Origin of the sequence: Cohnella sp. 56 (assembly GCF_037963805.1) — a bacterium.
Taxonomy (GTDB): Bacteria; Bacillota; Bacilli; order Paenibacillales; family Paenibacillaceae; genus Cohnella.
In genome coordinates this window covers 288,358-403,700 of record NZ_JAZDQE010000002.1, presented here as the reverse complement: position 1 = coordinate 403,700, position 115,343 = coordinate 288,358, and the positions used below count along the sequence as shown (strand labels likewise).

General features: G+C 61.2%; 104 protein-coding genes, 5 tRNA genes and 1 pseudogene (1 of these 110 running past the window's edge). 25 read left to right on the top strand and 85 right to left on the bottom strand.

Features of this window, described 5'->3' with window-relative positions:
* Positions 1 to 84 precede the first annotated feature (84 nt).
* Together VQ071_RS04770 and VQ071_RS04765 are read right to left on the bottom strand one after the other, a co-directional pair.
* Positions 85 to 726: an SGNH/GDSL hydrolase family protein gene (locus VQ071_RS04770; protein WP_445293261.1), complete on the bottom strand. Its 642-nt coding sequence runs from the start codon at positions 724 to 726 to the stop codon at positions 85 to 87.
* A gap of 185 nt (positions 727 to 911) precedes the next feature.
* Positions 912 to 1,508 (bottom strand): hypothetical protein, encoded by a 597-nt coding sequence (locus VQ071_RS04765; RefSeq protein WP_340512712.1) that lies wholly within the window; start codon positions 1,506 to 1,508, stop codon positions 912 to 914.
* A 177-nt stretch (positions 1,509 to 1,685) separates the two neighbouring features.
* Here VQ071_RS04765 and VQ071_RS04760 point away from each other — a divergent pair, with 177 nt between their 5' ends.
* Positions 1,686 to 2,327, top strand: coding sequence for a YktB family protein (locus tag VQ071_RS04760; protein WP_340512711.1), 642 nt, complete (start codon positions 1,686 to 1,688; stop codon positions 2,325 to 2,327).
* Positions 2,328 to 2,446: 119 nt separating this feature from the next.
* Here VQ071_RS04760 and VQ071_RS04755 read toward each other — a convergent pair whose 3' ends face one another.
* A complete protein-coding gene (locus VQ071_RS04755; protein WP_340512710.1) occupies positions 2,447 to 5,452 on the bottom strand; it encodes an efflux RND transporter permease subunit in 3,006 nt (1,001 codons plus the stop codon).
* A 335-nt stretch (positions 5,453 to 5,787) separates the two neighbouring features.
* Here VQ071_RS04755 and VQ071_RS04750 point away from each other — a divergent pair, with 335 nt between their 5' ends.
* Positions 5,788 to 6,564, top strand: coding sequence for a hypothetical protein (locus VQ071_RS04750; RefSeq protein ID WP_340512709.1), 777 nt, complete (start codon positions 5,788 to 5,790; stop codon positions 6,562 to 6,564).
* 352 nt (positions 6,565 to 6,916) lie between these two features.
* On the opposite strand, the gene VQ071_RS04745 is transcribed toward VQ071_RS04750, so the two are convergent.
* Positions 6,917 to 8,098, bottom strand: a complete 1,182-nt coding sequence (locus VQ071_RS04745; protein WP_340512708.1) for an MFS transporter — start codon at positions 8,096 to 8,098, stop codon at positions 6,917 to 6,919.
* A gap of 243 nt (positions 8,099 to 8,341) precedes the next feature.
* Between VQ071_RS04745 and VQ071_RS04740 the strand changes: the two genes are divergently transcribed.
* A complete protein-coding gene (locus VQ071_RS04740) occupies positions 8,342 to 9,811 on the top strand; it encodes an aminotransferase class I/II-fold pyridoxal phosphate-dependent enzyme (protein WP_340512707.1) in 1,470 nt (489 codons plus the stop codon).
* 87 nt (positions 9,812 to 9,898) lie between these two features.
* Here the strand turns inward: VQ071_RS04740 and VQ071_RS04735 are convergent, their stop codons facing one another.
* The 3 genes from VQ071_RS04735 to VQ071_RS04725 all read right to left on the bottom strand — a co-directional run bounded on the left by VQ071_RS04735 (position 9,899) and on the right by VQ071_RS04725 (position 11,329).
* Positions 9,899 to 10,189 carry a DUF1292 domain-containing protein gene (locus VQ071_RS04735; protein ID WP_090115327.1) on the bottom strand — a complete coding sequence of 97 codons (291 nt, stop codon included), beginning with the start codon at positions 10,187 to 10,189 and terminating at the stop codon, positions 9,899 to 9,901.
* A gap of 129 nt (positions 10,190 to 10,318) precedes the next feature.
* Positions 10,319 to 10,894, bottom strand: a complete 576-nt coding sequence (locus VQ071_RS04730) for a stalk domain-containing protein (RefSeq protein WP_340512705.1) — start codon at positions 10,892 to 10,894, stop codon at positions 10,319 to 10,321.
* Positions 10,895 to 11,107: 213 nt separating this feature from the next.
* A complete protein-coding gene (locus VQ071_RS04725; protein ID WP_340512704.1) occupies positions 11,108 to 11,329 on the bottom strand; it encodes a hypothetical protein in 222 nt (73 codons plus the stop codon).
* A 174-nt stretch (positions 11,330 to 11,503) separates the two neighbouring features.
* Between VQ071_RS04725 and VQ071_RS04720 the strand changes: the two genes are divergently transcribed.
* The 5 genes from VQ071_RS04720 to VQ071_RS04700 all read left to right on the top strand — a co-directional run bounded on the left by VQ071_RS04720 (position 11,504) and on the right by VQ071_RS04700 (position 14,799).
* Complete coding sequence (locus VQ071_RS04720; protein ID WP_340512921.1) at positions 11,504 to 12,247, top strand: MBL fold metallo-hydrolase; 744 nt, start codon at positions 11,504 to 11,506, stop codon at positions 12,245 to 12,247.
* 639 nt (positions 12,248 to 12,886) lie between these two features.
* Positions 12,887 to 12,962 (top strand) — tRNA-Val (locus VQ071_RS04715).
* Positions 12,963 to 13,110: 148 nt separating this feature from the next.
* Positions 13,111 to 13,521, top strand: coding sequence for a hypothetical protein (locus tag VQ071_RS04710; protein ID WP_340512703.1), 411 nt, complete (start codon positions 13,111 to 13,113; stop codon positions 13,519 to 13,521).
* A gap of 151 nt (positions 13,522 to 13,672) precedes the next feature.
* A tRNA-Val gene (locus tag VQ071_RS04705) sits at positions 13,673 to 13,748 on the top strand.
* A gap of 121 nt (positions 13,749 to 13,869) precedes the next feature.
* The gene (locus VQ071_RS04700) at positions 13,870 to 14,799 is read left to right on the top strand and encodes an S-layer homology domain-containing protein (RefSeq protein ID WP_340512702.1); all 930 of its coding nucleotides are present in this window, start codon (positions 13,870 to 13,872) and stop codon (positions 14,797 to 14,799) included.
* Positions 14,800 to 14,916: 117 nt separating this feature from the next.
* Here the strand turns inward: VQ071_RS04700 and VQ071_RS04695 are convergent, their stop codons facing one another.
* Positions 14,917 to 15,660, bottom strand: a complete 744-nt coding sequence (locus tag VQ071_RS04695) for a uracil-DNA glycosylase (protein ID WP_340512701.1) — start codon at positions 15,658 to 15,660, stop codon at positions 14,917 to 14,919.
* A 99-nt stretch (positions 15,661 to 15,759) separates the two neighbouring features.
* On the opposite strand from VQ071_RS04695, the gene dat reads away from it, so the two are divergent.
* On the top strand, positions 15,760 to 16,608 hold the full coding sequence (gene dat, locus VQ071_RS04690; protein ID WP_340512700.1) for a D-amino-acid transaminase: 849 nt from the start codon (positions 15,760 to 15,762) through the stop codon (positions 16,606 to 16,608).
* Positions 16,609 to 16,675: 67 nt separating this feature from the next.
* On the opposite strand, the gene VQ071_RS04685 is transcribed toward dat, so the two are convergent.
* The 13 genes from VQ071_RS04685 to VQ071_RS04625 form a co-directional block, all read right to left on the bottom strand.
* Complete coding sequence (locus tag VQ071_RS04685; RefSeq protein WP_340512699.1) at positions 16,676 to 16,846, bottom strand: hypothetical protein; 171 nt, start codon at positions 16,844 to 16,846, stop codon at positions 16,676 to 16,678.
* A gap of 211 nt (positions 16,847 to 17,057) precedes the next feature.
* Positions 17,058 to 17,276, bottom strand: a complete 219-nt coding sequence (locus tag VQ071_RS04680) for a KGG domain-containing protein (protein ID WP_340512698.1) — start codon at positions 17,274 to 17,276, stop codon at positions 17,058 to 17,060.
* Between the two features lie 509 nt (positions 17,277 to 17,785).
* Positions 17,786 to 17,871: transfer RNA gene (locus tag VQ071_RS04675), tRNA-Leu, on the bottom strand.
* Between the two features lie 275 nt (positions 17,872 to 18,146).
* A tRNA-Ile gene (locus tag VQ071_RS04670) sits at positions 18,147 to 18,222 on the bottom strand.
* Between the two features lie 28 nt (positions 18,223 to 18,250).
* A tRNA-Met gene (locus VQ071_RS04665) sits at positions 18,251 to 18,327 on the bottom strand.
* An 88-nt stretch (positions 18,328 to 18,415) separates the two neighbouring features.
* A complete protein-coding gene (locus VQ071_RS04660) occupies positions 18,416 to 18,598 on the bottom strand; it encodes a YycC family protein (RefSeq protein WP_340512697.1) in 183 nt (60 codons plus the stop codon).
* A 126-nt stretch (positions 18,599 to 18,724) separates the two neighbouring features.
* Positions 18,725 to 18,889, bottom strand: coding sequence for a hypothetical protein (locus VQ071_RS04655; RefSeq protein WP_340512696.1), 165 nt, complete (start codon positions 18,887 to 18,889; stop codon positions 18,725 to 18,727).
* Between the two features lie 85 nt (positions 18,890 to 18,974).
* A complete protein-coding gene (locus VQ071_RS04650; protein WP_340512695.1) occupies positions 18,975 to 20,540 on the bottom strand; it encodes an ABC transporter substrate-binding protein in 1,566 nt (521 codons plus the stop codon).
* Between the two features lie 152 nt (positions 20,541 to 20,692).
* Entirely contained in the window at positions 20,693 to 22,261 is a 1,569-nt protein-coding gene (locus VQ071_RS04645) for an ABC transporter substrate-binding protein (RefSeq protein ID WP_340512694.1), read from the bottom strand.
* The gene (locus VQ071_RS04640; protein WP_340512693.1) at positions 22,258 to 23,145 is read right to left on the bottom strand and encodes an ABC transporter ATP-binding protein; all 888 of its coding nucleotides are present in this window, start codon (positions 23,143 to 23,145) and stop codon (positions 22,258 to 22,260) included. The genes VQ071_RS04645 and VQ071_RS04640 overlap by 4 nt, the downstream gene beginning before the upstream one ends.
* A gap of 3 nt (positions 23,146 to 23,148) precedes the next feature.
* Positions 23,149 to 26,022, bottom strand: coding sequence for an ABC transporter permease (locus VQ071_RS04635; RefSeq protein WP_340512692.1), 2,874 nt, complete (start codon positions 26,020 to 26,022; stop codon positions 23,149 to 23,151).
* Between the two features lie 3 nt (positions 26,023 to 26,025).
* Entirely contained in the window at positions 26,026 to 27,132 is a 1,107-nt protein-coding gene (locus tag VQ071_RS04630) for an efflux RND transporter periplasmic adaptor subunit (RefSeq protein WP_340512691.1), read from the bottom strand.
* The gene (locus tag VQ071_RS04625; RefSeq protein WP_340512690.1) at positions 27,092 to 27,784 is read right to left on the bottom strand and encodes an ABC transporter ATP-binding protein; all 693 of its coding nucleotides are present in this window, start codon (positions 27,782 to 27,784) and stop codon (positions 27,092 to 27,094) included. The genes VQ071_RS04630 and VQ071_RS04625 overlap by 41 nt, the downstream gene beginning before the upstream one ends.
* 243 nt (positions 27,785 to 28,027) lie before the next feature.
* On the opposite strand from VQ071_RS04625, the gene VQ071_RS04620 reads away from it, so the two are divergent.
* The 6 genes from VQ071_RS04620 (at position 28,028) to VQ071_RS04595 (ending at position 35,890) form a co-directional block, all read left to right on the top strand.
* A complete protein-coding gene (locus tag VQ071_RS04620; protein WP_340512689.1) occupies positions 28,028 to 29,710 on the top strand; it encodes a glutamine--tRNA ligase/YqeY domain fusion protein in 1,683 nt (560 codons plus the stop codon).
* Between the two features lie 113 nt (positions 29,711 to 29,823).
* A complete protein-coding gene (nagZ, locus tag VQ071_RS04615) occupies positions 29,824 to 31,182 on the top strand; it encodes a beta-N-acetylhexosaminidase (RefSeq protein WP_340512688.1) in 1,359 nt (452 codons plus the stop codon).
* A 38-nt stretch (positions 31,183 to 31,220) separates the two neighbouring features.
* Positions 31,221 to 31,946: a response regulator transcription factor gene (locus VQ071_RS04610; RefSeq protein WP_340512687.1), complete on the top strand. Its 726-nt coding sequence runs from the start codon at positions 31,221 to 31,223 to the stop codon at positions 31,944 to 31,946.
* Positions 31,943 to 33,070: a sensor histidine kinase gene (locus VQ071_RS04605; RefSeq protein ID WP_340512686.1), complete on the top strand. Its 1,128-nt coding sequence runs from the start codon at positions 31,943 to 31,945 to the stop codon at positions 33,068 to 33,070. The genes VQ071_RS04610 and VQ071_RS04605 overlap by 4 nt, the downstream gene beginning before the upstream one ends.
* Before the next feature lie 98 nt (positions 33,071 to 33,168).
* The gene (locus tag VQ071_RS04600; RefSeq protein ID WP_340512685.1) at positions 33,169 to 33,945 is read left to right on the top strand and encodes an ABC transporter ATP-binding protein; all 777 of its coding nucleotides are present in this window, start codon (positions 33,169 to 33,171) and stop codon (positions 33,943 to 33,945) included.
* The gene (locus tag VQ071_RS04595) at positions 33,920 to 35,890 is read left to right on the top strand and encodes an ABC transporter permease (protein ID WP_340512684.1); all 1,971 of its coding nucleotides are present in this window, start codon (positions 33,920 to 33,922) and stop codon (positions 35,888 to 35,890) included. Before VQ071_RS04600 ends, VQ071_RS04595 begins: the two co-directional genes overlap by 26 nt.
* Before the next feature lie 54 nt (positions 35,891 to 35,944).
* Here the strand turns inward: VQ071_RS04595 and VQ071_RS04590 are convergent, their stop codons facing one another.
* The 3 genes from VQ071_RS04590 to VQ071_RS04580 are packed head-to-tail and all read right to left on the bottom strand — an operon-like array spanning position 35,945 to position 38,599.
* Positions 35,945 to 36,751 (bottom strand): ABC transporter permease, encoded by an 807-nt coding sequence (locus VQ071_RS04590; protein ID WP_340512683.1) that lies wholly within the window; start codon positions 36,749 to 36,751, stop codon positions 35,945 to 35,947.
* Positions 36,735 to 37,565: an ABC transporter permease gene (locus VQ071_RS04585; RefSeq protein ID WP_340512682.1), complete on the bottom strand. Its 831-nt coding sequence runs from the start codon at positions 37,563 to 37,565 to the stop codon at positions 36,735 to 36,737. Before VQ071_RS04585 ends, VQ071_RS04590 begins: the two co-directional genes overlap by 17 nt.
* A complete protein-coding gene (locus tag VQ071_RS04580) occupies positions 37,562 to 38,599 on the bottom strand; it encodes an ABC transporter ATP-binding protein (RefSeq protein WP_340512681.1) in 1,038 nt (345 codons plus the stop codon). The genes VQ071_RS04585 and VQ071_RS04580 overlap by 4 nt, the downstream gene beginning before the upstream one ends.
* 379 nt (positions 38,600 to 38,978) lie before the next feature.
* Between VQ071_RS04580 and VQ071_RS04575 the strand changes: the two are divergent.
* A pseudogene (locus VQ071_RS04575) lies at positions 38,979 to 39,251 on the top strand (PhzF family phenazine biosynthesis protein); the annotation flags it as partial.
* An 87-nt stretch (positions 39,252 to 39,338) separates the two neighbouring features.
* On the opposite strand, the gene VQ071_RS04570 reads toward VQ071_RS04575, so the two are convergent.
* The 12 genes from VQ071_RS04570 to lspA form a co-directional block, all read right to left on the bottom strand.
* Positions 39,339 to 39,584 (bottom strand): hypothetical protein, encoded by a 246-nt coding sequence (locus VQ071_RS04570; protein ID WP_340512680.1) that lies wholly within the window; start codon positions 39,582 to 39,584, stop codon positions 39,339 to 39,341.
* Between the two features lie 155 nt (positions 39,585 to 39,739).
* Positions 39,740 to 40,333 (bottom strand): DJ-1/PfpI family protein, encoded by a 594-nt coding sequence (locus VQ071_RS04565; protein WP_340512679.1) that lies wholly within the window; start codon positions 40,331 to 40,333, stop codon positions 39,740 to 39,742.
* 527 nt (positions 40,334 to 40,860) lie between these two features.
* Positions 40,861 to 41,511, bottom strand: a complete 651-nt coding sequence (pyrE, locus tag VQ071_RS04560; protein WP_340512678.1) for an orotate phosphoribosyltransferase — start codon at positions 41,509 to 41,511, stop codon at positions 40,861 to 40,863.
* Positions 41,508 to 42,251, bottom strand: a complete 744-nt coding sequence (pyrF, locus tag VQ071_RS04555) for an orotidine-5'-phosphate decarboxylase (RefSeq protein ID WP_340512677.1) — start codon at positions 42,249 to 42,251, stop codon at positions 41,508 to 41,510. The genes pyrE and pyrF overlap by 4 nt, the downstream gene beginning before the upstream one ends.
* A gap of 128 nt (positions 42,252 to 42,379) precedes the next feature.
* The gene (carB, locus tag VQ071_RS04550) at positions 42,380 to 45,595 is read right to left on the bottom strand and encodes a carbamoyl-phosphate synthase large subunit (protein ID WP_340512676.1); all 3,216 of its coding nucleotides are present in this window, start codon (positions 45,593 to 45,595) and stop codon (positions 42,380 to 42,382) included.
* Positions 45,582 to 46,727 (bottom strand): glutamine-hydrolyzing carbamoyl-phosphate synthase small subunit, encoded by a 1,146-nt coding sequence (gene carA / locus VQ071_RS04545; protein WP_340512675.1) that lies wholly within the window; start codon positions 46,725 to 46,727, stop codon positions 45,582 to 45,584. Before carA ends, carB begins: the two co-directional genes overlap by 14 nt.
* A 5-nt stretch (positions 46,728 to 46,732) precedes the next feature.
* Positions 46,733 to 48,073: a dihydroorotase gene (locus VQ071_RS04540; RefSeq protein WP_445293257.1), complete on the bottom strand. Its 1,341-nt coding sequence runs from the start codon at positions 48,071 to 48,073 to the stop codon at positions 46,733 to 46,735.
* 22 nt (positions 48,074 to 48,095) lie between these two features.
* On the bottom strand, positions 48,096 to 48,665 hold the full coding sequence (gene pyrR, locus VQ071_RS04535) for a bifunctional pyr operon transcriptional regulator/uracil phosphoribosyltransferase PyrR (protein ID WP_445293256.1): 570 nt from the start codon (positions 48,663 to 48,665) through the stop codon (positions 48,096 to 48,098).
* 237 nt (positions 48,666 to 48,902) lie between these two features.
* Complete coding sequence (locus VQ071_RS04530; RefSeq protein WP_340512673.1) at positions 48,903 to 49,616, bottom strand: hypothetical protein; 714 nt, start codon at positions 49,614 to 49,616, stop codon at positions 48,903 to 48,905.
* Positions 49,617 to 49,724: 108 nt separating this feature from the next.
* Positions 49,725 to 50,978, bottom strand: a complete 1,254-nt coding sequence (locus VQ071_RS04525) for an LL-diaminopimelate aminotransferase (RefSeq protein WP_340512672.1) — start codon at positions 50,976 to 50,978, stop codon at positions 49,725 to 49,727.
* Positions 50,979 to 51,149: 171 nt separating this feature from the next.
* On the bottom strand, positions 51,150 to 52,097 hold the full coding sequence (locus VQ071_RS04520) for an RluA family pseudouridine synthase (RefSeq protein WP_340512919.1): 948 nt from the start codon (positions 52,095 to 52,097) through the stop codon (positions 51,150 to 51,152).
* 61 nt (positions 52,098 to 52,158) lie between these two features.
* Positions 52,159 to 52,689, bottom strand: coding sequence for a signal peptidase II (gene lspA, locus VQ071_RS04515; protein WP_340512671.1), 531 nt, complete (start codon positions 52,687 to 52,689; stop codon positions 52,159 to 52,161).
* Between the two features lie 235 nt (positions 52,690 to 52,924).
* Here lspA and VQ071_RS04510 point away from each other — a divergent pair, with 235 nt between their 5' ends.
* Positions 52,925 to 53,665: a TraR/DksA C4-type zinc finger protein gene (locus tag VQ071_RS04510; RefSeq protein WP_340512670.1), complete on the top strand. Its 741-nt coding sequence runs from the start codon at positions 52,925 to 52,927 to the stop codon at positions 53,663 to 53,665.
* Between the two features lie 110 nt (positions 53,666 to 53,775).
* Here the strand turns inward: VQ071_RS04510 and VQ071_RS04505 are convergent, their stop codons facing one another.
* From VQ071_RS04505 to bshC, 32 genes are all read right to left on the bottom strand, one after another.
* The gene (locus VQ071_RS04505) at positions 53,776 to 54,141 is read right to left on the bottom strand and encodes a DUF5665 domain-containing protein (RefSeq protein ID WP_340512669.1); all 366 of its coding nucleotides are present in this window, start codon (positions 54,139 to 54,141) and stop codon (positions 53,776 to 53,778) included.
* Between the two features lie 148 nt (positions 54,142 to 54,289).
* Positions 54,290 to 57,391, bottom strand: a complete 3,102-nt coding sequence (gene ileS, locus VQ071_RS04500) for an isoleucine--tRNA ligase (RefSeq protein ID WP_340512918.1) — start codon at positions 57,389 to 57,391, stop codon at positions 54,290 to 54,292.
* Between the two features lie 486 nt (positions 57,392 to 57,877).
* The gene (locus VQ071_RS04495; protein ID WP_340512668.1) at positions 57,878 to 58,387 is read right to left on the bottom strand and encodes a DivIVA domain-containing protein; all 510 of its coding nucleotides are present in this window, start codon (positions 58,385 to 58,387) and stop codon (positions 57,878 to 57,880) included.
* A 101-nt stretch (positions 58,388 to 58,488) separates the two neighbouring features.
* Entirely contained in the window at positions 58,489 to 59,274 is a 786-nt protein-coding gene (locus VQ071_RS04490; RefSeq protein ID WP_340512667.1) for a YlmH family RNA-binding protein, read from the bottom strand.
* 46 nt (positions 59,275 to 59,320) lie between these two features.
* Complete coding sequence (locus VQ071_RS04485; RefSeq protein ID WP_445293260.1) at positions 59,321 to 59,605, bottom strand: YggT family protein; 285 nt, start codon at positions 59,603 to 59,605, stop codon at positions 59,321 to 59,323.
* 17 nt (positions 59,606 to 59,622) lie between these two features.
* Positions 59,623 to 60,081 carry a cell division protein SepF gene (locus VQ071_RS04480; RefSeq protein ID WP_340512665.1) on the bottom strand — a complete coding sequence of 153 codons (459 nt, stop codon included), beginning with the start codon at positions 60,079 to 60,081 and terminating at the stop codon, positions 59,623 to 59,625.
* 13 nt (positions 60,082 to 60,094) lie between these two features.
* Entirely contained in the window at positions 60,095 to 60,790 is a 696-nt protein-coding gene (locus tag VQ071_RS04475; RefSeq protein ID WP_340512663.1) for a YggS family pyridoxal phosphate-dependent enzyme, read from the bottom strand.
* Positions 60,791 to 60,803: 13 nt separating this feature from the next.
* The gene (gene pgeF / locus VQ071_RS04470) at positions 60,804 to 61,640 is read right to left on the bottom strand and encodes a peptidoglycan editing factor PgeF (RefSeq protein WP_340512662.1); all 837 of its coding nucleotides are present in this window, start codon (positions 61,638 to 61,640) and stop codon (positions 60,804 to 60,806) included.
* A 181-nt stretch (positions 61,641 to 61,821) separates the two neighbouring features.
* A complete protein-coding gene (locus VQ071_RS04465; RefSeq protein ID WP_340512661.1) occupies positions 61,822 to 62,097 on the bottom strand; it encodes a YlmC/YmxH family sporulation protein in 276 nt (91 codons plus the stop codon).
* Between the two features lie 211 nt (positions 62,098 to 62,308).
* Entirely contained in the window at positions 62,309 to 63,091 is a 783-nt protein-coding gene (sigG, locus tag VQ071_RS04460) for an RNA polymerase sporulation sigma factor SigG (protein WP_340512660.1), read from the bottom strand.
* An 86-nt stretch (positions 63,092 to 63,177) separates the two neighbouring features.
* On the bottom strand, positions 63,178 to 63,900 hold the full coding sequence (gene sigE, locus VQ071_RS04455; RefSeq protein WP_340512658.1) for an RNA polymerase sporulation sigma factor SigE: 723 nt from the start codon (positions 63,898 to 63,900) through the stop codon (positions 63,178 to 63,180).
* Positions 63,901 to 63,915: 15 nt separating this feature from the next.
* Positions 63,916 to 64,890 carry a sigma-E processing peptidase SpoIIGA gene (locus VQ071_RS04450; RefSeq protein ID WP_340512657.1) on the bottom strand — a complete coding sequence of 325 codons (975 nt, stop codon included), beginning with the start codon at positions 64,888 to 64,890 and terminating at the stop codon, positions 63,916 to 63,918.
* A gap of 318 nt (positions 64,891 to 65,208) precedes the next feature.
* A complete protein-coding gene (locus VQ071_RS04445; RefSeq protein ID WP_340512656.1) occupies positions 65,209 to 66,114 on the bottom strand; it encodes an IS1595 family transposase in 906 nt (301 codons plus the stop codon).
* A 282-nt stretch (positions 66,115 to 66,396) separates the two neighbouring features.
* A complete protein-coding gene (locus VQ071_RS04440) occupies positions 66,397 to 67,716 on the bottom strand; it encodes an HD-GYP domain-containing protein (RefSeq protein WP_340512655.1) in 1,320 nt (439 codons plus the stop codon).
* Positions 67,717 to 67,881: 165 nt separating this feature from the next.
* A complete protein-coding gene (gene ftsZ, locus VQ071_RS04435; RefSeq protein WP_340512654.1) occupies positions 67,882 to 69,015 on the bottom strand; it encodes a cell division protein FtsZ in 1,134 nt (377 codons plus the stop codon).
* A gap of 49 nt (positions 69,016 to 69,064) precedes the next feature.
* A complete protein-coding gene (gene ftsA / locus VQ071_RS04430; protein ID WP_340512653.1) occupies positions 69,065 to 70,309 on the bottom strand; it encodes a cell division protein FtsA in 1,245 nt (414 codons plus the stop codon).
* 319 nt (positions 70,310 to 70,628) lie between these two features.
* Positions 70,629 to 71,387 carry a cell division protein FtsQ/DivIB gene (locus tag VQ071_RS04425; RefSeq protein WP_340512651.1) on the bottom strand — a complete coding sequence of 253 codons (759 nt, stop codon included), beginning with the start codon at positions 71,385 to 71,387 and terminating at the stop codon, positions 70,629 to 70,631.
* A gap of 185 nt (positions 71,388 to 71,572) precedes the next feature.
* A complete protein-coding gene (gene murA / locus VQ071_RS04420) occupies positions 71,573 to 72,832 on the bottom strand; it encodes a UDP-N-acetylglucosamine 1-carboxyvinyltransferase (protein WP_340512650.1) in 1,260 nt (419 codons plus the stop codon).
* 17 nt (positions 72,833 to 72,849) lie between these two features.
* Entirely contained in the window at positions 72,850 to 73,755 is a 906-nt protein-coding gene (murB, locus tag VQ071_RS04415) for a UDP-N-acetylmuramate dehydrogenase (protein WP_340512649.1), read from the bottom strand.
* Between the two features lie 180 nt (positions 73,756 to 73,935).
* The gene (gene murG / locus VQ071_RS04410) at positions 73,936 to 75,054 is read right to left on the bottom strand and encodes an undecaprenyldiphospho-muramoylpentapeptide beta-N-acetylglucosaminyltransferase (RefSeq protein ID WP_340512648.1); all 1,119 of its coding nucleotides are present in this window, start codon (positions 75,052 to 75,054) and stop codon (positions 73,936 to 73,938) included.
* Positions 75,055 to 75,058: 4 nt separating this feature from the next.
* Complete coding sequence (gene spoVE, locus VQ071_RS04405; protein ID WP_340512647.1) at positions 75,059 to 76,156, bottom strand: stage V sporulation protein E; 1,098 nt, start codon at positions 76,154 to 76,156, stop codon at positions 75,059 to 75,061.
* Between the two features lie 45 nt (positions 76,157 to 76,201).
* Positions 76,202 to 77,698 carry a UDP-N-acetylmuramoyl-L-alanine--D-glutamate ligase gene (gene murD / locus VQ071_RS04400; protein ID WP_340512646.1) on the bottom strand — a complete coding sequence of 499 codons (1,497 nt, stop codon included), beginning with the start codon at positions 77,696 to 77,698 and terminating at the stop codon, positions 76,202 to 76,204.
* A complete protein-coding gene (mraY, locus tag VQ071_RS04395; protein WP_340512645.1) occupies positions 77,695 to 78,666 on the bottom strand; it encodes a phospho-N-acetylmuramoyl-pentapeptide-transferase in 972 nt (323 codons plus the stop codon). The genes murD and mraY overlap by 4 nt, the downstream gene beginning before the upstream one ends.
* Positions 78,666 to 80,183 (bottom strand): UDP-N-acetylmuramoyl-tripeptide--D-alanyl-D-alanine ligase, encoded by a 1,518-nt coding sequence (locus VQ071_RS04390; RefSeq protein WP_340512644.1) that lies wholly within the window; start codon positions 80,181 to 80,183, stop codon positions 78,666 to 78,668. Before VQ071_RS04390 ends, mraY begins: the two co-directional genes overlap by 1 nt.
* Positions 80,180 to 81,667, bottom strand: a complete 1,488-nt coding sequence (locus VQ071_RS04385; protein ID WP_340512643.1) for a UDP-N-acetylmuramoyl-L-alanyl-D-glutamate--2,6-diaminopimelate ligase — start codon at positions 81,665 to 81,667, stop codon at positions 80,180 to 80,182. The genes VQ071_RS04390 and VQ071_RS04385 overlap by 4 nt, the downstream gene beginning before the upstream one ends.
* 194 nt (positions 81,668 to 81,861) lie before the next feature.
* Entirely contained in the window at positions 81,862 to 83,811 is a 1,950-nt protein-coding gene (locus VQ071_RS04380; protein ID WP_340512642.1) for a stage V sporulation protein D, read from the bottom strand.
* A 96-nt stretch (positions 83,812 to 83,907) separates the two neighbouring features.
* On the bottom strand, positions 83,908 to 86,268 hold the full coding sequence (locus tag VQ071_RS04375; protein WP_340512641.1) for a penicillin-binding transpeptidase domain-containing protein: 2,361 nt from the start codon (positions 86,266 to 86,268) through the stop codon (positions 83,908 to 83,910).
* 49 nt (positions 86,269 to 86,317) lie between these two features.
* Positions 86,318 to 86,707: a cell division protein FtsL gene (gene ftsL2, locus VQ071_RS04370; protein WP_340512640.1), complete on the bottom strand. Its 390-nt coding sequence runs from the start codon at positions 86,705 to 86,707 to the stop codon at positions 86,318 to 86,320.
* A gap of 34 nt (positions 86,708 to 86,741) precedes the next feature.
* Positions 86,742 to 87,704, bottom strand: coding sequence for a 16S rRNA (cytosine(1402)-N(4))-methyltransferase RsmH (gene rsmH, locus VQ071_RS04365; RefSeq protein ID WP_340512639.1), 963 nt, complete (start codon positions 87,702 to 87,704; stop codon positions 86,742 to 86,744).
* Between the two features lie 102 nt (positions 87,705 to 87,806).
* The gene (mraZ, locus tag VQ071_RS04360) at positions 87,807 to 88,244 is read right to left on the bottom strand and encodes a division/cell wall cluster transcriptional repressor MraZ (protein ID WP_340512638.1); all 438 of its coding nucleotides are present in this window, start codon (positions 88,242 to 88,244) and stop codon (positions 87,807 to 87,809) included.
* A 141-nt stretch (positions 88,245 to 88,385) separates the two neighbouring features.
* On the bottom strand, positions 88,386 to 89,651 hold the full coding sequence (locus tag VQ071_RS04355; RefSeq protein WP_340512637.1) for an adenosylhomocysteinase: 1,266 nt from the start codon (positions 89,649 to 89,651) through the stop codon (positions 88,386 to 88,388).
* Positions 89,648 to 91,324 (bottom strand): bacillithiol biosynthesis cysteine-adding enzyme BshC, encoded by a 1,677-nt coding sequence (bshC, locus tag VQ071_RS04350; protein ID WP_340512636.1) that lies wholly within the window; start codon positions 91,322 to 91,324, stop codon positions 89,648 to 89,650. Before bshC ends, VQ071_RS04355 begins: the two co-directional genes overlap by 4 nt.
* Positions 91,325 to 91,416: 92 nt before the next feature.
* On the opposite strand from bshC, the gene VQ071_RS04345 reads away from it, so the two are divergent.
* Positions 91,417 to 92,181: a tryptophan-rich sensory protein gene (locus VQ071_RS04345; RefSeq protein ID WP_340512635.1), complete on the top strand. Its 765-nt coding sequence runs from the start codon at positions 91,417 to 91,419 to the stop codon at positions 92,179 to 92,181.
* 103 nt (positions 92,182 to 92,284) lie between these two features.
* Here the strand turns inward: VQ071_RS04345 and VQ071_RS04340 are convergent, their stop codons facing one another.
* From VQ071_RS04340 to VQ071_RS04330, 3 genes are all read right to left on the bottom strand, one after another.
* On the bottom strand, positions 92,285 to 92,680 hold the full coding sequence (locus tag VQ071_RS04340) for a DUF3397 domain-containing protein (RefSeq protein WP_340512634.1): 396 nt from the start codon (positions 92,678 to 92,680) through the stop codon (positions 92,285 to 92,287).
* Positions 92,681 to 92,687: 7 nt separating this feature from the next.
* Entirely contained in the window at positions 92,688 to 93,656 is a 969-nt protein-coding gene (locus tag VQ071_RS04335; RefSeq protein WP_340512633.1) for a ketopantoate reductase family protein, read from the bottom strand.
* Positions 93,657 to 93,866: 210 nt separating this feature from the next.
* On the bottom strand, positions 93,867 to 94,517 hold the full coding sequence (locus VQ071_RS04330) for an RsfA family transcriptional regulator (RefSeq protein ID WP_340512632.1): 651 nt from the start codon (positions 94,515 to 94,517) through the stop codon (positions 93,867 to 93,869).
* A 305-nt stretch (positions 94,518 to 94,822) separates the two neighbouring features.
* Here VQ071_RS04330 and VQ071_RS04325 point away from each other — a divergent pair, with 305 nt between their 5' ends.
* Entirely contained in the window at positions 94,823 to 95,059 is a 237-nt protein-coding gene (locus VQ071_RS04325) for a DUF2626 family protein (protein WP_090115152.1), read from the top strand.
* A 199-nt stretch (positions 95,060 to 95,258) separates the two neighbouring features.
* Positions 95,259 to 96,350, top strand: a complete 1,092-nt coding sequence (locus VQ071_RS04320; protein ID WP_340512631.1) for a coiled-coil domain-containing protein — start codon at positions 95,259 to 95,261, stop codon at positions 96,348 to 96,350.
* Here the strand turns inward: VQ071_RS04320 and VQ071_RS04315 are convergent.
* Together VQ071_RS04315 and VQ071_RS04310 are read right to left on the bottom strand one after the other, a co-directional pair.
* On the bottom strand, positions 96,321 to 97,640 hold the full coding sequence (locus VQ071_RS04315) for an extracellular solute-binding protein (protein WP_340512630.1): 1,320 nt from the start codon (positions 97,638 to 97,640) through the stop codon (positions 96,321 to 96,323). The genes VQ071_RS04320 and VQ071_RS04315 overlap by 30 nt on opposite strands.
* 164 nt (positions 97,641 to 97,804) lie before the next feature.
* Complete coding sequence (locus tag VQ071_RS04310; RefSeq protein WP_340512629.1) at positions 97,805 to 99,139, bottom strand: PhoH family protein; 1,335 nt, start codon at positions 99,137 to 99,139, stop codon at positions 97,805 to 97,807.
* 138 nt (positions 99,140 to 99,277) lie between these two features.
* Here VQ071_RS04310 and VQ071_RS04305 point away from each other — a divergent pair, with 138 nt between their 5' ends.
* Positions 99,278 to 99,889, top strand: coding sequence for a YhcN/YlaJ family sporulation lipoprotein (locus tag VQ071_RS04305; protein ID WP_340512628.1), 612 nt, complete (start codon positions 99,278 to 99,280; stop codon positions 99,887 to 99,889).
* Positions 99,890 to 100,198: 309 nt separating this feature from the next.
* Here VQ071_RS04305 and VQ071_RS04300 read toward each other — a convergent pair whose 3' ends face one another.
* The 5 genes from VQ071_RS04300 to VQ071_RS04280 form a co-directional block, all read right to left on the bottom strand.
* Positions 100,199 to 101,275 carry an LCP family protein gene (locus tag VQ071_RS04300; protein ID WP_340512625.1) on the bottom strand — a complete coding sequence of 359 codons (1,077 nt, stop codon included), beginning with the start codon at positions 101,273 to 101,275 and terminating at the stop codon, positions 100,199 to 100,201.
* An 82-nt stretch (positions 101,276 to 101,357) separates the two neighbouring features.
* Complete coding sequence (locus tag VQ071_RS04295) at positions 101,358 to 101,663, bottom strand: YlaH-like family protein (RefSeq protein ID WP_340512624.1); 306 nt, start codon at positions 101,661 to 101,663, stop codon at positions 101,358 to 101,360.
* 34 nt (positions 101,664 to 101,697) lie between these two features.
* Complete coding sequence (typA, locus tag VQ071_RS04290) at positions 101,698 to 103,542, bottom strand: translational GTPase TypA (protein WP_340512623.1); 1,845 nt, start codon at positions 103,540 to 103,542, stop codon at positions 101,698 to 101,700.
* A gap of 217 nt (positions 103,543 to 103,759) precedes the next feature.
* Complete coding sequence (locus VQ071_RS04285; protein ID WP_340512622.1) at positions 103,760 to 104,248, bottom strand: hypothetical protein; 489 nt, start codon at positions 104,246 to 104,248, stop codon at positions 103,760 to 103,762.
* A gap of 170 nt (positions 104,249 to 104,418) precedes the next feature.
* The gene (locus VQ071_RS04280; RefSeq protein ID WP_340512621.1) at positions 104,419 to 105,093 is read right to left on the bottom strand and encodes a TerC family protein; all 675 of its coding nucleotides are present in this window, start codon (positions 105,091 to 105,093) and stop codon (positions 104,419 to 104,421) included.
* A 130-nt stretch (positions 105,094 to 105,223) separates the two neighbouring features.
* Here VQ071_RS04280 and VQ071_RS04275 point away from each other — a divergent pair, with 130 nt between their 5' ends.
* Positions 105,224 to 105,946 (top strand): TerC family protein, encoded by a 723-nt coding sequence (locus VQ071_RS04275; protein ID WP_340512620.1) that lies wholly within the window; start codon positions 105,224 to 105,226, stop codon positions 105,944 to 105,946.
* A 109-nt stretch (positions 105,947 to 106,055) separates the two neighbouring features.
* On the opposite strand, the gene thiI is transcribed toward VQ071_RS04275, so the two are convergent.
* The 5 genes from thiI to VQ071_RS04250 form a co-directional block, all read right to left on the bottom strand.
* Entirely contained in the window at positions 106,056 to 107,282 is a 1,227-nt protein-coding gene (thiI, locus tag VQ071_RS04270) for a tRNA uracil 4-sulfurtransferase ThiI (RefSeq protein WP_340512619.1), read from the bottom strand.
* A 3-nt stretch (positions 107,283 to 107,285) separates the two neighbouring features.
* Complete coding sequence (locus VQ071_RS04265) at positions 107,286 to 108,443, bottom strand: cysteine desulfurase family protein (protein ID WP_340512618.1); 1,158 nt, start codon at positions 108,441 to 108,443, stop codon at positions 107,286 to 107,288.
* A gap of 102 nt (positions 108,444 to 108,545) precedes the next feature.
* The gene (locus tag VQ071_RS04260; protein ID WP_340512617.1) at positions 108,546 to 109,322 is read right to left on the bottom strand and encodes a lytic transglycosylase domain-containing protein; all 777 of its coding nucleotides are present in this window, start codon (positions 109,320 to 109,322) and stop codon (positions 108,546 to 108,548) included.
* Positions 109,323 to 109,471: 149 nt separating this feature from the next.
* On the bottom strand, positions 109,472 to 109,681 hold the full coding sequence (locus VQ071_RS04255) for a DUF1540 domain-containing protein (RefSeq protein WP_340512616.1): 210 nt from the start codon (positions 109,679 to 109,681) through the stop codon (positions 109,472 to 109,474).
* An 85-nt stretch (positions 109,682 to 109,766) separates the two neighbouring features.
* Positions 109,767 to 110,255, bottom strand: coding sequence for a DUF3907 family protein (locus VQ071_RS04250; protein WP_340512615.1), 489 nt, complete (start codon positions 110,253 to 110,255; stop codon positions 109,767 to 109,769).
* Positions 110,256 to 110,476: 221 nt separating this feature from the next.
* Here VQ071_RS04250 and VQ071_RS04245 point away from each other — a divergent pair, with 221 nt between their 5' ends.
* From VQ071_RS04245 to VQ071_RS04235, 3 genes are all read left to right on the top strand, one after another.
* The gene (locus VQ071_RS04245; protein ID WP_340512614.1) at positions 110,477 to 112,498 is read left to right on the top strand and encodes a S8 family peptidase; all 2,022 of its coding nucleotides are present in this window, start codon (positions 110,477 to 110,479) and stop codon (positions 112,496 to 112,498) included.
* A 174-nt stretch (positions 112,499 to 112,672) separates the two neighbouring features.
* Positions 112,673 to 113,401, top strand: coding sequence for a DsbA family protein (locus VQ071_RS04240; RefSeq protein ID WP_340512613.1), 729 nt, complete (start codon positions 112,673 to 112,675; stop codon positions 113,399 to 113,401).
* A 15-nt stretch (positions 113,402 to 113,416) separates the two neighbouring features.
* Complete coding sequence (locus VQ071_RS04235; RefSeq protein ID WP_340512612.1) at positions 113,417 to 113,851, top strand: disulfide oxidoreductase; 435 nt, start codon at positions 113,417 to 113,419, stop codon at positions 113,849 to 113,851.
* Positions 113,852 to 113,926: 75 nt separating this feature from the next.
* Here the strand turns inward: VQ071_RS04235 and VQ071_RS04230 are convergent, their stop codons facing one another.
* Together VQ071_RS04230 and VQ071_RS04225 are read right to left on the bottom strand one after the other, a co-directional pair.
* Entirely contained in the window at positions 113,927 to 115,156 is a 1,230-nt protein-coding gene (locus tag VQ071_RS04230; protein WP_340512611.1) for an aminopeptidase, read from the bottom strand.
* A gap of 43 nt (positions 115,157 to 115,199) precedes the next feature.
* Positions 115,200 to 115,343 carry the final stretch of an aminopeptidase gene (locus tag VQ071_RS04225; RefSeq protein WP_340512610.1) on the bottom strand. Its footprint extends 1,089 nt past the window's final position, so only the last 144 of its 1,233 coding nucleotides appear in the window; its start codon lies off the right edge, out of view; the stop codon is at positions 115,200 to 115,202.

The window sequence follows — 115,343 nt, the reverse complement described above, 5'->3', positions numbered from 1 at the left end:
GATGCGACGAGAAAGCGACATCTTAAAATGCAGAAGCGTCACCGACAAGACGCAAGACGCGACGCCGATGCGCCACAGACCGCATTATTCGGTCCCGTCGCCCGCGCCGTCCCACGAGAAGCCCAGCGCGTCAAGCAATGCCTTCGCCAGCGTGATGTGGCCGGCCGCGTTCGGATGCACCCGGTCCCATGCGATCGTCGCCGGGTAAATGTGCGCAAGTACGCGGTCGAACGCAGCCTGCGTGTCGACGAACAGCGTGCCGTGATTTTCCGCGATACGCTTCACGATGCCGCCGTACTGATCCATGGTCGCCCGCATCGCATCGCTCCGGTTGGGCTCGAGGTAAAATGGCGTCATCAGCACGATGCCTTTTACATGCGTAAGCGTCTTCTCAACCAGCTCGCTCAGCGTCTCCTCGTACTCCTCCGCGTATACATGCGATTCCTTGATGTACGGCTGGTCGTATTGACGCCAGACGTCATTCGTGCCGATCATGATCGACACCCAATCCGGCGCCAGGTCCAGCACGTCGGTCTGCCAGCGCTCCGCGAGATCGCGGACGGTGTGGCCGCTCGAGCCGACATTGACGACACGCACGGGAAGCTGCGGATACACGCTCTGCAGCAGACCGGCCGCGATCGATACATAGCCGTTGCCGAGCGCGCCTCCCAGACCTTCCCCGATCGGCCGGCTGCGGCCGCAGTCCGTGATCGAGTCTCCAATCATGACCAGCTTATCGTTTGTGGACAGCTTCACTCGTCATTCCCCCTTTTGAGTTGATGCACGTCTTCATTGCCATCCCACATTTTAACTCGTTGATGCGTCGCAGGACAACATGCAATCCTGCAATTAAGCACAAAAAACGGACGTTCCTCGCGGAACGCCCGGGTGTTGTCGCATATACGAAGCCGTTACAGCTCAAGCTGCAGGCTCTCCAGCCTCATCGCGGCCAGCCTGGCCTTGGACGCCTCGATCTCCTCGACGCTGCCGGCCTGGAGCGCATCGTGCAGCACGGCGAGCTCATAGTCGATCTCAAGCCGCAGCACGCCTACGCGCTGCTCCGCGCGTCTCGACTTGTAAGCCTGAATCATATCTTCTACCGTGATCTGAGGGCGCTTCTGGAATATAATCCGATGCTCCATGCCTGACACCTCCACGAGTCGTATGATTTCGCCGAACATAATATTTTCTATCAGCAGGTGACGATCCCGGAACCGCTTGACGACGGCATGGCCTCGCGAGTCATTGATCAGCTTCTCCAGCCAGAGCGCGAACTTCTCGTCCTTCACCACATAATCCCCGACCATCTTGTAACGACCCCTGGTGCGTTGAAACCGCAGCTTCAGCAGCCTCCTCCCCGTGCGGACGGAGACGAGAAAAAAAGTCTCGCTCTCGTTCCAGTACAGGGAATAGCCTTCCTGAATCAAGTCCCGAATCAAATTCTGAATCTGTACGCGGTCGAATCGAAGCTCCAGGTTGCAGTATTCGACTTCATGGCTCCGGTTCACGGCCATCCCCCCTCCTGCGGTATGGGCAGCGATCGAGTTGTTGACCGAATGTTCAGATAATTTGTTCTTACTTTATCTTATACTCCATCTTATGTTATGGCAACTTGGTTTCTTGACTATTTTCCGGTATAGTGATGGCAAAATAGCAACCGAAATTCGCAAGCAGAGGAGAACCGCATGTCCACGCCAACGAACGACGCTCTCACAGGATTCATCGCCCAGGACTTCGACGCGATGACGATTCCCGGTCTCGACAACCGGATGCAGGCCATCATCCATCAAGTAAGGCCGAAGCTCGAGCAGCTCGGGCGCACGCTCGCCCCCCTGCTCTCCGATCTATGCGCGGAGCCTATGTATCCGCATGTGGCCAAGCACGCCAGACGGTCGGTCAATCCGCCGGACGATACCTGGGTCGCGTGGTCGCGTCATCCGCGCGGCTACAAAGCGCATCCTCACTTTCAAATCGGGCTGTGGTCCACGCACCTGTTCATCCAGTTCGCCATCATCTACGAAAGCGCGAACAAATCCGTATTCGCCGATCGTGCGGCGGCTGAGCTCGCATCGATCCGCGCCTCGCTGCCGGCAGACTACGTATGGTCCAAAGATCATACGCTGCCCGAAGGGATTCCCCACGGCGAGCTCACGGACGGGCAATTGACCGACTGGCTGGCCAGGCTGAAGACGGTCAAAGCTGCGGAGATCACCTGCGGCGTCCATATCGGCCGCGACGACGACCGCGTGCGGGATCCGGCCAGTCTGCTGCGGACGGCCGAAGCAGCGTTCCGCACGCTGCTGCCGTTGTACAAGCTGTCTTTTTAAAGACGCCCGAACGACTGTCCGCTTACTAATTCATACACCAATATTCGCCAATGCCAAACAGCGCCCGCACAAAACAGCAGCCCCTCCGATTGCCGGAGGGGCTGCTTGCTTGCGGTCGGTCAGGCCGCGACCCCGGTGCGGGCCGCCGTCCGCTGCCGCTTGGCCTTGCGGAAGTGCAGCAGCTCGTAGACGCAGGGCACGAGCACAAGCGTCAGCAGCGTGGCGACGATCAGGCCGCCGATGACGACGATCGCCAGACTCTGCGATACGATGCTGCCGGTCTCCGACGTGCCGAACACGAGCGGGAGCATCGCGCACACCGTCGCGATGGCCGTCATGAGTATCGGCCGCATGCGGGTGCCGGCCGCCTCGAGCAGTGCTTCGCGGATCGGCATATGCGCCTCGTTTTTCTTGACGCGGTCGATCAGCACGATCGCATTGGTGACGACGATGCCGATCAGCATGACGACGCCGAAGATTGCGGTGAAGTCGGGCGTCACGCCGGTCACGATCAGGCCGAGTACGGCGCCGATCGGCACGAACAGAATCGAGGCGAGTATCGCCAGCGGCGCGCGCAGCGTCTTGAACGTGAACACCATGATGAGGTAGACGATGCCGATCGATACGATCATCATCATGAACAGGCTCGCGAAGTCCGCGCTCTGATCGGCGGATGCGCCGCCTACGTACAGCTTCACGCCGTCCGCCGGCTTGATGTCCTTCATGGCGTCCGAGATCTTGCCGCCGACGATCGAGAGCTGTGCGGGCTCAACCGTGGCGGTCACACGGACGTAGGTCTTGCCGTCCTTGTGGTAGGCTTCGGTAGGCTGATCGCTCTTGACCCACTCGGCGATCTGGGACAGCTTCCTCGGCCCCTCGTCCGTCGCGACCGTCAGATCGTTCAGCTCGGCGGATGCGCCCGGCTTGAGCAGAGGCTCGAGCGATACGGGCATCTGCTGGCCGTCCTTGACGATGCTGCCGAGCGGTACGGCGTTCATCATGCCCTGCAACTGGGCAGCGATATCCGAAGCCTTGGCAGCCGTCGGATCGACCTGGAGCGTGTACACGGTCTTGCGTTCCTGCTGGTTGCTGGCAACCTTGAGCACATCCTTGATCGGCTTGATCTTGCTCATGACGAGGTCGGCCGTCTTCGTCAATTCGCCCAGATCGTCTCCGACGATGTCGACGAACACCTGGCTGCCCCCGCCGCCGAACATCAGGGAGCCTGCGGATGCGGACAGCTCGGCGCCCGGATAGCTGGCGCGCTCAGCCTTGACGGCTTCGATGATCTTGTCGGCATCGGCCTTCGGCTTCATCTGAATCGTATAGTCGACCTGGGTCGGCGATTTGACGTTGCCGTACATGGCGCCTTCCGCGCTGTTGCCCATGTCCATGATGACCCACTCCTGGCCCTCCTGCTTGATGAGGAACGCCTCGAGCTTTTTGCCGTTCTCAAACACTTCGGCTACCGGCGTATCCTGCGGATACGACAACTGTACGTTGATATTCGAAGCGTCGGAAGAATCGATCGCGCCCTTCGGCAAATTGAAGTAGGTGGCGATCGAGCCGACGAGCAGCACCAGCGCGACGAGCAGCGGCAGCCACTTGTGCTTCAGATTCCATTCGAGGAAGCCGCCGAAGCGCTTGGACGGCTGATGTTCCTTGATCTCCGAGCGCTTGAGCAGACCTGCGCTCATGAGCGGGATGACGGTCAGCGCGACGAGCAGCGAAGACAGCAGCGAATAGGTGACGGTCAGCGCGAACGGCAGCAGGAACGACTGCAAGGACCCGCGGAGCAGCCCCATCGGCAGGAAGACGGCCACGGTCGTGAGCGTCGAGGCGGTGATCGCCGTGGACACTTCCTTGGTCGCGTCGATGACGAGCGCTACCGAGAATTTCTCCTTCTGCAGCCTGCGGAATATATTCTCGATGACGACGATGCTGTCGTCCACGAGTCGGCCGACGGCGACGGCGACGCCGCCCAGCGTCAGTATGTTCAGGCTGATGCCCGACAGGTCGAGCAGGTACAGCGTAAGTCCGAGCGAGAGCGGGATCGAGACGATCGTGACGAGCGTCGCGCGCAGATTGCGCATGAACAGCAGGATGACGATCGTGGCGAACAGCGCGCCCATGAGCACTTCGCGCATCATGCTGTTCACGGAATGGACGACCTGATCCGACGTGCTCAGGATGACCTTGAGTTCCATGTTGCTGTTGTCCTCCATCAGACGGTCGGCCGTCTTCTGGACATCTTTGCCTACGCTGACTGCGTTGGCATTCGCACCCTTGGATACGACGATCATGAGCGCGTCCCTGCCGTTAACCCGGCTCACGCTCTCCGTGTCGTCCGACTGCGTGACCGATGCGACATCCGACAGCTTGACGCCCGGCGCGACCGGGAGCTTCGCGACGTCCTCGGCGCTGCCAAGCTCGGCGCTCACGTTCAGGTTGACGGCCTCGCCGTCAAGCACCGCCGCGCCGACGGATGCCGATGCGGTGCGCCCCTGGAGCACCGCATACAGCGCCTGCACCGGCACGCCCTTGGCGGCGAGCTTCGCGGCATCCGGCACGATCGTCACGCTCGGGATCGACTTGCCCGACAACTGAACCTGGCCCGCGCCGTCGATCTCGCGGAAGGCGTCGACAGCGCGCTGCTCGGCCTTGGTCTTGTCGGCGTTGCTCACGCCATCCTTGAAGGTCAGCGACAGGAACGAGATCGGGATCATCGACGTGTTGTACTGGATGACATAAGGCTTCGACACGCGCTCCGGCAGCTGGACGGCTGCGGATGCCTTCTCGACCTCGGCCTTGGCCTCGGACATATTCGTCTTGGCGTCGAAGTTCAGATTGATCTGGGAGTACCCGTCTCCGGATGTGGAGAGCATGGCGGTCTTGCCCTTGATCGCGGACAGCGCCTGCTCGAGCGGCCCCGTCACATCCCGCTCCATCGTAGCGGTGTTGTAGCCTGGCCCGATGACGCTGACCGTCACCTGCGGGTTGTCGGCTTCGGGCAGGAATTCCATCGGCAGCTTGAAGTAGCTGAAGACGCCCAGCCCCAGCGTCATGACGACGAGGATGATGACCGCCGCCTTGTTTTTGAATACGCCCTGAATAAATGAACTCACTTGAAAATGACCCCTCTCCTCTTGCTTGCATCAGCTACGATAAGCATAAAGGAGAGCATGCCCCCGGCAACAACGGCCAGAGACCGGACCTTCTCTCAGACCTAAGACGGAGAAAGAATCGGACCTCGGACGCTTCCAGACTTTTCCTCGTCGTCTCGCCATAAGGAATAATAAGAACAACCGCCAAGGAAGAATTCACCCTGACGGCCCTATCGATAGCTGGTCTCTGCTGGTCTCTGCTGGTCTCTGCTGGTCTCTGCTGGTCTCTGGTATATCACAAGTACGGCGGAATAACGTTTTCCTCAAAATTTACAAATTCTTGGAATGTCAAAAAAATGTCGAATGCGGCCGAAAATATCGATAATTTCGCCTTTATATCGATTGCGTCCGCCCCGGCAACCGTGTTCATGGGACCGTGCGGTATCCCACAAGACGAGTGGACGTATGCACTTGAAGGCGATCCGCACTTCTCTGCCGCCACGAGGCACATCGCCTCTCGTAGTGAAGGCGATCCGCACTTCTCTGCCGCCACGAGGCACATCGCCTCTTGTAGTGAAGGCGATTCGCACTTCTCCGGCGCCATGAGGCACATCGCCTCTCGTAGTGAAGGCGATCCGCACTTCTCTGCCGCCATGAGGCACATCGCCTCTCGTAGTGAAGGCGATCCGCACTTCTCTGCCGCCACGAGGCACATCGCCTCTCGTAGTGAAGGCGATCCGCACTTCTCTGCCGCCACGAGGCACATCGCCTCTCGTAGTGAAGGCGATCCGCACTTCTCTGCCGCCACGAGGCACATCGCCTCTTGTAGTGAAGGCGATCCGCACTTCTCTGCCGCCATGAGGCACATCGCCTCTCATAGTGAAGGCGATCCGCACTTCTCTGCCGCCACGAGGCACATCGCCTCTTGTAGTGAAGGCGATCCGCACTTCTCTGCCGCCACGAGGCACATCGCCTCTCGTAGTGAAGGCGATCCGCACTTCTCTGCCGCCACGAGACACATCGCCTCTCGTAGTGAAGGCGATCCGCACTTCTCTGCCGCCATGAGGCACATCGCCTCTCGTAGTGAAGGCGATCCGCACTTCTCGCGAAACCATCAACAACTTTCGTTCTGAAGCCATTTAGGCTGGAAGGATATCCGAGATGTTGCATAGTTCAACCGGGCCCGTAGGGCGCGCAGGCATAAAGTTTGCGCTTGGAGCGGAGCGGCGGCGGCTGATCGGACAAAAGCGGCATGGAGCCTGCGATGCAAGTAAAATCGACTTTGCTGTCTTATAGTGACGGCGATACGTTTTATCGGAGACGATTCAGAGAAGGTTAGAGATACTTATACTTTCTGAATCGCGTTAAAAAACCGTCGGGGCAAAATTGCCCTGACGGTCCTTTGCGTTGTATCCGGTCCGGTCCGTGCCGCGCCATGGTTATTGCAGCATTGTTGCGAACCTGCAGCCAGTGATTACTAAGGGCTTAAGTCTGCGGGCTGGCCGCTCTGCGCGCCGAGCTGCGGTAGCCCGCGAGCAGGCCGAGCGCGCCGAGCGACATGAGGCCGGACACGATAAACGGCAAGCCGGCCTGGACGGACAGCAGCGCGGCGCCCAGCAGCGGACCGACGATGCGGCCGAGGCTGTCCATCGACGAGCTGAGCCCCGACGCGACGCCCTGGGACACGGTCGTCTTCTGCGTGATGAGCGAAGTGACGCAGGGCTTGATCAGGGCGTTGCCGATGCCGAAAATGCACAGGTAGACGGAAGCGGCAATCCAGTTGTGCGCCGTCAGCAGCAGGAAAAATCCGACCGCGGAGATGACGAGCCCGATCGCGATATAGCGGCTCTCCTGTCCCTGCTTCACGCGCCTGCGGACGATGCCGCCCTGGACGAGCGCGCCGACCAGTCCGCAGAAGAAGAACATGAGACCGACCTTGCGCGGGGTAACGTCGAACTTGTCGATGCCGTACAGCTGCAGCGTCCCCTCAAGAATAGCGAGCGAGAACGTGACGAAAAAGGCCAGCACGTACAGCTGCTTGAGCGGTCCCTGGAAAGCGGTCCACCGGGATTGGCGCTTAAGCAGTCTGGCCGCTGCGCGCTTGTCGGCCGTGAGCGACTCCGGCAGCTTGAGCCAGGCTGCGAAGAAGGTGAGCAGCGACAGGAGGGCCGCCGCGTAAAATGGCGCGTTCAGAGAGATCAGATTGCTCAGTTCCCCGCCGATAAACGGACCGAACGTAAAGCCCATGCCGATGCTCATACCGACGACGGCCATCCCTTTGGTGCGGTTCTCCTCGGTCGTGATATCCGCGACATAGGCGACGATGCAGGCCGTCACGGCGCCGGAGAACAGGCCGCCGAGCAGGCGCGATGCGTACATGATCCACAGATTGCCGTCCGCAAGGCCGAACAGCAAAAAGCTGACCGAGAATCCGAGCACGCCGAGCATGATGACCGGCCGCCGTCCGATCCGCTCGGAGACGCCGCCCCATACGGGCGACAGCAGGAACGATACGAACGAGTACAGCGACAGCATGCCGCCCGTATGCCAGTTCGCCGAATCGGGACTGGCGTCCGTCACAAGCTGCGGCAGGATCGGGATAATGATGCCAAAGCCTACGAACACAACGAACAACATAAGACCTACGATGACCAGCCTGCTTTTCACGGATCTTTCTCCTTTGCCCATCCACGTCTTTTCTTCATATGGTAGCACAATGGCACGGACGTTCCAAATAAAGCGCTTGACATTTTGGTGACAGCCGCGGCCGAATCGGTTCGCCATTGCCGGGCTTGCCGGATAGCTGCACGAATGTTGCCGGGGCTTGCCGCGGTTGCAATCCCCGACGTTTTTGCTATACTCATGCTTGTTCGCCATACCTATGTCCGGCATTGAAAGGCAGTGAATCTATTGGACCACTCCCGCACGCCCTTGTTCGACGCGCTGCTGCGGCACAAGGAGCGCAATCCCATCCAGTTCCACATTCCCGGCCATAAGAAGGGCGCGGGCATGGACCCGGAATTCCGCAGCTTCGTAGGCCAGAACGTTCTGGATATCGATCTGATCAATATCGCGCCGCTCGACGACCTGCACCAGCCGGTCAGCGTCATCCTCGAGGCGCAGCGGCTCGCGGCCGACGCCTTCGGCGCTGATGCCACGTTCTTCTCCGTCCAGGGCACGAGCACGGCGATCATGGCGATGATCCTGTCCGTCTGCGGCAACGGCGACAAGATCATCGTCCCGCGCAACGTGCACAAGTCGATTCTGTCGGCGATCATCTTCGCAGGCGCGCGGCCCGTCTTCCTGTCGCCAGCGCGCGACCGCAATCTCGGCATCGATCACGGCGTGACGACGGCCTCCGTGCGGCGGGCGCTGGAGCGCCACCCCGACGCCTCGGCCGTACTCGTCATCAACCCGACCTATTACGGCGTCTGCGCCAACCTGAGGGAGATCGTCGATCTCGTGCACGAGTACGATATTCCGGTGCTCGTCGACGAGGCGCACGGCGCGCTCATCCACTTTTCTAGCGAGCTGCCGCTGTCCGCGATGGCGGCCGGCGCGGATATGGCCGCGACGAGCGTGCACAAGCTCGGCGGCTCGATGACGCAGAGCTCGGTGCTCAACGTCAAGGGCGCGCTCGTCAACATCCCGCGTGTGCAGACGATCCTCAGCTTGCTGACGACGACGTCGACCTCTTATCCGCTGCTCGCCTCGCTCGACGCCGCCCGCCGGCATCTGGCGACGAACGGTCGCGAGCTTGCCGCAGCCGCGGTCGCCAGGGCAGAGCGCGCCCGCACCGAGATCAACGCCATCCCGGGGCTGTATTGCTTCGGCGAAGACATTCTCGGCGAGGAAGCGACCTTCGATTATGACCAGACCAAGCTGACAATTCATGTCCGCCACCTGGGCATCACCGGCTACGACGCGGAGAATTGGCTGCGCGACGCGCACAACATCGAGGTCGAGCTGAGCGACATGTACAACATTCTGTGCCTCGTGACGCCGGGCGACGACGACGAGACGATAGGCATCCTGCTCTCCGCGCTTCGCGAGATGTCCGAAGCGTATCTCGGCAAGGGAGAGATCAAGGAAATGGTCGTCGAGATTCCCGAGATTCCGCATCTGTCGCTGACGCCGAGGGACGCCTTCTACGGCGAGACGGAGATCGTGCCGTTCCGCGCTTCGGCGGGCCGGATCATCGCCGAATTCATCTATGTGTACCCGCCGGGCATCCCGATCCTGCTGCCGGGCGAGGTCATCTCCCAGGACAACATCGATTATATCGTCGACCATCTCGAGGTCGGCCTCCCGGTCAAAGGACCGGAGGACCGGAACGTCGAGTACGTGAAGGTCATCGTCGAAGAGACGGCCATCTCGTAGCTGCTCCAAAAAGAAGAGCCGATCCTTCGCAAATGCAAGCGCAATGCGCCCATTTGCAAAGGATCGGCTCTTTTGACGGCATACGGCTCAGTCCGCTTCCTGTGCGGCCAGCTCCTCGTACACCTTCATCACGCGTTCCCATTCTTCGTCGTCTTCAATGTTGACCAGCACTTCGTCTTCGCCGTCTTCCTCTATGCGGAAGATGACGCCGTCGTCGTCCGGATCGTTGCGGTCGAGCAATACGGCATAGGCTTGATCGCCGCTCTCGAACGTATACACCAGCACCATCTCGTGCTCGTTGCCATCCTCGTCGGTCACGACGAATACGGCTTCGTCGTGCTCGTGATCGCAGTTTTCATCATGAACATGGTCGCTCATGGAGAACCTCCGTTCATCGGTTAAATTAGTCTTCGCCCTATCCTATCACTAACCCACTATCGGGTCAAACAACACGCCAAGAGCCGCGAAGCGGTTCGCGGCTCCTGACAGTCGCGCGGCTGGCGCGGTCTATTTGGCGAATACGGTCTTCTCGGAGACGACCTGGTAGCCGCCGCCGTCGACCGCCTTCATCCAGAATCGGATCGTATACTTGCCCACGCTGCCGAAGTTGTACGTATAATCGGCGCTCGTGAACCAGAAGTTGTCCTTGTCCGTCGGGAAGTCGCTCTCCTTGGACGTATGGGCCTCGATGTCCTTCTCGTCCCCGTACGGATCGGCGATCGTCACCTTGAACGCGTTGATCGGAACGGTCAGATTGTCCACCTGGGAAAAAATCTTGAAGCTCTTCTTGCCGCGCTCGACGCCGCCGAAAGGCTTGCTGCCGTCCATCAGGAAAATATGGACATTGGGCTTCGCGATCGACACCTTCTTGGCCGAATCGTCCCAGAAGACGAGCGCCTTCATCAGATCGGCCAGATTGCGGACGCCGACGTAAGCCTTGCCATCCTCCAGCACGCCCTGATCGTCGAGCTCTTGCTTGTTCACGATGATCCGTACCTTCTGCGTGATCGTATCCGCGTAGATGGCGGAGCCTCCAAACAGAGACAGCACAGCCGTCAATAAGAGAAGCCTGCGCAGCTTCATCAATGATCCCTCCGTCATTACCGCGTGTTGGCCAACAATTTGTTTGCTTTATGTAAACGTATATACCGCCTTGCGCGGCAAAAGTTGCGGTCGCGGAATCATTAAAGTTTCGAGGCGATTCGACCGATATTCCGAGCTGTCGCCATCCCCGCTCGGAATATGCGGTTGCCCGGGAAATGTCCTGTATCCGCGGCTTCATTTCCCGGGGTCGCTTCAGGCTCTCTTCGGCAGCGTCAGCACGCAGGGTACGCCCTTGCCGAGCGCTCCCGGCTTGGTCATGCGCGCCAAATAGTCGAGCCCCCGCTGGCAAGGCGTCTTGCATACGGCGCATGTGTCCGATAGAACGATTTTCATCTGCGGCTGCACATGCTCGGCATGCACTTTCTTTTTGGCGCCACCCTTGGCGCTCTTGCCCTGACTGGCCGGCTTGCTCATCTTGCCCGTCTCCCCCGGCGGCCGTGTGCGGATCGCCACGATACAGTATGCAGGCGGACGACGGAATGCCAATGCAGCGGTGTATGATTTGACATCTTCTGCAACCAAGCAAATTATGGTACATTAATTTAGAATTTACGGTTGTCGGCTGCGCATGCGGCATGCTACGGGAGGCTGCTGATGGATATTCGGATGCTCGGTTGCGGGAGCGCATTTGCCAAGGAATTCTACAATAATAACGCCATCGTCTACGCCGGAGGCCGCAAGCTTCTGGTCGACTGCGGGACGACGGCCCATGTCGCCTTGCGCAAGCTCGGCCTCTCGCTCGCGGAGATCGACGGCGTGCTGATCACCCATATTCACGCGGATCACGTCGGAGGGCTCGAGGAGCTCGCTTTCCAATTAAAATTTCTGTTCAAGCGGCGCATTCCGTTGTATATTGCGGATACGCTGGCCGACATCCTGTGGGAGCATTCGCTTCGCGGCGGACTGGAGCAGGAGGGTCTCATGACGCTGTCCGACTACTTCGACGTGCGGCCTATGGCGGAAGGCTCGCCGTACGAGGTGCTGCCCGGCCTGCGCGCCGAGCTGCTGCGGACGTCTCATATCCCGGGCAAGCTCAGCTACTCCGTGCTGTTCGGACATACTTTTTTCTACTCTTCGGACATGCTCTTCATGCCGGAGCTGCTGGAGACGCTCGTGCGCGAACGCGGCGTGGAGACGATCTTCCACGATTGCCAGCTCGAGCCGCCGGGCGTCGTACACGCCTGTCTGGACCAGCTGCTCACGCTGCCTGACGAGCTGCAGCGAATAATTCGCCTCATGCACTATGGAGACGCCCAGCCTCAATATATCGGGCGCACCGGCGGGATGCGCTTTGTCGAGCAGCACCGCCTGTACAGCTTTGACGTAGGATGAATCAAGCTTGGGAGGATGTAATCTATGACGGGTTTGTGGATCGGAGCGGCTATCATCGTAGCCGTCATCATATGGCTGACCTTCTGGGTAACCAAAAAAGCCTACTCCAAAAAATGGGAAGGCGAAAACGACGAATAAACGTCCTGACCGACGCCGGTCGGATACACGGTCGTCAGCACGGGGACCGTATCGTCCGGCGCAGGGAACAGGCTGCAGCCTGCCAATACGCTTGCGAAGCCTGCAATCGTTATCATTTTGACGGCGCGTTGCGGTCGGATGAACCATCGCATGTTCACGGGGATTCCTCGCTTCATTAACGGATATCCCCAGTCTGCTCCAAACGTCTCTCTTCTATCCGCCGCCGCTTGTTCCTATTTATCGTTCTCCCCCGGCAGCCTTACGACCGCCAGCAGTACCGTACCGATCAGGCCGAACAGTCCGACCAGCCATAGCGTTAACAACGGGATATTGTCCATTCCCGGGCAGCGCCTCCGCTTCCTGACCATCGTCGTTATTATGTTCCGGTATATCAGTTTACGCGCCCAATGGTCGAATCATCCCGCATCCGTTCATTTTTTTTCGATTTTCTGTTGACGCGGACAACCCCTCCTGGTATTATATAAAAGTCCTTTCCGATACGATCTGATAGCTCAGCTGGGAGAGCACTACCTTGACAGGGTAGGGGTCACAGGTTCGATCCCTGTTCAGATCACCATACTTAAACGCGCTGAAGCCTGATCCCACAGGCTTCTTTTTTGTTGCATGCTCAGTCTTTCCAGATGCGTTTTTCCTGTCATTGCTTTTCACCCCGTTTAAAGTCAGCCCCTCTTGCTCACAATAAGAGCGAAGGAGGGAAATTCACCATGTTAAACACTTCTGGCCGCAAGGCGCTGCTCGCCACGGCGTTGCTGCTGGCGCTTGCCTCTCCTATGACGACCGGCAAGGCGCAGGCCGGCGCCACCGATGCGCAGGCCGTCCGGGAAGACGCACTGGCCGTCACGGCGGCGCCGACCGCCATCGCCGGCCTCGCTCACCGCGAGGGTCATCACGGCCGCAAGCATCATCGCCGTCTGGACGATATGGCCGAGGTGCTCGGCATGACTTCGGATCAGCTGATCGGCGAGCTCAAGAAGGGCAAGTCGATTGCCCAGATCGGCCAGTCCAGAGGCATCAGCGAGGACCAGCTGATCGGCAAGCTGCTCGACAAGGAGCGCGTGCATCTGAAGGAGCAGATCAACAGATCCTGGGGCGCCGAAGCGAAGAAAAACACATAGCACGGACGATCAGAAACGGGCGGGTCCTACGCGGATCGGCCCGTTTTGACTGACGATGCAAACTCATTTTTGATTTATAAAAAAAATGATTAAAAACCTCTTTACAATCGCTTCGGATTCGCCTATAATCAATCAAGTCGCCACACAATATGATCTGATAGCTCAGCTGGGAGAGCACTACCTTGACAGGGTAGGGGTCACAGGTTCGATCCCTGTTCAGATCACCATACTTAACATCGCGGAAGCCATTTATGGCTTCCTTTTTTGTTTGCTGCAACATTTGGCCCGCCCCCTGCGTTAGTGTGGTTGACCGCATCGGAATATAAATCCATCCAGGAGGAATCGATCATGAAAAAAACGGCCAAAAGTCTGCTCGCCCTGCTCGCCCTGATGCTGTTCAGCCTGTCCGTCAGCGCTTCGGCATTCGCGTTCAACGATATTCAGAAGGATCCGGGCAAGAGCTATATCGAGCAGCTTCAAAAGAAAGGGCTCGTCAGAGGCGACGGCAGCGGGATGTTCAAGCCCAAGAGCGCGATCACCGCGCAATCCGCCGTCACGCTGATCGTGAACGGCTTCGGCCTGAACATCGACAACATCCGCTTCATCAAGGAGCCGAAGGCAAGCGATTACTTCACCAAGGTCAAGGATAACGCACCCTATGCCAAAGCCTTCATCATCGCACAGCTGAACGGCCTGGATATCCCCCGCGACATCGATCCGAACGGCAAGGTGACGCGCGAGCAGTATGCGCACTGGGTGTACCAAGCAATCAGCAAAAAAGGCGAATATGCCTGGATCGAAATGTACATGACGTTCAAGGACGAGGATAAAGTAACGAAGGGCTACATGGACAGCGTCCAGAAGCTGCTCATCGGGAAGATCGCATCCCTGGACGAGAAGAACAGATTCCGCCCGAAGGACGCGATCACCCGCAGCGAAGCGGCCGTCATCCTGGCCAAAGGCATCACATTTGTCAAAAACACAAAACCGGTGCCGCAGCCGGAGCAGCCGGCCTCGCCGCTGACGAATGTGCGGATGTCGAGCGAAGCATACGGCACCGAAGCGCTCAAGGTGACGATCTCAGCCGAGGCGCCGCATGCGGGCTACGGCATCGAGATCGCGAACGTCGCCTACAAGGATAAGCAGGCGATCATCACCTACCGGGTCGTCAAGCCGGATCCGGACCGCATGTACCCGCAGGTCATCACGACGGTCGCGGCTGCCGTCTACATCAGCACGGCGTATACGCCCGTGCTCGGCGGCGAAGTCCAACCTTAAAGCAGCTCCAGGCCTTATGAAGCCGCATTAAACAGCACAGCAGAGAGCCGCCGGCACATGTCCGGCGGCTCTCTGCTGCTAGTAGACGGAAATGCCATGCAGCGTGCCCAGCGCCCGTTAATCGGCGCCGGATGTCTCTGCGGACGCCGCAGTCTCGCGCAGCATGCGCTCCCGCTCCTCCGCGCCGAGCTCCGGCACGCACCAATCGATCGGACGCTCGCCCGCCTGCCGCAAATATTCGTTCGCACGCGAGAACGGCCGGCTGCCGAGAAAGCCGTTGTGCGCGGACAGCGGACTCGGATGCGCGGACGCAATGACGAAATGCTTGCGCCGGTCGATAAAGGCCGCCTTCTTCTGCGCATGGCTGCCCCACAGAATGAACACCAGCGGGGCCTCTCGCTCGTTCAGCGCCGCTACGACGGCGTCGGTGAACTTCTCCCAGCCGAGACCCTTGTGCGAGTTGGCCTCGCCCTCACGGACCGTCAGCACGGCGTTCAGCAGCAGCACGCCCTGCTTGGCCCAGTGCAACAAGTTGCCGTGGCCCGGGATCGGGCATCCCAGATCGCTCTGCAGCTCCTTGAAGATGTTGCGCAGCGACGGCGGCTGGCGGACACCCGGCAGGACGGAGAAGCTGAGGCCGTGCGCCTGGCCCGCCCCGTGGTAGGGGTCCTGTCCCAAGATGACGACCTTGGCGTCCCGATAGGCAGTCAGATGGAGCGCTTCAAAAATATGATGCATGTCCGGATACACGGTCCGCTGTCTGTACTCGGCGGCCAGCTCCGTTCTCAGCGCCTTATAGTAGGGCTTCTCCAGCTCCGGCTGGAGCAAGGGCTCCCAATCGTTCCTGAACACCGCTGGCATGAGGCCCGCCTCCTGATTTATGATAGCTAATAGCAAGGGATTCGCGATTCAATTATAGCAGAATCACGAGGCACGCCCAAAACAAAGGAGAAACGCCCCATGACTATGACTTCGATCTATTGGTATGGCAACGCCTTCCTGCCCGAGGAGCAGGTGCGGATCTCGCCGCACGACCGCGGCTACTACTTCGGAGACGGCATCTACGAAGTATTCCGCGTATACGGAGGCCGGCTGTTCGAAGCCGACGCCCACTACGAGCGGCTGCGGCTCAGCGCCGAAGGCCTCAAGCTCCCGCTCCCTTGGGGCATCGACGGATTGCGGAGCGCCATCGACGAGCTCGTCGCCCGGAACGGGCTGTCCGACGGCACCGTCTATTTGCAGATTACCCGCGGTGCGGCGCCGCGCAACCACCTCTTCCCCGCCGATGCCGCCCCGGTCGCCCTCGCCTATACGCGCGAGGTCGCGCGCCCCGTCCGGACGATGGAAGAAGGCATCTCCGTCATCACGCAGGACGATATCCGCTGGCTGCACTGCAACTACAAGACGCTGAACCTGCTGGCCAACGTCCTGGCGAAGCAAGAGGCCGCGGAGCGCGGCGCCGCCGATGCCATCCTTCACCGCGACGGCATCGTCACCGAGAGCAGCGCCTCCAATGTCATGATCGTCAAGGACGGTGCGCTCCTGACGCATCCCGCGAACAATCTGATTCTGCACGGCGTCACACGCGCCGTGACGCTCAGACTGGCGGGCGCAGGCGAGATCCCCGTCCAGGAGCGCCCCTTCACGCTGGACGAGCTGTACGGCGCCGACGAAGCCTTTGTGACCGGCACGACGGTCGAGATCACGCCGATCGTCTCCGTCGACGGCCGCCCGATCGGCGCCGGGGCGCCCGGCCCTCTCACACGGGAGCTGCAGGCGCGCTTCGCCTCGGCGATCGGCATCGCCTGACATAACGAACGGCTCCGGGGCGCGCATTCAAGCGCGCCCGGAGCCGTCCTCACCTCGCCAATAACTTTCAATCCGTTTCGATACTGAACACGACATATCGATTAAGCTGCTTCGCATCCTTTTCCGCCTTGTCGACGATCCGGTACTCCTCGGAGTCCTCCTCCAGCACGACGAAGTAAGAACGATCATGCTCCCTGTACAGCTTTTTGGCCAGATCGATCGCGTACTGCTTCGTCATCGCTCCCTCACGCCCTATCCTCTCTATTCCTGTGCGTTATACCCTTCCACGCGGATACGGTTAATTCCTGCTGCCGCAGGCAGGCGATTCGGATCGCCGAGACGGCTCACACCAGCCGCAGTCACAGCAAAAAACGCCGAATGCACTCGGGCATCCGGCGTTTTCGCACTGCTTATTTTAACGATTGCTTGATGTCGCACTCATATGCCGATCAGGAACGTCCGCCCTTGCGGCCGGCCTCTTCCCTGCTCATGCCGCCCCTGTCGCTGCCGCCGCCTTGGCTGCGATTGCTGCTGCCACCGCCCGCCTCTCCGCCCTTCTCGCCGATCTCCTGATAGAAATCGCGGTCATGCGTCCTCGATGTCGCTTCCCCACCCATGCGTCCTGCTTCCTCGCGGCTCATCTTGTTGTTGTCGTCATTGCGTGCCATTCAGAATCACTCCTTTGGGTTAGTCCGGGCTTGCTTGCCCATGTTATAAGTACCCCTGGAGCCAGGAAGCAAACGGTTATGAGAGCTTTCTCACATAGCGGTGTCTAACGAACGGATCTGCTTCGGATCAAACCGACCACACTCGAGACGACCGTTAAAACGGAAAGCGCGAGCACGATCCATTTATTTTTATTGTCCCCCGCCATCCCCGTCAATGACAGCACGATTAAAACAATACCCACGATTAGCGTTAAATAATGCAGCATATTTCTTCTCATTGCGACTCACCCCGGCTATTCTACTGAATTTGAGCTTGCCGATTCATGCCCCATAATCCAAAAATCCTCCTTCGCCTCTACCTGTAATTTGCGTACAGATAGGGCAAAAGAGGATCTCGTGCGGCGAATCCCGCGCGGCCAGGTCAGGTCGCCTTAGCCTCGCAGGACTCGTCTTTTAAAGTCGATTTGGCTTATGTAAGTCAGGGAAACGAACCCTATCACTACCAAGTATGCCGAGGACGGGGGTCGAACCCGTACGATGGTCACCCATCGCAGGATTTTAAGTCCTGTGCGTCTGCCAATTCCGCCACCCCGGCATGATCATCTCAATAAACCGACGTTGTTCATTGTACTATGCGCGAGGCGGTGCGTCAAACGTTAAAAATAAAATCTGTCGTATTTTTCCGTCGCTGCTGCTATATAACGATAACAGCCGGCTGTTGCCTGCAGCGAACTAGCACCTAAGTCCTCCACGCATGCAAAACGCCTCCCCGCGATCTCCATCAACCGGAGAAACGCAAGTGAGGCGCATAAAGCATCGCTATGTAATTGACGTAAGCCTCGCATAGGAATATGCGAGCGAACCTCGCTGTGGTGGGCCCTGAGGGACTCGAACCCCCGACCAATCGGTTATGAGCCGACAGCTCTAACCACTGAGCTAAGGGCCCTCGTCATGATCCCTACGAGGTGATAAGTTGGTTGCGGGGGCAGGATTTGAACCTGCGGCCTTCGGGTTATGAGCCCGACGAGCTACCGGGCTGCTCCACCCCGCGTCGTTAAGCGTTCATTTGTCCTTCAATGGCGACAAGAATTAATATACCGCATAGACTATAGTTCCGTCAAGGAAAATCACGAATTATTTTAATTTTTTTTCGAATCTGCATTCGAATCCGTATTCGCAGCCTCAACCTGCTCGGCCTGCGCCATCTCCGCGAGCTTCTGCAGCAGAATATGCTGCGGCATATGCATCAGATGCTCCAGCGGCACCTTGAGATGCGCCGCCAGCTTCTGCGCCGTATCTGCGGACAAGGGCATTCTTTTCATTGCTGCCAGCCTCCCTATCTTCGCGGCTCTCGTATAGGATGGTTCCGCCGCTCACTCGAACATAACACAGCAAGGAGCCTGCCGCAACCCGAAGGCGCGGCAGGCTCCCCTAAGCAAACCCGTCGTTTATGGCATATAACGCACGCCGTACTTGCCCTTGCGCGAGCGGTATACCTCGACTTCCCGAGGCATATCGACGCCGAACAGCCAGCCGTCGTTTTCGATGCGCCGGACGAGACATCCCGCCTGAAATTTGCTGTCGTACAGCCGCGACCAGTACACCCAATTCATACCGTGTCCGTCCCTCCGGAATGTGGTCGATATGGATTTAGGATGCTCGGTTTGCGAGCGGTTTAACCCTTGCTTCTGCCTTGCCTTAATTCACGACGACTTCCCCGGCTGCGGCGCGCAGCATCGATTGCATGCCGGATTGGGCCGCCTGACGGTATTCGTTCATCTCGGCACTCAGATCCCCCGTCGGGTCCAGCTTGATTTTCTGAAGCAGCTCATTGCCCTTGGTGTCCCACTCCGTCAGCGCTTCGTCGATCGTCTTCTTGCCCTGGGCGGCATCCTGGAATAAATAATTGCCCAGCTCGGAGATCAGGCTCAGATTGGGTCTGCTGCGGTACAGCTCCGTATCCGCCTCGCTCGCTTCGCCCACGTAAGGCTTTACCTTCGTGAACGCTTCGAGGTGGAACGCGGCGCCGTCCTGCGGCTGGATGAACTTCTGCCGCACGCTGAGCTCGCCTTGGCTCCGCGCCTTGAACTTGGCCACCTCTTCGCTGTTCATATGCTTGATGAACGTCCAGGCATCGTCCGGATTGGCGCTTTTGGCATTGATGGAGGACATGTTGCCCAGATACATGCCGGGCGCGCCGCCCTCCGCATATTCGGGCACCGTGACGACATCCCAATCCAGCGCCTTGGCATCTTTCATCTTGTCCACGTTTTTATTGTAGCTGGCGATCTCGTTCACCATATAATAGCTGCCGATGACCATGGCGACCTTGCCGGCCAGGAACGTGTTGTTCTGATAAGGATTGTATGCGTACACCCCGTCGCCGGACGCCATGGAAGCCGCCGACTGCTGCAGATCTTCGTCATGCGGGATGACGTGATCCTTGTACATCTGGATCGGCTTGGCCCATGCATCCGCCCATGCCTTCGTATGAACGGTCATCTTCTCGCCGGCGGCATCGAACATTCTCATGCTCGACGTATCGTACGTCGATTGAATGCTGTAGAGCTGGAGCCCGCCGCCGTATGTATTAAACGCAAATCCGTATGCGGCATCCTTGCCTTTGCCGCTTTTCATCGATTGCGCCAGGGAGAATATCTCGTTCCATGTCATGCCGTCCTTCGGAGGCGTTACGTTTGCTTTTTCGAACAGCTTTTTGTTGTAGAACAGCGCGCTGCTCGAGAATGTCGGGGTCAGCCCGTAAATCTGGCCGTTGCCCTGCCCTTTGATCGATTCGAGGACGGAGGGCAAAAAGTCGGACATATCCATCTTGTCCTGCTTGATGTACGGATCGAGCGACTTCAGCAGGTTATCGGTCACCAGGCGCTTCATCGTACCGAGGTCGGTCATGACGACATCGACCGGATTGTCGCCGCTCAGCAGTTCGCGGAATTTTTTCTCCGGGTCCTCCTGCTGCTGCTTTTTGCGCTCCTCCTCCGTCATAAACTGCGAATCGCTGTAGTCGGTTGCATAGACAAGCTCGATGTCGATGTTCGGATGATCGATCTCGAACATGTCGGTCGTCTGCTGGCGGAACCATGATTCGCTGTCCTTGCTGCCGTACATCATTCCGATCCGGAGCGTACGCCGCTCGTTGTCCTTGGCCGCGTCGTCCGAGCATGCGCCGAGTACCGGAACCGCCAGCAATATCGCCGCGAGCCCCGCGCTCCATCCCTTGCCCGTTCGAGTCTTCCACTTAGCCATATTCATATATATCCCCTTCCGTTTTCCTCAATCGGCATAATTTTCCGCATGACGTTAAAAAAAGGCGCGAGCAGCCATAATATCTGTTCGCGCGAAGTCGGTCATCGTGGTTAGAGATAGAGATCTATGATAGAGATCAGTGCTTGCTGCAATTAGAACATCGGCCTGGCGATACCGCCGCCGCCTCCGTACACGTCGCCGCCGATGCCCGGATCGAACTGGCCCTTCGGGTTCAGCTTGATTTTTTGCAGCATGTCGTTGCCCTTCTCCTCGAATTCCTTGAGCGCTTCCTTGACCGACAGCTTGCCGCTGAGCACCTGCTGGAATTCCGTGCTGCCGAGCTGCTGGATATAGTTCAGGTTCGGGCGCTCCTGCTGCAGCTTCATGTCCTCGAGCGACTGCTGCGGCGCCGGCTGCAGCTGCGTGAAGGCGTTGATGTTGTAGTTCATCCCTTCGCGCGGCTTGATGAACGACTTGCGCGCCGTCATCTCGTAGCTGCTGCGGGACTTCAGCTTCGCCCACTCCTCGCCGTTCATGAACTTCACGAACTCCCAGGCGTCGTCCGGATTGGCGGCTTTGGCGTTGATCGCGGTCAACTGGCTGAGCGTGATGTTCGTGCCGACGCCCGGCGCTTCGTTTATGAACTGCGGCACCGTAACGACGTCCCAGTCCAACTTGCTCATTTTCAGCTTTTCATAGTTTTTGTTGTAAGTCTCCAGATCGTTCAGCATATAGTACTGGCCGAGCATCATCGCGGTTTTGCCGAGGAAGAACATTTGGTTCTGGTACGGATTGTAGATCTGGTTGCCGTTGCCTTTGCCGTCGTCGCTCGCCTGCTGCTTCTTGTTCTGCTCCTCGTAAAACTTCTGCATATCGTCCTGTGTCGGGACGACATGTTTTTTGTACAGATCGGCGATCGTCGTCCAAGCCTTTTCCCACTGCGGCGTATTGACCATCATCTTCTCGCCGGTCTTGTCGTAGACGCGAAGCTGCAGCGGCGCCACATACGTCTGCAGGTCAGACCAGCCGTCGCTGCCGCCCCACTGATTGAACGTCAGGCCGAAGGTCGCATCCTTGCCGCCCTTGCCGTCGCCGAAGCGTTTGGCGAGCGTGATGACATCGTCCCAGCTCATGCCGTCCCGCGGCAGGTCGATGTTGTTTTTCTGGAACAGCGTCTTGTTGTAGTAGAGCGCGGACGGCACGAACGTCGGCGTGAGGGCGAACAGCTGATTGTCGCCGACCGTCTTGATGCCGTCGATGACAGCCGGGACATAGTCGCTCAGATCGACCTTGTCTTCCTTGATGAGCGGATCGAGCGACTTCAGCATGTTGTCCTGGATCAGCTGGCTCAGAATCGCCGTATTGTCGAGGATCATGATATCGACCGGATTGGCGCCGGTCAAAATTTCCTTGACCTTGGCGAGCTGGTCGACATTTTGCTGCTTGTCGGGCTCCTCGAACTGCTGCTCGGTCCAGTCGATGGCCGGCACGAGCTCGATATCGATATTTTTATGCGTATATTCGAAAAGATCGGTGTACTGCTGGCGATAATACGATTCGTCCTGCGAGCTGCCGTACATCATGCCGATGCGGAGCGTACGGCGGTTGTTCGAATCGTTATCGTTTTTGTCGTTGCAGGCCGCGAGCAGCGGCACGAGCAGACTGAGCGTCAAGCCGCTCGCTACGATGCGGGTGACGGTTTTCTTTTTGTCGTGGTTCATGCGGATTCCCCCTCGTTTGATTTGGGCCCTCGGATGACGATCTTGTCTCCGTCGAACTCCATGGTCGCCTTGTCGCCGATGTCGAGCTGCTTGAGATATTCCTTGGGCACCTGCAGCCGTCCGACCCGGTCGACGACGACGAACGCCTCGTGCACCTCGTCGTCGACGCCCACCCCGCTGAGCGGCGGCGCGCCGTCCAGGCTCGGATTGCGCTTGATGAACTCGGTGCTGGTCAGGCCGTCGCGGATTGCGACGACGCGATCGACCTTGCCGGCGAGCGACAGATCGTGCGTGACGATGACGATCGTGAGGCCCAGCTCGCGGTTGAACTTGCGGAAGATGTCCATGATGATATCGGATGTGCGCGAATCGACGGAGCCCGTCGGTTCGTCCGCGAGCAGCATCTTCGGACGGTTCGACAGCGAGATCGCGATCGCGACCCGCTGCTGCTCGCCGCCCGACAGCTGCGTCAGCTTGTTGTGCATCCGCTCCTTCAGCCCGACCCACTCGAGCAGCTGCTTGGCGTACGCGCGGTCGACTTTGCCGTTGAACATCATCGGCATCTCCACGTTCTCGAGCGCCGACAGATACGGCAGCAGATTGCGCGCGTTGTTCTGCCAGATGAAGCCGACCGTCTCGCGCTTGTACTTCACCAGATCCTGGTCGGTGACCTTCAGCAGGTCCCAGGGCCCGACGCGCACCTGACCGGCGGACGGCCGGTCCAGTCCGCCGAGAATGTTGAGCAGCGTCGACTTGCCGCTGCCGCTGTTGCCGATGATCGCCATCATCTCTCCGTCCTTGACGGACAGATTAAGACCCTGCAGCGCTACGACCTCCAGATCGTCTGTCTTGTAGATCTTGACGAGTCCTTCGCAATCGATCATGGATTAACGCTCCTCTCCCAGCTTGACGGCCTGATGGACGCGCAAGCGGCGGATGTGGGTGACCAGCATCAGAATGCCGATCGTCATCATGACGGCTACGACGGCATACAGGCGGTACGTGTCGGTCTGCTCGAAAATGACGCGGAACGGCGGAACCTGGCCGGCGGTGTTGTCCGTCGTCTGCAGAAACGGCAGGAACAGCAGGCTCGCGAGCTTGCCGATGCCGATGCCGAGTCCGATGGACAGGCCGGCGGTGAACACCTGCTCGAGCAGCAGCATGCCGGTCAGCTGTCTGCGCGACAGCCCCATCGCGCGCAATATGCCGATCTGCACGATCCGTCCGGAAAGATTGAAAAACCAATACAGGATGTAGCCGGACAGCGTCACGATAATCGTGACGATAAAGCCGAGGCTCAGGATGCCGAACACGCCGCCGCGCGCCGGGTGCTTGCCCTGCGCGATCAGGTCGCTGCGCGCGTCGGAGATCGAGGCGATCTCGACGCCCTTTTTCTGCAGCGCCGGAATGAGCGGCGCCGTCTTGGCGTCGGGCTCCATCTTGAGCCAGACGTCGTACGGCATGAGCGGCATCTCGTCGAACAAATAATCGAGATTCGCCACCAGGAACGGCGACTGGTCCGGATATTGCGCCGGCCAGTAAGGCAGCGCCGCCGCGATGATGAACTTGATCTTCTGGTCCTGCAGGATCGCCTGGATCTCGTCGCCCGGCTTCAGGTTGTACTTCTTGGCCAGGTTGGAGGAGACGAGCGCATAGCCCGGCGAGCGGCCCATGACGGCCAGATATTTGTAGAAGCCGGCCGGATACAGGTCCTTGCGGAACCAGGCGACACGGGCGAAGTCGACGTTGTCGATGCCGACGATCGTCGCCTGCCCGGCCGTCCTGTCGGCGACCGTGAGGCTCGCCTTGGCCTGCAGCACGCGGGCCGCATGCACGACGCCGGGCAGCTCGCGGAACGTCTGGAACGGCGGCTCGTTGTAGTTGATCTTGGACGGGATCGGACGATTCTGGCCCTGCCCGCCTCCCGATCCGCCGCCGGAGCCGCCGCCGGAACCGCCACCCGAACCCCCGCCTGAGCCGCCGCCGGACGGCCGCGACACTTCGGCATTGCCTTCCCAGGCTGCCGAGATGACGACATCAGCCCCATGCTGATAGAGGATGCGCTCCTCCGAGTTGAGCCCGATCGTACGCGCGGCGGAGGCGTTGTACACGCCGAGACCGAGCGTCAGAATGAGCAGGATCATGAGCGGATAATACGACTTCGCCGACCGCGACAGCTGCGTGAGCGTCAGATAGAGCGGCACCGGCAGGAACGAGCGGCCGAGCCAGCCCAGCAGCTTCAGCAGCAGCGGGAACAGCCGCAGGAACACAAGCCCCGCCGCGAAGATGCTGATCGCCGGCACGAAGAACAGAAACGGCTGCACGTTGAGCTGGTCGGTCGTCATGCCCGTCTTGAACGAGATCATCTGCCGTTCGTTGAACAGGTACCAGCCGTAGGCGGCCACCCCTACGAGCACGACGTCGAGGAACCAGCGCTGCCAGAACGGCCTGCGATCGCCTCTGGCGAGCTTGCGCTTGTAGTCGACGATCGACGTGCGGGTGAACACCATCGCCGGAATGACGGCGGCGCCGATGGCGACAAGCACCGCCGCCGCGCCGGCCAGCACGCTGTCGGACGAGAACCCGACCGGAATCGACTTGCGGTTGACGAATTCCAGGAAGCCGCTCGCCGAACCGATGCTCTTGGCCATGTACCAGCCGATGAGCGGACCGACGGCCAGCGCCACGATGCCGAGCAGCACACCCTCGAGCAGGAACAGCATGAAGATCTGCCTCGTTCCCGCCCCCCGGCTGCGAAGCACGGCGATGTCGGAGCGCTGCTTTTCGAGCGACTGCTGGGCGTTCATCGTGATGAAGTAGAATACCATCGCGATCATCGGCGCCGCCAGCGTGAACAGCATCGTCTGCAGCTGCACGCTCTGCTTGCGGAATTCGCTCAGCATGTCGGCGAAGGAGATCGCCACCTGCGTATCCTTGAGCAGCTGATTGGCCTCGATGTCCGTCCGCGACAGCGTATGCGCGAGCGGCGTCAGCTCGCTCGTCTTGATGTTCCGGAGGTCGTACGCCGCATACCAGTTCGCCGTCTGCAGCGGGATCTTGAGCCCCGTCATCAGATCCTCGCGCATCGCCGGCTCCGCGATGAACAGCGTGCCGAGCAGCGTATCGAGGCCCTGATACCAGTACGCCGCCGAATCGGCCTTCGGCTTGAAGCTGCCGACGATCTCGACGCGCAGCGTCAGGTTCAACCCGCCGTACACCGGGTACAGCAGCACGTCGCCGACATGGAGATCCAAGCGCAGCATCGCTTCGTCCATCATGACCGCCTGCAGCGTGCCGTCTCCGTCCGCGCGGTCCGCGAACCACTGGCCGCCGGCCATCTGAACCTGTTCCTTCAGGCCGCTGAACGACGAGATCGTCATCTTGCGCGTACGGCTCGCATCCACCTTGCCCGGATCCTCGGGCTGCACCTCGGCGGTGCGGATCGTCAGGCTGCGCTGATCGGCCTGCTTCGGGAAGCCGACGCGGTCCGGCACATCCTCGGTAATATACTTGTCGACCGCGGCGAAGCTGCCGGGGTCGGTCTTGCCGTCGCTCGACTGATAGCGGATGAGCAGCGAGCCGGCGGGCAGCCCCTCGCTGTTCTCCTTGAGCGAATTGGCGACGACCCGCTTCAGCGCGCCGTCCGCGTACATCGGGATGCTGGTCGTGAACGCCACGGCCACGAGCAGACCCGCCAGCGTGCTCAGCGTGAGCCAGCGGGTGTTCCACATCTTGCGGAATAAGAAACGGATGAGCGCCATAGATTAGCTTCCTACGACTTTCTGTCCCGGCTTCAGTCCCGACAGCACTTCAATATCGGTCGCCGTCTGCTGGCCCACTTCGATGTCGACCTCGCGCTTCGTGCCGTCGGCCTCCGCCACCTGCACGTATGTGCGCGCGCCGGCCGTGCGAAGCGTCGAACGCGGGATGACGACGGCGTCCACCTTGCGGTCGACGACGACGGACAGGCTGAGCGGCGTCCCCCGTGTCGCCCCCTCGGGCAGCTTCGCGACGGAGACGAGCAAGTAGTCGCTCAGATTGGTCACCTTCGGCCCTTGTCCGCCGCCTCCGCCGCCGTTGTTGTTGTTGTCCTTCGGCACGGGCAGCGACTTGATCTTGCCCTTGACCTTGCCGACGCTGTTGATGTCGATATCGGCTTCCATGCCGACCGCGATCTGCTGCAGATCATCGGCGGACATCTCCGCGGCCACGATCAGACTGCTCGGATTCGCGATCACGCAGAGCGGATCGTATACCTTGATCGCAGCGCCTTCCTGCACGTTCAGCGAGACGACCGTCCCGGAGAACGGCGCCGTCAGCACGGCGCTCGCGATATCGGTCTCCAGATCGCTGATCTTCTGCCTGGACTCCTCGAACGCGATCTGCTTCTGCTCGAATTCGATCGGGTCCATGTCGTCCTTGTCGCGCAGCGTCTGCTTCATCTGAAGCTCCTGCTGGCGGAACTGCAGCCGCTGGTCGCGCAGCTGCTTTTTCATATCCTCCACGTCCAGCTCCGCGACTGTCTGCCCGGCCTTGACGACGTCGCCGGGCTGTATGTAAAGCTTTTTCAGACGCAAGCCCTCCATCGCTTTGGCGGAGTAATACAGCGTCTTCTCCTCCGTCGACAGCAGCTTGCCCGAGGCCGACACCGTCGTCTCCAGCGTTTTCGTCGTTACCTCATATTCCGGTTTTTTCGAGATTTCCGGCAGCTGGATCTGCGACAGATCCTCCTCCTCCGGCTCATCCGGCAGCAGCGAGCAGCCGGCCAGCGCTACGGACAGCGCTACGGCGGCGAGCAGGCCTGCCGCCCGGCGCCTGCCGCTTTTGTTGTCAGCCTGCGACGAATACGCCGTCCGCCATTTCATAAACATGGTCCGCTACCTCCATAATCGTAGTATCGTGCGTCGTCATGCAGATCGTCACGTTCTCCGAACGGACGATCTCCCGGAATACCGCCATGACCTGCGCCGCCATCTGCGAGTCGAGCTCCGCGGTCGGCTCGTCGGCGAGCAGGAGGCTTGGCCGGTGCGCGATCGCCTTGGCGATCGCCACGCGCTGCTGCTCTCCCCCCGACATCTCGAACGGGCGATGATGCATCCGCTTCGCGAGCCCCACCAGATCCAGGCATGAGGTGACCCGGGATTTCCACTCGCCCCTCGGCGTACCTGCCATCCGGAGGGACAATTCCACATTTTCATAGGCGGACAATAAAGGCATCAGGGCATAGGCCTGGAAAATGAACCCGATATCCTTGCGGCGGATCTCGGTCCGCTTGTCGTCGCTCCATTCGTGAAACGGCTTGCCTTGAAAATAAATCTCTCCTTCTGTCGGCCTGTCGAGGCCCCCCATCAAATTCATCAGCGTCGTCTTCCCGGAGCCGGAACGGCCCTTCAGCATGATGAGCTGGTTCGGCACGAGCGTCAGGTTGATCCCCTTGAGCACGCGAAGCTTCTGTCCGCCGACATCGAAGGACCGCTCCACATTCCTGACGCTGAGCAGCGGCTGCCGCTCGGGAACATCCATTGCCTTTCCTCCCTCGGTCTTCCATTATTACATTTCATCATTATAACGATAGGTTTCGGGAAAAAGTTACGTCTTTAGAAGAAATTTATGAGAAAGATGAGAAGACTTTAGAACCCTTTTTTCGACAAATTCCTTAAAACTTACAGCCGCGCTCTATTTTTTGGCTAGATACTTTATAAGGAAGGGGAAAATTGTGTATCATGAAGAAATAAACTGTCAGCAGAGAGAAAGGTCGGGGAGCGCGTGGAGAAAACCAGCGAAAGCAAGTCTTCATCATCCAACTTCATTAAAAACATCGTCGCAGACGACCTGGCCGCCGGCCGGGTCAAGGAAGTCGTGACCCGGTTCCCGCCGGAGCCGAACGGCTACCTGCACATCGGACACGCCAAGTCGATCTGTCTGAACTTCGAGCTCGCAGACGAATTCAAGGGCCGGACGAACTTGCGGTTCGACGATACGAACCCTGTCAAGGAAGACATCGAATATGTCGAATCGATCAAGCAGGACGTCAAGTGGCTCGGCTTCGACTGGGACGGCCTGTTCTTCGCCTCCGACTACTTCGGTCAGATGTACGAGCGGGCGCTGCTGCTCATCCGCAAAGGGCTCGCCTACGTCGACGATCAATCCGCGGACGAGATCCGCGAGTCGCGCGGCACGCTGACGGAGCCGGGTCGCCCGAGTCCGTACCGCGACCGGACGCCGGAGGAGAACCTCGCGCTGTTCGAGCGCATGAAAAGCGGCGAATTCGCAAACGGCCAAAAGGTGCTGCGCGCCAAAATCGACATGGCTTCGCCGAACGTCAACATGCGCGACCCGGTCATCTACCGGATCGTGCACGCCCATCATCACAACACCGGGGACGCCTGGTGCATCTACCCGATGTACGCGTTCGCGCATCCGCTCGAGGACGCGATCGAAGGCGTCACCCACTCCATCTGCACGCTGGAGTTCGAGGATCAGCGTCCGTTCTACGACTGGGTCGTCGCGCAGTGCGAGATGCCCAGCGTGCCGCGTCAGTACGAGTTCAACCGGCTCAACCTGACCAACACCGTCATGAGCAAGCGCAAGCTCAAGCAGCTTGTCGACGAGAAGGCCGTAGACGGCTGGGACGACCCGCGCATGCCGACGATCTCGGGCCTGCGCCGCAAGGGCTACACGCCCGAGGCGATCCGCGCGTTCTGCCGCGAGATCGGCGTCGCCAAGAGCTACGGCGTCGTCGACGAGCGCATGCTCGAGCACTTCATCCGCGAGGATCTCAAGCTCAAGGCGCTGCGCACGATGGCGGTGCTGCGCCCGCTCAAGGTCGTCATCACGAACTATCCGGAAGGCGAGACCGAATGGCTCGATGCGGAAAACAATTCGGAAAATGAGGACATGGGCAGCCGCAGCATCCCGTTCTCGCGCGAGCTCTACATCGAGCAGGACGACTTCATGGAGCAGCCGCCGGCCAAGTACTTCCGCCTGTTCCCGGGCAACGAGGTACGCCTCAAGCATGCCTACTTCATCAAATGCGAGGAAGTCGTCAAAAACGAGGCGGGAGAAGTCGTCGAGCTGCGCTGCACGTACGATCCCGAGACGAAGAGCGGATCCGGCTTCACCGGCCGCAAGGTCAAAGGAACGATCCATTGGATCGAAGCGTCCCAAGCCGTGCCCGCCGAATTCCGCCTGTACGAGCCGCTTATCCTGGACGAATCGGCCGAGGACGAGAGCGAGGACAAGTCGTTCCTCGAGCGCATCAACCCGCATTCGCTCGAGACGCTGTCCGGCTTCGTCGAGCCCGGCATGAAGGAAGCTGCGGCGCAGGAGAAGTTCCAGTTTTTCCGCCACGGCTACTTCAATGTCGATCCGCAGGACAGCGCGGCAGGACGTCCGGTATTCAACCGGATCGTGTCGCTCAAGAGCTCGTTCGACGCCGCCAAGGCTTGATTTTACGTCGCTGTGCCGCTCCGTCTCGCCCCAATATTTCGATCCGGCCCCTTCGCCGCCACCGGGCGGCGGGGGCTTTTTCACTCCGTGCCCACTATCCGAGGAGGTTCGCCATGAACAAGCCGAATGCCGTCCGTCCCTCGTCCCCTTTCACGCTGCTGTGCCACGCCGCGCTCGCCGTATCGGTCGCGCTGCTGTCCGGCTGCGGCGGCAGCGCCGCGCCGGAGAGCGCTTCGCCGCAGCCGACGGCCGCCTCGCCCACGGCCAGCAGTTCCGCCGCGCCCACGGCACCGGCATCGCCGAGCGTCTCTCCGTCCGCGACGCCGACTTCGTCCCCCGCCGCATCGGACGGCGCGTCGGACCCGGTCCGGGCGCGTCTTGAGCGGATGAGCCTCGAGGAGAAGATCGGCCAGATGATTCTGGCCGGCTTCGTGGGCAACTCCCTCCCGGACGCGGCCACGCTGCGCATGATCCGCGAGGACCGCATCGGCGGGATCATCCTGTACAAGGACAACATCGCCGATCTCCCGAAGACCGTGAAGCTCGTCAACGCGATCAAGGCCGCGAACGCCAAAGCCGGCAATGCGCCGATTTTCGTCAGCGTCGATCAGGAGGGCGGCAAGGTGAGCCGGCTGCCGGCGAGCTACGTGAAAATCCCGGAAGCGGCGGTCGTCGGCCAAACAGGCGAGACAGAGCTTGCGCAGCGGATGGGCGAGCTGCTCGCGCGCCAGGTCGGCTCGGCCGGCTTCAACATGGACTTCGCGCCCGTCCTCGACATCAACAGCAACCCGGACAATCCCGTCATCGGGACGCGCTCGTTCGGCGCTACAGCCGATGTCGTGAAGCGCATGGGACTGGCCGCCATGCGCGGTCTGCGCGAGCAGGGCGTCGTATCCGTCGTCAAGCATTTCCCCGGTCACGGCGATACGTCGGTCGATTCGCATCTCGACCTGCCCGTGCTCAACAAGACGGCGGATCAGCTGGCCAAGCTGGAGTGGCTTCCGTTCGAGGCCGCGATCGGGCAGCAGGCCGACGCCGTCATGGTCGCCCATATTTTGTTCCCGAAGATCGATCCCGACGCGCCCGCTTCCTTTTCCAGGGTCATCATCGGCGACCAGCTTCGCGGCAAGCTCGGCTACGATGGCGTCGTCATTACCGACGACATGACGATGGGGGCGATTGCGAAGCATTATGAGCTGGCCGATGCGGCGGTGAGGAGCGTAGAGGCGGGCAGCGATATCCTGCTCGTGGCGCACGGCTACGATGTCGAGCGGAGCGTCTACAAGGCGCTGCTGGCCGCCGCGAAGAGCGGCAGACTGACACAGGCGCGGATCGACGAGAGCGTGACGCGTATCCTGACGCTCAAGGAGCGCTACAAGCTGACGGACAAATCCTTGCCCGTGCCGGATTTAAAGCAGCTTAACGCAGATACCGCAGCCTGGAAAAAACAAGTCGAGCAGGCGAATCGCTAAACGAAACCAATTGCTGCCGGAAAGGGGGACACAGGCGGATGTATCGCATCATGATCGTCGAGGACGACGACAAGATCGGCGCGCTGCTGCAGGATTATATCGCCAGGTACGGATTCGAGGCGCGAGTCGCCCGCGAATTCCGCGAGCTCGCAGCCGAGTTCGACGCCGTGCAGCCCCATCTGGTGCTCCTCGACATCAATCTGCCGTACTTCGACGGCTACTACTGGTGCCGCCAGATCCGCAAGCGCTCGAACGTCCCGATCATTTTCCTGTCTGCCAGATCGGGCGAGATGGATCAGGTGATGGCGATCGAGAACGGCGGCGACGACTATGTCGCCAAGCCGATCCCGCTCGACCTGCTGATGGCCAAGATCAAGAGCGCGCTGCGGCGGGCGTACGGAGAGTATGCGTCCGGACAGGCCCACGCCGAATCCGATACGCTGTCCGTCGGCGCGCTCTCGCTGCATATCGGCCGCAGCGAGCTGGCCTGGGGCGGCGAGCGCGTGTCGCTGTCCAAAAACGAACGGCAGCTCGCGCAGGCGCTGCTCCGGCAAGCCGGGCGTATCGTCTCGCGCGAGGAGCTGCTGGAGGCGCTGTGGGACGACGTGCAGTTCGTGGACGACAATACGCTGACCGTCAATGTGACCCGCCTGCGCAAGAAGCTCGAGGATCTCGGCCTGAGCGATCACATCGACACCGTGCGGGGACAGGGCTACCGCCTGAATCCCGAAGCCGGCGCGGGGCGCGGGCCGGCGGCGTTATGAGCGGCAGACGGCCCGGCCGCAAGTCCCTGTACGCGTTCAAGGATTATGTGATCGATCGCCTCCCCCACCTTGCGGCCGCCATGCTGGCGGTGCTGCTGGTGCTCGCCTTCGTCCAGCTCATGCTGCGCAGCTACGGCCTGCCCTTCTCATGGGCCGACAGCGCTTATATCGCGCTGCTCACGGCATTCGTGCTCGTCGTATGGATAAGTCTGGGCTGGCTGCGCCGCAGGACGTTCGCACGGGAGCTGGACGAAGCCTGGCGGCAGGCGGACGAGGGCGCGGGTGCGGCGCCGCTCGCGATCGGCTCGCCCGCGACGCGGGAGCAGCGGGCGTTCGCCGCCCTGCTGGCGCGGCTGTACGCCGTCCATCAGAACGAGCTGAACGCGCTGCGCAGACAACAGGAGTTCCACCGTCACTTCACGGCGCGCTGGGTTCACCAGATGAAGACACCCGTGTCCGTTATCGAGCTGCTCATGCAGCGGCACCCCGGCCCGGGCGACGACGCCGGCAGGCGCGATACCGAGCGCAGCGTGCTCGAGGAGACCGACAGGCTGCGGCACGGTCTCGATATGATGCTCCATACGTCGAGGCTCGACAAGTTCGAGCTGGACGCCGCATTCCGCACGATCCGACTCGGCGCGCTCGCGCGCTCGGTGCTGGGCGAGTTCAAGCGGCCTTTGATCCGCCATTCCATCTTCCCCGCGCTCGAGGGCGACGCCGAAGTGGAGACCGATGCCAAGTGGGTCGCCTTCATCCTGAGCCAGCTCGTCTCCAATGCGATCAAATACAGCAAAAAAGAGCAAGCCGCACAGCGCCTCTCGATCCGGATCGAGCGGCAGCCGGACGATGCCGTGCTGCTGACCGTGCGCGACGAAGGCATCGGCGTCCCGCCGGAGGACTTGCCGCGGCTGTTCGAACCGTTTTTTACGGGCGGCAACGGCAAGCTGAGCGGGGAATCGACAGGCATGGGCCTCTATCTCGCCAAGCAGGCGAGCGCGAGGCTCGGCATCGCGCTGACCCTCGCTTCGGAGCCCGGCATCGGGACGACGGCGACGCTCTCCTTTCGCCCCTCCGGCATTCATCGCCTGACCGGCGACCGCGATCCGAACGTGACAACAATGTAAGGTTGCGCCGCGGGAATTGAAAGACAAATCGATGGGCCGGCCCTCCATGCGCAGCTATACTCAAGTCATAACGACAACTGGCAGGAGGGTTCAGCCACATGCAAGTGCTTAAAGCGCAAGGCTTATCCAAAATTTACGGCGCCAAGGGCGGCATCGCCTACCACGCGCTCGACCAGATCGACCTCTCCGTCGACAAGGGCGAATTCGTCGGTATCATGGGACCGTCCGGCAGCGGCAAGACGACGCTGCTCAATCTGCTAGCGACGATCGACAAGCCGACGTCCGGCACGCTCGAGATCGGCGGGACGGACCCCGTGCGCCTCAGCGAGCGGGATATCGCGCTGTTCCGCCGCCGCGAGCTGGGCTTCGTCTTCCAGGACTTCAACCTGCTCGACACGCTGCCGATCAAGGAGAATATTATCCTGCCGCTCGTGCTTGAGGGCGCGAAGCCTGCGGTCATCGAGCACAAGCTGCGGCCGATCGCCGAGCTGCTCGGCATCTCGAGCATCCTGAACAAGCGGACGTACGAGGTGTCCGGCGGCCAGAAGCAGCGCGCGGCGATCGCCAGAGCGATCATCCACGAGCCGTCGCTGCTGCTCGCGGACGAGCTGACGGGCAATCTCGATTCCAAGTCGGCCAAGGATGTCATGAACGCGCTGCGCGATCTGAACGAACGATTGTCGGCCACCGTGCTGCTCGTCACCCACGACCCTTTCTCGGCCAGCTACTGCAAGCGCGTCCTGTTCATCAAGGACGGCAAGCTGTTTTCCGAGATACGGCGGGGCGTGAACCGACAGGCGTTTTTCCAACAAATACTGGATTCGCTGAGCGTGCTGGGAGGGAATTTCGATGACGTTCCGTTCGCTCGCGCTTAGCAATGTCCGCGGCAACTGGCGCGCGTACAGCGCATTTATTTTGAGCAGCGTTTTTTCCGTTCTCATCTTCTATCTGTACGCGGCGTTCCTCTTCCATCCGGATGTCGTGAACGGCGAGATCCGAGGCGCCGCGCAGGTCAAGCAGGGCATGCTCGCCTGCGAGTTTCTCATTATGATCTTCTCGTTCTTTTTTGTCCTGTATTCGAATTCGGCGTTCATGAAGACGCGCAAAAAGGAATTCGGGCTGTTCACGCTGTTCGGCATGACGCGGGGGCAGATCCGCAAAATGGTGCTGTACGAAGGGGCGTTCATCGCGGCCGTCTCCATCGTCGCCGGCATCGGGCTCGGCATGCTGTTCAGCAAGCTATTTTTCCTGGCGCTCGGCGTGCTGCTGGATTCGGGAGAGACGATTCCGTTCGCCGTGCCTCCCGTCGCGCTGTGGCTGACGGCCGCCGGCTTTTTCGCCTTGTTTATGACGATCACGTCGCTGACGCTCATCCGGGTCGGACGTTCGCAGATCGTCGAGCTGCTGCGCGAGGCGCGCAAGCCGAAGCCGGAGCCGCGCCTGTCCGTCGCCGCCGCGCTCGCCGGATTTCTGACGCTGGCCGGCGGCTACGCGCTCGCCCTGTCCATGAATTCACAGTCGTTTCTCATTCTGTCGCTTCCTGTCATCGGGCTGACGGTCGTCGGCACCTACTTTTTGTATTCGCAGGGCAGCGTGGCCGTGCTGCGCCTGCTGATGCGCCGCAAGCGATTTTATTATAACCGCACGCATATGCTGACCGTCTCGCAGCTCGTGTACAAGATGAAGGACAATGCACGCCTGCTGTTCGTCATCTCGGTCATGAGCGCGGTCGTCCTGTCCGCGTCCGGCACCGTTTATGTGTTCCAAAAGCTTCAGAAGGTGCAAATCGTCGATCACGCGCCGTATGCCGTCGGCTTCGTCGAGCGGGGCGCGGACGCCCACGAGGTCGTCGACCCCGCCACGGTCAAGCAAATCGTACAGGCCGACGGACTGCGCATCACCCGCGAGCGGCAGCTGGCCGGGTTGCTCGGCCAAGACGTCGCAGATGACAACGCGGCGGGCGGCAAAGCGGGCAACAAAGACGACGGAATGCAGGCGATGATCGTATCGGAACGGGATTATAATCGCGAAGCCGGGCTGTTCGGCCGCAAGCAGGCCGACGTGGCGGATGGCGAAGCCGTACTCGTACTGCCCTACAAGGAAATGGAATCTTTCTCACCGCTGAAGGTGGGAGATATTCGGTTCACGCTGAGCGGAGAAACGGTCAAAATGAAGCTGAAGAGCTATTATGGAGGCGCAGTCGTCAGTCCCGTCTCCTACGCGACCTATATGCTTGTCGTCGACGACGCCCGGTACGAAGCGCTGCGCGCCTCGGCGGCGCCGTCCAGCAAACTCGTCAGCTACGGCTACGAATGGGCGGATTGGGAGCACAGCGAGCCGACGGTAGCCAAGATCGACGCTGCGATCTCCCCCAAATTCGAATCCCAGGCGCAGACCTACCGGGTGCCGAGCTTCGTCTCCGGGCAGCAATCGCTCGGGCTCACACTGTTCATCGGCTTGTTCATCTCGCTACTGTTCTTCATCGCGATGGGCAGCCTGATCTACTTCAAGCTGTTCACGGAGCTGCAGGACGATCAGGCCCAATTCAAGGCGCTGTCGCGCATCGGCATGACCGCGGCCGAGATCCGGCGGATCGTCGTCACGCAGGTCGGCCTCGTCTTCCTGCTGCCGTGCCTCGTCGGCAGCGTCCATGCGCTGTTCGCCATCCAGGCGCTCGGGAATCTGCTGAACACGTCCATCCTGAAGTATGCGGCCGTCGTGTTCGCCATCTATCTCGTCATGCAGGCCTTATACTTCGCCATCACCTGCACGACCTACCTGCGCAGCATTCGGGGCGGAGGACGGACGGCTGCGGAATAGCTTCTCATAGGAATCGCCCCTGCGGCCGGAATGTCCGCAGGGGCGATTTGCATCTCAATTGCGCATGCCGATCGCATTGCCCGAAGCATACCGCGCGAGTCCCGCACGGAACATAAGCCTGCCGCCGACACCGAAGCCCGCCGCCGCACCGACTGCGGCGAAGGCAAACCAGGGATCGAAGTCGCGCAGCAGTCCGATCGGCATATAGCCGATGAAGCCCGCGGGCACGACCGTGAACAACGCGATCTTGGCGGCGCCCCGGAATATGCCGGTCGGGTAGATCGTGAGCGATACGAAGCCGCCGAACACCTGGCTGGCGATTCCCTCCGCATTGCCGAGCCAGAAGGCGAGCGAACCCGCGATCGTCATGACGCCGATGAACAGCACGCCGCTGAGCAGCAGCGCGAGCGCGAACAGCAGGCAGCCTGTCGGCGACAGGTCGCCGGCCCACAGGAACACGAGCAATCCGAAGATGAAGTCTCCCGCTCCCGTCACGGACATGCGGCTCGACAGCACGTTCAGCAGCACCGGCTTCGGCTGCGACAAGTATACGTCCAATTGGCCGGAAGACACGATCGCAGCGATGCGGGGGAAGTTGCCGAACAGCACGCTCGCCCAGCCGAAGCCGCCGGCCGATACGGCCCACAGCAGCATGACGTCGCTGAGCTCCCACCCGCGCACGACCGGAAACCGGCTAAAAAACAAATACCAGAAAAACAGCCATATCATATTGTTGACGAACATCATTCCCGCAAGAAGAAAAAAGCTCAGCCGATATTCCATCGCGGACGCGAGGTTGACCTTCCAGGTCGCGATGACAAACGAGACGATGCCAGAGAACCGCTTATCCTCCGTTGACATTCAGCTTCTTCACTCCCCTCCGGTAGATCCAGGCGACGGCAGACGCGAGCACGGCGATCCACAGCGCCTGCACGGCAGCCGCTTGAAGCAGCGCACCGGCTTCGAACTTCACGCCGATGCGGGCAGGCAGGTACAGCGCAGCCTGAAAGGGAAGCCATGCGCACGCGCGCTGCAGCCAGTCCGGCATCAGATCGATCGGGATGAGCAATCCGCCCAACGTAAACTGCAGCTTCTGAAGCACGAATTCCAGCCCCCGCGTCTCTTCGACCCAGAAGGCGCACAAGCCGACGGCCGCCGTCATCAGGTAGGACAACGTCAGACCGAGCACGGCAAGCCCCAGGTAGGCCGGCAGGCCGCCACCGAATTGGGGCGCCCCGACACTGGGCCATGCGATCAGCGCCCCGGCCAGCAGCAGGACGGCGAAGCGGATGCCGCCCTCTCCGATATAGGCGGCATAGTGGTAGCCGACGTAGGAGAGCGGGCGCGTCAGGCGGACGCCGATCTCTCCATTTTTGACCTCCTCTTCGATCCGCACGCCGACAGGCGGGCCGGCCATCGTGATCGCCTCGGTGAATACCAGATACCAGACGATCTGCCGCAGCGTAAAGCCGCCGATGACCCGCCCGTGGTCGCCGTCGTATGCGGCCGAATACAGCTGTCCGAGCACGTACAGGATGAGGATGAGAAAACAAGTGCGAAACAAAAAATCGGCCTTGTAAGCCCATTGCTGACGCAGGGCGATACGTGCGACTGCGATCAGCTTCAGAGTGGCCCCCCGGATCGCCGAGGTCGCATGATTCAAGCCGTGGCTCACGGTTCATCCCCCGCCTTCGTCCGGTCCATCCCGTAAATATGCTTGATGATCTCTTCAAGCGACGGGTCTTCGACCGTCAGATCGTCGATACGCCATGTTCGCATGATCGCGCCGAGCACTTGCTGCATATCGGTTCGCTTCAGGTCGGCGGTCAGCGTGAAGCGGCGGCCTTCGTGCGCGGAGATCTCGACGCCGTCGGGCAGCGGAATCGAAGCGGCGCAGCGGCCGGCAGCCGCTGCGGCGTCCTCGTCCTCCGCGAGCGTCACCTGGACCGTCTTGCGATTCAGCAGCTCCCGCTTGAGCCGCACGACCGGCTCGTCGACGAGTATACCTCCATGATGGATGACGACCACCCGCGAGCATAGCTTCTCTATGTCACCCGCATCGTGCGACGTCAGGAATACCGTTGTCCCTTCCTCGCGGTTGCGCTCGCGGATCAGGTCCCTTATGCGCTCTTTAACCACGACGTCCAGCCCGATCGTCGGTTCGTCGAGGAACAGAATCTGCGGCCGGTGGAGAAAAGAAGCGGCAATCTCGCAGCGCATCCGCTCTCCGAGCGAGAGCTTGCGCACCGGGGTCGTCAGATACGGTCCGAGCTCGAAGCGTTCGATCAGCCGATCCCGGCGCTGCGCGTAATCTTGGCGGTTCAGCTCGTAAACCCGGCTGATCAGCTCGAACGTGTCGATCGGTGGCAGATGGTACCAGAGCTGCGACTTCTGCCCGAACACGGTCCCGATCCGGTAGGCCAGCCTGCCGCGATCTTTCCAGGGCGTATAGCCCGCTACTGTAGCCGCCCCCGTCGTCGGATGCAGGATGCCCGTCAGCATCTTGATCGTCGTCGACTTGCCCGCGCCGTTCGGACCGAGCAGCGCCACCGTCTCCCCTGCCTCCACCGACAGATCGATGCGGTCGACCGCCGTCTTCTCCGTCCAGGCCGGTGCGAACAGCGCTCTGACGCTGCCCTTAAGACCCGCTTCCTTCCGCTTCACCCTGAACGCCTTCGAGAGCCCTCTGGTCTCCAATACGGCTGCCATTTCCCCACACCCTTTCCCTCTCCGAAAATAAGAAAAAGACCCGCGGCAAATCCGCCACGATGGCGGAACTTGCCGAAGGTCTTTTATCCCTACGGTGTAAGGAGGCTATCGCCTCTTCGGTCCCGCTCGGTTCGACCGCTCCGCCGGCTGCGGGGCGTCGGCTCCCTAGAGACCCTTCCGTTTGATGATAGATATTACCAGCCTGCTCCGATATGCACAACGAATTTTGTTCATTTTTCGATGAACGATTACGATAGCGGGTATCGATAACTTTCATCGCAGCAAACCGCGAATGGCCGCAAGGTCCGGGATGTCTATGCTAGAATGATCAAAAGTCGCCGTATAAACGGCGACTAATCTCTGGAGGCGTTATGACCAATACCGGAGCACCGGCATATGGACGCTGCTCGTGGCCATCGTCTCGCTTGAAGCATTCAGACGCATGAATCCACGGAACGCGCTTTTTCCGAAGCTGTTGCGGCAAATGCCGCGCGCTTCGATCCATCCCTTTTGCCTGGAAACTTACGATCAGAACGCCCATATGCATGCGCGGCACTTCTCCTCCCCATTCTCAGGCACGACCGGGGACCCGGTGACAGGCACGGCTTCCGGTGTCATGGGCGCCTACTATGCCAGGTATATTCGGCAGGACGAGCCATAGAGGCATCTACCGGATATAAATAAAAAACCTTCGGCACCCTCCGCCGGCGCGGCGGGGAATGCCGAAGGTTTTTTGCGCTTAAGCCGTGAACAGCAGGTCCTCCATCATCGTCAGCAGACGATGACGCATGCGGATCAGCTTTTCGATCGCCTTGGTGCGGAACATCTCGCTCTCGCCCATCCAGCGCAGGCTGCCGATCATCTCGTGTGTCCGGTCCATTTCGATAATCTCGTCGGTATGCGCCATGTCGCGGTCGTAGATGCGTACGCGGTACAGCAGGTCCTCAGTCTCGGTAAGCAGTTGTTGATAGATATCGGTGTTCATTATGGATCAGCCTCTCTTGTCTGATAAAATTCTATGTTCGCCGCAGCGGCAAGTTTGTACGGTATTGATCTTCATTAACCCGCTGAGCGACGATTGAATCAGCGAATGAAGCTCAATTGGCTGCAACAAATTACGGTGTCCGCGTTAGCGCTATTTTAGGAAAGGCTTGGAGACAGCGTCCTGTCGGCCGGATGGCGCAGCAAACTCAGAAATTCGCGCATGAATCCCGGCAGATCCGGCCAGGCATGTCCGGAGACGAGACGGCCGTCGACATGCAGCGTCTCATCGGCATAGGTCGCCCCGAGCGACTCGACCTCCAACTTGCAGGCGCTGTATGCGGTCATCGAGCGGCCTTCGAGGCTGGAGCGGTTCCGCAGCGCGAGGAACACCTGGGCGCCGTGGCAGATCGATCCGATCGGCTTGTCCGCGTCCAGAAAATGCTTCAATATGCGAGGCAGGTCGGGGTCGTTGCGGATAAACTCCGGCGCCCTTCCTCCGGGTATGATCAAGGCATCATACGCGGCGGGATCGACATCCGCAAACGCGATATCAGCGGGCAGCAAATGCGCGGGCTTTTCCGTATACGTGTCCCAGCCCTCTACAAAATCATGGCAGACGGTATGCAGCATCTTCTGCTGGGGCGCCGCGATGACCGCATCGAATCCCTCTTCCTTCAACCTGTACATCGGATAATAAACTTCAAGCACCTCGGCGCCGTCCCCCGTCAAGATCAATACGCGCTTGGACATCTCGTTCCCTCCCGCCTGTAAATTTATTACATCCTTTATCTATTATGCGAGCCCGCCGGCAAGCCGGTCAATGCGGCGAAGGTTGGAGCGAACGGCGTCGAATGCCGCCCCTGCGCTAGGCGGCGAGACTCAGAGCCAGTCGCAGCCATTGATTAGAGTGGCTTCGGGTAGAAAAATGCCACGGAAGCTCCCTGACGGCCCTGTTGCCCTGGGTTGACTTTGTATTCGCTGCGCGTCGCGGCCGCCGGTCGCTCCGCAGACGCGACGGTACGACGCGAGTGGAGTGGAATAAAACGCGACGGGAAGAGAGCGTGCGAAAGAACCGCACAAACCTGTGCGGTTCACGGGGCGTAAGGGCATGGCGGCAAGTGGTCGCGGGCGGTACGGCACAGGCTGAGTGCAAGTGAGGCGACGCGAAATGTGCGTGCCGGTATGATCAAAAAAGCCGGCCGCACACCCTTGATAGGGCGCGCGGCCGGCTTTTCATCATCTTATTGCACGCTCGCTCACGGCTTTGGCGGATCGGATCAAGCCCAGACGAATGCCTTCGGGTCCTGGCGCCACTCCTGCAGCAGTGCCACATCCGCTTCGCGCACCGTGCCGCGCGCCAGCGCGACGTCGATCAGCGCCGAGTAGTTGGACAGCGTGTCGAGCGGCACCGATTCGGCTGCGAACGCGTCCAGCGCGTTCTGGAACTGGTACGTGAAGATCGCGATGACGCCCTGCACCTCGCAGCCGGCGTCGCGTACGGCGACGGCCGCCTTGAGCGAGCTGCCGCCGGTCGAGATCAGATCCTCGATCAGGACGACCTTTTGTCCAGGCTTGAAGTGGCCTTCGATCTGATTCGTCTTGCCATGCCCCTTGGCCTTGTCGCGGACGTACAGCATCGGGAGGCCGAGAATGTCGGCGACCCATGCGGCATGCGGGATACCGCCGGTCGCGATGCCGGCGACGGCTTCGCAGTCCGGGTATTTGTCGCGGATGACCGCCGCGAAGCCTTCGGCGATCGTGCGGCGGATCGCCGGGTAGGACATCGTCAGTCTGTTGTCGCAGTAGATCGGGGACTTGATGCCGCTCGTCCATGTGAACGGCTCCTGCGGGCGCAGCGATACGGCGCCGATGTCGAGCAGCGCGCCCGCGATGACGGACGGCAGCTGCGTGAGTTGGGACTCGCTCATGCTTGGGTCAGCTCCTTCAGGATGGATTCGAATGCTTGGGCCGGGTCGGACGCGGCCACGATCGGCCGGCCGATGACGAGGAAGTCCGTCCCTCCGTCCACAGCCTCGCGCGGCGTCGTGACGCGTGTCTGGTCGCCGAGCGCCGCGCCTGCGGGACGGATGCCCGGAGTGACGGTGAGGAAGTGTTCGCCGCAGGCGGACTTGATGGCCGCGACCTCAAGCGGCGAGGCGACGACGCCCTGCAGTCCGGCATGCTTCGCCAGCACCGCATAGCGCACGACCGCCTCCTCCACGCTGCCCGGGATGCCGATCTCGGCGTTGAGCGTCTCCCGGCTCGTGCTCGTCAGCTGTGTGACGGCAATGACGAGCGGCGCTGCCTGCACCTCGCATGCCTGAACGGCATCGCTCACGCCCTGCATGGCGGCCTGCATCATGGCGCTGCCGCCCGCCGCATGCACGTTGAACATGTCGATGCCCATGCGCGCGATGCTGCGTGCGCCGCCGCGCACCGTATTCGGGATGTCGTGCATTTTCAGATCGAGGAAAATGCGGAAGCCACGCCGCTTCAGCTCGCGAACGATATCATGGCCGGCGGCGTAGAACAGCTCCATGCCGACCTTCACCCAGCAGCCGGTCCCTTCGAGCTGCTCGGCGACCTTCAGCGCGGACTGCACGTCGGGCTTGTCCAGTCCGACCATGATTCTCGCCGCCGCTTCCTTGCGTGTCGTTGTTAACGCCATCGTCCCATCGCCTTCCTTATTTATAATCGGAACAATTGGACTATCGGACTTCCCAACAGCCACCCGCCCATATAGAAGCCCGATCCGCCGCCGTCGTGCTGGCGGGAGACCGGGCGTGGCGCCTTATTTTAATAGACAGGCATCGGCTCGCTGGAGAAGCGCAGCGCCTGCAGCATGTGCAGCAGCGCGCTCACCGTGTCGAGCGAGGTGAGGCAGACGACGCCGTTCTCGACCGCTTCGCGGCGGATGCGGAAGCCGTCGCGCTCCGGCGTCTTGCCCTTCGTCAGCGTATTGACGACGAACTGGGCCTGGCCGGTGCGGATCAGATCGACGATGTTCGGCGAGCCTTCGCTCAGCTTGGCGCAGCGCTTGACGCGCATGCCTGCCGCTTCGAGCGCGTCGGCCGTGCCGCCGGTCGCGATCAGCTTGTAGCCGAGGTTGTAGAAGCCGCGCAGGATCGCGATCGCTTCTTCTTTGTCCTTGTCGGCGATCGTGGCGATGATCGAGCCCGACTGCGGAATCTTCATGCCCGAGCCGATGAGGCCCTTGAACAGCGCCTTGGCGAAGTGGCGGTCGCGGCCCATGACCTCGCCCGTCGACTTCATCTCCGGCGTCAGCGTCGGGTCGACGCGGCGCAGCTTGGCGAAGGAGAATACCGGCACCTTGACCGACACATGCTCGTCTTCCGGCCACAGGCCGTCCTTGTAGCCGAGATCGGCCAGCTTCTCGCCGAGAATCGCGCGGGTTGCCAGGTTCGCCATCGGGATGTTCGTGACCTTGGACAGGAACGGCACCGTACGCGAGGAGCGCGGGTTGACCTCGATGACGTATACCTTGTCCTGCCAGACGACGAACTGGATGTTGACGAGGCCGACAGTCTTCAGCGCCTTGGCGATGCGGATCGTGATGTCGACCGCCTGCTGCTTGATGTCGCCCGTCAGCGTCTGCGGCGGGTACACCGCGATCGAGTCGCCGGAGTGGACGCCCGCGCGCTCGACATGCTCCATGATGCCCGGGATGAGGACGGTCTCGCCGTCGCAGATGGCGTCGACTTCGATCTCCTTGCCCAGCATGTAGCGGTCGATCAGCACCGGGTGCTCCGGATTGATCTTGACGGCGACTTCCATATAGTTCAGCAGCTCATCGTCGGAGTAGACGATCTCCATCGCGCGACCGCCGAGCACGTACGACGGACGTACGAGCACCGGGTAGCCGAGCTCCTGCGCCGTGCCGACCGCCTCGTCGACGGAGGTGACGGTGCTGCCCTTCGGCTGGGCGATGTCGAGGCCGCGCAGCAGCGCCTCGAACCGCTTGCGGTCCTCGGCTTCGTCGATGCTGTCGAGCGATGTGCCGAGGATGCGCACGCCGGCTTTGGACAGCGGTCCTGCCAGGTTGATGGCCGTCTGGCCGCCGAACTGGACGATGACGCCGAGCGGCTGCTCCTGCTCGATGACGTTCATGACGTCTTCGAAGAAGAGCGGTTCGAAGTAGAGGCGGTCCGACGTATTGAAGTCGGTCGATACCGTCTCCGGATTGTTGTTGATGATGACGGCTTCGTAGCCCGCGTTGCGGAGCGCCCATACGGCATGCACGGTCGAGTAGTCGAACTCGATGCCCTGGCCGATGCGGATCGGACCGGAGCCGAGCACGATGACCTTTTGCTTGTCGCTCGGGATCACTTCATTTTCCGTCTCATAAGTCGAGTAGTAATAAGGCGTCGTCGCTTCGAATTCGGCTGCGCAGGTGTCGACCATCTTGTACACCGGCTTGAGCCCTTGGGCGAGGCGGTGCGCACGCACGTCGGCTTCGACGGTCAGCGCTGCGGAGGCGCCTTGTCCCTCGCGGCGCAGCTCGGCGATCGCACGGTCGGTGAAGCCCATGCGCTTGGCCTTGTACAGCGTCTCGGGCGTGAGGCCCGGCTCGCGGCGGATGACGTCCTCGAAGCGGACGATGCGCTCGATCTTGTCGAGGAACCACCAGTCGATGCTCGTCGTATCCTGAATCTTCTGCAGCTCCCAGCCGCGGCGGAACGCCTCGGCGATCAGGAACAGGCGCTCGTCGTCGGCTTTGGCCAGGCGCGTCGTCAGCGTCTCTTCGTCCAGTTCGTCGGCGCCCTTGAGCAGCAGACGGTGCACGCCGATCTCAAGCGAGCGGGCCGCCTTGTGGATCGACTCCTCGAACGTGCGGCCGATCGCCATCACTTCGCCGGTCGCCTTCATCTGCGTGCCGAGCTTGCGGTTCGCGTCGGTGAACTTGTCGAACGGCCAGCGCGGGATCTTGCTCACGATGTAGTCCAGCGTCGGCTCGAAGCAGGCGTACGTCTGGCCCGTAACCGGGTTGACGATCTCGTCGAGCGTATAGCCGACCGCGATCTTGGCCGCCATCTTGGCGATCGGATAGCCCGTCGCCTTGGAGGCGAGCGCCGAGGAGCGGCTGACGCGCGGGTTAACCTCGATGACATAATATTGGTAGCTGTGCGGATCGAGCGCGAACTGCACATTGCAGCCGCCTTCGATATTCAGCGCGCGGATGATCTTGAGCGAAGCCGAGCGCAGCATCTGGTACTCGCGGTCGGACAGCGTCTGGCTCGGCGCTACGACGATGGAATCGCCCGTGTGAACGCCGACCGGATCGAAGTTTTCCATGTTGCAGACGACGATGCAGTTGTCGTTCGCATCGCGCATGACTTCGTACTCGACTTCCTTCATGCCGGCGATCGACTTCTCGATCAGGCACTGGCCGATCGGGCTGTAGCGCAGGCCGTTGGCCACGATCTCGCGCAGCTCATCCTCGCCGCCGCAGATGCCGCCGCCCGTACCGCCCAGCGTGTAGGCAGGACGCACGATGACCGGATAGCCGATCTGATTGGCAAACTCAATCGATTCCTGTACCGTCGTGACGATGACACTCTCGGGTACCGGCTGCTCGAGCTCGCGCATCAAGTCGCGGAACAGATCGCGGTCCTCCGCCTTCTCGATCGCGGTCAGCTGCGTGCCGAGCAGCTTGACGCCTTCGGCTTCAAGCACGCCGGCGCGCGCCAGCTCGACGGCCATGTTGAGGCCGGTCTGGCCGCCGAGCGTCGGCAGCAGGCCGTCCGGACGCTCCTGGCGGATAATTTGGGAGACGAACTCGAGGTTGATCGGTTCGATGTATACTTTGTCGGCCATGTTCGTATCGGTCATGATCGTGGCCGGATTGCTGTTGATGAGGACGACCTCGAGCCCTTCTTCCTTCAGGGCTTGGCAGGCTTGCGTGCCGGCATAGTCGAATTCGGCGGCTTGGCCGATGACGATCGGACCGGAGCCGATGACGAGAATCTTTTTGAGTTCATTATTTCTGGGCATACTGCAATTCTCCTCTCAGCATCTCCGACAGTTGCGCTTGCCGCGGGCGTTCGGGGTTGTTCAGCTTGTGTTCGCGGATCATATCCAGGAACTGATCGAACAGGTAGCTGTTGTCGAACGGTCCGGGCGCCGCCTCCGGATGGTACTGGACGGTGAAGGCCGGGTACTTGGCGTGCTTCAAGCCTTCGATCGTCTTGTCGTTGTTGTTGATGTGCGTCACGACGAGGTCGGTGCCCTCGATGGACTCTTCCTTGACCGTGTAGCCGTGGTTCTGCGAAGTGATGTAGCAGCGGCCGGAAGCGAGCTCCTTGACCGGGTGGTTGCCGCCGCGGTGGCCGAACTTCAGCTTATCCGTATCCGCGCCGCAGGCGAGGGCGAACAGCTGGTGGCCGAGGCAGATGCCGAAGATCGGGAATTCGCCGAGCAGCTGGCGCAGCGTCTCCACCGACTCCGGCACGTCCTTCGGGTCGCCGGGGCCGTTGGACAGCTGGATGCCGTCCGGGTGCAGGCGGCGGATCTCGTCGGCGCTCGTGTTATGCGGGACGACGATGACGTCGCAGCCGCGCTGCGTCAGCTCGCGCAGAATGCCGCTTTTCGCGCCGTAGTCGATCAGCACGATGCGCTCCTTGGTGCCAGGGCTCGAGAAAATGTTTTTGGTCGACGTCCAGGCGACCTGGTTGCGCGGCAGCGGGGTCGCGCCCATGCGCTCCTGCAGCTCCTCGATACGCTCGCTGCCGGTGGTCAGAATGCCCTTCATGACGCCGTGGCGGCGGATGATCCGCGTCAGCATGCGAGTGTCCACTTCGCTGATGCCGATGATGCCGTATTCCTTGAGCAGGTGTCCGAGGGAATCCTGGGCGCGCCAGTTGCTCGGCACTTCCTCGTAGCGGCGGGTGACGAAGCCATGGATGTACGGCCGCACCGACTCGAAGTCGTCGCGCGTGATGCCGTAGTTGCCGATCAGGGGAAACGTCATCGTGACGATCTGTCCGCAATAGGACGGATCCGAGATGACCTCCTGGTAACCTGTGATGCCCGTATTAAATACGACCTCGCCCACCGACGCGCCCTCGGCGCCGAACGATTGTCCCGTAAACAGGGTGCCGTCTTCAAGTAATAGTCTCGCTTGCATCCCGATCACTCCTCGCTGCTCTTAAGTATGCCTTGTTTCTCGCTCCAGACCGTCTTGCCGCCGACCATCGTCAGCGCCGGCCAGCCGGCCAGCTTCCAGCCCGTGAACGGCGTGTTGCGCCCCTTCGTCAGGAAGCTCGCCGGATCGACTTCGCGCTCGCTCTCCAGGTCGATCAGCGTGATGTCCGCCGGCGCCCCTACGTCCAGCTTGCCCGTCTTCAGCCCGAACACGCGGGCCGGATCGCTCGTCATGCGGCTTAGCAGGAACCCGAGACTCCAGCGGCCGGTCTTGACGAACTTCGTGTACAGCAGCGGGAACGCCGTCTCGAAGCCGACGATACCGAACGGTGCGCGCTCCATGCCCTTCGCCTTCTCTTCCTCGCTGTGCGGGGCGTGGTCGGTGACGATGATGTCGATCGTCCCTTCCTCCAGCGCCGCGATGCAGGCCTCGACATCGCGCGGCGTGCGCAGCGGAGGGTTCATCTTCCAATTGGCGTCCATGCTGTCCGGAATATCCTCGTCCGACAGCAGCAGGTGATGCGGACACACCTCGGAGGTGACGTTCACGCCGATCGACTTGCCGAGCTTGATGAGCCGGATCGATTGCTCCGTGCTGACGTGACAGACGTGATAGTGCACGCCCGTCGCCTCCGACAGCAGAATGTCGCGCCCGACATGGATCGCCTCCGACTCGTTCGGGATGCCCTTCAGCCCGTGCCGCTTTGCGAACTCGCCTTCGGATACGGCCGCGCCCACAACGAGCGAGTCGTCCTCGCAGTGCGCGATGACCGGCATGCCGATCGACTTGGCCAGCGCCATCGCGTTTTTCATCATCTGCGCGTTCTGAACGCCGACGCCGTCGTCCGTGAAGCCGATCGCGCCGGCTGCTTTAAGCGCCTCGAAGTCGGTCAGCTCGCGGCCGAGCTCGTTTTTGGTGATCGCCGCGTATGGCAGGACACGCACGCCGCAGGCGGCCTCGGCCTTGTCGAGCACCAGCTTGACCGTATCCGGCGTATCGATGACCGGCCGCGTGTTCGGCATGCAGGCGATCGTCGTGAAGCCGCCCTTCGCCGCGGACGCCGTCCCCGTCGCGATCGTTTCTTTATGTTCGAAGCCCGGCTCCCGCAGATGCACATGCATATCGATGAATCCGGGCGCGATCAGCTTGCCCGCGGCGTCGATGACCTCCGCGCCGGCCGTATCCGGCTCAGCCTTGCCGTCCAGCCATTCGGCTACGACACCATTTTCCAATCGCAGATGCTTCCTGATCGTCTCGCCCGTCTGGGGGTCGACCGTCTGTCCGTTAAGTATCCATGTCGTCAAAAGGTTTTGTCCTCCTTCGCGCATTTGCAGCCTCGTCGCGCCCGACTCAGCCTCTTACTTCCGCCTCGCGCGGATGCTTGATCATGACCTGGTCGTCGCCGTCGATCTCCCGCAGCGACACTTCGATCTCCTCGTGCTTGGACGTCGGCACGTTCTTGCCGACATAGTCCGGGCGGATCGGCAGCTCGCGATGCCCCCGGTCCACCAGCACGGCCAGTTGGATCGATTGGGGTCTGCCGCAGTCCATCAGCGCGTCCATCGCGGCCCTGATCGTGCGGCCCGTGTAAAGCACGTCGTCGAACAGGATGATGCGCTTGTCCTTCACGTCGAAGGAGCGGTCGCCGTCGCTGCAGACGAGCCCCGAAGGGGCGGCATCGAGCAGCGGCCGGTCGTCGCGGTAGCGCGAGATGTCCAGCTCGCAGGACGTGACCGGGCTGCCCTCGATCTCGCGGATCCGCTCGGCGATGCGCCGGGCAAGGTACACGCCGCGCGTCCGTATGCCGACGATGACGCAGCCTTCGATTCCTTTGTTTTTCTCCAGAATCTCGTGCGCGATCCGTGTCAGCGCCCTGCGGATGGCGGCTTCGTCCATTATGATGTTCGGGGGTTCCTGCACGGGTGCGCCTCCTCCTCCACGGTAAGACGGCATCAAAAAACCTCCTTGCGTCAGCAAGGAGGCCGGGATATACGAAGATGATGACGCCGCGAACCGGACTTAGTCGCCTACAAGGCCAGTCCACGCTCTAGTCGCGCCGAAGCACATCTGCAGTATTCGCCACCTTGCCAGTCTCACGGGACTGAATTAAAGGTACGGGTTTATTGATGCTTATTATCGCATTTTCGACATAGGCTGTCAACAAGCCGGATGGATTCGGACGCGAGGTGCGTGACGACTCGAAAAAGGCGCGATGCCTGCACCAGGAGAGGCGATGCGCAGCTTGACCGCGCAAAATGCTGCAACGCCTGCACCAGGAGAGGCGATTCGCAGCTTGACCGCGCAAAATGCTGCAACGCCTGCACCAGGAGAGGCGATGCGCAGCTTGACCGCGCCAAACGCCCCATCGCCTCCACTACGAGAGGCGATGCGCAGCGTGACCGCGCCAAACACCCTATCGCCTCCACTACGAGAGGCGATCCGGCGCAACAGCGCGCAAAACGCCGCACCGCCTGCACCAGGAGAGGCGATGCGCAGCGTGACCGCGCAAAATGCCCCATCGCCTCCACTACGAGAGGCGATCCGGCGCAACAGCGCGCAAAATACCGCAACGCCTGCACCAGGAGAGGCGATTCGCAGCGTGACCGCGCCAAACACCCTATCGCCTCCACTACGAGAGGCGATCCGGCGCAACAGCGCGCAAAATGCCGCATCGCCTCCACCAGGAGAGGCGATGCGCAGCTTGACCGCGCCAAATGCCCCATCGCCTCCACTACGAGAGGCGATCCGGCGCAACAGCGCGCAAAATGCCGCAACGCCTCCACCAGGAGAGGCGATGCGCAGCGTGACCGCGCAAAATGCCGCAACGCCTCCACTACGAGAGGCGATTCGCAGCGTGACCGCGCCAAACACCCTATCGCCTCCACTACAAGAGGCGATCCGGCGCGACAGCGCGCAAAACGCCGCACCGCCTCCACTGGAAGAGGCGATGCGGTGCTTGACTGCGCAGCCAGCTACAAATTAAAACTCGAATTCGACGTCCGTCAGGCGGCGCTTGATCTCCCCGATGACGCGGCGCTCCTCTTCCTCGCCGGCGGCGATAAAGGTGACGGAAAAACGCACGAAGTGTCCCGCATCGTCCCACGGCACGGACGAGATCAGCTTCTCGCGGATCAGGAACTGCGAGAAGTCTTCGCCGGTCTCGAAGCGCTGCCCGCCCTTGATGCCCTTCGGCGCTTCGACGTACAGGAAGAACGAGCCCTTCGGTTTCTCGGCCTTGAAGCCGATCTCGTTCAGCGCGGCGACGAGCAGGTCGTGACGGCGCGAATACTTCTCTGCGATCGCCTCGGTGATCTGCGGATTGGCCAGGCCGTATGCCGCAGCCTTCTGGATCGCGATGAACTGGCCGGAGTCGTTGTTGTCCTTGATATCGCTGAACGCCTTGACGATCAGCGGGTTGCCTGCGACGAAGCCGATGCGCCAGCCGGTCATGTTGTACGACTTGGACAGCGAGTGCAGCTCGACGCCGACGTCCTTCGCACCCGGTACGGACAGGAAGCTCAGCGGCTTCGCGCCGTCATAGGTCAGTGCGGCGTACGGCGCATCATGCACGACGACGACTTCGTTTGTCTTCGCCCATGCGACGACTTCGGCGAAAAATTCGGGCGTCGCAGCCGCGCCCGTCGGATTGTTCGGGTAGTTCAGGTACAGCAGCTTCGCGCGCTTCGCGATGTCGGCCGGAATCTTGGACAGATCCGGCAGGAAGTTGTTTTCCTTCGTCAGCTGCACGTTGTACACTTCGCCGCCGAGATACTTCGTGTGCGTACCGAGCACCGGGTAGCCGGGCACGGTCATGATCGCGACATCGCCGGGATTGATGAATGCCGAAGGCATCATGGCGAGCGCCGGCTTGGAGCCGATCGAGTGCACGATCTCGGTCGCCGCATCGATGCCGTCGACGGAGAATACATCCTTCAGGTACTGCGCGGCCGCCGCCTTGAACTCCGGGATGCCGTTGTCGGCATAGCCGCGGTTTTCCGGCTTGGCGGCTTCCTCGGCCAGCTTGGCGATGATGCCGTCGTCGGCCTTCTCGTCCGGCTCGCCGACGCCGAGGTCGATCAGCTCGATGTCAGGGAACGCCGCGCGTGCGGCCGCCTTGGCGCGCTTGATCTTTTCAAACTTGTAAATGTTCGTGTCCTTGCCGTAGTTCGCGCCGCCGATGCGGTCCGCGAATTGCTGTTGAATAAAGGTGCCTTGATATTGTTCGACGCTCACGATTGCGACACTCCTTGTCCGATGGCGGATATGTGATAGGCTGGTTGGCTTATGTTATCACTATGCCTCACAAGTGCAGGCGGCCGCCATGGACTAATCCGAAGATCATTTGCAGAAATCGGGGAGGCGTGGCGAAATGGCGGACATCGCATCCTCCGTCCGGCAGGACAGTCAGCGTGTTCTCAGCATGTAGAGCGCATGCTCCATATCCGCCGGCAGCGGGGCCTCGAACGACAGCCGCTCGCCCGTGCGAGGATGATCGAAGCCGAGAATGCCCGCATGCAAAGCTTGTCCGGCCATGCCGAGCGTGCGCCCGCTGCGTCCGCCGTAGAACGGATCGCCCACGATCGTGTGACCAATGTACTTCATATGCACGCGAATCTGATGCGTACGCCCCGTCTCAAGCTGGAGCTCGACAAGCGTATAATCGCCGAACCGCTCCACTACGGTGAAGTGGGTCACGGCCCGCTTCGAGCCCTTCTCCGTGACCGTAAACAGCTTGCGGTCGCCGCTGTCGCGTCCGATCGGCGCGTCGATCGTCCCGCGATCATGCGGCACGTTGCCGTAGACGAGCGCGGTATACCGCCGCGTGACGGAGTGGTCCTTGAGCTGCTGCGCGAGCGATCCGTGCGCCAGATCGTTCTTCGCCGCCATGAGCAGGCCGGACGTATCCTTGTCGATCCGGTGCACGATGCCCGGCCGCAGATTCCCGTTGATGCCGGACAGATCCCGGCAGTGATAGAGCAGCGCATTGACGACCGTACCGGAGGCATGTCCCGGCGCCGGATGCACGACCAGCCCCCGCGGCTTGTCGATGACGATGACGTCCGCGTCCTCATATACGACGACGAGCGGTATATTCTCGGGCTCGGCTTCGATCGGGGCCGCATCGGGCATGTCGACGGCAACGACGCTGCCGGCCGCCAGCTTGGCGTTGGGCTTGACCCGCAGGCTGTTCACGGTTACATGTCCGTCCCGAATCCAATCCTGGATCTGGGAGCGCGACACGGCCGCGTCCTTGATCGCATCCGCGAGGAACTTGTCGATACGGGCTCCGGCATCGTCGCCGGCGATTTCCCAGATCATCGTTTCGGCGGCGTCGGTCTCTTCCGACTCCATATCGGATGCCGTGTCGTCGGCGGTTGCAGTCAGCACTTCCGCCGGACGCTCATCGTCCTTTTCAGACGGGTTGTTGCTCGCTTGATTCTTTTTGTTGTTCATTTTTGTTCTCCTGTGTCTGTGTAGGCGTGAGCAGCGAATCGAGAATAATCAGACATACCCCGACGACGATCGCCGAATCGGCGAGGTTGAAGATCGGGAATGTATAAGAGCCGAAGTTGAATTGGAGAAAATCGACGACTTGTCCGTAGATGGCGCGTTCCAGAAAGTTGCCCAGCGCGCCGCCCAGGATGAGCGCCAGCGCGGCGAGCATCAGCCTGCGGTTGTTGCGGTGCGAACGGCCCAGGTAGATCACGATGGCAGTCACGACGGCAACGGTTATCACGAGGAAAAACCAGCGCTGCTCCTGAAGGATGCCGAATGCCGCTCCGCGGTTGTGAATGAACGTGATATAAAAGAAATTGCCGATGACCTTGACCTGCTCGTTCAACTCCAAATTGTGCTCGATCAGTTTTTTGGAGATGTAGTCGATCACAAATACGACCGCAGCTACGAGGTAATACACCCACAAACCGATTTGACGTCGTTGCATGTCCGGATTGCCGCCCTTCCGCGAATATTCTGACCGAATAGGCCGAATGCACTGATTTTAACATACCGTCAGAGCGGGCGTCCAACGTCTTTCTCCAATTCGCGGCAGCATCTCCATCGATGTCCTCCTGCAGGCCGACATGAATCCCCGCCGCTGCGAGCAAACTAGCTGTCGTATGGATCGCCGTCAAAAATGGACATCAAGCAAGGTGGCGACAAATCAAGGAGGGGTTGGCATGCATGGTACGCTGTCCGACAGCTTCATGAGCGAGCAGCGCGGACGGCTGCTGGCGCACCGCGCAGAGATCGAGAGCCGCGTCGGCGACAACGGCCACTTCGGACTGCATAATAGCTACCGCGACGCTACGGGAGAGCTGAGCAGCATCGACAATCATCCCGCGGATGCCGGCACCGAGACATTCGAGCGCGCCAAGGACATCGCGCTGCTCGAGCGTGAAGCGCTGGCGCTGGAGAAGATCGAAGCGGCCATCCGCCGCATGGATACCGGCGAATACGGCATATGCGCGGCCTGCGGCAAATTCATCGCCCGCGAGCGTCTCGAAGCGATGCCGACGGCGATTTATTGTGTAGAGCACGAGCCCGTGCAAGCCGAAAAAGAGGGGCGCCCCGCCGAGGAACTGTTCCTGCACCCGCCGTTCGGCCGCACGAGCATGGACGAGAGCGACGAGCAGAACGGCTTCGACGGCGAGGACGCCTGGCAGATCGTCGAGTCGTGGGGCAATGCCGACAGCCCGGCCATGGCCGAGGGCAACAACAATGACGATTACTCCGCGTTATATATAGAAGCGGACGAGAACGAGGGCTTCGTCGAGCCGATCGAGAGCTTCCTCGCAGCGGATATCACCGGCAAAATGAGCGGTATCGTGCGCAGCCGTACGTACCGTCACTATCTAGAAAATCATGAGGGCGAAAACTTGCTCGAGCCGGAGGATGTCTGGAAAGAATCGGACGATTAGCGGCATCACGCCCATAGTCGGCGGTCGAGAGGCAAGCGGATGCGGCGGCAGCAAATATGTCGCCGCTATCCGCTCGCCGTCCGCAACGCGCCAACGCCGCTAGCGCCGCTTTAATAATGCTCGATCTCCAGCTGCCGCTGCACGATCTTCACGATCTCCGCGATATAGTCGCCGATGATCGGCAGGTTCAGCGCGCCCAGTATTTGCAGCAGCCAGACGATCGTCGCCGCAAAAAACGTAAATCCGAGCGCAATGCCGATGCCCCGCGCAATGCCCGACAGCCAGTTGCGCCAGATCAGCTGCCACGGCCGGCTCATGAGGTTGACGTAATCTTTGAGCTGCGCTTTTTCCATCTGTACGGCCAGATCGTCGAGCCGCCCGGACAGCCCTTCGAGCAGACGCCGCAGCGCGTTCGCTTCCTCCGCCAATGCCTTCGTCCTGTTGTCTCGCCCGCGATTCGCCTCTCGCTCGCTCATCTGCTCCTCCCGCGCCATGCGAAAACGAGTCCCGCCGCCAGAAAGCGCCGTCGATCTTTGGCGCATTCTTCTCGGACAGGACTCGTTTTTGCGTTTTTCCTGCTGCTATTCAGGTTGGCTCAAATCGCCATTTTCCATACGTCTCGCCTCAGTCCGCTGCGATCGCGATGCCGATGCGCAATTCCCCGGCCTGCACCGTCTCCGTCGCGTCGGTGCGCCCGAACGACACATCGTTCACGAGCACGTTGTCGCGCAGCACGTCGTCATAAGCGCGCAGCGCGGCTTCCGTCACCGCATCCGCCTCAAGCACGAGCCCGACCCGTTGCTCGATCGGCAGATCGAGCTTTTTGCGCTGGTCCTGCACGGCGCGGATGACTTCGCGTACGATGCCCTCCTGTACGAGCGCGGGCGTCAGCTCCGTGTTGAGCGCGACCGTGACGCCGCCGCCGGACGCGGATGCGAAGCCGGGCTTCGCCTGCTTCTCGACGAGCAGCTCCTCCAGCGTCACCGTGATCGCCTCGCCGTCCGCCGACGAATACGGCAGCACGCCGGACGTCACGACGCCGCGCGCATCCTCCGCGGAGAGCGACTTCAGCTTGCCCTGGATCGGGCCGACATGCTTGCCGTACTTTTTGCCGGCCAGCTTGAGGTTCAGCTTCAGCGTATAGTCAACGAACCCGCTGTCCTCGGTCACCAGCGTGACCGCCTTGACGTTGAGCTCGTCCTTGACGATCTCCTCGTACTCCGCAGCCTCGAACGGCACGCTCAGCGCGACGAGCAGCTCGGACAGCGGCTGGCGCGTCTTGAATCCGGTCTCTTTGCGCACATTGCGCGCCAGCTCGACGATGCCGCGGGCCGTCTCCATGCCGCCTTCCAGCTCGGCGTCGATCGCGGCCAGGTTGGCGACCGGGTAGTCCGCCAGATGGACGCTGCCCTCGCCGCCCAGATTGCGGTACAGGTCGTCCGCGAGGAACGGCAGGTACGGCGCGATGAGCTTCGCCAGCGTCAGCAGCACGGTGCCGAGCGTCTGATACGCCGCGACCTTGTCTTCGCCCAGGCCGCTGCCCCAGAAGCGGTCGCGGGAGCGGCGCACGTACCAGTTGGACAGCTCGTCGACGAACGCTTCGATCCGTTTGGCCGGATTGAGGAAGTCGTTGGCGTCCAGCCCCTTGACCGTCTCGGCGACGAGCGAGTTCAGGCGCGACAGAATCCAGCGGTCCAGCTTGTTCGCGGACGGCTTCGCCGCGTGCTCCTCGGGTTTGTAGCCGTCGATCGTCGCATAGAGGGCGTAGAACGCATGCGTGTTGACGATCGTGTCGACGACCTTGGACTTCGCCTCGGCGACGATGCCCTTGGAGAAGCGCTTGCTGTTCCATGGCGCGCTGTCGGCGAGCAGCGACCAGCGGAACGCGTCGGTGCCGAACTCCTCGATGATGTCCCAAGGGTCGATGACATTGCCCTTGGACTTGCTCATCTTCTGTCCGTTCTCGTCGAGTACATGGCCCGTCGAGATGACCGACTTGTATGGCGCCTTGCCGTTGTACAGCGTGGAGACGGCCAGCAGGCTGAAGAACCAGCCGCGCGTCTGGTCGATCCCCTCGCAGATGAAATCGGCGGGATACTGCTCCTCGAACCGCTCCTTGTTTTCGAACGGATAATGCTGCTGCGCGAACGGCATCGAGCCGCTGTCGAACCAGACGTCGATGACCTCGGGCGTCCGCTGCATCGTGCCGCCGCAGCCGCAGCGCAGCTCGATGGCATCGACATAAGGCTTGTGCAGCTCGATATCCTCGGGCACCTCGCCCACGGCCGCCGCGCGCAGCTCCGCGATGCTGCCCGGCGACTTCTCGGCGCCGCAGTCGTCGCAGGTCCATACGTTGAGCGGCGTGCCCCAGTACCGGTTGCGGCTGATGTTCCAGTCCACCAGGTCCTCCAGGAACTTGCCGAACCGGCCGTCGCGCAGATGCTCCGGATACCAGGCGATGCCCTTGTTGTTCTCGATCAGCTGGTCCTTGACCGCCGTCGTCTTGATGAACCAGCTCTCGGTCGCATAGTAGAGCAGCGGCGTCTTGCAGCGCCAGCAGAACGGATAGCTGTGCTCGTACTTTTCCTTGTGGTACAACAGACCGCGCTCCGACAGCGACTTCACGATGTCGATGTCGACCTCGGGGTCCTTGACGAAGCGGCCGGCAAATGCCTTGACTTCTTCCGTGTAGCGGCCCTGACCGTTCACGACCTGGAGCATCGGCACGCCGTGCTCGCGGGCGACGCGATAGTCGTCCTCGCCGTGCGCCGGCGCGATATGGACGATGCCCGTACCGCTCGAATCCGACACGTACGCCGCGTCGATGACGCGGTAGGCGCCCTCGAGCGGGCCTCCGGCATAAGGGAACAGCGGCTCGTAGGTCAGACCGACGAGCTCTTTGCCGAGCACCGTGCCGAGCTGCTCGTATTCGCCCTTCATCACCTGATCGACGAGCGAGCCGGCGACGATATACGTCTCGCCATTCTGGGAGACACGCGCGTATTCGATCTCCGGGTGTACCGCGAGCGCGACGTTGGCCGGCAGCGTCCACGGCGTCGTCGTCCACGCGAGCACGAACTCCCCGCTGTCCGTCAGCTTGAACTTGGCGGTGGCGGTCAGGTCCTTGACATCTTCGTAGCCCTGCGCGACTTCATGCGAGCTGAGCGTCGTCTGGCAGTCCGGGCAGTACGGGCTGACGCGGTGGCCGCGGTACAGCAGCCCTTTGCCGTGAATCGTGGACAGCAGATGCCAGACGCTCTCGATATACTTGTTGTCGAGCGTGATATACGGATTGTCGAGATCGGTCCAGTAGGCGATCGCCTCGGTCAGCTCTCTCCATTGGCGCTCGTACTCGAACACGCTCTCCTTGCACTTTTTGATGAACGGCTCGACGCCGTACTTTTCGATCTCCTGCTTGCCCGAGATGCCCAGCTGCTTCTCGACGCCCAGCTCGACGGGCAGGCCGTGCGTATCCCATCCCGCCTTGCGGATGACGCGGTAGCCGGACATCGTCTTGTAGCGGCTGACGAAGTCCTTGATGACGCGGCCGAGCACATGCCCGATATGCGGCTTGCCGTTCGCCGTAGGCGGTCCCTCATAGAAGACGAAGTTCGGCTTGCCGCTGCGGTTTTCAATCGACCTGCGGAATGTATCCTCGGCCTTCCATTGCTCCAGTACGCGCAGCTCGCGGCTGCGCGCTTTTTCTTTGACGTCCACGCGACGCATGACCATCATTCCTTTTCTCAGAAAATAAAAAAAGCCCGCCCCCGCAAAGGGACGAGACATTCTCGTGGTACCACCCTTGTTCAGCCGCAGACCGTAACCATAACAAGCGGACAGCGGCGCTCAAGCCGACCGGGCTCCGCGCGCTTCCTGACGGCGGTGTCCGAATCGGTATCCCGTAACGGGGGAAGGACCGGCCGGTCTTAATGATCCGGCCTTGGACGGCGCGGACGTTCGGAACGGCGTCTCGGGGAGGATAAGCGTACGCGGAGTCCAACGTTGGCTCGCAGCAGCCGCCAACTCTCTGGGATGGTTCATCCGCACGCCGTTCCCGTCATTGACGTTGACGCGTATAACCCATTTATACGTCGAAGACGCCGATTTGTCAAACCGGCGCATGTCTACGCTCCCGCAGCCGGATATGAGCAGACTCCGTTCGGATCTCCCGAATCCTCTAATCGGCTTCAAGTCCCGAGCTTCAAGCAGTCTCTACTCGATCTCGCGCAGCCTCGGTTCCGACTCGCGCGAGCGGGAGTCCGACGATTCGAGCTTCTCCCAGCCGTCCTGCGTGAGCAGGTCGAGCTGCGTCTCCACCAACGTGCGGAATCTCGCCCGGTAGATCGAAGCCTGCTTCTTCAACTCTTCTACCTCTAGCGCGTACTTGCGCGACTTGGAGAGCGACTCGTTGATGATGCGGTCGGCATTCTTCTCGGCTTCCTTGACGATCAGCTGCGCTTCCTTCTTGGCGTTGCTCTTGACCTCGTCGGCCGCCTCTTGGGCGACGATGATTGTCTTGCTGAGCGTCTCCTCGATGTTGGCGAAGTGGCCCAGGCGCTCCTGCAGCCCTACAATCTGGTTCTGCAGATCTTTGTTGTCCCGGATCATCGCTTCGTAGTCTTTGATGATCTGATCGAGGAACTCGTTTACCTCGTCCTCGTCGTATCCGCGCAGTCTGCGCCCGAATTCCTTGTTATGAATATCCAACGGCGTCAGTGGCATTGGCCAATCCTCCCGTGCGTCATTTGCTTAAGATTTGCGACAGTCCCCAGATCTCTATACATAGGCAGATTCGACGCGAGATGCGGAATTCCTGCTTGATTCTACACATATTTGCCGATGCGCAGGCGAATCCGCCCGCTTTTCGAGACGCCGCCCGCCTCCAGCACGCGGAATCTGCCGAAGCCCTTGAACGACACGATATCCCCTTCGTGCAGTTGGGCGGACGGATCCTCCACAGGCTTGAAGTTCACCCTGCAGCGCCCCGCGCGGATCGGATCCATGATCTTCGCGCGGCTCACGCGCAGCACGTCGCTGGCGATGCCGTCGAGCCGCATCGAGGCGACCGAGATCGCCATCTCCTCGAGCTTGACGGGGACGATCCGAAGACGGTCGAGCGGCAGCACGCCGGCCGTCGTCTCCAGGCGGTGCACCTGTCTCAGATGCGTGCGCAGGAAGTCCCCGATCTCCTCCGCGATCAGCACATGGCACCCGTCCTCGCCGGCGTGAATGTCGCCGATCTTGTCGCGCTTGATGCCAAGCCCCAGCAGTGCGCCGAGATAATCGCCGTGATCCAGCTCGGCCTGCCTGCGGTCGTCGCTTGAGATGTCGAGCACGACGATGCCCGCGTCCTCGTCCTCAAGCGGCCTGTAATCAGGCGCGATCAGCGCCCTCACCCGCTCAGCGCCTTCGTAGCCGCCTTCCAGCCGGATCGCGACGTCCGGATGCCGGTTCGCCAGCGTATACAAAATATGCGCCTGGCGCGGATCGAGAAAATCGGTACGCCGAAGCTCATGCTGCTCGGCGGCCCGCTCGACCCACTCCCAGGCGCGGTCCACGAAGGACTTTTCGTCAGGATGGAAGTGCGTATATATGTCGCTATGGCTCATGTTACGTATGTTCCTTTCCCTCGGTGAGACCGAATTGCGAGACACCTTAAGATACGCCGAACCATCCCGCTACGAAGCGGATGACCTCCTCGAGGCCTCTCACCAAAAATCTCAGCGCATACCAGGCGACGATCGGGGATATATCGAGCATGCCGCCGATCGGAGGTATGATCTTGCGAAACGGCTTCAGATAAGGTTCCACAATCTTGCCGAGCAATTCGCCCACATAGCTCTGCCTGACGTTGGGCAGCCAGGACATCAGCACGTAAATGAGGATGAGCCAGCTGTAAATAAGCTGCAAATTATACAGGTAATCAATGACCTGATCCAAAGCCGTCAATGCTGTTGTCACCTCATTTTAGAGTAATCGGCATCCTCCGCGAGAAGCTCCGAGATCGTACCGGTGATCTCGACCGAATCCGGCGTGCACAAAAAGATGTTCGGGCCGAGCTTGGAAATATGCCCGCCGAGCGCATAGACGGTGCCGCTCAGAAAATCGACCATCCGGATCGCCTGGTCTCTGCGGACCCGCTGCAGGTTGACGACGACGGAGCGCCTCGACTTGAGATGATCCGCAATCTCTTGCGCCTCGTTGTCGTACGTGCGCGGTTCGGTCAAGATGACGCGGACATGCTTCTGGGAATGGATGCTCACGATATTATTCTTTCCCGTAGGTTTACGCGATTCGAAGGCGGAGGTTTCAACTTCCGGCTCATCCTCGTACCCCATCGGTTCTTCGCGTTCGCGTCCCTGTTCCTGCTCGTCCTGGAGGCCGAGATAGTTCAAAAACTTGTTGACGACGCCCATTAAGATCCCTCCGTTATCCGTTCATATCTTCGTGTCCGACGAGGACGCTGCCAAGACGAACCCAAGTGGCCCCTTCTTCGATCGCGACCTCAAAGTCTCCCGACATGCCCATCGACAGCTCGGTCAGGGGCTCGTCCAGCACGCCGCTGGCGTTCAGCTCCCGAAGCAGTGTGGATAGGCGGCTGAATACCGGCCGCGTCTCCTCGGGATCGTCCGCTACGGGGGCCATCGTCATCAGCCCGATCGGCTTGATGCCGTGCAGGCCTCTGATCGAGGCGGCGAATCCGGCCAGCTCGGCCGGCGCCAGCCCGTGCTTCGAGTCCTCGCCGGATACGTTGACCTGCAGGAAGCAGGGCACGCGGATGCCCAGAATCACGGCGCGCTTATGTATCTCCTCAGCGAGCGACATCCGGTCAAGAGAGTGGATGTAATCGAACTTGCCGACGACATCCTTCACCTTTTTGCTCTGAAGCGAGCCGATATAGTGGAACACGGCTTGTCCTTCGAGCAGGCGCCATTTCTCCTCGGCGGCGGGCCAGCGGTTCTCGCCGATATGACGCATGCCCGCCTCGACGGCGAGTCTGGCCGTATTCGCCGACACATATTTTGTGACCGCGACGACGTTAACATCGCCTGGATCCCTGCCGCTTCTCGCGCAAGCTTCGGCGATTCGACGCTCGACATCCTGCAGCCGCTGCTCTAATGACACCGAGCTTTCACCTCTATTTCTTTTTACCCAGCCAGCTCATCATTCGACCCGTTCGACCCTGCTCCATGCGATGAGAGAAGAACAGATTCGTGCTGCAGCTGGTGCACCACCCTGACATTTCGATGCGGCTCGGCATAATTCCTGCTTTTATCATAAGATGCTTGTTGATTTCTTTCAAGTTTAGCCGAGATTTGCCTGCCGAAGACGCCGTATAAAATTTATTTTCGTCCGGCACGACCTCCCGGACTTGCCGCATGACCGTCTCGTCCACCTCGTAGCAGCAGCCTCCGATCGACGGTCCGATCGCGGCGTACAGCTCCGCCGGCTCGCTGCCGTATTCGCGGGACATCGCGGCCACCGTAGCCGCTGCGATATCGGCTACCGTCCCTTTCCAGCCGGCATGGGCCAATCCCAGCGCCCCCCGCTTCGGGTCGTAAAAATATAAAGGCACGCAATCCGCGAAGTACATCACCAGCAATATACCCGATTCGTCCGTGATGAGCGCGTCCGCATCTTGAATCGCGCTCTCGCGGGACTGCCTGCCCCGTCCGCGATCCTCGGACGTGACCCGGTACACCCGCTTGCCGTGCACCTGTTCAGCACAGGTCCAAGCCTCGAACGGCCAATCCAGCGCCTCTGCGATCGCTCGGCGATTCGCGATGACTGCGGCTTCATCGTCCTCCACATGCAGCGCCGTATTCAGACTGGCCCGCGGCGCCAGGCTCTGTCCGCCGCCGCGGGCGGAAAAACCGGCTGTGAGGCTCTCGAATCGCGCCCACGGCGCGAGAGGCAGAAGCTCGGGGGCGACGACGCGCGTGCCCGGTACGGATTCGTATGCGAATGGTTCCATATTGCGCCACCTCCGCCCCAAGTTTACCATAGCTACCTTGCCATGGCGAACGCGATGTCTCCCCGCCTTCTCCATCGTATTGCTTCATTTCGGTTACAGCTTGAGCCGGGTCGGGCTTGATCGCGATGTCGGCCCAATCCGTCCACTCCGTCCACTCCGTTCAATCCGCCCGCTGTCCGGCTCAGCGGTTCCCGTTGTCCGCTTCGAGCGTTTTGTAGGTTCTCGCTTCCTCCAGGCGTACCAGCACGACGTCCGCGCCGATCTTGACGATGCTGCGCCAAGGAATGACGACATCCTCTCCCGCTCCAAAAATACCGAACATCCGCGTCCCGACCGGCACGACGATCGCATCGATACGCCCCTGTCTCAGATCCAGCTCAAGATCGGCTACATGGCCCAGCTTTTTGCCGTCGACGATATTGATGACATCCTTCGCCTGAAAATCGGATATTTTCATGATGGCGCCCCCGCTTTCCGCAGTCCGGCCTCCGCTTGCCGCTCAATAGCCGGTCAACCGCCCAGTATTCATTATATGAGCCATGCTCCAAAAGTTGACCGTCCCGTTCGGCGCTTTGCCGGGAACGCCACCACAAAAAGACCGGATCTGCCGCACGCGATTGCGCGCAGCTGCGATCCGGTCCTGTCCGCTTCGTACTGCTCATTTCATTTTACGTTTTAACGTGTTTTTGCATTTGTAGAATGGCCGATTTCTCTAGCCTGGACACTTGTGCCTGCGAGATGCCGATCTCGTCGGCAACTTCCATCTGCGTCTTGCCTTCGAAGAAGCGCATCGACAATATCATTTTTTCTCGATCGTTCAGCTTGCGCATCGCTTCTCTCAGCGCGATCTCTTCGATCCATTGAATATCCTTGTTGCGCTCGTCGCTGATCTGATCCATCACATAGATCGGATCGCCGCCGTCATGGTAGATCGGCTCGAACAGCGATACAGGGTCCTGAATCGCGTCCAGCGCGAATACGATATCTTCCTTCGGCACGCCGAGCACCTGCGATATTTCCAGAATCGTGGGTTCGCGCGAATGACGATTCGTCAGCTGATCGCGAATTTGCAGCGCCTTGTAGGCGATATCGCGCAGACTGCGGGACACGCGAATCGGATTGTTGTCGCGCAAATATCTGCGAATCTCCCCGATGATCATCGGCACGGCATACGTAGAGAAGCGGACGTTCTGGCTTAAGTCGAAGTTGTCGATGGCTTTCATGAGACCTATGCATCCGACTTGGAACAAATCGTCCACATATTCGCCGCGATTGTTGAACCGTTGAATGACGCTAAGTACGAGCCGCAGATTGCCGTTGACGAGTTTTTCCCGGGCTTCGATCTCACCGCGGGTTTGCAGAGCGAGGAACAATTCCCTCATTTCGGCGTTATTGAGTACGGGCAGCTTTGAGGTGTCCACTCCACAAATCTCCACTTTGTTGCGGGTCAAGTTGTTTCCCTCCCGGGAGCAGCATTACTGTAAAGTATCTCCTGGGATAGGCTTTTTATTCCCGCACAACGGCAATGGAGAGATCGTCAGACCATCTTGTTGAACTCCTTGCGCAATCTTTTAATGATCCTTTTTTCCAGCCTGGAGATATACGATTGCGATATGCCGAGCAGATCGGCTACGTCCTTTTGCGTCTTTTCCTCTCCGTCCGCCAGACCGAAGCGAAGCTCCATGATCGTACGCTCCCGGTCCGCCAGCTTGTCGAGCGCCTTGTGGAGAAGCTTGCGGTCCACCTGCTCCTCGATGTTGCGGTAGATCGTATCGTTCTCGGTGCCGAGCACGTCGGACAGCAGCAGCTCGTTGCCGTCCCAATCGATATTGAGCGGCTCGTCGAAAGACACCTCCGTGCGTGTCTTGCTGTTGCGGCGCAAGTACATCAGAATCTCGTTCTCGATGCAGCGCGAGGCATACGTCGCGAGCTTGATTTTCTTCTCCGGATCGAATGTGTTCACAGCCTTGATAAGTCCGATCGCCCCGATCGATACCAGGTCTTCGATATGAATGCCGGTATTCTCGAATTTGCGCGCGATATACACGACCAGACGAAGATTGCGTTCGATCAGCATCGCGCGGATGGCCGCGTCGCCCGAGGGCAGCCGTTCGAGCAGATACTCTTCCTCTTCGCGCGTCAGTGGGGGCGGGAGCGCTTCGCTGCCGCCGATATAATAGATTTCTTCGCTTTTCCAGCCCAACCAGAACAACAGGCGATAGTACGTCAGTTGGTACATTAACTTCAGTTTTACGGGCATTTGCACAGCCTCCTGTCAAGCGGTCTGGGATGATGCCGATGCGGACGAGCCAGCGCTCGCGAGCGTCAGATCAGCATGGACGATCGCACGATAAGCCCCCTCCGAAGACAAGGAGCCTCCGTCCAGTCCAATGAGCACCCTGCTATGGATGCATGTCGCTTCTTGTCTTTCGGGATCCGTAATCGAGACGCTGTCCGGTTTGACCGCGAGCATCAGCTTCGTGGCGCCGCCCGCCGCCCGGTAAGGGACAAGCCTGAACCGGTCGCGCAGCAATGCAGAACCTCCCTGGGCCTCGTCCAGCTCCCCGATCAGCCGATCTGCAGATTCCACCTTCAGCCTGTCTGCCCACCCCGTGGGCAGCTGCTCGCGCCAGAGCGACGCCTCCACGACCATGACGGGCACGCGCGTGAGCGGATCGTACAGGCGATTGCCCGTGTCGACCAACCCCTTGCAGCACCACGTCTGCTCGCCGATGCGTATGCTCACATCGACCATTAGCGCCTCCAGCCTCTTCCTGCTGTCCCTGCTCTCCGCTTCGCTTCGGTACAGCCATACGGCAACCGCCAAGGTCAATGCCAGCATCGTCGCTTGCATATCGAACGACAGTACCATACCTCCATCGTTCGTAAAGGCGATGCCTTGCCACGGCGATCCGGACCAGCGGATCAACGAATACAGTCCGATCACGGCCCCGAGCATCGCGAAGTTCACCAAGTAGAACGACCCCATCGTTCTGGCAAACCTCAGCGGACCTCCATATCCGAACGACAAATAAACCATAAGCGCAGAGATCATGAGTTTGACGCCGAAGGAATACAGATAAGGAACGGCCGTAACGAACATTGCTGCGGCATAGACGGCTCCGACGGTCGCCGACAAGGCAATTCGTCTTCTGGGAGGCCTCAGATGCCTCACCTTGGCGGTGGTCAACAGGATGGCTGCGTCGATCGTCAGGTTGGACAAAAATACAAGGTCCACATATACCGTCATCCGCCCCGTTCCTCCGTTCAAACCCATCGCTTACCGTTTGTCCTTTGGACCCGAATGGATTGCTCTCAGTATAAAGGGGGAATCGCGAGACGTCTGTCTAAATGCGCCGCAGGTTCGACTGTTTTTTTGTCGATGAATTTAAGCTAAATAGAGAGGAATTGGATGGAAAATTATGGTTTTCGCAAGCGAAGTTTGCTTATAAAACTGCTTTTGGGGCCTTATCCCCTTCGCTCAATAAGAGCACTGTGTGGGGCACAACGCGGATATCGTAATAAATTGTCAATGCGAATCTCAACTGAGATTAAAGAGCGATATCGATCACCTTGTAAAGGACCATCTGCTGACCCTTAGCCGCAAACGCCGCCTTGTCAGCTGACGGCAGGTCACCGTCCGCCGCGTCCCGCATAGCCGCAGCAGATGCCCGAGCACTTGGTTGCTGCCGCGCCTCGATATGTTGAACACAAACGATTGATGGTTTAAATACGCCTGCAAATACTTCAGTCCGATCCCCTGCAGCTTGTGGTCAAACCAATTCATCGCATGCCGAAGTACCGCCGACAGCGGCTTCAGACTCTTGACTCCATAGTAGGGATACATTTTCATCGACTTCACGCTCTCCGGCGCATGGTGCTCCGCAAACTCCTCGTATACGAACCGGCCCAGCAACCGCGAGTTGCCCGTCACGCTCCGGTCCATATGCTCCATCTTGATCTCGAGCAGCTCTTCGTTATCGTCCATCACTGCGCCGATCACGACCGGCTGATGCTCGGGCTTCATATGCAGGCTGCCGCCCGAATACCACTTGAATCCGTAGATGCCGCCCGTAACCGCCACCGCACCTGTGAGCTGCTGCCCTTCCGCCTCCTGCGTCAGCGCATCGCGCAGCTTGTGGCCGATCAGCCATGCCGTCTTGTAGGTCACCTGGAGAATCTCCGCCAGCTCGACGGACGTGCCCTCCTCCGCCACCCACAGCATCGCCCGGAACCACAGCCGAAGCGGCGTGCGCGTGCCGTGCATCACCGTGCCTGCCGTGATCGACGTCTGCCGCTTGCAGGAGGAACAGATGTAGAGCGGATACTTGCGCGTCCGGAGGATCGAGCAGTGCGCATAGTCGCAATCCGGGCAACGAAAGCCGTGCGGCCAGCGCGCCTGGTACAGCGCTTCGACACATTGCGCCTCCGTCCACGACTCCCAGGAACCTGCAGGCAGATCGATCAACAGCATAGGTCACGCCTCCAAAAAGGAACATTTGTTCCCATTTTAAATGGTGACAAAAGCGTTTGTCAATTGTTCCCTGGAAATTCGTTGAGCGAGCGGGATGAGGCCCGAAAAGGGGTGGAGGCAGTATTACTCAAGCCACGAGTGAGCGAAAGGGATAAGCCCCGAAAAGGTACAATACACCGATAGTCCTCTGTCACTGGTGAGCGAAGGGGATAAGGTAGGAAACGTCCCGGGACCCTCTTATCAACAAAAAAAAGCCTTCGATAGCGAAGGCAAAAAGTCGGCTCAACTGACGGATGGCATCAGATCCGCCAAGGAAAAATTGTTGCCCTCCTGCTGCGACAAATCACGCACTCTCTGCAGTGTCGATGACGGAATTGTCATAAACGCGGCCACGACATCGGGGCAAAACTGGGAACCCGCGAACTGCCGCAGCTCCGCAATGGCCGTCTCGTGGGATTTGGAGGCGCGGTAGGGACGGTCGGACGTGATGGCGTCGTACGTATCGCACACGGCAAAAATTCTGGCGGACAAAGGAATCTCTTCGCCCCGCAAGCCTTCAGGATATCCCAGGCCATCCCAACGTTCGTGATGGCAGCGGACGACATCGAGCGCCGGTCCCAAAAAGTCGATATGCGCGAGCATGCGGACGCCCATATTGACGTGTGTGCGCATAATTGCCCACTCCATCTCGTCAAGCGGTCCTTCTTTGCGCAATATCGCATCAGGGATACCGATCTTGCCGACGTCGTGAAGCAGGGCTCCGCGATACAGCATCTCCAGCTCCTGCCCTTCGACGCCCATCTGTCTGGCCAATAGCCAGGCATAAGCCGTCACCCGCAGCGAGTGGCCCTGTGTCTCATTGTCCCGACTGTCCAGCGCGCTGCTGAGCGCCTGCAATGATTCATCGTATGTCCGGTGCACACGGTCCAGCATATCGCCAAGCTCGGATTTCTGACGCTCGATAACCCTCGACGAACGAAGAAATATATGCCTAAGCCCGAAGAACAGAAGAAGCATGCCTATCGCGGTGATCAACATAATCGTCAGGCTGATGCTGACGATCTTGGCCCGCTGCGCTGACCAGTCCTTCGATACTTCGGCCACGCCGATGAGCGCTCCTGACGATGTGGACAAGGGAATCCATAGCTTGAGATTGCCCGACCGCTTGTCCGTCAGCATCTGTCCAGAACGAATGATCCGCTCGAACTGCTCCCGCTCGTGTCCGGTCAAAGCTTGATGCCATTCCGAATCGTCGTAGCTGAAGCGGATCTGGCCGTTGCCGTCCATAATTCGCACATCCAGAATGTTGTAGGAATCGAACGTAGCGTGCATATCCGAGTCAAACGTGCCTCCGGCTTGTATGCGAGAAGCGGAAAAGATATTAGCGTCGTCGGCTCGCCCCGTATCCGTCGACGAATAAAATAATCTGTCTGCATTAGACGGACTCGTCACATACTTGGCAACGACATCGCGCGTCAATCTGCCGTTCTCCCGGATCAGCTCGTGAGAAACAAACCAATAGGAGGTAAACGACAGAACTGCGCCAAAGATGACCACGAAGGAGGCCAACATCATAGTAAAGGAACGATATGGATCGGTCATCATGCGCCTCCCGAACGGTTCGCGACTCTGCTGTGCTGAGAAAAATTCGACAGGCGCGCAGCATTTACCTGCTGCGCTGCGACAAAAAAGAGGACCGCTTCGTCAGCCGGTCCTCGGACTATAAAGCTTGCTATAATCATGCTTGTTCATGGCCCCGTTCGCGGATTAGCGGTCGCCCCGCGGACGATTGCGCAGAAATGCCGGAATGTCCAGTTGATCGTTAGAAGAAGGACTGCCTGCAAACGGACGCAAGTTGTGCCCGCTCGCGCGAGTATCTTGATGTTCGGCCTGCGATGGCGAACCGGACTGCGGCGAAGAAGTCGAGATTGGCCTGCGAACCGGCCCTTTGTGTTCGAATCCCGTCGCGATGACCGTAACCTTGATGTCGTCCTTCATACTGTCGTCGATGCTCGCGCCGAAAATCATGTTCACTTCGGGATCGGACGCCGAGATGACGATCTCCGCAGCTTCGTTCACTTCGAACAGCGAGAGATTCGATCCGCCCGTAATATTCATGATGATACCGCGAGCGCCTTCGATCGACGTCTCGAGCAGCGGGCTCATGATCGCCTTGCGCGCAGCGTCCATCGCGCGATTCTCGCCGGCCGCTACGCCGATGCCCATCAGGGCGGAGCCGCGCTCGGTCATAATCGTCTTCACATCGGCAAAGTCGAGATTGATAAGGCCAGGTACGGCAATCAAGTCGGAGATGCCTTGAACGGCTTGACGAAGCACGTTGTCGGCTTCGCGGAATGCTTCCATCATCGGCGTCTTTTTGTCGACAATCTCGAGCAGCCGGTCGTTAGGAATGACAATGAGCGTGTCTACCTTTTCCTTGAGCGCCTCGATGCCCAGCTCCGCCTGACCGGAGCGCTTGCGTCCTTCGAACGTGAACGGACGCGTCACGACGCCGACCGTCAGCGCGCCGCATTCCTTGGCGAGCTCGGCGATGACCGGCGCTGCTCCCGTGCCCGTGCCGCCGCCCATGCCGGCGGTGACGAATACCATGTCCGCGCCCTTGAGCGTGTTCATGATGCCTTCGCGCGATTCCTCGGCGGCCTTCTTGCCGACATCCGGATTCGCGCCGGCTCCGAGTCCCCGGGTCAGCTTGTCGCCGATCTGGAGCTTCTGCTCGGACTTGGTCAGATGCAGCGCCTGCGCGTCGGTATTGACAGTGATGAACTCGACGCCCTTGACGCCGTTTTCGATCATCCGGTTTACTGCGTTGCTGCCTCCGCCACCGACCCCGATGACTTTAATTTTCGCGAGCGGTTCCATTTCAAAATCAAATTCCAACATATTTCAATACTCCTCCTCGCTTCGCTGGTAAATCCTCGTCAGTGGCGGCTTATATGAATTCCTTGAACATATTCTTAAACCATTCCATGACGCCGGTCTTGCCGGCAGGCGCGCTGGCGGCAGCCTTGCTTTTCGTAGGCCGCTTGGCAGGCGGAGCCCCCCGGGTCCGGACATACTTCATCACGTACTGAATCATGCCGACCCCGCTGCTGTAAGCAGGATCCCGCACCCCTATGAAGTCCGGCACGGCGATCCGCACGCTTGCCTCGAGCTCGATCTGAGCAAGAGACAGCACGCTCGGCATCGATACGGAGCCGCCTGTCAGCACGTAGCCGTTGAGCTTGTCCAGATAGCCGAGGCGCTTGACCTCCTGGCGGATCATATGGAAAATCTCCTGCATGCGAGGCTCGATAATATTGGCCAGGTCGATCTGGGAAAATTCCTTTTCCACGTTGCTGCCGACGCGCATCACCTTGAAGCGGACATCGTCGGCTGCCTCGTCCACCCGGGCGCATCCGTACTTCAGCTTGATTTTCTCCGCATGCTCCGTCTGCGTCTTGAGTCCGTAGCAGATATCGCTCGTCACGTAGTCTCCGCCGATCGGGAGCGTCGAGACGGCAGCCAGGCTGCCGCCCTCGAAGACGGCGATCGTCGTCGAGCCTGCTCCGATGTCCGCGAGGACGGTGCCCATCTGCTTCTCGTCCTTGGTGAGCGCCATCATGCCGGAAGCGAGCGACATCAGCACGATGCCGGAGATACGCAATCCCGCCTTCTCGACGCAACGCATAAGATTATGTACGGCAGCCTTGGTGCCTGTGATGATCGTGCATTCGACTTCGAGGCGCACGCCGATCATGCCGCGCGGATCCTGGATGCCAGCCAAGCCGTCCACGAGGAACTGCTTCGGCAGCAGGCCGATGATCTCCCGCTCCGGCGGCAATGCGACGACCTTGGCGGCCTGCAGCACGCGTTCGATATCGTCCTCGCCGATCTCGCGGTCCTCGTTCGATACGGCGACGACGCCGTGATTGCTCTGCAGCGCGATATGATTGCCCGCGATGCCGACGTAAACTTCGCTGATCGTAATGCCGACCATGCGCTCCGCATGATCGACGGCATTGCGGATAGATTGGACAGTCTGGTCGATATCGACGATGGCGCCTTTGCGGATGCCATCGGAATCCGCAGAACCTACGCCGATGATATTAATGGCTCCGTTGCTGATCTCTCCGATAATGACCCGAACCTTAGAGGTTCCGATGTCCAGACTGACGATGAGGTCGTTGCTGCTCAACCGGTGGCACCTCCCGTAAATACATACAAAAAACTTGGCAATCCGGCCCTCGGGCCAAAAAAACGATACGGTCTCGCGTTATTGAAATCCTTCGCGGAAAAATGGAATATTTAAAAGTTCCGAACGAAGCCATATCGGTACACATTCAGTACTTATTCAACGCTAACGGGAATTTCCCTCTTTTTTCAACAAAAATTTTAGTTTCCTCATATTAGCAATTGACCTGCCAATCCGAGGTTATCAGCGTATCTATGAAATAGGCGCATACGTAAAATTCTAGCATTAAATCCTGTGCTTGAGTAGAGTCCTTTTCCTTAACTTAAGAGGCTTCGTCGGCGCCGTTCGGGTCCGATTGTGCCGAATAAGGCGAGTACGTGTCCGAATCCAGCAGCACGACCGACCCGGGCTCGCGATTCTCCACAAGCTCTCGCAGAATCGCGATCTTGTCGCCCAGCTTGCCGATCGTCGTCAGAACGTCGAAGCCGGAACGCGTGAATATGCGTATGCGGTCCGGATAGGCGCTCGACGGATCGGGGGATATCTCCGAGAAGTCCTCGACACCGACTGCGTCCAGTCCCCCGAGCGCGCGGCACAGTGCGGCCCGCTGGGGGTCGTCCTTTTTCCAGCTCGTCAGCACCGGCTTGTTGGGAAGCGATCCGACGCCGGACGGCTGAACGGCATATGCATTCTCAAGCACGACGGACACCCCGCCCTTGCCGTCCATTTCCACGGCGACGGCCGGATATTCATGCACCGTTACGGTCAGCTTGCCGGGGAATTTTTTGACGATGCGTACGTCCTTGACCTGGGGCAGCTGCTTGACCCGGTCCGCAAGCTTGTCCGAGCCGGGCATAAAAAACGAATCGCCGACAGATATGCCGAGCGAAGACGCAACCTGGTCCTGGGTCAAATATGTCGTGCCGTGAATCTCGACCACGCTGATTCGGGACAATGAAGACCGGAAGAACAGCACGATCAACACGGCGACGAACAAGGCGATAACGATCCACAGCAGCTTGCCGCCTCGGCGCCGAGTCGCCGTCTGCTCCCGCGGAATGGCGGGAATCCGCTCTAACATCTTGCGTGCTCTCCTCTCGACTGCCGGCGACAGCGCATGGCTTGTCCCATTAAGTAAGCTAGTCGCGTACGCCTGCCGCCGGATCGGCGAAGCGCAGGCGAGTGCGTCACGACCTGCCGTGCCGGCCGGAAGCGGATAAGCATGCCTCGCTTATCCCTCCCGCCCGATATAGTCGAATCAAGCTTCTAATCCGAAACTACGCGGGAGATGCTGCCGCCGATGCCGGCAAACATCCGCTCGATCTCATCGTAGCCGCGGTCGATATGATGAACCTGCTCCACGACCGTCCGTCCCTCGGCAGCAAGACCCGCGATGACCAAGGCGGCGCCTGCCCGCAGATCCGTCGCTTCGACCGTCGTGCCGTATAACACCGGGACGCCCCGGACGATCGCCGAGTTCAAGTCGATCCGAATGTCCGCGCCCATGCGGCACAATTCGTCGACATGCTTGAAGCGTCCTTCGAACACCGTCTCCTTGATCACGCTGACGCCGTCTGCGAGCGACAGCAGCACCATCAGCTGCGCCTGCATATCGGTCGGAAAAGCAGGATAAGGAGAGGTAACGATGCGGTCGACCGCTCGCGGCCGTCCGCTGGCACCGACCTTTATTATACCATCCCCGGTCTCGATGTGAACACCGGCGCGGCGCATGACGTGGATCAGAGAGATCAGATGCGAGGATTCCGCGCCCTCGAGCACCACTTCGCCCCGCGTCGCCGCGGCAGCTACCATGACGGTCCCCGTGACGATCCGGTCGGGTATGATCTCGAAGTCGCAGCCGCCGAGCGCATCGACGCCGTCGATCGCGATCATATCGGTGCCCGCGCCGCGGACCTTGGCCCCGAGTGCGTTGAGGAAGCGCTGCAGGTCCTGAATCTCCGGCTCTCGCGCCGCGCCGATAATCGTCGTCCGGCCCTGCGCCATGACGGCCGCCATCATAATATTCTCGGTAGCGCCGACGCTAGGGAAGTCGAGACTGATCTCGGCGCCGGTCAAGCGGTCCGCCCGGCAGACGATCCGGCTGCCCGTCTCCTCGATATGCGCGCCGAGCGCGGCCAGCCCCCGAAGGTGCAGGTCGATCTTGCGTTCGCCGATCGCACAGCCTCCCGGCTGGTACACCTGCACTTCGCCGAATCGGGCGAGCAGCGGCCCCATCAAAAAGACGGACGAACGCATGAGGCGCATCAGCCGCTCCGGCACATGCGAGGAGGAGGCGACGGTGCCGTCGATCGTGACGGTCGAATCCTCCCGCCGCGCCGTGCAGCCGAGATCTCGCATAATGTCCAGCATCACTTCAATGTCGAGCAGCTTCGGTATGTTGCGAAGAGTTACCGACTCCTGGGCGAGCAGCGTCGCGGCCAGAATCGGCAGGGCGGCGTTCTTGGCTCCGTGGATGCGGATGGTGCCCGAAAGCGGTCTGCCGCCTTCAATCACCAGTTTGTCCAAGGAATTCACCTCCGGAATTACCGCTCGCCCATCAGGAGCACCTCAGGTGCCATCAGAATGCCGAACCGTTCGTTCACGGTCCGTCTTACACGTTCCATCAAGGCGAGCACGTCTTGGGCCGTCGCATGGTCATCGTTGACGATGAAGTTGGCGTGCAGCTCGGATACTACGGCTCCGCCCTCCCTGGCTCCCTTCAGCCCCGCCGCTTCGATCAGCCTGGCGGCATGATCTCCCGGCGGGTTGCGGAAGACGCTGCCCGCGCAGGCGAGCTGCAGCGGCTGCGTCCGCAGCCTGCGGTCCTTGTAGGACGCCAGCATGGCGGCGATCTCCTTGCGGTCCCCGGGCTCCAGGGCAAACGTCGCTTCGGTCACGATGCCCCTTCTCTCATGGAGTACCGAATGCCGGTAGCCGAAGCCCAGCTCCTCGTTGCCGTACGTCTCCTTCGTACCGTCCTCCCAGACGATGCTGGCCGACTTTAAGATTCGAGACACGTCCGAATGATGCGCCCCCGCGTTCATATAGACCGCGCCGCCGACCGTGCCTGGAATACCACTGGCAAACTCCAGACCGGTAAGTCCCGCCTTGCCGGCCATGACCGACAGCTTGATGAACGAATACGAACCGCCGGCGACGACGAGATTGCCATCGAAGCGAAGCGTGTCGAATCCTTTGCCAAGCTTGATCACGGCGCCGCGGACACCGCGGTCCGAAGCGAGCGTATTGGAGCCGCGACCGAGAACGGTCCAGGGAACGCCGTGCCTGTTCAGCGCAGCGATGGCCGCCGCCAGCTGCTCGCCGTCTTCCGGCACGAGGAACAGATCCGCGGGTCCGCCGATCTTCCAGGTCGTATGCGCGGCGAGCGGCTCGGCCAGCTTGATGATCCCCGAATACGAACGTTCAAGGTCCGCGATTAACTGCTCCATACTAAGTCCTCCTCCAATTCTATCTCAGGAGTTGCGGGCATTTTCTCCGGCGTGAACGCATTATCGCGGACAGCCGCGATCACACCCTATCGTATGTCGCGCATGCAAGCATGGTGACAAACGCCCAGCGATCGGTCCGCCGGGACGAGAATGATGTGCCCGCTCTCCGAATCTCCTCATTCAAGTTCGCGCCGCGCGAACGGCCGATACTAATTGCTCATAGATGATGCCTGCCGCCTCGGGCATCCCGATCGATCGGGCCGACTCCGCCATCCGAAGGCGGCGGGGCTCGTCGTTCATGATGCCGGCCACAGCCTCGAACAGCTTCGTCCCGCTCAGCTCGCGCTCCACAATCATGACGCCGCCGCCCGCTTGAACGACGCTCTCCGCGTTCGCCTGCTGGTGGTTGTTCGTCACATTCGGAGAAGGAACATAAATAGCGGGAACGCCAATTGCGGTAAACTCGGCAATAAACGAGGCCCCCGCGCGTCCGACGACAAGGGAGGTCGCCGCCAGCACCTCGGCCATATTGCTTATGTACGGCTTCACATGGACGCGCGCGGCGACGGCCGGATCGCCGATGCGGTCCAGCTCGCTCCGCATCTCCTCATAGTAACGTTCCCCGGTCGCGAACACAAAGTGAACGTCCGGCAAGCCCGCCAGCTTCGCGGCCGCTTCGGCCGCAGCGCGGTTCAGCGCCTGCGCCCCCCGGCTGCCGCCGACGACGAGCACGAATCGGGTCCCCGGCGCGAGGCCGAGCGAGGCGTATCCGCGTTGCGGATCGCCGCCCAATATCGCCGTGGCGCACGGATTGCCCGCATACTCAACGCTCTTGACCTTAGCAAAATGCGGCTTGGAGTCGGCGAAGCTCACCGCCACCGCATCCGCATAGCGGCTTAAAAATTTGTTCGTCAGGCCCGGAACGACATTCTGCTCGTGCAGCAGCGTCGGAATGCCCAGCTTGGCAGCCGCATACACGACAGGCCCGCACACATAGCCGCCCGTGCCGACGACTGCGTCGGGCCCGTACGCGCGCAGCAGCGACTTGGCGCGCCGCACGCCGCGAATGAAGCGCACCGCCGTGCGGATGTTCTCGATCGACAGCGACCTCCGGATGCCGGTAATGTCGATGCTCTCGAACCGCACGCCCTGCTCGGGCACGATCCGGCTCTCCAGCCCGCGCTTCGTGCCGATGTACAGCAGCTCGCTGCCGGGCTCCCGGCGCACGACCTCGCGGCCGATTGCAAGCGCCGGATAAATATGTCCGCCGGTACCGCCGCCGGTCAACACGATACGCATAGTGTCACCTCGCAAATCTGGATAGGTTAAGTAAAATGCCGAGCGCCGTCAGAAGCAGCGTCAGCGATGAACCGCCATAGCTGACGAGCGGCAGCGTAATGCCCGTGACGGGCATCAGCCCGATGACAACGCCGATGTTGATCAGCACCTGGACGGCGATGATGCCGACGATGCCCGCAGCCAGGAAGCTGCCGAACGGATCTTCGATCGAGATCGCCGTCCGCATGCCGCGCCAGATCAGCAGCAAAAATAAAATGAGCAGCAGGCTGCCGCCGATGAAGCCCAGCTCCTCGGCCAGAATAGAAAATATAAAGTCCGTCTGCGGCTCGGGCAAATAGTTGTACTTCTGCCGACTCATGCCGAGTCCGAGCCCCACGAGTCCCCCCGGTCCGATCGCATACAATGACTGGATCGACTGGTAGCCCGCGCCGAGCGGGTCCTGCCAAGGATCGAGGAAGGCCGTGATCCGCTGCAGCCGGTAAGGCGCAGTGGCGATCAGCCCGACGAATCCGGCGACGCCCAGCAGGGCGAGGCCGCCCAGATGGCCGAGGCGGGCGCCGGCCGCAAAGATAACGAGCAGCGCAGCGCCGATCATGACGGCGCCCGTGCCGAGATCGGGCTGCAGCATGATAAGCCCGAACGCGCCGAGCAGGATGCCGAGCGGCGGCAGAAGCCCTCTCGTGAACGACACGAGCTTTTGCTGCCGTTCGGCGAGGAAGCGGGCCAGGAACAATATCATCGCCAGCTTCATGAACTCGGACGGCTGGATGCCGAAGCTGCCGATGCCGAGCCAGCTGCGCGCGCCTCCGCGCACGACGCCGACGCCGGGTACGAGGACGAGCAGCAGCAAGCCGAAGCAGACGAGCAGCCCCGGCAGCGCCCAGCGCTTCCAGCGTGAATAATCTACGCTCATCGTCACGAACATCATGAAGATGCCGAGCGCGGCGAACAGCAGCTGACGCTTCACGTAATAGAACTTGTCGCCGTAATCGTGGAAGGCGGCAACGGCGCTCGCGCTGTATACCATCACGATGCCGACGGCTAATATGCCGAGCGTCGCCGCGATCATCCATATGTCGGGAGCTTTGCGGACCTTGGCCATAACCGGACACCTCGCCAGACGAAGAAGTGGGGACATGCCCCCTTCTTACAGCGTATGCGCCGATTGTTTAAAAATGCGCCCCCTGACCTCGTACGACGGGAACATGTCCCAGCTGGCGCAGGCGGGCGAGAGCAGCACGATATCTCCCGGACCGGCCATGAAGGCGGCCTCGAGCACGGCTCTCTGAAGCGTCTCGGCGGCATCCTCTACAGGTTCGACGACCGCGACGCTCGTTAAACCCGCCTCCTCCGCCACCTTGCGAATCTTGTCCCGGGTCTCCCCGAGCGCGACGACGCCCTTCACCCGTTCCCTGAACAAAGGGATCAGCTCCCGGTAATCGGAGCCGCGGTCGAGTCCGCCCGCAATCAGGATGAGCGGCGCCGGCAGCGAAGAAACGGACATGATCGTGGCGGTCGGATTCGTCGCCTTGGAGTCGTTGTAATAGCGGACGCCGCGAAACGTCCCGACGAACTCCAGGCGGTGCTCGACGCCCCGAAACTGCTCGAGCGGCTCCTGAAGCGCCGTCGGCTGCGCCCCGGCAGCGAGCGCAATGGCGACAGCGGCCATCGCGTTGGCGCAGTTGTGCCGGCCTGGCAGGCCCAGCCGGTCCACGCGGACGATGCGCGTCTCGGCGCCGTTGCCGTCGCGCGCGACGATCCAGCGCTCCGGCTGCTGGCCGGCGCCGCCCGCCGTCGCTGCTTCAGCCGCGGCAGTCCCTGCGGCTGCGCGTTCGCTGCCCGCCTCGTCCCCGCCTCCCGCGGCCGGGTACGGCGGCTCGACCGAGACGCCGACGTCCAGCCGCTTGGTCAGCGAGAATGGCCACCTGCGCCCACCGCTCGCCGCACCGATCCGCGCGCAGACGGCATCGTCCGCGTTATACACGGCCGTATCCCCTTCGCTAAGGTTGGCGAACAGCTTTGCCTTTGACGCCACGTAATCTTCCATCGAGCCGTGATAGTCCAGATGCGTCTCTGCGAGATTCAGCAGGCAGGCGATCCGCGGATGAAAATCGCTCGTCCCCTTCAGCTGGAAGCTGGACAGCTCGGCTACGAGCCAGCCGTCAGGCCCGATCTCCTCGGCCGCGTCGACGAGCGGACGTCCGATATTGCCGGCGACGATCGGCTTAAGACCTGCTGCGGATAGCAGCTCGCCCGTCCAGGTCGTCGTCGTCGTCTTGCCGTTGGACCCGGTGATGCCGATGATCGGGGCAGGCGACAGCTGGCCCGCCACCTCGACCTCCGTCACGACCTCGATGCCCAGTTCCTCTGCCCGCCGGACAGGGGCGGCCGTGTACGGGATGCCCGGATTTTTAACGAGCAGTGCCGTCTCCGCCGTGACCAGATCGTCCGGATGCTCCCCGCATACAACAGAAATGCCCAAAGCCTCGAGCTCCGAGGCTTCGGGACAGGCATCTCTTTCTTTGCGGTCGCCGGCCGTCACGATCCCGCCGGCCCGATGGAACAGCTTCGCGGCCGCCACGCCGCTGCGGGCGAGGCCCAGCACGACGATCTTGCGGCCGCGGTAATTCGCCAGTGGCCTCATAGGTTCCCAATCCCCTTATACAAAATCAGTCCGATCGCGGCAAATATGAGGCCCGCCGCCCAAAAAGTCGTCACGACGCGCCACTCCGACCAGCCGGTCAGCTCGAAGTGATGGTGGATGGGACTCATCTTGAATACCCTTTTGCCGCGCGTCTTAAACGAAGTGACCTGGATAATGACCGACAGCATCTCGAGCACGAATACGCCGCCGATCACAATCAGGAGCAGCTCGGTCTTGGTCAGAATCGCGACGGCGCCGATGCCGCCGCCGAGTCCCAGCGAGCCCGAGTCGCCCATGAATACCTTGGCCGGGTGCGCATTGTACACGAGAAATCCGAGCACCGCGCCGACGACCGCCGCCGAGAAAATCGCGGACTGCTGCTGCGTCGCCTGAAGCGCCACAATCGCGAAGGCGCCGAATGCGAGCGCGCTCGTCCCCGACAGCAGGCCGTCCAGACCGTCCGTAAAGTTGACCGCGTTGGTCGCAGCGAAAAAGATGATGACGACCAAAATGTAATAAGCCCAGCCGAGGTCGATCGACCAATTCGTACCCGGCACGCCGACGGCGGTGCTCAGGCCCATACGATGAATAATGAAGCAAAAAACGATCGATACGAGCAGTTGGCCCAACAGCTTCTGCTTGGCGGTGAGGCCGAGCGACCGCTTCATGGCGATCTTGATGAAGTCGTCCAGAAAGCCGACGAGACCGAAGCCGAGGCTTGCGGTCAGCAGCGCCCAGAACGGCCAGCCGCGATCCGAGAACTTGAGGAAGGCGACCGTCATGGCGAGCAGGATGATCACGCCGCCCATCGTCGGCGTACCGCTCTTCTTGAGATGGGACTGCGGGCCGTCGTCGCGCACCTGCTGGCCGAACTTGAGCCGGCGCAGCACCGGAATGCACAGCGGCCCGAGCAGCACGGCGAGCAGGAAGGAGACGCCGAGCGTCCATAGTGTAGAAGCGTAATCCATCAGCGTGTCTCCTCCTTCCCGGCCGCCAGTCTGCGCACGACCTCTTCAAGCCGCATGCCGCGCGAAGCCTTCACCAGCACCAGATCCTCCGGCTGCACGAGCTCGAGCAGCGCCTCCGCCAGCTCGTTTTTGTCCGTGAAATGCCTGACCGTCCCGCCCGGCATCGCCTGCGCGGCCTCGCTCGCCATCAGCGCGGATCGGGGACCGTAAGCGAGCAGGCCGTCCGCCTGGCCCTCGCACAGCTCGCGCCCGATTCCCGCGTGATACGCCTCCTCGTCCGGCCCCAGCTCCAGCATGTCGCCGAGCACGAGCCATTTGCGGCGGTAGCCTTCAAGCTGCGCGACGAGCCGGATCGCGGCCCGCACGGAGGCTGGGCTCGCATTGTAGGCGTCGCTGAGGATGAGCGCGCCGTTCCAGGCCCGGACGCGCTCGATGCGCATGCCGGTGAGCTGCGCCCCGGCCAGCCCGCGCGCGATGTCCGCGTCCGCGATGCCGAGCAGCCTGGCGGCGGCGATCGCCGCCAGCGCGTTGACGGCGTTGTGCCGGCCGGGAATCGGCACGGCAAAGCGGGACGCGGCCGCATTCGCGGCGCCAGCAGTCGCTTCATCAGCAGCCGCTCCGCCTGCGACCGCTGCACCGCCATCAGCCGCTTCGCCCGCAGGCGCACCGGCGCCGGCCGCAGCCGCGAACGACGCGCTATCCGCGTCCGTCGCGATATCGAGCGCGCGCAGGTCGCATGCTTCGGTCTCGCCGAACGTGAGCGTGCGGACGGCGTCCGCCGGCAACGCGAGCGCCGCCAGTTCCTCGCGCAGCAGTGGCTCGTCGCCGTTGTAGATGAGCGTGCCGCCCGCCTTGAGCCCCTGCGCGATCTCCAGCTTGGCCTGCGCGATGCCCCGCCGCGAGCCGAGCTGGAGCATGTGCGATTCGCCGATATTGGTAATGACGGCGATATCCGGCCGGGCGATACGGGTGAGCAGCGCGATCTCGCCGAAGCCGCTCATCCCCATTTCCAGCACGAGAACCTCCGTATTTCTGTCCGCCCGGAGGATCGTCAGCGGCAATCCGATATGATTGTTATAATTGCCTTCGGTCTTGGCGGTCTTGAAGACCGTCCCTGCCACAGCGGCGATCAAGTCCTTGGTCGTCGTCTTGCCGTTGCTGCCGGTCACCCCGATCACCCGCGGCGACCAGCTCGCCAGATACCCTGCGGCAAGCCGCTGCAGCGCGGCGAGCGTATCGTCGACGAGCAGCAGCGGAATGCCCGGATCGGCCGGAACAGCCGTCTCCCGGTTCCACAGCGCCGCCGCAGCGCCCGCCTCCACAACCTTGTCTATGTATGCATGTCCGTCGAACCGGTCGCCCGCGAGCGGCACGAACAGCTGACCCGGCGCGATGGACCGGGAGTCGGTCGATACACCCGCGATCGCCGTCTCGCCGCCCGCTCCCGCACCTGCTCCTCCGCCGGCCACAACCGCGCCGCTCCATGCGGCCACTTCGCTTAGCGTCGCTCTAATCACTGCAATCTGCTCCTTATGGCGTCGCGCGCCGTCAGGCGGTCGTCGAAGTCATACGTCGCGCCGCCGATAATCTGATAGTTTTCATGCCCCTTGCCCGCTATCAATACTACATCCCCCGGGTCGGCCATTTCAACCGCTTTGTGGATGGCCCGGCCGCGGTCCGGCTCGAGTGCGTAGCGGCCCGGATCGACCGCTGCGTCCTTCAGGCCAGCCTCGATATCCTGCAATATTGCCAGCGGGTCCTCGGTGCGCGGATTGTCACTCGTCACGAGCAGGACGTCGGCCAGCTCGGCCGCGATCCGGCCCATGATCGGACGCTTGGTCCGGTCCCGGTCGCCGCCGCAGCCGAACACGCAGATGACCCTGCCTTCGGCGATCTCGCGCACGGCGCGCAGCACGTTGTCGAGTCCGTCCGGCGTATGGGCGTAGTCGACGACGACCGCGTACGGCTGTCCTTCGTCGACGGCCTCGACCCGGCCCGGCACGCCAGGCACCGCCTCGAGGCTGGCGACAGCCGCCTCCAGCGAGATGCCCTCGCAGAGGGCGGCCGACAGCGAAGCGAGCGCGTTGTAGACGTTAAACTTGCCGACCATGCGCAGCTGTACATCCGCCGATCCGCGGAACGTCTCGACGTCGAACGAGGTTCCCCGCGCGGAGATGCGCACATTGCGGGCGCGCACGTCGGCCTCGCGCTCGATGCCGTAGGTGACGACCTCTGCGGCCGTGAGCCGCGCGTACTTGACCGACGCCGGATCGTCCGCGTTAAGCACCGCATACGCGCGATCTTCCGGTCCTGCGCCATAGTCGTTGCCGAGCCGCGAGAAAAACAGCCCCTTCGCTTCGGCGTAAGCTTCCATCGTGACGTGGTAGTCGAGATGATCCTGCGTCAGATTGGTGAATACCGCCGTTTTGAAGCGCGTGCCCCAGACGCGGCCCTGTTCAAGCGCATGCGAGCTGACCTCCATCACGGCCCGCTCCGTGCCGGCCTCCGCCATGGCACCGAGCAGCCGCTGCAGCGGCAGAATGTCCGGCGTCGTGCCCGACATCGGATAGCTCGCGCCGCCGTATCTGGCTTCGATCGTGCCGATGACGCCCGGTGCGATGCCCGCATCGCTCAGGATGCGCTCGATCAGATACGTCGTCGTCGTCTTGCCGTTCGTCCCCGTGACGCCGATCGGCCGCAGCTTCAGCGAAGGACGGCCGTACCAGCTGTCGGCGAGCACGGCCAGCGCGCGCCGCACGTCGGGCACGAGCAGCTGCGGCACGGCGAGCGGCAGCTCGCGGGAGACGACCAGCGCGGCCGCGCCGCGCTCGATCGCCTGCGGGGCGAAGTCATGTCCGTCCACCCGATGTCCGGGCAGACAGAAGAACAGCTGTCCCGGCTGCACCGCCCGGGAGTCCGCCTCGATGCCAACAATATCGATGGCTCCGTCGCCTACCATCCGATGCAGCAGCAGTTCCTTGGCCAATTCGTTCAATTGCATCGCGCTCTCAGCTCCTTGTGACCAACAGCAATTCATTTTGCTCTTGTGTTCATCATTGATTTTCCTATGCGTACATTATCCGCCAAGCCGTCTTTTCAAACAAGTGGAAGGAAAGACTTGGTATGCATCGATCACCGAAGCCGAATCAGCCGCTCAGCCCGGCGATCCTCCCGGCCCGTGCCGCTGCCGCCGCTTCAATCCGCAGCGTTCCCCGCAGGTGCCTGTTCCCCCTCGCTGCCGAGGTAGATGCGGATGACGGAGCCCTTTTGCACCCGCTCGCCGGCGGCCGGCGCCTGCCGGAGCACCGTGTCGCCCTTCCCGGAGGACGACAGCTGGAAGTTCATGTTCATATCCTCGTACAGATCGGATACCGTCTTGCCGACGAGATTCGGCACCGTCACCGTCGGCAGCTCGCCGAGCTTGTATTCTTTGGCGATCTGGTCCTTGCGCGGCTGCACGCCGAGGTACGGCAGCGCGTCCGCCATGATCCCCTTCACGATCGGCGCGGCCACGACGCCGCCGAATTGAATGCCCTGCGGGTTGTCGACCGCGACGTAGACGATCAGCTGCGGATCGTCCGCCGGCGCGAAGCCGATGAACGAGACGATATGCTCGCTCGCCGAGTAGACGCCGTTGATAACCTTCTGCGCGGTCCCCGTCTTGCCGCCGACCCGGTAGCCGTCGAGGAAGGCGTTGCCCCCCGTGCCCTGCGCCACGACGCTCTCGAGCGCTTCGCGAACCTGCTTGGACGTGTCGGGCGAGATTACCTGGCGCACGAGCTCGGGCTTGATCTCCTCAAGCGTCTCGCCTGTATCCGGGTTGATCCACGCCTTGGCCACATGCGGCTTGAACAGCTTGCCTCCGTTGACTGCGGCCGCGACCGCGGTGATCTGCTGGATCGGCGTTACCGATACCCCTTGGCCGAACGCCGTCGTCGCCAGCTCCACGGGACCTACGTTCGCCAGCTTGAACAGGATGCCGTTCTCCTCGCCGCCGATGTCGATACCCGTCCGTTTGCCGAAGCCGAAGTTTTTGATGTACTCGAACAGCTTCTCCTTGCCGAGCCGCTGCCCGAGCGTGACGAAGCCGGGGTTGCAGGAGTTCTCGACGACCTCGAGGAACGACTGGCTGCCATGACCGCCCTTCTTCCAGCACCTCAGCCGCGCGCCGCCGACCTCGATATAGCCGGGATCGTAGAAGCGCTCGTTGGCCAGATTGACCTTGCCCTCCTGAATGGCGGCCGACAAGGTGATGATCTTGAACGTCGATCCGGGCTCGTAGGTCATCCAGATCGGCAGGTTGCGGTTGTATACCTCGGGCGCGGCTTCCTGGTAGCGATCCGGTTGAAAAGTAGGACGGCTGCCCATCGCCAGAACTTCGCCGGTCTTCGGGTCCATGGCGATGGCGATCACATCTTTGGCCTGATACTTGAGCATCGCCTGGTCAAGCTCGCGTTCGACGATCGATTGGATCTTCTGGTCGATCGTCAGTTGCAAGGTCAGCCCGTCACGCGGCGGCTGATACGCTTCGGACGAATTCGGCATTTGCCTGCCCGCCGCGTCGGTAAAAAACGAAATGTTGCCCTTTGTGCCGGACAGCAGCGCGTTGTATTGCTTTTCCACGCCAGTCAGCCCGCTGTCGTAGCCGGTGATGCCGAGCACCTGCGCGGCCATCGTGCCGAACGGGTAAAACCGCTTGTTGTCTTCGGCGACGTAGATGCCCGGCAAGGCGAGATCCCGGATCTGCCGCGCCAGCTCCAGCGTGATCTTGCGTCCGCCCGGCTGCAGCTTCACGCTGCTCGCCTTCTTCTTGAGCTTGGCGGCGATGTCGCTCCCGTCCATCCCGATGAGCGGGGCCAGCTTGGCCGCCGTGCCATCCTTGTCCTTGACCTGCGCCGGCACCGCGTATACGGTCGGCGAGCTGATATTGTACGCGAGCTTGATGCCGGTGCGGTCGGTGATCGTCCCCCGCTTCGCCTCGAACGGGATCTCGCGGCGCCAGGAATCCTCGGCTTGCTCCGCCAGCTCTCCGCCCTTCACGAGCTGTACATAAGCAAGGCGCGCGATCAGCGCCGTAAATCCGATCCCTACGGCGAGCAGCGCCAGCAGCAGGCGCCGTCTTACCGTTACTTGCGAGATTCTCACGCAGGTAAGCCCCCTCCCCGGAATATCGGTGCGTTACTCCCACCCTATTCCTTGGAGAAGGGGCTTAGAACAAGCTATCCCGTCTCGTCCGATCCGTCAGCCGCCCGCGCCGGCGGCTGCTCCGTCTCCCGCAGCACCTGCGCCGGACCCGGCGCCCGCGTTGCCGTCCGCCCGATCCGCTTTACCGTCGTTGCCTTCGTTCGCTTTGCCGTCGTTCGCTTTGCCTTCGTTCGTTTTGTCATCCTTCGCTTTGCCCGCTTCGTCCAGTGCAGCATCCTCCTGCCCGAGCGGCGGCGTCAGCGTCAGCGCGATCTGCAGCTTGCCGCCTTCCCTCGTCGCCTGCTGGGCGGATACGTAGCCTTGACCGCTCGCCGTGCACGAGCCGCCGAGCAGCGAGCACATCTCCAGCGCATCGCGCAGCGACAGCCCCTTCAGACTCGGCACGCTGCCGATCGTCTTCTCGGTGATCAGGTACACCTGCTGCGAGGTCGGCAGCACGGAGCCCGCCTTGGGCAGCTGCGAGACGACCTTCGCGCCCTTGCCGAGCACGACCGAGCCGAACCCGCTCTCAGACAGCTTGCTCTTGGCCTGTACCGTCGTCATGTTGGACACGTCCACGACTTTGGCCGTTATCGGACCCGCCTCTTCTTCCGCTTTGGCTTTGTCGCCCGCTTTATCCGATAGATTCGGCAGGATGCCGAGATGACGCAGCGACTTCTCCATGATCTCCTTGAAGATCGGCGCGGCTACCGATCCGCCGCCGGCCTTCGCATCCTGGGGCTCGTCGACGAGGACATAGAGGACGATCTTCGGGTCCTCGACGGGCGCATAGCCGATGAACGAGACGACGAACTTGTCCTCCGCGTATCCACTTCCGATAACCTTTTGCGCCGTGCCGGTCTTTCCCGCGATTCTGTAGCCTTCGATGTAGGCATTGCGCCCCGTACCGATGGCCTTGTCGCTGACGACCTGTTCGAGATATTCGCCGACCTTCTTGGACGTCTGCTCGGAGATGACCTGCCGGATGACCTTCGGCTCCGTCACCACCTTCTCGCCCGTATTCGGATCGGAGATCGACTTGATAATATGCGGCGTCATCAGCTTGCCGCCGTTGGCGACGGCCGCGACGGCCGCCACCTGCTGGATCGGCGTCACCGATACCGCCTGGCCGAACGTCGCCGACGCATAGTCGCGCTCGCGCACGAGCCGGGTCGTGCCCGCGATCTCGCCCGGCAGTTCGATGCCCGTCCTGACGCCGAACCCGAAGTTGTCGATGTATTGCTTAAACTTGTCTTTGCCGAGCTTCTCGTATCCGAGCTTGACGAACGCGACATTACTCGAACGCTTGAGGCCCTCGAGATAGCTGATCTCGCCCCAGCCGCCGCGCTTGATGTCGTTAACCGGCTTGGACTTCGGGATCGCCACGCTGCCCGACATATAGTGGTCCTCCGGATTGAACAGTCCTTCCTGTACGGCCGCAGCCAGCGTCACAATTTTGAACGTGGAGCCCGGTTCATAGATGGATTGCACCGCGTTGTTTTTAAAAGCAGATAAATTTTTGGAATAATTCCAATACGTATTCGGATCGAAGTCCGGCAGGCTGACCATGCCGAGAATGTCCATTGTTTTCGGATCGGCGGCGATCGCGGTCATGCTCACCGGATGGTTTTCGTCGTATGCCTTTTTCATCGCCTGTTCCATATAGAACTGGATGTCGTGATCGATCGTCAGCGTGACGTTTTTGCCGTCAAGCGCCTGTTTGGCTTCGATCTCGCCGCCGGCGAGCTGGGTCCGCTTGCCGTCCTTTTGATAAGTAATGGAGCCTTCCTCGCCCTTCAGCTCGTCGTCGAGCGTTTTCTCGAGCCCCATCACGGCCAAGCCTTCCTTGTCCTCATAGCCGAGTATTTGCGAGGCCAGCGAGCCGAGCGGGTAATAACGCTTTTTCTCCTCGACCATGTAGATGCCGACATCCTTTTTGCCGGTAAGCTCCCGCATCTGGTCACGGAAGGCGAGCAGCCTGTCCGCCACTTCCTTGTCCAGCTTCCAGCCTTCGGGACGCACCTCGCGCTGGCTGAAATATTCTCCCTTGCTTGTTTTCGCGTCGATAATTTTGCGTGTCTCGTCCTCGGGCTTGCCCAGCACGTTGAACACTTTGGAGGAGATCTGATCGATCAACTTCCAATCGGGGTGCTCGTCATTCAGCTTGTGAATCACCTTCGGACTGAGCGCGAGCGTGTAGGCCGCCGTGTCCGCCGCCAGCACCGTGCCGGTACGGTCGGAGATCGTGCCGCGCTCCTGCACGAGCTTTTTGGTCGTCACCCAAGTTTTGCGGGCTTCTTCGGACCAGAATTCGGCGTGGGCGACCTGCACCCAGTATATACGTCCCCATAAAGCGACAAACAGGAGGGTAATTAACCCTCCCGCCAGCAATGTACGGACTCTGATTCGTTTCGTCATTTCCCTCACCTTCCGTCAAATCTCGAAGCCGCCGCCAAACGTATCCGGCTCAGTTTCCTTCCTTGGACAGCGTGATCGGCTTTTTGCCGTTGTCATATACATAACCCTTCTCCGCCGCCAAGCGGGAGATTCGCGCGGGATCTTTGAGCTTGTCCACCTCGCGCTGCAGCTCTTTGGTCTGGTCTGCGCTCGTTTCGTATTCGCTCGTTATTTTTTGAATGGTGCGGTTCATCTCGTACAGATTCGCATTGCGGTACAGAATCAAGCCCGCCACCGCGACGCATACGAAGACGGTAAGCAGGTAGAGCAGCTTTTCGCCGACAGGGATCGTCTTGCGCCTGACATAAGCCGCCGTCTGCGCGGCAGCCGGACGCTGCTGCTTCCTCTGCTGTTCGGGCTGCCGCTCCTCGCGTACCGCCAGATTGCCATAATACCGCATATTCAACGTCCCCCCCCAAGCTTAATGCTATTAATTATTGTTCTGCGGCGCTCAGCTTCTCGGCGATTCGAAGTCTGGCCGAGCGCGCGCGGTTATTGGCCGCAAGCTCTGCGTCCGTCGGCTCGATCGCCTTGCGCGGCGTCAGCTTCAGCCTGCCCTCGCCCCACACCGTCACCGGGAATCCCGGAGGCGTGATATTGGCCGGCACTTCCTTGACGAACGTCTCCTTGCATATGCGGTCTTCGAGCGAATGAAACGTAATGACCGCGATGCGTCCGCCCGGAGCGGCGCAATCGATCGCCTGCTTCAGCGCGTCCCTGAACGCCTCCAGCTCGTCGTTGACGGCGATGCGGATCGCCTGGAAGGCGCGCTTCGCCGGATGCCCCCCCGTTCGCCTCGCGGCGGCGGGAATGGCGGTCTTCACGAGCTCTGCCAGCTGGCCGGTCGTCTCGATGGGCGCCTTCGCTCTGGCTTCCGCCAGGTGCCGGGCGATTTTGCGGGCGAATTTCTCTTCGCCATAATCGCGCAAAATGCGCGTCAGTTCGCGCTCGTCCCATGTGTTGACGACTTCTCGGGCCGTCAGCGTCTGACCGCGGTCCATTCGCATATCGAGCTCGGCGTCGTGATTGTAGCTGAACCCTCTGTCGGCTTCGTCCAACTGCGGGCTGGATACGCCCAGATCGAACAAAATGCCGTCTACCTGCGGCATACCGTCTTTTTCCGGTACGCCGGCTTGCCGCAGCGCGTCCGCGAGATGCCGGAAGTTGCTTTTCACCAGCGTCACGATTCCGCCGTATGGCGCCAATCGCTCCCGCGCGTGAGCGAGGGCGGTGTCGTCCTGATCCAGACCGATGAGCCTCCCTCCGGGGCCGAGGCGCGAAGCGATCGCTTCGCTGTGTCCTGCGCCGCCCAGTGTGCAATCGACATAGATGCCGTCTTCTCGGATATTCAGTCCTTCTACCGCTTCTTCTTTAAGCACGGTGATGTGGTGGAACAAAGTATGGCCTCCCGGCAACCCGCGCGGTCCCGCTGTCGGTTGCTTCTGTCTATGTAGTAGTGATGTGTGAACGGTGCTTCATGATCGGCGCGGCGGACGGCTTCAGAAATGAAAATCGAAATCGACCAGCTTCTCTGCAATCTCGCCAAACGATTCCTCGGATGCATGACTGTAGGCTTCCCAAGTCGCCTTGTCCCAAATCTCGACGCGTGTGGATACGCCGATGATCGTGCATTCCTTGGTCAGCTTGGCATATTCGCGCAGGTGGTTCGGAAGGTTGACCCTTCCCTGCTTGTCCCATTCGCCTTCGGAGGCGCCCGAGAACAGCAGGCGGGAGAACGCTCTCGCGTTGGCCGCCATCGAGGGCAGCGCGCGGAGGCGCTGCTCGAGCTGCTGCCACTCCTCGCGGGGATATACGAACAGGCAGTTGTCGAGCCCGCGGGTGACGATGAAGTCCGTGCCCAGCGCGTCGCGGAATTTAGCGGGAATAATGATTCGGCCTTTGTCATCGATCGAATGCTGATATTCCCCTAAAAACATGACGGCTGCACACCTCCCTCCATATTCCACCACTTGGCCCCACTTTAAACCACTTATGATCACTATTCGAGCAAAAAAAAAGAAATCCTGCTTAGAAAGCAGGATTTCCGGAAAATATTTTAGGTTATTAAAAAATCGTCATTATTCGTGCCCGGCCCAGCTGTCCAGGTACGACTTTTGATCTTCGCTCAAGGTATCGATGGAGATGCCCAGCGATTCCAGCTTGCTTCTGGCGACCTGCTCGTCCAGCTCGTAAGGCACCTTGACGACGTGCTTGCCGATCGCTTCGTAGTTCTCGTTCACGTAGCGCAGGGAGAGCGCCTGCAGCGCGAACGTCATGTCCATAATCTCCGCGGGATGGCCGTCCCCCGCCGCCAGGTTGACGAGCCGCCCTTCGGCGAGCACGTAGATCCTGCGGCCGTCCTTCAGCTGATATTCCTCGATATTGCGCCGCACGGTCCGCTTCGAGGCCGACAGCGCCGCCAGCTCGACCAGGTTCACCTCGACGTCGAAGTGGCCCGCGTTGGACAGGATCGCTCCGTCCTTCATGGCTGCGATATGCTCGCCGGTGATGACGTCCTTGTTGCCGGTGACGGTGACGAAAAAGTCTCCGATCTTCGCCGCTTCGGCCATCGACAGCACCGTAAAGCCGTCCATGTATGCCTCGACCGCCTTGATCGCATCGACCTCGGTCACGACGACGTTCGCGCCGAGGCCTTTGGCCCGCAGCGCCACGCCTTTGCCGCACCAGCCGTACCCGTTGACGACGACGGTCTTGCCCGCGACGACGAGATTGGTCGTCCGGTTGATGCCGTCCCATACCGATTGGCCGGTGCCGTAGCGATTGTCGAACAAATATTTGCAGAAGGCGTCGTTGACGGCGACCATCGGGAATTGGAGCGAGCCGTCCTTCTCCATCGCCTTCAGGCGCAGAATGCCGGTCGTCGTCTCCTCGGCGCCGCCGCGAATGCCTGGCAGCAGGTCGCGGCGCGTCGTATGCAGCATCGTGACCAGGTCGCCGCCGTCGTCGATGATGAGATCGGGCTTCGTCTCGAGCGTCCGCTCGAGCAGGCTGTGATACTCCTCGGGGGACGGATTGTACTTGGCGAACACGGCGATGCCGTCCTCGGCCAGCGCTGCGCAGACGTCGTCCTGCGTAGACAGCGGATTGCTGCCGGTGATCGCCACCTCGGCGCCGCCCGCTTGAACGACCTTCGCCAGATAGGCGGTCTTCGCCTCCAGATGGAGCGAGATCGCGACCTTCAGGCCTTTAAAAGGAAGCTCCCGCGCGAATTGCTCGCGAATCCGGTTCAACACCGGCATATGTGCTTCGACCCAATCGATCTTGAGGCGCCCCTCGGGCGCCAGCGACGGATCGCGGATAATGCTGGACAGCGTCGTCTTCATAAACAACATACCTCCTGAGTTCGGCCTCCGGGCCCGGCCTGCTTCTGGGCCATCAGCCGATGGCCGCCCGTCACGTCGAACGGAATGCACCGCAGGGCGGCGAGCCACGACATGCCGTAGCGATTAATAAAATGAACGATGCCGTATACGCGCTCCTGGGGGTCGCCGAGCGGACGAAGCGAATGCAGCATCCGGTCCCACTGCCGCAGCGACGACTCGTGGCGCTTCGCGATCGCGCCGCTCGTCCGCTGCTCCAGATAAGCGATCTGCTCGAGGATGAGCTCCATGTTGCTCTCCCCGAGCTTGGCGAGTCCCCGGTCGACCGCGGTCACGGTGCCGAGGAGCGGCTCGTACAGCCTGGTGAACTGCGCCCGGACCTCGGCGAACCGACCTTCGATGTCCCACGTATCCTGCGCGGCGAGCCATTCGCGCTTCAGACGCTCGCCCTCCGCGGCGATCTGCTCGGCGGTGACGTCGTACTTGGCCAGCAACTTCTCGACCTGGGGCTCCAGGTACGTGAACGACTGTCTCGGCACGAGAATCGGCATCTCCAGGCCGAAGGCCGTGAACGCCGGCCCGAGCGACGCCCAGTAGGCGATCTCGGACGGACCCAGCACCGTAGCGAGCACAGGCAGCAAATAATCCTGCATGAGCGGACGCGACAGCGCATTGTTGCTGAGCAGTTCCGGCCGCTCCGATGCCATCCGCAGCAGCTCATCCCTCGTATAAGAGAGTCCGCCCTTGCGGTCCTCGAAGCGATCATCCTGCCTGAACAGCAGCGTACGCCCCTGCTCCGCATGCACGAACAGATTGGCGCCGTCCGGCGCGGATTCGGCCTGGATCGGATAGCCGAGCGCACGCACGGCGGCTTCGCCGGCCGTGAGGGCTTCGCTGAGCTGCTCGCCGCCCTCGATCAGCGCCCGGAACATCTCGCTCTCGAGCCCGCGGATGGCCGGATCGTCCGCATCCATCAGCACGAGTCCGTCATCTGCGAACCAGTCGGCGAGCAGGCGGGCGAACGCCAGCGTCAGCGTCGGCGCATCGCTCGCATACTTCCTGATTTGCCGGAGCAGATTCGGTTTAAATTCCGTATCAGGGAGCGTCAGCGCAAGCTCGGTGAGCGCGATCTCCCAGTCGACCGCGGACAGCGGCGTTCTGCTGACGGCATGGCGGGGCCCTTCGGGCCGGTTCAGCTTCACCTTGCGCGGTTCGCCTTCGCCGGGGGAGACGAACAGATGGTTCGCTTCTTCGAAGTCATGATCCTCGCCTGCGATCCAGAAGACCGGCACAACCGTCCGGCCCAGGCGCTGCGACGCGTGCTTGGCCGCCTGGACGACGGTCAGCGCCTTGTAAGCGATCAGGAGTGCCCCGCCGAACAGCCCGGCCTGCTGGCCGCCGACGATCGCGAGCGCGCCCCCGGCCAGCGCCTCAATATGTCTCACGGCCTGCTGTGCCGGACCGAGCTGCCGCTGATACGCGAGCAGCGCATCGGCCAGCCGCCTGCGGTCCGCGCGGCCGCCCGCGCCTTGATCGAGCCGCGCTGCGCGGCGGCTCCAAGCTTCTATATCGTTACAGTGGGCGCCTCCGAACAGCGCAGCGACTCGGTCGTCGCCGCGCCGGTAAGCTTCGGAGAGAGATTGCGCCGTCCCGTCGTTAAAGGGAGTCGTATTCATCCCGGACATCCTCCCGTCCGAATGTTGTCATTCTCGATTGTACATGAACCGGCCGGATATCGTCAAAGAAAGAAGGAGGAGCAGCTATGCCCATGCCTTGGAAAATACTCAATGCGCTCGCCTGGGTCGGCGTCGTCGCCGTCAATGCGGCCGCCGCCACAGGCGCTCTGCTTGGCCAATCGTCGGGGGAAATATCCGACAAGTTTCCTACGCTGGTCACGCCCGCCGGCTACGCGTTCGCGATCTGGAGCGTCATTTATTTGCTGGCGCTCGGCTATGTCGTCGTCGCTTTTTTGCCGAGCCGGCGCGACGACAGGACGATGCGGGCGACCGCGCCCTGGTTTTTCGTCAGCTGCCTTTTTAATGTCGGCTGGCTCCTCGTCTGGCACTCGGAGCGGTACACCGCGTCCGCGTTCGTCATCGCCTGTCTGCTGCTGACGTTGATCGGCCTGTACGCCGCCTCCCGGCCTGCGGCCAGGGCTCCACGGCGCAGCGGGGACTTTTTCCTGATCGCGCTGCCTTTTTCCGTCTATCTCGGCTGGGTGACGGTCGCGACGATCGTCAACATCTCGGTCGCGCTCCGCGCTGCAGGCTGGGACGGCTGGGGCATATCGGACGCCGCCTGGGCGGTGTCGCTCATCCTCGTAGCGGCCATCCTGGCCGTCGTCGCGGCGCTGAAGGACGGCGATCCGTGGTTCCCCCTCACAGTCGCCTGGGCGCTCATCGCCATCGGCGTCAAGCAGCATCCCGCCTCGCAGACCGTTGCCATCGCCGCATGGGCGGCCGCGGGCTTGGCGATCGCGGTCGCGCTGTACACGCTGCCTGGCGCAGCGACGCGCAAGACGCGCCGCGCCTGATCGCCGCCGCGCCAAGAAAGGACCGTCAGGGAACAGCTCGTCCCTGACGGTCCTTTCGCTTGGCCTGCGCCGCACCCCGGCGCGCTGTCCCGTCGCCTGCGGACTATTCCCAGTCCCCCCGCACGAAAAACAGGACGAGCTCGACCGCCATGAGCAAAATGTACAGCACGGCGAGCGCAAAAAACGACAGCCGCCAAATCGCGCGAAACAGCCTGAGCCCGTCCACCTTGCCGCGCAGCCGGAACTGCGCGTTGCCGATCAGCCCGGCTCCGAGCAGCATGAACAGAAGAATCATATAAAAGCCCATATGCATGCCGAAAACTCGGTTGAGCAATACACTGACGATGCCCACGAGAAAAACCGTCGTCAAATCCATCGCAAGTCCGAGCGCGCGCTTATTATCGCCTGTCTGCGCCCGCGAAATGCCGAATACTGCGGCGAACGGAATGACGGATCCGATGGCCAGCACGGCGTATGCGGCTACTAGCGCGTTCCACAAAGCGCGATCACCCACCCTTCTCTATCGTCCCCCGCAGCGCGGAGACAAGCGCCGTTACCGATTCGTTAAGAGGCGCCGGCAGTCCCTTCGCCGCGGCCAGTCTCGCCACTGCGCCATTGATCGCCGCAATCTCCGTCCCTCTGCCGGCCAGCACGTCCTGCAGCATGGAAGAGCGATTGGCGGCAGTCGCCGCGCACAGCTCGAGCAATTGCTCCCACAAGCCCGCTTCGGGCGGCAAGCCGCAGGCCGATAGCACGCCGAGCGTCTCGTCGAACAGCCGCTTCGTCACCGCCGCGCGTTCCGGCGTACGGACGAGCTCGCCGTTCGCGATCCGCAGCAGCGAAGTGAGCGGATTGATGACGGCATTGTTCAGCAGCTTCCGAAGCATCCTCTTCGCCATATCATTCGACACGTTCGCGGAAAATCCTGCCTGCTTCAACACGGCGGCAACCGCCTCCGCCTCCGTCTCGTCCCCCTCCGCCAGCGCCTCGCGCCCGCCTTCGAACAGAGGCGCGCGCCCGAGCCATATCTCGCCGGCTCCGGTATGCCTGACGGCCGCAGGTCCCGTCCTGAGTGACGCCTCCGTCGTGACCGCGGCGAGTATCGTCCTGCCCGGCAGCCAGCCCGCCAGCAGATCCGTATGCCCGATGCCGTTGCAGAACGCGGCCAGCGGCGAGCCGGGCGGCACCGCCCGGGCGATCGGCGCCGCGAACGCCGGCGCAAGCGCCGTCTGCTTCACGGCCAGCAGCGTGAGCGCGGGCCGGGCCGGACTTTCCGCCTCCAGCGCGGACGCCTCGACCGCCGTGCGAATTGCCGCCCCCCCGATCGCAGACTCGATTGTTATGCCTTCCGCCGACAGCTTTTCCGCCTGCTCCCCGGTTCTCGTCCTGACCGTGACAGGCACGCCCGAGGCCGCCAGCCTGCCGGCCAGCAGCAGTCCGATCGCGCCGCCGCCGATCACCTGTATATGCTTCAATCCGCTCTCCTCCGCTCTGCTCGCTTGCCCACATCCGTCCATTTTGCCGCCTTCAAGACTACCATACCTCGACGCGGCTCCACGCACAACGCCCGCCAGCCGCATCCGGACGAGAAAAAACCGTCATGGGAGATCCGAAGACCCCTGACGGTTCTGGTTCCTGCCGCGATTTGCGTTCGCAACGCGATTTGCGAATCTTTTAAAGCCGAACTATTCGATCCGTTCGAGATTGCCGTTGGCGTCCATTTTGAATCTCGCTTTTTCCTCTTCGGATTCCTCCGACAGAATCGCGAGCCGGCGCGCCCGGTCCATGATGCGGATGAGCGCCTTGTAGTCGTCGTTGACGACCTGATAGTCCGTCTGGGCCGCATCCGCCTGCCGGGAGAGACGATCGTTGTTCTCGCGAAGAACGGCGAGCTGTTCGTCTCTTTCTCTCAATTCCTTCTCCAGCTGCCTGACCTGCCGGCTCAGCTCCTGCACGGAGCCCTTCCACTGCTTCAAGTAGCGGATCACCGCTTCCATGCTGAGAGCCTCCGAGCCGATCAACTCGCCTTTGGGAGACGCATCGTCCTCCGCCGGCGCTTCTGCGCGCTCTTCGACGTGCAGGTGAACGGCTCCCTGCTTTTTGAGATAATTGCGCTTCTGACGCTGCTGCTTGGAGATGCTGATCGCATCGTCATACCTTTTGCGGACGCAGCTGTTCCACCTGAACCCGCAGGCCGCGGCAGTGCGCGCGATCCGCTGTCCGACCTCCTCGAACGCGGCGAGCTGCGTGCTCCCCTCCCGTATGTGGCGGAGCGTGATCTCCGCCAGAATCAGATCGTCATCCGCGCTCCATGCATCTTGTCTAATAGCCGCCATGCGGTCTATTCCCTCCTCGGTCGCTCACATCGACTTGCTTTCTTTTTTTATCTGTATGCCCGTGATAGAAATCATAGAATCTATCGGATACCTCTAGGTATATCCATTTTTGCCCCCAGTATACCTTCCTGCCCGCCTTTGCGAACGAAAGTCCGACGCCGCGAATAGCCTGACGGCCGTGCGGTATACTAGGCTTGGACGAAAAGTTTGCCATTTCGTCACGAAACCCCGTTTACACTGCCCCCGAACCGTGGGTATAATATGCTGTAGAAAAATGGTTAGAGAAACGCTGAAGGGGGATTACCATGGCACGCATGTTCCGGATGCTGGGATTCTGGACGCTCGCGATCGCGCTCATGTCGTTCGCTGGCGATATGTATGAAATGGCGCTTCTGTTCTTTATTCAGACAGCCGCCTTCTTCTTGCTCGGTTACCTGAAGTTCACGGAGCGCACATACGTCTTCATGTTTTGGGGCTATATGATCATCGCGTTCCTCGGCTTTACCTACTGGTCCGTATTTGAGATGGGCTTGCCTGCCTGACGCCTGACGGCAGCCTGAAGGCCGGAGCATATGCTCCGGCCTTTTTAAGTTGCCTGCAGCCCGCTGAATGTTCACACGCGATGCCCTGCTCTTGCCCGCCTCGCGACCCTTCCGCGGGGCTCTTTTTCGTCTATAATAAAGTGTGATTGCATAAGCTTGGACTACCGCGAACCCGTCTGGCGGGAGGAAGGAGGGACAGATGCGGAAGCTAGGAAGGCTGGCCGTCATCGTCACCGTGCTGGTGCTGCTGCTGCCGGGACGCGTCCCGATCGCGCCGCCGCCGGCGTATGCGGAGCCGCTCTCCGATTCGGTCAAGCAGCTGCTGGAAAAGGGGCTGAGCGTCGTCGAGATCGACCGGGAGATCGAGCGCGTGCAAGCATTGCGGAAGGATACGGAACGGTCGATCGCGCAAAGCGAAACGGAGCTTGCGCAGCGTCGCATCGCGATCGCCGCGCAGCGGGAAAAAGCCGGACGCGTGCTGCGCGCTTATTATATGGGGCAAAAGGATGCGATGCTCGGCTTGCTCGTCAGCTTCAAGTCGTTCGCCGGCCTGCTGCGCAGCTGGGAGCTCATCGACATGGTGTTCGAGGCGGACCGGCGGACGCTGGACGGCTACAACCGCGAATACGAGACGATTCGGGCCGGACAGGCGAAGCTGGAAAAGGACAAGGAGGAGCTGTCCCGCGTAGCGGAAGAGCTGTCCCGGCAGCGGGATCGCGTCGCGGCGCTGCAGGCGGAGATCGAAGGCGCGATCGCGGGGAGCGCCGATCCCGAACTGGCAAGGAGACAGCTGGAGGAAATGCAAGCCTACTGGCAAAATGCGGGGCTGTATGAAGTTCGGCGCCACTTCGGCGCTTTGGCCAAAGCGATGAACAAGCTGCCGGATTGGATTCAGGATCACCCGGAGGCGCTCAAGACGAAAGGGTTGACCGTGACCCTGACCTTGACCGACGACGAGCTGAACGCCTTCCTGCGTTCGCAGAGCGAGCTGCTGAAGGACTTCCGGATCGAATTCATGCAGGACCGGCTGTCGCTGACCGGCAACAGCGGCACGATGAAGGTCGCCATCACCGGCACGTACACGGTGGAGAACGAACCCAAAAACGCGATCATGTTCCATATGAATACGGTCGAATTCAACGGTCTCGCGCTGCCCGATACGACACGGGACGACCTCGTCCGCGACTTCGACCTCGGCTTCTATCCGCAGCAGGTCATGACCTATCTGAAGGCGGACGATGTCAGCCTCGAGGACGGCAAGCTAATCGTGAAGCTCAAGATCGGCAAGTAGCTCGCTCCAGCGCGAGGGCCAATCGGCGAGCGCCAGACGGCCCTGGCGCCATTCGCTCCATAGCGAGCGCAGCTTCTCCATGCGCCTGGGCCAGTCTGGCGCCGCGTTCGGCTCCCAGTTCGGGAACTGCTGCCCGCTCTGGGCGGACAGCGCCGGCAGCTCGTGGTGGGCCGCATAGGCGGAACGATATACGGGCAGAACTCCAAGCGCGGCATAATTGTCCAGCTGCAGCGGCTCTGTCGTCATGCCTGCGATCCATGCTTTGGCCGCTTCTTTTTCCTCCGTCCTCGCATCGATGACGAACGAAGCCCCCGCATCGAACGTATAGGGCTTGTTCCAGCCGCTGCGATCGATCGACAGGCCGGCCGCCTCGTTCCGGCCAAGCTCCGCGATTCCCTCGGCAGCTGCGGATTGGCGCATGACAGCCGCCGCGTATTGTCCGGATGCCAGCGCCTGCCAGAAGGAGGCATCGGATACCGGCCTGGGCAGCGGGCCTGCCGTAGCGCCGAGCGTCTCCATGAGCGAGACTGCCTGGCCTGCGGTCCAATCTCCCGCTTCGCCGAGGAGCAGCCGCTCGGATCGCATCCCTGTCGCGGCGCTCAGCCAGGCGAGCAGCGCGCCCGGATCCGCCTCGTCGATGGCCAGCCACTGTCTGGCGTTCTGCTGCGCCAGCCCCGCCCCCAGCACGGTCCAATCCATGCCGGACAGCGGCAGCGTCATCGCGCTGCCGTCCGGGCGCGCGAGCGCGGACAGCCGCGCGCGATTCCACACGATCACATAAGGGTCCAGATGATGCGGCACGCCCCACATGAAGCCGTTCCATTTGGCCTGGGCTTTGATTCCGTCGAACTGCTGCGACAGCGCGTCGCCTTCGAACGCCGCATCCGCCGTCAGCAGGTCTCCTCTCACCGCCAGCCGCTTCACCCATGCGCTCGGTACGAGCGCGACATCCGTTCCCTCCGCCCCATGCCGCCAATCCTCAAGCAGGCCCGCCCCATCTGCGGGGTCGAGCCTCGTCAGCTCGACATGCATGTCCGGATGAAGGCGCGCCAATTGATCCGACTGCCGCTCGAGCAGGCGGAAGGCGGTCTCGTCCGATATGATCTTGATCTCCAGACTGGCGGGGCGCTCTGCGAACGCGGGCTCTACGGCCGTGTCCCCGGCATCCTCCGGGCTACGCTGCGGCACCTCCTCCGGCACCGGGGCAGACGCCCAGGGCGAGGTGAGCAGCAAGGCCAGCATGAGCAGCATAAGCACGACTACGGACTTGCGGCGCGTCACATTGAACACCTTCCTCCGCTCCGACGCTTGCGGACTTATTGCTTTTTATCATGATAGCAGGAATGGGACGCCTTGTCGCCTGCTTCTTGCAACCGCTTTAGCCGCGCGGCCCGGCACATGCAAAGAGCGGGCGCTCTCGCAGCTGCGCCCGCTCTTTGTCTCCATCACGGCAATTACAGCTTTTCGGCGGCCAGCTGCGCAAGCTTGGAGCGCTCGCCCTTCTCGAGCGTCACATGACCGCTGATTCCTTCTGCCTTGAAGGTCTCCACAAGATACGTGAGCCCGTTGCTCTGCGCGTCCAGATACGGATGGTCGATCTGCTCCGGATCGCCCAGCAGCACGATCTTGCTGTGCTCGCCGACACGCGATACGATCGTCTTGACCTCATGCTTGCTCAAGTTCTGCGCCTCGTCGATGATGATGAGCTGCCCCGGAATCGAGCGTCCGCGTATATAGGTGAGCGCCTCGACCTGGATGCTGCCGAGCCCCATCAGGATTTTGTCGAGGTCCCCGGATTTTTTCGTATCGAACAGAAACTCCAGATTGTCGTAAATCGGCTGCATCCAGGGCCGCAGCTTCTCCTCCTTTTCTCCCGGCAAATAGCCGATATCCTTGCCCATAGGCACGACGGGCCGCGCGATCAGCAGCTTCTTGTATTTATGTTCGTCCTCTACCTTCATGAGCCCGGCCGCGAGCGTGATGAGCGTCTTGCCCGTGCCCGCCCTGCCTGTGAGCGTCACCAGCGGGATATCGTCGTTCAGCAGCAGCTCCAGCGCCATCCGCTGCTGGGCGTTGCGCGCGGTGATGCCCCAGACGGGCTCGTTGGACAGATGCAGCGGCTCGAGCCGCGCGCCGTCCTGGCTCACCTTGAGCAGCGCCGACTTGGACGTGCCTAGCTCGTCGCGCAGGATGACGAATTCGTTGGGATGAAGCTTCTGCTTGAGCCCCATCTGGTTGATGCTGAGGAAGCGGTACGTATAAAATTCGTCGATCTGGGACGGATGGACATGCAGCGTGACCTGCCCCGTATAATGGTCGGTTCCCTCCGCGATCCGGTCCGACAGGTAATCCTCGGCCGTGATGCCCAGCACATCCGCCTTGACGCGCACGAGCACGTCTTTACTGACGAGAATGACGGGCCGGGCGGACTCTGGCTGCTCCTGCTCCTCCAGATGATAATTAAGCGCGACGGCCAAGATGCGGTTGTCGTTGGTCATCTCCCCGAACTGCTCCTGCACCCGCACGAAGCGGCGGTGATTCATTTCTACCTTCAGCACGCCGCCGCCTTCCAGCGCAACCCCGTTATGCAAATGCCCGATCTCCCGCATGCGGTCGAGCTCCCTGGATACGAACCGGGCGTTGCGCCCGATCTCGTCGGCCAGCCGTTTCTTGGAGTCGATCTCCTCGAGCACGACCGAAGGAATAACCACCTCGTTTGCGCCGAAGGCATAGACGGCGAGCGGGTCGTGGAGCAGCACGTTCGTATCGAGCACATAAATTTTTCTCACGGCGGTTTCCTCCCGATTGAGACGGATTGTGACGAGCTTACATACCGGCGCTGGAGACAGGGAATGATAGTCGCGAAGCAGCTGTCGGCATCCCCCCTTAACCATCATCTGAGCTTAGAAAAAAGGACGGTGATCCTCATGTTCAAACGCAAGCGCGCCGGGCGGATCGGCTTCGCCATCCTGCTCGCCGCCGCGGTGGCGCTGCCTGCGGCCGGCTGCGGCCATCGGAACGCCGCCGGACCGGAGCAGGCCGCGCACGACAGGCTGCGCGCCCAAAGCGCACCGGGCAGCGACATGTCCGCCGGCGACGGCTCCGTCGCCGTCCGTCCGAACGCCAAAGCCGTCGCGGCTCATCTCGAGCAGCTCGCCGAAGGCGTCAAGGGCGTACGTCATGCCAACTGCGTCATCTTCGGCAAATACGCAGTCGTCGGCATCGACGTCGATCCGACGATGGAGCGCTCCCGCGTCGGGACAACCAAGTATGCCGTTGCCGAGGCGTTCCGCAAAGATCCGTACGGCATCGATGCGCTCGTCACCGCAGACGTGGATATGGCGCAGCGGGTCCGCGAGATCCGGGCGGACGTGAAGCGCGGCAGGCCGATCGCCGGCTTCGCCGAAGAGCTGGCCGATATCGTCGGGCGTCTCGTACCCCAGGTGCCGCGCAGCATCATTCCGCCGGCATCCCCGGACGGAGGCACGACGGAGAAGCAGCTGCCGCAGGCGCATGTCCATACGCAAAGAACCCAGTGATCATCACTGGGTTCTTGTCCGTACGGGCATATGAAGGACATGCTGCTGCGAGCAGGCGCCAACGGCAGGCGACGGCCAGCGACACCGGCGCAAGAAGCGGCGCGCAAGCCAGGCACAGGGGACAAGCTGCGTCCCCCGGAAGGTGCGGGTCTCAGCCCAAGCGCATCGTCGGGGCGTCCTCCGTCTCTCCTAGCCATCCGCAACACTCCCTTGGCACCGTGATCTAGCTCGCAGGTACATGGATTGCATTTGGGGTACGATTGCGTTCAGTATAGCACAAGCGTCCGGGGAGGCCAAGCGGCCCCGGACTCACTTGCCGTCCGCGTTCGCGGCGGCCGCCGCTCTTCCTTCCGGAGACAGCTCCTCGGCCAGCGCCTTCTTCGCTTCGGACACCGAACTTTGGTCGAGGTATACATAAGGGCTCTTCCAGGTGCCGGTCAGCGGGATGAAGCGGATATCCTCGCGATTGATATCATAGTATGTCTTCAGTATATTCGTAATTTGCGCTTTCGGAATATCGGTGACCAGATTTTTGCCCGCGACGTCGATAACGCCGGGGAGCTTCGTCAGACCGCCGAACGATTTCATCTTGTCGACAAGAGCGCCGAGCACCTGGGCCTGGCGTTCGTTGCGTTCGAAGTCGCTCGAGGCCGCCGTGCCGCGGTTGGACTTGCGGTAGCGGACGAAGCCGAGCGCATCTTCGCCTTTCAGCGTTTGATCGCCTTTTTTGAGATCGATATTCGTCCCGTCCGCATTGTCGACATAACGCATATTTTTGTCCACATTGACATGCACGCCGCCGAGCTTGTCGACGATGTCGACGAAGCCCTGGAAGTTCAGGACGGAGGCGTACTGGATATCGATGCCGAAAAATTCGCCGAGCATTTTTTTCATCTTGTCCCGGGCGTAGGCGTCCGCCGCATCGCCCTTGGCGTCGCTCTGGCTGTGGTAGCGGGCGTAGAAGGCGTTGATCTTCTGCCGCTTGTAATCGGGCATCTGAAGATCCGAGTCGCGCGGAATCGAGACGACCGTCGCCGTGTTGGTCTTCGGGTTAAAGGCCGCGACCATGACGACATCCGTATTCATGCCGCCGATCTTGGGCCGGTAGTCCATGCCGAGCAGCACAAGCGCGATCGGCTTCACCTGCGCCTTCTCGGCGGACGGGACCGTCTGGGTCGCCGCGCCCGCGGACGCATCGTCAAGCGCGCCGTTCAGCTGCCGCCACAGCGCGTAGGCATAAGCGCCCAAGCCGACGATGACGAGCAGGACGAGCGTATACAGCACGCGCGGCCATACTCTTTTTTTCTTTTTCGGAGGATTCGTTCTGACTGTTGCGTTCGCGGCGCCGGATCTCTGGCGCGGCGGCAGCGGCGTGTTGGAACTCATCGCTTCACCTCTTCGGTTAATAAAAAGGCGAATCCCGCCAGAGCGCCAGGCTCTCCGGGGTTCGCCGGTGCTGCATCAAATGCTAGGTTTCCGTACGTTTGACGGCCGCGTCTGCGCCGCTTTTTCTCGTCCGCCATCTGTCGTACATCTGACGGCCGCGCAGCATCAGCATCATGATGACGGCGACCGCCATGCACTGGATGATCGGCAGCTTGTCGAGCTGGAGCAGGAGGAGCACCAGACAGCCGATCGCCATGATGATATGCACGATGATCTCCTTCAGGATCGGCAGACGACCCATCCGGAAGACGGCATTGAAGATATAGATCGTAAAGGCGAATATCAGCAGATAAGCGACGACTGGATGATCATGGAACCATGTCTGCACCGGATGCTCCTCCTCTTCGCTCCAGGCCGTCCGTTCAGACGCCGGCTTCGGCCATCATTTTGCGCTGCTTGTCGAAGCGGTCGCGCTCGCTCTTGTTCAGCAGCTTCTTGCGCAGGCGGATCGACTTCGGCGTGATCTCGCACAGCTCGTCGTCGTTCAGGTACTCGAGCGCTTCCTCCATCGACATGAGGCGAGGCGTCTTCAGCTTGACCGTCTCTTCTTTGTTCGCCGTACGGATATTGTTGAGCGCCTTTTCCTTGCAGATGTTGACGATGATGTCGTTGTCGCGGGTGTGCTCGCCGACGATCATGCCTTCATAAATATCCGTGCCCGGCTCGACGAACATGATGCCCCGGTCTTCGACGCCCATCATGCCGTATACCGTCGACGAACCGGATTCGCTGGCGACAAGCACGCCCTGGTGGCGGCCGCCGACCTGGCCCCCTACGACCGGGCCGTAGCTGTCGAACGCATGGTTCATGACGCCGTAGCCGCGCGTCATCGTCAGGAAGTTGGTGCGGTAGCCGATCAGGCCGCGCGCAGGAATCAGGAACTCCAGACGCACTTGTCCGTTGCCGTTGTTGATCATGTTGACCATCTCGGCCTTGCGCGTGCCGAGGCTCTCCATGACGTTGCCCATGCTCTCCTCGGGCACGTCGATGAGCAGACGCTCGATCGGCTCGCACTTGACGCCGTCGATCTCGCGGATGATGACTTCGGGCTTGGATACCTGGAGCTCATACCCCTCGCGGCGCATGTTCTCGATCAGAATGCCCAGATGCAGCTCTCCGCGTCCGCTGACGACGAAGGCGTCGGGGCTGTCGGTCTCGTCGACGCGCAGCGCCACGTCCGTCTCCAGCTCCTTGAACAGACGCTCGCGCAGCTTGCGCGAGGTGACGTGCTTGCCTTCGCGGCCCGCGAACGGGCTGTTGTTGACGAGGAAGCGCATCTGCAGCGTCGGCTCGTCGATCTTGAGCACCGGCAGCGCCTCGGGGTTCGCCGGATCGGCGATTGTCTCGCCGATGTTGACGTCCTTGATGCCGGCGATGGCGATGATGTCGCCCGCGGCGGCCTCCTCCATCTCTATGCGCTTGAGACCCTGAAAGCCGAACAGCTTCTCGATGCGGGCTTGACGAATCTTGCCTTCGCGGTCGAGGACGGCGACGGGTTGTCCCTGGCGGATCTTGCCGCGGTTGACGCGGCCGATCGGGATGCGGCCCAAGTATTCGTTGTAGTCGAGCAGCGTGACGAGGAATTGCAGCGGTTCGTCCGGATTCTCGGTCGGATGCGGGATCTTCTCGAGGATCGTCTCGTACAGCGCCTCCATCGTCGTGCCAAGCTCGGCGGCGTCGAGGCTGGCGATGCCGTTCAGTCCGGACGCGTATACGACCGGGAATTCGAGCTGCTCGTCGCTCGCCTCAAGCTCGATGAACAGCTCCAGCACTTCGTCGATGACTTCGGCCGGACGCGCTGCCGGACGGTCGATCTTGTTGACGACGACGATCGGCGTGAGGCCGGCTTCGAGCGCCTTGCGAAGCACGAACTTCGTCTGCGGCATGCAGCCTTCGAACGCGTCGACGACGAGCAGGACGCCGTCGACCATCTTCATGATCCGCTCGACCTCGCCGCCGAAGTCGGCGTGTCCGGGCGTATCGACGATGTTGATCAGATGATCCTTGTAATGAACGGCCGTGTTCTTCGCGAGGATCGTGATGCCGCGCTCCCGCTCGAGATCGTTGGAGTCCATCGCTCGCTCCTGGACTTGCTCGTTGTCCCGGAACGTGCCGGATTGACGCAGCAGCTGGTCGACGAGCGTCGTCTTCCCGTGGTCGACGTGCGCGATGATCGCGATATTGCGGATTTGGTCTCTTTGATGCATGGTTCCACTCCTTATATTTTGTATATCTGTATTCATTACGACCGACGGGCACGCTGTACGCGTGCGATCCCGCCGTCCCTAATTTTCAGCGTTTCGGCAATTTGCGACTCAACACAAAACGTCGACGCGAGGCCGACGTTGTCTACATCCCTTCAATTATACGCTAGACGAGGCCGATTGCCAACCCCGAATCAACGATTTTCGACAGACCTGCGATTCAGCGCCGTCTGCGGCGCGGCCGCTGCATGACGAGCCAGATGCCGAAGCCGATCAGCACGACCGCCAGCAAATAAATACCCCAAGTCCACAGCAGCGTGATCGCGAACAGCAACAGCGACAGAGCGCCGAGCCCCATCGCGGCGTTCCATAAGGCGCGGTCCCGGGAGATGCCGAATACGAAATATTCGTACAGCCCCACTGCGATCGCGAGCAAATACAGCGGCCATATATATCTCATCGACCGCCAACCGAACCAGTTGCCGACCATGAGCAGCAGCGACGAACCCGTCAGGATGCCGGCAGGCACGAGCATGACGGCGGGCACGATGCCGCCGAAAAACAGCACATGAAGCAATATGCCGACGATCAAAATCAAAATCGGCCAAAATACGGACCCGATAAACGAAAATACGCCCAGCTTGCCGAGCAAAATGATCAATCCCGCTGCCAGAATCCAGATCCCGACCGCGGCGGATTGTTTGTTCAACGCGGCTCCCCCACTTCTCTTGTCTGATGCGATAACTTCCCTGCTTCGTTTCGTTAACTAACAGTTTAATGGAAGTTGGGGTAAAAAACCAGTTCGCCGCCTTCAAAAGCCATGAATTAGCCACAAAGCGCCGGAAACGGTCCGTTCGGCAGTCGCCCGGCTCCTGGCGTTCAGCCTGCGCTTCGCCTGCGCCGCCACAGCGAAGCGAGCAGCAGGACGGCAACGGCCGCATAGGGGAGCGCCTTGAGCGCGCTCTCGCTGAAGCCTGCGAGCAGCGGCGCGAGCCCGCGGTCCCCGAGCGCCATCTCGATGGCGGCATAGCCCAGCAGCGCGCCGCCCGCGTAGACGAGCAGCGGGTAGCGGTCCAACAGGTGAATAATAAACGAGCTCCCCCAAATAATAATCGGGATGCTCATCGCGATGCCGATCAGCAGCAGACCCGTGTCCTCGCCCGCAACGGCCGCGACGGCAAGCACATTGTCCAGGCTCATGACAAAATCGGCCGCGACGATCGTCCATACCGCGCCCGCGAGCGTGGCGGAGCCGGCATGATCGCTTGTCTCTTCCTTCTGATCCCCCAGCAGCTTGTATGCAATCGCCAGCAGCAGCACGGCGCCGATCGTCTGCAAATACGGGATATCGAGCAGCAGCGCGGCGAGCACGGTGAGCCCGCATCTGAGCAGCACGGCCGCAGCGGCGCCCCACCAGACCGCGCGCCGGCGCTGCGCCGGCGGCAGCCTCCTGCCCGCCATCGCGATGACGACGGCGTTGTCGCCGCTCAGCAATAGATTAATAAGCACGATCTGTACGAAGATGACGAATTGACCCCACAATTCTTGTTCCATGCCGCACCTCCTCTTCCCCTGTTATATGTACAGGCCGGGCGCAATATGAAGGAGGATGTCCGAACGAAATTTGAATCTTTATTTGTCCGACCGCCGTATTAGCATTTGTATATCATGAGGAGGGTCGGGAATGGACTTTTTGAACGCCGATTTTTTTACAGCGCTAATCACCATCGTTCTGATCGACTTGATGCTGGCGGGCGACAATGCCATCGTCATCGGCCTGGCCGCGCGCAATCTGCCGAAGGCCAGCCAGAGAAAAGCTATCCTGTGGGGTACGGCCGGAGCGGTCATCATCCGGGTCATCGCCACTTTGCTGATTGTATATTTGCTCAAAATTCCGTTCCTGCTCGCCGTCGGCGGCGTGGTGCTGCTGTGGATCGCTTACAGGCTGCTCATCCAGGAGGATTCACACGAGCATGTGCAGGCCGGCAGCAGCCTGTGGAGCGCAGTGCGAACGATCGTCATCGCGGACGCGGCCATGGGTCTCGACAATGTCATCGCGATCGCGGGCGCAGCCTCAGGCAGCAGCAGCTCCGACCATAGCACCCTGCTCGTCATCTTGGGACTGCTCATCAGCATTCCGATCGTCGTCTGGGGCAGCACGCTGTTCGTCAGCCTGATTCAGCGCTTCCCGTGGATCATCTATATCGGCTCGGCCATCCTGGCCTACACGGCCGCCAAGATGATTACGCATGAAAAGAAGCTCGCAGAGCTGTTCGACAACGACGCGGCCAACTGGGCGTTCATGATCGTCGTCGTCATCGCCGTGCTGGCGCTCGGCATCTGGAGCAACGCCGCCAAAAACCGCAAAAATGCAGCCAAGCGGCTGCAATCCTCCGATCCGCACTGAACCGGACCCGCTCCCGACAAAAAAAGAAGCTCCCCTTCGCAGACAGGCCTTGAGCCGCTGCGGGCGGGGAGCTTTTTTTATTGGCGGCAGGGCCGCAGCCGAGCTCGCGTTAGAACCAGCGGTCTTCGGCTGCGGGCGCCGGCTTGGCATCGAGCCTGCCGCGCTCGGTCAGCGTCACCGTCTCCGTGCCGGCGACCGCTTCATCGACGAGGCGCGCGAGCTCCGCGCCGAGCGCATGCTCGACGCCTTCGACGACGCGCAGATTCGGGTTCGTCGCCGGTGACTTGGGCACGAACAGCGTGCAGCAGTCTTCGAACGGGAGAATCGAAGTCTCGTAGGTGCCGATGCGCTCGGAGATGCGGATAATCTCCAGCTTGTCCATCATGACGAGCGGCCTCAGCAGCGGCAGGTCGGTCGTGCGGCCGATCACGTTCATGCTGCCGAGCGTCTGGCTCGCCACTTGGCCCAGACTGTCGCCCGTCACGATCGCGAGCGCGCCCGATCGCTCCGCGAGCCGCTGCGCGATGCGCAGCATCGAGCGCCGCATGAGCGTGATGATGAGATGATCCTGCTTCTGCTGCGCCAGCAGCGTCTGTAGCTCGGTGAACGGCACCAGGTGGAGCTTGATCCTGCCGCCGTAATAAGCGAGCCGCTGCGCCAGGGAGACGACCTTGTCGGTCGCCTGCTGGCTCGTGAAGGGATAGCTGTGGAAATGCACCGCTTCGATCTCCAGCCCTTTGCGCATCGCCAGCCATCCGGCGACCGGACTGTCGATGCCGCCGGACAGAAGCAGCATCGCCTTGCCGTTCATGCCCAGCGGGAAGCCTCCGGCCCCCGCCACCACGGAGCAGTATACGAAGACGCCCTGCGGCTGAATATCGAGCCGCAGCTCCACGTCCGGTTCGCGGACGTCCACGCGCAGCGCGGGCGTATTGCGGAGCACATGGGCGCCGACGAGATGATTCATCTCCATCGAATCGTGCGGGAACGCCTTCCAGGCGCGCTTCACGCTCATCTTGAACGTCGAGGGCACGGGCAGATGCGCCTGCAGGACGGCGAGCGCGGCGCGGCGGATCTCCTCGAGATCGTGGCTCGTGCGCAGCACCGGGCTGATCGTCTGAATGCCGAACACGTCGGCCAGTCTCGACATCGTCTCGGCAGCGTCGGCGCCGTTCAGCTTGATATAGACGCGGCCGTAGGAGCTCTCGTATTGCAGTCCGGCGCAGGCGTGCAGCGCCTCCTTGATCTTGCCGAGCATGAGCGACTCGAATCTGCCGCGGTTTCTCCCCTTGAGCGTCAACTCGCCCAGACGGACAAGCAAATAGTTAAAGTTCATCGTTCAATTCCTCTCCAGCAGCTTCAGCTTCGCGACAGCCGTACGCAGCCTCTCGGTCAAAATATCGATGTCCGCCTCGACATGCTCGTCGCCGAAGCTGATCCGGATGCTCCCGGTCGATCGCGCCTCTCCGAGCCCCATGGCCATCAGCACACGGCTCGGCTTCAGGCTTTTGGACGAGCAGGCCGATTGGGTGGAGATCAGAATCCCCTGCTGCTCGAGCATATGCAGCAGCACCTCGGGCCGCATGCCCGGATACGACAGATTGACGATCTGCGGCGAGACGAGCCGCTCCTCTTCGGGCACGTTCAGCACGAGCTCCGGTATCGTCTTGATGCCGCCGATCAACCGGCTTCGGAGCGCGTACATGCGGGCTCTGCGCTCCGGCAGCGATTCGAGCGCGAGCCTGAGCGCCTGCGCCATGCCGACGATGCCCGGCAGGTTGTGCGTGCCGCTGCGCGCGTCGCTCTCCTGCCCGCCGCCGGTGAGCTGAGGCGTCAGCCTGATGCCCTCCCGCACAAGCAGGAAGCCCGCCCCTCGCGGCCCCCTGAACTTGTGCGCGGATGCGCTGTACAGATCGACGCCGGAGGCGGCCCAGTCGAGCTGCACCTTCCCCAGCGCCTGGACGCCGTCCACATGCAGGCGCACCTTCGGATGAGCGCGCAGCAGCCGGCCGATCTCCTCGACGGGCTGTACGACGCCGGTCTCGTTGTTCACATGCATGACGCTGACGAGTGCGGTATCCGGTCCGATCGCAGTCTCGATGTCGGCGGCCTCGATCCGGCCTTGCGCGTTCGGCGCGACGAAGGTGACGCGAACGCCCTCGCTCTCGAGCTGCCTGGCCGTGCCGTAGACCGACGAATGCTCGATCGCAGTCGTGATCAGATGCTTCGGCTTGCGGCCGCCAGCCCCCAGTATGCCCTTGATCGCCAGATTGTTGCTCTCCGTGCCGCCCGATGTGAAGATGACTTCGCCGGCCGCCGCGCCGAGCAGGCCCGCAACCGCTTCTCTGGCCCGCTCGATGAGCTTGTGGGCTTCCGTGCCGGCCCGATGCAGCGCCGACGGGTTGGCATAGTGCTGCGCCATCAGCTCGGCGACCGTGCGGATTACGGATTCGTAGGGCGGGGTGGACGCGCTATGATCGAAGTAATAGGTTTGCAATGTCCATTTTCCTTTCTCCGGGCAAAATAAAAAGATCAAAGGCGGCATAGCGCCGCCCTGATCCCTGCTTCGCCTATCGTCCTTCCGTCGTCAAGCGCCGGATCAAGGCAGCTTCCAGCCGCTGCGGGCGGACAGCACCTTGCCGATGTAAGCCTGCGTCTCGGCCGGCAGCTCGGACAGACGGCTCGTCACGTCGGCATCCGTACGCAATCCGAGCCGGTCTACCCGGCCCGGTCCCGCATTGTAAGCGGCGAGCGCGGTCATCTCGTTGCCGTCGTATTTGCGCAGCAAGTAGGACAGATACCTGCTGCCGCCGTCGATATTCTGCGCCGGATCGAATACGTTCGAGACGCCGAGGCCGGCTGCCGTGCCGTCCATCAGCTGCATGAGGCCCTTGGCCCCGGCGGAGGAGCCCGCGTCGGGCCTGAAGTCCGACTCCGTCTGGATGACCCCCTTGATCAGGGCGGGGTCGATGCCGTAGCGCTCCGCAGCGGCAGTGATCAATCCGTCGTATGCGGAGGTCGAAGCGCCGGCGTCCGCCGCCAGACCGGCGGCGCCGGTCGGACCGAAGGTCAATCGGCTCGCGCCGAGCGCGCCTGCGCCTGCGGACAAGAGTCCGAGCCCGGATGACAACGCCGGCGCAGACAGATCGTCCGACGCGCCGAATGCGCCGGCGCTCACGCCTCCGTATCCGTAACTGCTCGTACCGCTCATATATTGAGACAACAGCTGACTGAACAGATTGCTATCGTCGCCGGAGGCCACTGCATCCGCATTGCCTGCGAACGGGTCGATGCCGGAGGTGAACTGCGTCAGCAGAAGCTGCTTGAGCAGCCGCGGGTCGACAGCATGTCCGGAAATTCCATCTATCGGTGTCATGTCCTGTATCGCCCTCTATCAATCGAAATAAACGAACAAATTTATTGTACAATACTTCGATTGCGACGACCAGTAAAAGAAGGCGAAAAATGCAACCGCCGCCCGCTCCCGCAACGGCGGGAACGGACGGCGATCGCACAAGCTTGAATTTACGAGTTCGGCTTGAAGGTCAGGCAGCAGGTGCCGCTGGAGCGCGCGGCCGTATCTCGGTGGCCGGCGAACGATTCGTCCGCAAACTCCTCGTTCCACTTCGCTCCTGCGTGCGCGTCGATCTCGATGGCGATCTCTTTGGCGCCGCACCGGTTGCCTTCGTCCCAAAATGCGCAATTGCTCACACTGCAAGCTACGCCGCCTGGCATATTGGAATCACCTCCGCAGCTTAGTCTGGCCAGACCAAGCCGACGCATGCAAGCCGCGTCAAGGGAGGTGCAGGAGAGCCTGGCCTTATTTGGACTGCAGGCGGCGCTGGATCAGATACTCGCTCTCATAATAAGCCAGGTCCTCGCGCAGTTCCTCATAAATCCGCGATACGCCGAGCACCAGATCGCGTGCGGCCCGTACGGGCTTCGCGCTGAAGCGAATCGCGTCCTGTCCGGTATACGCATATCTGCCGTCTTCGGAATAGCCCTCGTTTTTCGGATAGAAAAAAGCGTTGACGCAATGATGATATACATCATAAAGCAAGCGCTCGGCGGAGGCCACGTCGAAATTCGGCCGCCGCAGCAGGGCGCCTAGCTTTTCGTAGGAAACTTCGGAAAAAACGAGCAGATGACGCAGGTCGGACAGCAGTCCGGCATAAAAAGTTTCCGTGTTATTTTCGGTAACCAACTGCGGAAGCGCATGTCCGTTCAGGAAGGATTCCAATGGATCGATCGCCGCCTTGAGCTTGTCGCGGCTGGACTCGGCTAACGCCTTCACGTTGGCGGATGGCATAGATTGCTTACCCCTTTCCATTATATGCACATGCATGAGGCGCCCCGCAGAGTTCCCGCAAGACGCAATGTCTCTATCCTACCATAAATACGTCCGGAGCGGTACTGCGGGCCCTTAATTCGTTCGTATAATTTTTCCGGCTTATCAAAGTCTATAACTGACCGTAAACGCATGACAGCCAATCACAATCGCCAATCCAAGCAAGGAGGTCGAATTCGTCTATGCGCCGCCGATACGCATTTATCGGATTGTTATTCGCCGTTGCCGTCGCCGTGTTTGCTTTTCCGCTCATCGTGCCGAACGGCCGGAACGCGCAGCACGCTCCCCGCAGCGCGCAGCCGGTTCCCGACGCCGCCCAGCCGTCCGCAGCAGCTGCATCCCGGGAGCGCGAGGCCAAGCTCAGCACGGTGCGCGAGGATATGAAGCGGACAGGCTTGCTGTGCAGGCTCGAATGCCGCAGCGATATCCGCAAGCTGTCCTCCGCCGGCATGGCCCCGGCATCGGCCGATGCCGCGCTCCGGCGCAAGGAGACGGCGCTCGCGCAATTATTGCAGCACAACCGCCACTTCGAGGCGGCGGCCTGGCGCTCGGGCGGGACGACGATATCCGCCGGGGCGAAGCCCGGGGAATACAGCGCGGACATCCGCAAGGCTTGGGACGAAGGCGTCGCCGCGATTCGCCAAGGCCGCAGCTACGAGTCCGCCTCGCTGCCGATGCACGGGAGCAGCGGGTTCGTGCTCGCCGAACCGAAGGGCCGCGCGGGCGACGGCATCGTCGCCATCATACACAGCGACGCCGTAGAGGAAGTCGAGCGGCATCAGCAGCGCAATTTGCGCCTCGTCCCTTATCCGGACGACAGCCGCTTCCGGACCCAGGCGACCGAGCCGGGCAGGCTCAAGGACAAGCAAGTCGTCTCGGGCGAGGCGAACGGCCATGCCAGCCACTATGCCGTAGGCGAAGTCGTCGTCAAGCTGCGCAGCAAGCTCGATGCGCGTCAGCTGATGGCGCTGCGCAAGCGGCTCGATCTGTCCGTCGCCCGCGAGCACCGCAGACAGACGTATGTGTTCCGCTCGCGGACGCTCAGCACCGCCCAGCTCATCGCCTACTTCAAGAAAAACTGGAATCCGCTGTACGTCGAGCCTCATTATTTGTACATGACCAACGACGGCAAGCCCGGCGCGATCTGGAAGCCGCAGAGCGCGGGGAATGCGGCGCAGAGCGCGGGGGGCCCGGCGCAGGCTGCGGACATCGTGCCGAACGACACGCTGTACGGCCAATATCAATGGAATCTGCCGGAGATCGCGACGGAGCGCGGCTGGAACGTCTCCAGGGGCAAGCAGGACATCGTCGTCGCGGTCGTGGACACCGGCGTACAGCTGGATCATCCCGATCTGAAGGGCAGACTCGTCCAGGGCACGAATATCGTCGACCCGTCGGCGGCCCCGGAGGATGACGTCGGACACGGTACGCATGTCGCCGGCATCATCGCCGCGCAGGTGAACAACAACGAGGGCGTGGCCGGCATGACCTGGTATACGAAGGTCATGCCCGTCAAGGCGCTCGACAGCACCGGCGCGGGAACGACTTATTCGGTTGCGGAGGGCGTCATCTGGGCGGCGGATCACGGCGCGCAGATCATCAACCTGAGCCTCGGCAACTATGCCGAAGCCCAGTTCCTGCACGACGCGATCAAGTACGCGCATGACAAGGGCGCGGTCGTCATCGCCGCGAGCGGCAACGACAACACGGACCGGCCGGGCTATCCGGCCGCCTATCCGGAGGTCGTCGCCGTAGGCGCCACCGGATCGGACGAGCTGCGCGCGTCCTACTCCAACTATGGCGACTATATCGATGTCGCCGCCCCCGGCACCTCGATCGCCAGCACCTATCCCGGCAGCCGCTACGCGGCGCTCTCGGGCACCTCCATGGCGAGCCCGCATGTCGCTGCGCTGGCATCGCTCATGCTGGCTGCGGACGGCACACTGACGAACGATCGGATCGCGGCGCTGCTCGGTCAGACGGCCAAGGATCTGGGCGCAGCCGGCAAGGATCCCGAGTTCGGCTACGGACAGATCGACGTCCGGGCCGCCCTCGAAGCCGCTGCCGGCACACGCGCAGCCGGCTCCGAGCAGCGCGCGGTCGCCGGACAGGGCGGCGCGCAGTATACGGGCGAAGCCGACGTGCTCCAGCAGCGGCTGCTCGAGCGGCTGCAGTCGCTGTTGTCCGGCCTGTTCGGGACATAAGCACGCGCTTAACAAGCCATCCGACGGAACACGGACCCGCAGGTCCCGACCGTCGGATGGCTATTTTGGCATGCGGCGCATTCGGATTTGTCGGATGCCCCCGGGAAAACTATAATAAAAGAGTATAATAGCGGCATCCGAATGAATTTAACTGGTACAAAGGGGTCGAGCTTATTGGACAAGGCGCAGCGCAAAAAAGAGGAACGTCTGAAAAAGGAGGCTCTGGCGAAGAAGAAACGCAAGCAGTCGCGCATCTGGGTATGGTCGACGGTCGTCATCGCCGTCGCGATCATCGCGCTCGCAGTCGTATTCAGACCGCAGCCCGAGGACTTGAACTTCGATTACAACAAGCTGCCGACGATCGGACAAGCCGATGCGCCGGTGAAGCTGGTCGAGTTCGGCGATTTCAAGTGCATTACATGCAAAATGTTCAGCGAGACGATTTATCCGCAGCTGAAAAAGGACTTCATCGATACCGGCAAAGTCTCTCTCAGCTTCATGAACTTTACGATCATCAGCCAGGACTCGACGACGGCGGCGCTCGCTGCGCAAGCGGTCTACCATCAGAACAAGGACGAATTTTGGAACTTCTATCATAGCGTCTACGCCAATCAAGGCGACGAGCGCGCGCCCTGGGCGACATCCGATTTTCTCGTCCAGCTGGCCCGCGACAACAAGCTGAACCTGGACTACGACAAGCTGAAAAGCGACATCGACAAGGAGACATACAAGGACGAAGTGAACAAGCACAACAAAATTGCCCGCGACAACAACTTCGGAGGCACGCCGACGATTGTCCTGAACGGCAGGAAGCTGACGGATAGCCAGGCGCTAAGGTATGAAAACTTAAAGGCCGAGATCGAGAAGGCGCTGCAGGAAAAGGGTGCCGCTTCGGGCTCATAAAGGGGGAAGCGCACGATGCGGGATCGTTTTCTCTATCTGGCCTGGGTCGTCTCTCTCGTCGCGACCGGCGGCAGCCTGTTCATGAGCGAGATTCTTGAATTCGCTCCCTGCAAGCTCTGCTGGCTGCAGCGAATCTTCATGTATCCGCTCGTGCTGCTGCTGGGCCGCGCTGCGATCCGGGGCGACCGGCGCATCGTAGGTTATGTCATGCCGCTCGTCATTATCGGCGGCTGCATCTCTCTCTACCACTATGGGGAGCAAAAAGTGCCGGGCATGGCCAGCATCCTGCCCTGCACGGTCGGCGTCCCCTGCGACGAAGATTACCTGGACTGGTTCGGCGTCATTACGATCCCGTTGATGGCGCTCGTCGCATTTGTGATGATCGGGCTGCTGCTCTGGTTCGGGAGCAGGAACGGCGGCGCGCAAGTGGAAGACGATGAGGAAGCATAACGAACGAAAAAAGAGGCAGATCGGCTGTATACGCCGGCCTGCCTCTTTTGTTTGTCGGTATCGCATTTCGTTTGCTTAAGCCCAATTGCCGCCTCGGAAAATCGGCACGATCGTGCCGTCCTCCTGGTAGCCGTCGATATCCATCTCGGCCGAGCCGACCATAAAATCGACATGCGCGACGCTCTGGTTGATGCCGCTGGCTGCCAGCTCCTCGGGCGACATCGTCTTGCCGCCTTCAACGTTAAACGCATAGCCGCTGCCGATGGCGAAGTGATTCGAGGCGTTCTCGTCGAACAGCGTATTGTAAAACAAAATATTCGACTCCGAGATCGGCGAGCGATGCGGCACGAGCGCCATCTCGCCGAGGTAATGCGTGCCCTCGTCAGTCTCGACGAGCTGCCGCAAAATCTCCTCGCCCTCCTCGGCTTCGGCTTTGACGATCCGCCCAAGCGCGAACGTCAGCTTGAAGCGGTCGATGATGTTGCCGGCGAAGCTGAGCGGCTTCGTGCTGCTCACATAGCCGTCCACCCCGTCGCGGCGCGGCGCCGTGAACACTTCTTCGGTCGGCATGTTCGCCATGAACCTGACACCGTCCGGCGTCACGCTCGAGGCGCCGACCCACAGATGGCGATCGGGCAGCTCGACCGTCAGATCGGTCCCCGCCGCCCTGTAGCGCAGCTTGCGCAGACGCAGCCCGTTCAGCCAATCCACCTTGCCGTGCAGGCTCTGATCATGCGCCCGCCAGGCTTCGACGGGATCTTCCTCGTGCAGACGCACGGCGTCGAAGATCGCGAGCCACAGCTTGTTCACGGCCAGCTCAGGCTCGTCGCCCGGGAATACCTTGTTCGCCCAGTCTGCAGATGCCGCTGCCGCAACCGTCCAGGCGACCTTGTCCGATTGGACGGCGCGCCGGAAATTAACGAGACCTGCGCCCGCCGCCTTCTGATAGGCGCCGATCCGCTGCGGATCGACGCCCTTCAGCACGTCGGGACCGGACGAGACGAACGAGATGAAGCAAGCCCCGCGCTCGACGAAGCTGTTCCGCTTGAGCGTCTCCCATTCGGGAAAGTTGCTAAACACCTCGGGGGCTGCATGATCGTATTTAAGCCGGGATACGGTATCGTCGTTCCAATCGACATACACGTTGCCGGCGCCTGCCCGGTAAGCCTCCGCTGCGACCAGGCGCGTGAGCGGCGCCGTCTCGATCTGGCTCGAGATGAACACTTCCTGTCCTTGCTGGACGTTAACGCCGACCTTGACGATCAGCTCCGCGTAGCGCTGCAGCTGCTGTTCCAATTGTTCCATCGTTCCAACCTCCGTCGTCATAAATTGCGGATGACTCCGCCGCTCACTGCGCCCAGTTCCCGCCGCGGAATACCGGCACGACCGTCCCGTCCTCCCGGATGCCGTCGATATCCATCTCTGCCGTGCCGACCATGAAGTCGACATGCGTGATGCTCGCATTGACGCCATGCGCCTTGAGCTCCTCGGG

What these genes read in the sequence shown, in the direction of transcription:
- VQ071_RS04770 (WP_445293261.1), bottom strand. Translation starts at nt 726, where the DNA reads ATGATTGGAGACTCGATCACGGACTGCGGCCGCAGCCGGCCGATCGGG.
- VQ071_RS04760 (WP_340512711.1), top strand. Translation starts at nt 1,686, where the DNA reads ATGTCCACGCCAACGAACGACGCTCTCACAGGATTCATCGCCCAGGAC.
- VQ071_RS04750 (WP_340512709.1), top strand. Translation starts at nt 5,788, where the DNA reads ATGTCGAATGCGGCCGAAAATATCGATAATTTCGCCTTTATATCGATT.
- VQ071_RS04735 (WP_090115327.1), bottom strand. Translation starts at nt 10,189, where the DNA reads ATGAGCGACCATGTTCATGATGAAAACTGCGATCACGAGCACGACGAA.
- VQ071_RS04730 (WP_340512705.1), bottom strand. Translation starts at nt 10,894, where the DNA reads ATGAAGCTGCGCAGGCTTCTCTTATTGACGGCTGTGCTGTCTCTGTTT.
- VQ071_RS04725 (WP_340512704.1), bottom strand. Translation starts at nt 11,329, where the DNA reads ATGAGCAAGCCGGCCAGTCAGGGCAAGAGCGCCAAGGGTGGCGCCAAA.
- VQ071_RS04710 (WP_340512703.1), top strand. Translation starts at nt 13,111, where the DNA reads ATGTTAAACACTTCTGGCCGCAAGGCGCTGCTCGCCACGGCGTTGCTG.
- VQ071_RS04700 (WP_340512702.1), top strand. Translation starts at nt 13,870, where the DNA reads ATGAAAAAAACGGCCAAAAGTCTGCTCGCCCTGCTCGCCCTGATGCTG.
- VQ071_RS04695 (WP_340512701.1), bottom strand. Translation starts at nt 15,660, where the DNA reads ATGCCAGCGGTGTTCAGGAACGATTGGGAGCCCTTGCTCCAGCCGGAG.
- dat (WP_340512700.1), top strand. Translation starts at nt 15,760, where the DNA reads ATGACTATGACTTCGATCTATTGGTATGGCAACGCCTTCCTGCCCGAG.
- VQ071_RS04685 (WP_340512699.1), bottom strand. Translation starts at nt 16,846, where the DNA reads ATGACGAAGCAGTACGCGATCGATCTGGCCAAAAAGCTGTACAGGGAG.
- VQ071_RS04680 (WP_340512698.1), bottom strand. Translation starts at nt 17,276, where the DNA reads ATGGCACGCAATGACGACAACAACAAGATGAGCCGCGAGGAAGCAGGA.
- VQ071_RS04660 (WP_340512697.1), bottom strand. Translation starts at nt 18,598, where the DNA reads ATGAAAAGAATGCCCTTGTCCGCAGATACGGCGCAGAAGCTGGCGGCG.
- VQ071_RS04655 (WP_340512696.1), bottom strand. Translation starts at nt 18,889, where the DNA reads ATGAATTGGGTGTACTGGTCGCGGCTGTACGACAGCAAATTTCAGGCG.
- VQ071_RS04650 (WP_340512695.1), bottom strand. Translation starts at nt 20,540, where the DNA reads ATGGCTAAGTGGAAGACTCGAACGGGCAAGGGATGGAGCGCGGGGCTC.
- VQ071_RS04645 (WP_340512694.1), bottom strand. Translation starts at nt 22,261, where the DNA reads ATGAACCACGACAAAAAGAAAACCGTCACCCGCATCGTAGCGAGCGGC.
- VQ071_RS04640 (WP_340512693.1), bottom strand. Translation starts at nt 23,145, where the DNA reads ATGATCGATTGCGAAGGACTCGTCAAGATCTACAAGACAGACGATCTG.
- VQ071_RS04635 (WP_340512692.1), bottom strand. Translation starts at nt 26,022, where the DNA reads ATGGCGCTCATCCGTTTCTTATTCCGCAAGATGTGGAACACCCGCTGG.
- VQ071_RS04630 (WP_340512691.1), bottom strand. Translation starts at nt 27,132, where the DNA reads ATGTTTATGAAATGGCGGACGGCGTATTCGTCGCAGGCTGACAACAAA.
- VQ071_RS04625 (WP_340512690.1), bottom strand. Translation starts at nt 27,784, where the DNA reads ATGGATGTTCCCGAGCGGCAGCCGCTGCTCAGCGTCAGGAATGTGGAG.
- nagZ (WP_340512688.1), top strand. Translation starts at nt 29,824, where the DNA reads ATGAACAAGCCGAATGCCGTCCGTCCCTCGTCCCCTTTCACGCTGCTG.
- VQ071_RS04610 (WP_340512687.1), top strand. Translation starts at nt 31,221, where the DNA reads ATGTATCGCATCATGATCGTCGAGGACGACGACAAGATCGGCGCGCTG.
- VQ071_RS04605 (WP_340512686.1), top strand. Translation starts at nt 31,943, where the DNA reads ATGAGCGGCAGACGGCCCGGCCGCAAGTCCCTGTACGCGTTCAAGGAT.
- VQ071_RS04600 (WP_340512685.1), top strand. Translation starts at nt 33,169, where the DNA reads ATGCAAGTGCTTAAAGCGCAAGGCTTATCCAAAATTTACGGCGCCAAG.
- VQ071_RS04595 (WP_340512684.1), top strand. Translation starts at nt 33,920, where the DNA reads ATGACGTTCCGTTCGCTCGCGCTTAGCAATGTCCGCGGCAACTGGCGC.
- VQ071_RS04590 (WP_340512683.1), bottom strand. Translation starts at nt 36,751, where the DNA reads ATGTCAACGGAGGATAAGCGGTTCTCTGGCATCGTCTCGTTTGTCATC.
- VQ071_RS04580 (WP_340512681.1), bottom strand. Translation starts at nt 38,599, where the DNA reads ATGGCAGCCGTATTGGAGACCAGAGGGCTCTCGAAGGCGTTCAGGGTG.
- VQ071_RS04570 (WP_340512680.1), bottom strand. Translation starts at nt 39,584, where the DNA reads ATGAACACCGATATCTATCAACAACTGCTTACCGAGACTGAGGACCTG.
- VQ071_RS04565 (WP_340512679.1), bottom strand. Translation starts at nt 40,333, where the DNA reads ATGTCCAAGCGCGTATTGATCTTGACGGGGGACGGCGCCGAGGTGCTT.
- pyrE (WP_340512678.1), bottom strand. Translation starts at nt 41,511, where the DNA reads ATGAGCGAGTCCCAACTCACGCAGCTGCCGTCCGTCATCGCGGGCGCG.
- pyrF (WP_340512677.1), bottom strand. Translation starts at nt 42,251, where the DNA reads ATGGCGTTAACAACGACACGCAAGGAAGCGGCGGCGAGAATCATGGTC.
- carB (WP_340512676.1), bottom strand. Translation starts at nt 45,595, where the DNA reads ATGCCCAGAAATAATGAACTCAAAAAGATTCTCGTCATCGGCTCCGGT.
- carA (WP_340512675.1), bottom strand. Translation starts at nt 46,727, where the DNA reads ATGCAAGCGAGACTATTACTTGAAGACGGCACCCTGTTTACGGGACAA.
- VQ071_RS04540 (WP_445293257.1), bottom strand. Translation starts at nt 48,073, where the DNA reads ATGCGCGAAGGAGGACAAAACCTTTTGACGACATGGATACTTAACGGA.
- VQ071_RS04520 (WP_340512919.1), bottom strand. Translation starts at nt 52,097, where the DNA reads ATGGAGTCGGAAGAGACCGACGCCGCCGAAACGATGATCTGGGAAATC.
- lspA (WP_340512671.1), bottom strand. Translation starts at nt 52,689, where the DNA reads ATGCAACGACGTCAAATCGGTTTGTGGGTGTATTACCTCGTAGCTGCG.
- VQ071_RS04510 (WP_340512670.1), top strand. Translation starts at nt 52,925, where the DNA reads ATGCATGGTACGCTGTCCGACAGCTTCATGAGCGAGCAGCGCGGACGG.
- VQ071_RS04505 (WP_340512669.1), bottom strand. Translation starts at nt 54,141, where the DNA reads ATGAGCGAGCGAGAGGCGAATCGCGGGCGAGACAACAGGACGAAGGCA.
- ileS (WP_340512918.1), bottom strand. Translation starts at nt 57,391, where the DNA reads ATGCGTCGCGTGGACGTCAAAGAAAAAGCGCGCAGCCGCGAGCTGCGC.
- VQ071_RS04495 (WP_340512668.1), bottom strand. Translation starts at nt 58,387, where the DNA reads ATGCCACTGACGCCGTTGGATATTCATAACAAGGAATTCGGGCGCAGA.
- VQ071_RS04490 (WP_340512667.1), bottom strand. Translation starts at nt 59,274, where the DNA reads ATGAGCCATAGCGACATATATACGCACTTCCATCCTGACGAAAAGTCC.
- VQ071_RS04480 (WP_340512665.1), bottom strand. Translation starts at nt 60,081, where the DNA reads ATGGGCGTCGTCAACAAGTTTTTGAACTATCTCGGCCTCCAGGACGAG.
- pgeF (WP_340512662.1), bottom strand. Translation starts at nt 61,640, where the DNA reads ATGGAACCATTCGCATACGAATCCGTACCGGGCACGCGCGTCGTCGCC.
- VQ071_RS04465 (WP_340512661.1), bottom strand. Translation starts at nt 62,097, where the DNA reads ATGAAAATATCCGATTTTCAGGCGAAGGATGTCATCAATATCGTCGAC.
- sigE (WP_340512658.1), bottom strand. Translation starts at nt 63,900, where the DNA reads ATGCCCGTAAAACTGAAGTTAATGTACCAACTGACGTACTATCGCCTG.
- VQ071_RS04450 (WP_340512657.1), bottom strand. Translation starts at nt 64,890, where the DNA reads ATGACGGTATATGTGGACCTTGTATTTTTGTCCAACCTGACGATCGAC.
- VQ071_RS04445 (WP_340512656.1), bottom strand. Translation starts at nt 66,114, where the DNA reads ATGCTGTTGATCGATCTGCCTGCAGGTTCCTGGGAGTCGTGGACGGAG.
- VQ071_RS04440 (WP_340512655.1), bottom strand. Translation starts at nt 67,716, where the DNA reads ATGACCGATCCATATCGTTCCTTTACTATGATGTTGGCCTCCTTCGTG.
- ftsZ (WP_340512654.1), bottom strand. Translation starts at nt 69,015, where the DNA reads ATGTTGGAATTTGATTTTGAAATGGAACCGCTCGCGAAAATTAAAGTC.
- VQ071_RS04425 (WP_340512651.1), bottom strand. Translation starts at nt 71,387, where the DNA reads ATGTTAGAGCGGATTCCCGCCATTCCGCGGGAGCAGACGGCGACTCGG.
- murB (WP_340512649.1), bottom strand. Translation starts at nt 73,755, where the DNA reads ATGGAGCAGTTAATCGCGGACCTTGAACGTTCGTATTCGGGGATCATC.
- murG (WP_340512648.1), bottom strand. Translation starts at nt 75,054, where the DNA reads ATGCGTATCGTGTTGACCGGCGGCGGTACCGGCGGACATATTTATCCG.
- spoVE (WP_340512647.1), bottom strand. Translation starts at nt 76,156, where the DNA reads ATGGCCAAGGTCCGCAAAGCTCCCGACATATGGATGATCGCGGCGACG.
- murD (WP_340512646.1), bottom strand. Translation starts at nt 77,698, where the DNA reads ATGAGGCCACTGGCGAATTACCGCGGCCGCAAGATCGTCGTGCTGGGC.
- mraY (WP_340512645.1), bottom strand. Translation starts at nt 78,666, where the DNA reads ATGGATTACGCTTCTACACTATGGACGCTCGGCGTCTCCTTCCTGCTC.
- VQ071_RS04385 (WP_340512643.1), bottom strand. Translation starts at nt 81,667, where the DNA reads ATGCAATTGAACGAATTGGCCAAGGAACTGCTGCTGCATCGGATGGTA.
- VQ071_RS04375 (WP_340512641.1), bottom strand. Translation starts at nt 86,268, where the DNA reads ATGACGAAACGAATCAGAGTCCGTACATTGCTGGCGGGAGGGTTAATT.
- ftsL2 (WP_340512640.1), bottom strand. Translation starts at nt 86,707, where the DNA reads ATGCGGTATTATGGCAATCTGGCGGTACGCGAGGAGCGGCAGCCCGAA.
- mraZ (WP_340512638.1), bottom strand. Translation starts at nt 88,244, where the DNA reads ATGTTTTTAGGGGAATATCAGCATTCGATCGATGACAAAGGCCGAATC.
- VQ071_RS04355 (WP_340512637.1), bottom strand. Translation starts at nt 89,651, where the DNA reads ATGAAGACGACGCTGTCCAGCATTATCCGCGATCCGTCGCTGGCGCCC.
- bshC (WP_340512636.1), bottom strand. Translation starts at nt 91,324, where the DNA reads ATGAATACGACTCCCTTTAACGACGGGACGGCGCAATCTCTCTCCGAA.
- VQ071_RS04345 (WP_340512635.1), top strand. Translation starts at nt 91,417, where the DNA reads ATGCCTTGGAAAATACTCAATGCGCTCGCCTGGGTCGGCGTCGTCGCC.
- VQ071_RS04330 (WP_340512632.1), bottom strand. Translation starts at nt 94,517, where the DNA reads ATGGCGGCTATTAGACAAGATGCATGGAGCGCGGATGACGATCTGATT.
- VQ071_RS04325 (WP_090115152.1), top strand. Translation starts at nt 94,823, where the DNA reads ATGGCACGCATGTTCCGGATGCTGGGATTCTGGACGCTCGCGATCGCG.
- VQ071_RS04320 (WP_340512631.1), top strand. Translation starts at nt 95,259, where the DNA reads ATGCGGAAGCTAGGAAGGCTGGCCGTCATCGTCACCGTGCTGGTGCTG.
- VQ071_RS04305 (WP_340512628.1), top strand. Translation starts at nt 99,278, where the DNA reads ATGTTCAAACGCAAGCGCGCCGGGCGGATCGGCTTCGCCATCCTGCTC.
- VQ071_RS04300 (WP_340512625.1), bottom strand. Translation starts at nt 101,275, where the DNA reads ATGAGTTCCAACACGCCGCTGCCGCCGCGCCAGAGATCCGGCGCCGCG.
- typA (WP_340512623.1), bottom strand. Translation starts at nt 103,542, where the DNA reads ATGCATCAAAGAGACCAAATCCGCAATATCGCGATCATCGCGCACGTC.
- VQ071_RS04280 (WP_340512621.1), bottom strand. Translation starts at nt 105,093, where the DNA reads ATGGAACAAGAATTGTGGGGTCAATTCGTCATCTTCGTACAGATCGTG.
- VQ071_RS04275 (WP_340512620.1), top strand. Translation starts at nt 105,224, where the DNA reads ATGGACTTTTTGAACGCCGATTTTTTTACAGCGCTAATCACCATCGTT.
- thiI (WP_340512619.1), bottom strand. Translation starts at nt 107,282, where the DNA reads ATGAACTTTAACTATTTGCTTGTCCGTCTGGGCGAGTTGACGCTCAAG.
- VQ071_RS04260 (WP_340512617.1), bottom strand. Translation starts at nt 109,322, where the DNA reads ATGACACCGATAGATGGAATTTCCGGACATGCTGTCGACCCGCGGCTG.
- VQ071_RS04255 (WP_340512616.1), bottom strand. Translation starts at nt 109,681, where the DNA reads ATGCCAGGCGGCGTAGCTTGCAGTGTGAGCAATTGCGCATTTTGGGAC.
- VQ071_RS04250 (WP_340512615.1), bottom strand. Translation starts at nt 110,255, where the DNA reads ATGCCATCCGCCAACGTGAAGGCGTTAGCCGAGTCCAGCCGCGACAAG.
- VQ071_RS04245 (WP_340512614.1), top strand. Translation starts at nt 110,477, where the DNA reads ATGCGCCGCCGATACGCATTTATCGGATTGTTATTCGCCGTTGCCGTC.
- VQ071_RS04235 (WP_340512612.1), top strand. Translation starts at nt 113,417, where the DNA reads ATGCGGGATCGTTTTCTCTATCTGGCCTGGGTCGTCTCTCTCGTCGCG.
- VQ071_RS04230 (WP_340512611.1), bottom strand. Translation starts at nt 115,156, where the DNA reads ATGGAACAATTGGAACAGCAGCTGCAGCGCTACGCGGAGCTGATCGTC.